80 protein-coding genes (1 of these 80 running past the window's edge) are annotated in these 86,715 nt (G+C 70.9%); 24 read left to right on the top strand and 56 right to left on the bottom strand.

Annotation, left to right across the window (positions count from 1 at the left end; translation table 11 throughout):
- The 7 genes from GQR16_RS16600 to GQR16_RS16630 all read left to right on the top strand — a co-directional run.
- Positions 1-967, top strand: the end of a protein-coding gene (locus GQR16_RS16600) for a Na+/H+ antiporter subunit A (RefSeq protein WP_157416272.1). The gene continues 2,009 nt to the left of window position 1, outside the view; only the last 967 of its 2,976 coding nucleotides appear in the window; its start codon lies off the left edge, out of view; its stop codon occupies positions 965-967.
- Positions 964-1,488 (top strand): NADH-quinone oxidoreductase subunit K, encoded by a 525-nt coding sequence (locus GQR16_RS16605; protein ID WP_157416273.1) that lies wholly within the window; start codon positions 964-966, stop codon positions 1,486-1,488. Before GQR16_RS16600 ends, GQR16_RS16605 begins: the two co-directional genes overlap by 4 nt.
- Complete coding sequence (locus GQR16_RS16610) at positions 1,485-3,065, top strand: Na+/H+ antiporter subunit D (RefSeq protein WP_157416274.1); 1,581 nt, start codon at positions 1,485-1,487, stop codon at positions 3,063-3,065. The genes GQR16_RS16605 and GQR16_RS16610 overlap by 4 nt, the downstream gene beginning before the upstream one ends.
- Complete coding sequence (locus GQR16_RS16615) at positions 3,062-3,712, top strand: Na+/H+ antiporter subunit E (protein WP_157416275.1); 651 nt, start codon at positions 3,062-3,064, stop codon at positions 3,710-3,712. The genes GQR16_RS16610 and GQR16_RS16615 overlap by 4 nt, the downstream gene beginning before the upstream one ends.
- Positions 3,709-3,981 (top strand): MrpF/PhaF family protein, encoded by a 273-nt coding sequence (locus tag GQR16_RS16620; RefSeq protein ID WP_157416276.1) that lies wholly within the window; start codon positions 3,709-3,711, stop codon positions 3,979-3,981. Before GQR16_RS16615 ends, GQR16_RS16620 begins: the two co-directional genes overlap by 4 nt.
- Entirely contained in the window at positions 3,978-4,334 is a 357-nt protein-coding gene (gene mnhG, locus GQR16_RS16625) for a monovalent cation/H(+) antiporter subunit G (RefSeq protein WP_157416277.1), read from the top strand. The genes GQR16_RS16620 and mnhG overlap by 4 nt, the downstream gene beginning before the upstream one ends.
- Before the next feature lie 159 nt (positions 4,335-4,493).
- On the top strand, positions 4,494-6,446 hold the full coding sequence (locus GQR16_RS16630; protein WP_157416278.1) for a cell wall-binding repeat-containing protein: 1,953 nt from the start codon (positions 4,494-4,496) through the stop codon (positions 6,444-6,446).
- Between the two features lie 40 nt (positions 6,447-6,486).
- On the opposite strand, the gene GQR16_RS16635 is transcribed toward GQR16_RS16630, so the two are convergent.
- From GQR16_RS16635 to paaA, 11 genes are all read right to left on the bottom strand, one after another.
- Positions 6,487-7,188, bottom strand: a complete 702-nt coding sequence (locus GQR16_RS16635) for a YdeI/OmpD-associated family protein (protein WP_157416279.1) — start codon at positions 7,186-7,188, stop codon at positions 6,487-6,489.
- 12 nt (positions 7,189-7,200) lie between these two features.
- Complete coding sequence (locus tag GQR16_RS16640; protein WP_157416280.1) at positions 7,201-7,851, bottom strand: hypothetical protein; 651 nt, start codon at positions 7,849-7,851, stop codon at positions 7,201-7,203.
- 62 nt (positions 7,852-7,913) lie between these two features.
- Positions 7,914-8,294, bottom strand: coding sequence for a hypothetical protein (locus GQR16_RS16645; protein ID WP_157416281.1), 381 nt, complete (start codon positions 8,292-8,294; stop codon positions 7,914-7,916).
- Between the two features lie 31 nt (positions 8,295-8,325).
- A complete protein-coding gene (locus tag GQR16_RS16650; RefSeq protein ID WP_157416282.1) occupies positions 8,326-8,514 on the bottom strand; it encodes a hypothetical protein in 189 nt (62 codons plus the stop codon).
- A 193-nt stretch (positions 8,515-8,707) separates the two neighbouring features.
- Entirely contained in the window at positions 8,708-9,523 is an 816-nt protein-coding gene (locus GQR16_RS16655) for an SGNH/GDSL hydrolase family protein (RefSeq protein WP_157416283.1), read from the bottom strand.
- Between the two features lie 206 nt (positions 9,524-9,729).
- Complete coding sequence (locus GQR16_RS16660) at positions 9,730-10,515, bottom strand: enoyl-CoA hydratase/isomerase family protein (protein WP_157416284.1); 786 nt, start codon at positions 10,513-10,515, stop codon at positions 9,730-9,732.
- A 79-nt stretch (positions 10,516-10,594) separates the two neighbouring features.
- Positions 10,595-11,782, bottom strand: coding sequence for a 1,2-phenylacetyl-CoA epoxidase subunit PaaE (gene paaE, locus GQR16_RS16665; RefSeq protein ID WP_157416351.1), 1,188 nt, complete (start codon positions 11,780-11,782; stop codon positions 10,595-10,597).
- Between the two features lie 29 nt (positions 11,783-11,811).
- The gene (gene paaD, locus GQR16_RS16670) at positions 11,812-12,312 is read right to left on the bottom strand and encodes a 1,2-phenylacetyl-CoA epoxidase subunit PaaD (RefSeq protein ID WP_425482626.1); all 501 of its coding nucleotides are present in this window, start codon (positions 12,310-12,312) and stop codon (positions 11,812-11,814) included.
- 35 nt (positions 12,313-12,347) lie between these two features.
- Positions 12,348-13,241, bottom strand: a complete 894-nt coding sequence (gene paaC, locus GQR16_RS19780; protein WP_246200898.1) for a 1,2-phenylacetyl-CoA epoxidase subunit PaaC — start codon at positions 13,239-13,241, stop codon at positions 12,348-12,350.
- A complete protein-coding gene (paaB, locus tag GQR16_RS16675; RefSeq protein ID WP_055861630.1) occupies positions 13,238-13,543 on the bottom strand; it encodes a 1,2-phenylacetyl-CoA epoxidase subunit PaaB in 306 nt (101 codons plus the stop codon). The genes paaC and paaB overlap by 4 nt, the downstream gene beginning before the upstream one ends.
- Positions 13,544-13,616: 73 nt before the next feature.
- Positions 13,617-14,591: a 1,2-phenylacetyl-CoA epoxidase subunit PaaA gene (gene paaA / locus GQR16_RS16680; RefSeq protein WP_157416285.1), complete on the bottom strand. Its 975-nt coding sequence runs from the start codon at positions 14,589-14,591 to the stop codon at positions 13,617-13,619.
- A 158-nt stretch (positions 14,592-14,749) separates the two neighbouring features.
- Here paaA and paaI point away from each other — a divergent pair, with 158 nt between their 5' ends.
- The 4 genes from paaI to GQR16_RS16700 all read left to right on the top strand — a co-directional run bounded on the left by paaI (position 14,750) and on the right by GQR16_RS16700 (position 19,478).
- Entirely contained in the window at positions 14,750-15,166 is a 417-nt protein-coding gene (gene paaI / locus GQR16_RS16685) for a hydroxyphenylacetyl-CoA thioesterase PaaI (RefSeq protein ID WP_157416286.1), read from the top strand.
- Positions 15,167-15,191: 25 nt separating this feature from the next.
- Positions 15,192-16,529, top strand: coding sequence for a phenylacetate--CoA ligase PaaK (paaK, locus tag GQR16_RS16690; RefSeq protein WP_157416287.1), 1,338 nt, complete (start codon positions 15,192-15,194; stop codon positions 16,527-16,529).
- A gap of 94 nt (positions 16,530-16,623) precedes the next feature.
- Positions 16,624-17,253 carry a TetR/AcrR family transcriptional regulator gene (locus tag GQR16_RS16695; protein WP_157416288.1) on the top strand — a complete coding sequence of 210 codons (630 nt, stop codon included), beginning with the start codon at positions 16,624-16,626 and terminating at the stop codon, positions 17,251-17,253.
- Between the two features lie 98 nt (positions 17,254-17,351).
- Positions 17,352-19,478 carry a RecQ family ATP-dependent DNA helicase gene (locus GQR16_RS16700; protein WP_157416289.1) on the top strand — a complete coding sequence of 709 codons (2,127 nt, stop codon included), beginning with the start codon at positions 17,352-17,354 and terminating at the stop codon, positions 19,476-19,478.
- A gap of 486 nt (positions 19,479-19,964) precedes the next feature.
- Here the strand turns inward: GQR16_RS16700 and paaZ are convergent, their stop codons facing one another.
- The 10 genes from paaZ to GQR16_RS16750 form a co-directional block, all read right to left on the bottom strand.
- The gene (gene paaZ / locus GQR16_RS16705) at positions 19,965-22,061 is read right to left on the bottom strand and encodes a phenylacetic acid degradation bifunctional protein PaaZ (protein ID WP_157416290.1); all 2,097 of its coding nucleotides are present in this window, start codon (positions 22,059-22,061) and stop codon (positions 19,965-19,967) included.
- Between the two features lie 26 nt (positions 22,062-22,087).
- A complete protein-coding gene (locus GQR16_RS16710; RefSeq protein ID WP_281351394.1) occupies positions 22,088-22,963 on the bottom strand; it encodes a 3-hydroxyacyl-CoA dehydrogenase family protein in 876 nt (291 codons plus the stop codon).
- Positions 22,960-23,748 (bottom strand): enoyl-CoA hydratase/isomerase family protein, encoded by a 789-nt coding sequence (locus GQR16_RS16715; RefSeq protein WP_157416291.1) that lies wholly within the window; start codon positions 23,746-23,748, stop codon positions 22,960-22,962. Before GQR16_RS16715 ends, GQR16_RS16710 begins: the two co-directional genes overlap by 4 nt.
- Positions 23,745-24,944, bottom strand: a complete 1,200-nt coding sequence (locus GQR16_RS16720) for a thiolase family protein (protein ID WP_157416292.1) — start codon at positions 24,942-24,944, stop codon at positions 23,745-23,747. The genes GQR16_RS16715 and GQR16_RS16720 overlap by 4 nt, the downstream gene beginning before the upstream one ends.
- Positions 24,945-25,148: 204 nt before the next feature.
- Positions 25,149-25,919, bottom strand: a complete 771-nt coding sequence (locus tag GQR16_RS16725) for a collagen-like protein (protein WP_157416293.1) — start codon at positions 25,917-25,919, stop codon at positions 25,149-25,151.
- Positions 25,920-26,116: 197 nt separating this feature from the next.
- Complete coding sequence (locus GQR16_RS16730; RefSeq protein WP_157416294.1) at positions 26,117-27,436, bottom strand: MFS transporter; 1,320 nt, start codon at positions 27,434-27,436, stop codon at positions 26,117-26,119.
- Positions 27,437-27,668: 232 nt separating this feature from the next.
- On the bottom strand, positions 27,669-28,760 hold the full coding sequence (locus GQR16_RS16735) for a DUF916 domain-containing protein (RefSeq protein ID WP_157416295.1): 1,092 nt from the start codon (positions 28,758-28,760) through the stop codon (positions 27,669-27,671).
- Between the two features lie 10 nt (positions 28,761-28,770).
- The gene (locus GQR16_RS16740) at positions 28,771-29,406 is read right to left on the bottom strand and encodes a hypothetical protein (RefSeq protein WP_157416296.1); all 636 of its coding nucleotides are present in this window, start codon (positions 29,404-29,406) and stop codon (positions 28,771-28,773) included.
- 69 nt (positions 29,407-29,475) lie between these two features.
- Positions 29,476-34,533, bottom strand: coding sequence for a family 43 glycosylhydrolase (locus tag GQR16_RS16745; RefSeq protein ID WP_157416297.1), 5,058 nt, complete (start codon positions 34,531-34,533; stop codon positions 29,476-29,478).
- A 198-nt stretch (positions 34,534-34,731) separates the two neighbouring features.
- Positions 34,732-37,137, bottom strand: a complete 2,406-nt coding sequence (locus tag GQR16_RS16750) for a DEAD/DEAH box helicase (protein ID WP_157416298.1) — start codon at positions 37,135-37,137, stop codon at positions 34,732-34,734.
- Between the two features lie 332 nt (positions 37,138-37,469).
- On the opposite strand from GQR16_RS16750, the gene GQR16_RS16755 reads away from it, so the two are divergent.
- Both GQR16_RS16755 and GQR16_RS16760 read left to right on the top strand, forming a co-directional pair.
- A complete protein-coding gene (locus GQR16_RS16755) occupies positions 37,470-38,504 on the top strand; it encodes an alpha/beta hydrolase (RefSeq protein ID WP_157416299.1) in 1,035 nt (344 codons plus the stop codon).
- Positions 38,505-38,518: 14 nt separating this feature from the next.
- A complete protein-coding gene (locus GQR16_RS16760) occupies positions 38,519-39,526 on the top strand; it encodes a YihY/virulence factor BrkB family protein (protein ID WP_157416300.1) in 1,008 nt (335 codons plus the stop codon).
- 10 nt (positions 39,527-39,536) lie between these two features.
- On the opposite strand, the gene GQR16_RS16765 is transcribed toward GQR16_RS16760, so the two are convergent.
- The 8 genes from GQR16_RS16765 to GQR16_RS16800 all read right to left on the bottom strand — a co-directional run bounded on the left by GQR16_RS16765 (position 39,537) and on the right by GQR16_RS16800 (position 47,810).
- Positions 39,537-40,664: an ROK family protein gene (locus GQR16_RS16765; RefSeq protein WP_170298546.1), complete on the bottom strand. Its 1,128-nt coding sequence runs from the start codon at positions 40,662-40,664 to the stop codon at positions 39,537-39,539.
- A 65-nt stretch (positions 40,665-40,729) separates the two neighbouring features.
- Positions 40,730-42,412 carry a beta-N-acetylhexosaminidase gene (locus GQR16_RS16770; RefSeq protein WP_157416302.1) on the bottom strand — a complete coding sequence of 561 codons (1,683 nt, stop codon included), beginning with the start codon at positions 42,410-42,412 and terminating at the stop codon, positions 40,730-40,732.
- Between the two features lie 4 nt (positions 42,413-42,416).
- A complete protein-coding gene (locus GQR16_RS16775) occupies positions 42,417-43,316 on the bottom strand; it encodes a carbohydrate ABC transporter permease (RefSeq protein ID WP_211373561.1) in 900 nt (299 codons plus the stop codon).
- Positions 43,313-44,293, bottom strand: a complete 981-nt coding sequence (locus GQR16_RS16780; RefSeq protein ID WP_157416303.1) for a carbohydrate ABC transporter permease — start codon at positions 44,291-44,293, stop codon at positions 43,313-43,315. Before GQR16_RS16780 ends, GQR16_RS16775 begins: the two co-directional genes overlap by 4 nt.
- A 44-nt stretch (positions 44,294-44,337) precedes the next feature.
- Positions 44,338-45,663, bottom strand: coding sequence for an extracellular solute-binding protein (locus GQR16_RS16785; RefSeq protein ID WP_157416304.1), 1,326 nt, complete (start codon positions 45,661-45,663; stop codon positions 44,338-44,340).
- Positions 45,664-45,994: 331 nt separating this feature from the next.
- On the bottom strand, positions 45,995-46,600 hold the full coding sequence (locus GQR16_RS16790) for a hypothetical protein (protein WP_246200899.1): 606 nt from the start codon (positions 46,598-46,600) through the stop codon (positions 45,995-45,997).
- A gap of 10 nt (positions 46,601-46,610) precedes the next feature.
- A complete protein-coding gene (locus tag GQR16_RS16795; protein WP_157416305.1) occupies positions 46,611-47,033 on the bottom strand; it encodes a DUF4383 domain-containing protein in 423 nt (140 codons plus the stop codon).
- 114 nt (positions 47,034-47,147) lie between these two features.
- A complete protein-coding gene (locus tag GQR16_RS16800) occupies positions 47,148-47,810 on the bottom strand; it encodes a fasciclin domain-containing protein (protein WP_157416306.1) in 663 nt (220 codons plus the stop codon).
- Positions 47,811-48,015: 205 nt separating this feature from the next.
- Between GQR16_RS16800 and GQR16_RS16805 the strand changes: the two genes are divergently transcribed.
- Entirely contained in the window at positions 48,016-48,897 is an 882-nt protein-coding gene (locus tag GQR16_RS16805) for a hypothetical protein (protein ID WP_157416307.1), read from the top strand.
- A gap of 99 nt (positions 48,898-48,996) precedes the next feature.
- Complete coding sequence (locus GQR16_RS16810) at positions 48,997-49,266, top strand: hypothetical protein (RefSeq protein ID WP_157416308.1); 270 nt, start codon at positions 48,997-48,999, stop codon at positions 49,264-49,266.
- A 24-nt stretch (positions 49,267-49,290) separates the two neighbouring features.
- Here GQR16_RS16810 and GQR16_RS16815 read toward each other — a convergent pair whose 3' ends face one another.
- The 5 genes from GQR16_RS16815 to GQR16_RS16835 all read right to left on the bottom strand — a co-directional run bounded on the left by GQR16_RS16815 (position 49,291) and on the right by GQR16_RS16835 (position 55,684).
- Positions 49,291-51,756, bottom strand: coding sequence for a phosphoketolase family protein (locus GQR16_RS16815; protein ID WP_157416309.1), 2,466 nt, complete (start codon positions 51,754-51,756; stop codon positions 49,291-49,293).
- A 131-nt stretch (positions 51,757-51,887) separates the two neighbouring features.
- Positions 51,888-53,459 carry a transporter gene (locus tag GQR16_RS16820; RefSeq protein WP_157416310.1) on the bottom strand — a complete coding sequence of 524 codons (1,572 nt, stop codon included), beginning with the start codon at positions 53,457-53,459 and terminating at the stop codon, positions 51,888-51,890.
- Positions 53,441-54,223, bottom strand: a complete 783-nt coding sequence (locus tag GQR16_RS16825; RefSeq protein WP_246200900.1) for an ABC transporter ATP-binding protein — start codon at positions 54,221-54,223, stop codon at positions 53,441-53,443. Before GQR16_RS16825 ends, GQR16_RS16820 begins: the two co-directional genes overlap by 19 nt.
- Before the next feature lie 124 nt (positions 54,224-54,347).
- Positions 54,348-55,004, bottom strand: a complete 657-nt coding sequence (locus GQR16_RS16830) for a DUF305 domain-containing protein (protein ID WP_246200901.1) — start codon at positions 55,002-55,004, stop codon at positions 54,348-54,350.
- The gene (locus GQR16_RS16835) at positions 55,001-55,684 is read right to left on the bottom strand and encodes a thioredoxin-like domain-containing protein (RefSeq protein WP_246200902.1); all 684 of its coding nucleotides are present in this window, start codon (positions 55,682-55,684) and stop codon (positions 55,001-55,003) included. Before GQR16_RS16835 ends, GQR16_RS16830 begins: the two co-directional genes overlap by 4 nt.
- A gap of 306 nt (positions 55,685-55,990) precedes the next feature.
- Here GQR16_RS16835 and sigK point away from each other — a divergent pair, with 306 nt between their 5' ends.
- The 5 genes from sigK (at position 55,991) to GQR16_RS16860 (ending at position 61,090) form a co-directional block, all read left to right on the top strand.
- Positions 55,991-56,581 carry an ECF RNA polymerase sigma factor SigK gene (gene sigK, locus GQR16_RS16840; protein ID WP_157416312.1) on the top strand — a complete coding sequence of 197 codons (591 nt, stop codon included), beginning with the start codon at positions 55,991-55,993 and terminating at the stop codon, positions 56,579-56,581.
- Positions 56,578-57,480 (top strand): anti-sigma factor, encoded by a 903-nt coding sequence (locus GQR16_RS20095; RefSeq protein WP_157416313.1) that lies wholly within the window; start codon positions 56,578-56,580, stop codon positions 57,478-57,480. The genes sigK and GQR16_RS20095 overlap by 4 nt, the downstream gene beginning before the upstream one ends.
- Before the next feature lie 85 nt (positions 57,481-57,565).
- Positions 57,566-58,579 carry a glutaminase A gene (glsA, locus tag GQR16_RS16850; protein WP_157416314.1) on the top strand — a complete coding sequence of 338 codons (1,014 nt, stop codon included), beginning with the start codon at positions 57,566-57,568 and terminating at the stop codon, positions 58,577-58,579.
- On the top strand, positions 58,576-60,231 hold the full coding sequence (locus GQR16_RS16855; protein ID WP_246200903.1) for an MFS transporter: 1,656 nt from the start codon (positions 58,576-58,578) through the stop codon (positions 60,229-60,231). Before glsA ends, GQR16_RS16855 begins: the two co-directional genes overlap by 4 nt.
- A 127-nt stretch (positions 60,232-60,358) precedes the next feature.
- A complete protein-coding gene (locus GQR16_RS16860) occupies positions 60,359-61,090 on the top strand; it encodes a 4a-hydroxytetrahydrobiopterin dehydratase (protein WP_157416315.1) in 732 nt (243 codons plus the stop codon).
- Between the two features lie 41 nt (positions 61,091-61,131).
- Here GQR16_RS16860 and GQR16_RS16865 read toward each other — a convergent pair whose 3' ends face one another.
- The gene (locus tag GQR16_RS16865; RefSeq protein ID WP_157416316.1) at positions 61,132-61,560 is read right to left on the bottom strand and encodes a cupin domain-containing protein; all 429 of its coding nucleotides are present in this window, start codon (positions 61,558-61,560) and stop codon (positions 61,132-61,134) included.
- A gap of 151 nt (positions 61,561-61,711) precedes the next feature.
- Here GQR16_RS16865 and GQR16_RS16870 point away from each other — a divergent pair, with 151 nt between their 5' ends.
- Positions 61,712-62,311, top strand: a complete 600-nt coding sequence (locus GQR16_RS16870) for an antibiotic biosynthesis monooxygenase (protein ID WP_157416317.1) — start codon at positions 61,712-61,714, stop codon at positions 62,309-62,311.
- A 57-nt stretch (positions 62,312-62,368) separates the two neighbouring features.
- Here GQR16_RS16870 and GQR16_RS16875 read toward each other — a convergent pair whose 3' ends face one another.
- Together GQR16_RS16875 and GQR16_RS16880 are read right to left on the bottom strand one after the other, a co-directional pair.
- Positions 62,369-63,628, bottom strand: a complete 1,260-nt coding sequence (locus GQR16_RS16875; protein WP_157416318.1) for a hypothetical protein — start codon at positions 63,626-63,628, stop codon at positions 62,369-62,371.
- A gap of 136 nt (positions 63,629-63,764) precedes the next feature.
- On the bottom strand, positions 63,765-64,472 hold the full coding sequence (locus GQR16_RS16880; protein ID WP_157416319.1) for a DedA family protein: 708 nt from the start codon (positions 64,470-64,472) through the stop codon (positions 63,765-63,767).
- A gap of 177 nt (positions 64,473-64,649) precedes the next feature.
- On the opposite strand from GQR16_RS16880, the gene GQR16_RS16885 reads away from it, so the two are divergent.
- The gene (locus GQR16_RS16885) at positions 64,650-65,021 is read left to right on the top strand and encodes an HNH endonuclease (protein ID WP_157416320.1); all 372 of its coding nucleotides are present in this window, start codon (positions 64,650-64,652) and stop codon (positions 65,019-65,021) included.
- A gap of 144 nt (positions 65,022-65,165) precedes the next feature.
- On the opposite strand, the gene GQR16_RS16890 is transcribed toward GQR16_RS16885, so the two are convergent.
- The 3 genes from GQR16_RS16890 to GQR16_RS16900 all read right to left on the bottom strand — a co-directional run bounded on the left by GQR16_RS16890 (position 65,166) and on the right by GQR16_RS16900 (position 66,867).
- Complete coding sequence (locus tag GQR16_RS16890; RefSeq protein WP_157416321.1) at positions 65,166-65,735, bottom strand: DUF6036 family nucleotidyltransferase; 570 nt, start codon at positions 65,733-65,735, stop codon at positions 65,166-65,168.
- Positions 65,728-66,330: a helix-turn-helix domain-containing protein gene (locus GQR16_RS16895; RefSeq protein WP_157416322.1), complete on the bottom strand. Its 603-nt coding sequence runs from the start codon at positions 66,328-66,330 to the stop codon at positions 65,728-65,730. The genes GQR16_RS16890 and GQR16_RS16895 overlap by 8 nt, the downstream gene beginning before the upstream one ends.
- Positions 66,331-66,504: 174 nt before the next feature.
- A complete protein-coding gene (locus tag GQR16_RS16900; protein WP_157416323.1) occupies positions 66,505-66,867 on the bottom strand; it encodes a cupin domain-containing protein in 363 nt (120 codons plus the stop codon).
- Between the two features lie 92 nt (positions 66,868-66,959).
- Here GQR16_RS16900 and GQR16_RS16905 point away from each other — a divergent pair, with 92 nt between their 5' ends.
- On the top strand, positions 66,960-67,349 hold the full coding sequence (locus GQR16_RS16905; RefSeq protein ID WP_157416324.1) for a LysE family translocator: 390 nt from the start codon (positions 66,960-66,962) through the stop codon (positions 67,347-67,349).
- Positions 67,350-67,451: 102 nt separating this feature from the next.
- Here GQR16_RS16905 and GQR16_RS16910 read toward each other — a convergent pair whose 3' ends face one another.
- The 5 genes from GQR16_RS16910 to GQR16_RS16930 form a co-directional block, all read right to left on the bottom strand.
- Positions 67,452-68,024: a hypothetical protein gene (locus GQR16_RS16910; RefSeq protein WP_157416325.1), complete on the bottom strand. Its 573-nt coding sequence runs from the start codon at positions 68,022-68,024 to the stop codon at positions 67,452-67,454.
- Positions 68,025-68,154: 130 nt separating this feature from the next.
- The gene (locus GQR16_RS16915; protein ID WP_157416326.1) at positions 68,155-68,583 is read right to left on the bottom strand and encodes a DUF7878 domain-containing protein; all 429 of its coding nucleotides are present in this window, start codon (positions 68,581-68,583) and stop codon (positions 68,155-68,157) included.
- Positions 68,584-68,708: 125 nt separating this feature from the next.
- Complete coding sequence (locus GQR16_RS16920) at positions 68,709-69,014, bottom strand: hypothetical protein (RefSeq protein ID WP_157416327.1); 306 nt, start codon at positions 69,012-69,014, stop codon at positions 68,709-68,711.
- A 450-nt stretch (positions 69,015-69,464) separates the two neighbouring features.
- Complete coding sequence (locus GQR16_RS16925; protein ID WP_246200904.1) at positions 69,465-69,758, bottom strand: hypothetical protein; 294 nt, start codon at positions 69,756-69,758, stop codon at positions 69,465-69,467.
- Positions 69,759-69,969: 211 nt separating this feature from the next.
- Positions 69,970-70,752, bottom strand: coding sequence for an IclR family transcriptional regulator (locus tag GQR16_RS16930; protein WP_157416328.1), 783 nt, complete (start codon positions 70,750-70,752; stop codon positions 69,970-69,972).
- 96 nt (positions 70,753-70,848) lie between these two features.
- Here GQR16_RS16930 and hutH point away from each other — a divergent pair, with 96 nt between their 5' ends.
- Complete coding sequence (gene hutH, locus GQR16_RS16935; RefSeq protein WP_157416329.1) at positions 70,849-72,441, top strand: histidine ammonia-lyase; 1,593 nt, start codon at positions 70,849-70,851, stop codon at positions 72,439-72,441.
- Between the two features lie 61 nt (positions 72,442-72,502).
- Here the strand turns inward: hutH and GQR16_RS16940 are convergent, their stop codons facing one another.
- The 11 genes from GQR16_RS16940 to GQR16_RS16990 all read right to left on the bottom strand — a co-directional run.
- A complete protein-coding gene (locus tag GQR16_RS16940; RefSeq protein ID WP_157416330.1) occupies positions 72,503-73,420 on the bottom strand; it encodes a phosphate ABC transporter ATP-binding protein in 918 nt (305 codons plus the stop codon).
- A gap of 50 nt (positions 73,421-73,470) precedes the next feature.
- Complete coding sequence (locus tag GQR16_RS16945) at positions 73,471-74,280, bottom strand: sortase (protein ID WP_157416331.1); 810 nt, start codon at positions 74,278-74,280, stop codon at positions 73,471-73,473.
- Between the two features lie 206 nt (positions 74,281-74,486).
- Positions 74,487-75,314, bottom strand: a complete 828-nt coding sequence (locus GQR16_RS16950; protein WP_157416332.1) for a hypothetical protein — start codon at positions 75,312-75,314, stop codon at positions 74,487-74,489.
- Entirely contained in the window at positions 75,311-76,378 is a 1,068-nt protein-coding gene (locus GQR16_RS16955; RefSeq protein WP_157416333.1) for a hypothetical protein, read from the bottom strand. The genes GQR16_RS16950 and GQR16_RS16955 overlap by 4 nt, the downstream gene beginning before the upstream one ends.
- Before the next feature lie 223 nt (positions 76,379-76,601).
- Positions 76,602-77,675 carry a hypothetical protein gene (locus GQR16_RS16960; RefSeq protein ID WP_157416334.1) on the bottom strand — a complete coding sequence of 358 codons (1,074 nt, stop codon included), beginning with the start codon at positions 77,673-77,675 and terminating at the stop codon, positions 76,602-76,604.
- Positions 77,676-77,694: 19 nt separating this feature from the next.
- Positions 77,695-78,795 (bottom strand): hypothetical protein, encoded by a 1,101-nt coding sequence (locus GQR16_RS16965; RefSeq protein WP_157416335.1) that lies wholly within the window; start codon positions 78,793-78,795, stop codon positions 77,695-77,697.
- Positions 78,796-78,926: 131 nt separating this feature from the next.
- Positions 78,927-81,479 carry a hypothetical protein gene (locus GQR16_RS16970; protein WP_157416336.1) on the bottom strand — a complete coding sequence of 851 codons (2,553 nt, stop codon included), beginning with the start codon at positions 81,477-81,479 and terminating at the stop codon, positions 78,927-78,929.
- Positions 81,480-81,727: 248 nt separating this feature from the next.
- Positions 81,728-83,323, bottom strand: a complete 1,596-nt coding sequence (pstS, locus tag GQR16_RS16975; protein WP_157416337.1) for a phosphate ABC transporter substrate-binding protein PstS — start codon at positions 83,321-83,323, stop codon at positions 81,728-81,730.
- Positions 83,320-84,729 (bottom strand): phosphate ABC transporter permease PstA, encoded by a 1,410-nt coding sequence (gene pstA / locus GQR16_RS16980; protein WP_157416338.1) that lies wholly within the window; start codon positions 84,727-84,729, stop codon positions 83,320-83,322. The genes pstS and pstA overlap by 4 nt, the downstream gene beginning before the upstream one ends.
- Positions 84,729-85,787, bottom strand: coding sequence for a phosphate ABC transporter permease subunit PstC (gene pstC / locus GQR16_RS16985; RefSeq protein ID WP_246200905.1), 1,059 nt, complete (start codon positions 85,785-85,787; stop codon positions 84,729-84,731). Before pstC ends, pstA begins: the two co-directional genes overlap by 1 nt.
- A 151-nt stretch (positions 85,788-85,938) precedes the next feature.
- On the bottom strand, positions 85,939-86,715 hold a 777-nt coding region (locus GQR16_RS16990; RefSeq protein ID WP_157416339.1), incomplete at its 5' end, for a PASTA domain-containing protein.

An 86,715-nucleotide genomic window follows, 5' to 3' on the forward strand; every position in this document is an offset into this window, starting at 1 on the left:
GATCGCGCAGCGCAATCCTCCGGTGCACAAGCTCGCACGCGGCGTCATCGGCGGCCTCGCGGGCCTCGTGATGGGCGTGATCGGGCTCGTCGCCCTCGGCGCCCGCATCGAGCCGACGATCGCCGGCGGCCTGCCCGCCCTCGCGCTCGAGGCGCACGGCAAGAACATCGTCAACGTCATGCTCGTCGACATCCGTGCGTGGGACACCCTCGGCGAGATCTCGGTGCTCGTCGCTGTCGCCACGGGCGTCGCCAGCCTCATCTTCGTGTCGGGTCGCACGGGCGGCGCGCCCCGCCTCGACGACGGCGACCTCGGCCTCGACCGGCGCGACCGCATGCGTCCGCTGCCCGAGCCCGCCTCGAGCATCCGCGCCCCGCGCACGAGCCTCGCGAACACCGACGGCGAGACGGATGCCGCGGGCGAGGCCGCGTCGACCAGGCAGACGTGGCTGCTCGCCGGCCGCACGATCTCCCCGCGCAACCGCTCGATCCTCATCGAGGTGCTCGTGCGCCTGCTCTTCCACCCGGCGATCGTCGTCTCGGTGTTCCTTCTCTTCGTCGGCCACAACGCCCCCGGCGGCGGCTTCGCGGGCGGCCTGCTCGCGGGCCTCGCGCTCGTGGCGCGCTACCTCGCCGGCGGACGCTACGAACTCGGCGAGGCCGCGCCCGTCGACGCCGGGCGCCTGCTCGGCACTGGCCTCCTCCTCGCCGCGGGCACCGCGACGGCCTCGCTGTTCTTCGGCGGCGTCCCGCTCGAGTCCGCCTGGTTCGAGACCGAGGTGCCCGTGCTCGGCACGATCTCGATCGGCACCTCGACGCTGTTCGACATCGGCGTCTACCTCGTGGTCGTCGGCCTGGTGCTCGACATCCTCCGCTCGCTCGGCGGCGAGGTCGACCGGCAGCAGGAGCACGCCGACGACGACGTCGACGACCCCGAGCCCGCACCCACCGAGGGGGCTCGCGCATGACCGGATCCCTGACCCTCGTGGTGCTCATGGCCGTGATGTTCGGCGCGGGCATCTCGATCATGCTCGAACGCAGCCTCACGCGCGTGCTCATCGGGTTCCTGCTCGTCGGCAACGCCGTCAACGTGCTCATCTACCTCATGAGCGGCGCGCCGGGGCTCGCGCCTATCCTCGGCGAGGGCGTCGACCCCGACGAGATCTCCGACCCGCTGCCGCAGGCGTTCGTGCTCACCGCGATCGTGATCAACCTCGGCATCACGGCCTTCATGCTCGCCCTCATCTACCGCTCGTGGTGGCTGGCCCAGCTCGGCGCCAAGGGCGACCTCATCGACGACGAGGAGGAGGACCTGCACGACGCCGAAGAGGCGGCAGACCTCATCCGCATCTCCGCCGCCGACGACGCCGCCATCCAGGAGATCATCGAGGCGAGCGACGAGGAGCCCGACGAGGACCTCGAGTTCGAGGCATCCGCCCGTGACCGCGCCGACGGCGACGATCGCACCGATCGGGAGGCCGACCGATGACCGCCGCGCTCGTGCCCCTCGTGGTGCTGCTGCCCCTGCTGGGTGCGGCATCCGCCCTGATCCTCGGGCGCCACCGTCGTGCACAGATGCTCGTGAGCACCGCGGTGCTCGCGGCCGTCGTCGTGATCGCCTCGGTGCTGCTCGCGGTCGTCGACGCGGGCGAGCCGATCGCGGTGAACGTGGGTGCCTGGCCCGCGCCGTTCGGCATCGTGCTCGTCGTCGACCGGCTCTCGGCGATCATGCTGCTCGTCTCGGCGATCGTGCTGCTCGTCGTGCTCGTGTACGCGGTCGGGCAGGGTGTCGCCGACCGCCACCGCGAGACGCCGGTGTCGATCTTCCACCCGAGCTACCTGATCCTGTCGGCGGGCGTGTTCAACGCGTTCATCGCGGGCGACCTGTTCAACCTCTACGTCGGGTTCGAGATCCTGCTCTCGGCGAGCTACGTGCTGCTGACGCTCGGCGGCACGGGCGAGCGCATCCGCGCGGGCGTCACGTACATCATCGTGAGCCTCGTCTCGTCGCTCTTCTTCCTCAGCGCGATCGCGCTCATCTACGGCGCCACCGGCACGGCGAACATCGCGCAGCTCTCGGTGCGCATCGGGGCGCTGCCCGAGAACGTGCAGCTCATCCTGCACCTGCTGCTGCTCATCGCGTTCGGCATCAAGGCGGCCGTCTTCCCGCTGTCGTTCTGGCTGCCCGACTCGTACCCGACCGCGCCGGCGCCGGTCACCGCGGTGTTCGCGGGCCTGCTCACGAAGGTCGGCGTCTACGCGATCATCCGCACCGAGACCGTGATCTTCTCGGAGCAGGACCTCTCGTTGCTGCTCATGGTCATCGGCGGGCTCACGATGGTCATCGGCATCCTGGGTGCGCTCACGCAGGCCGACATCAAGCGACTGCTCTCGTTCACGCTGGTCAGCCACATCGGCTACATGATCTTCGGCATCGCGCTCGGAACCCAGCTCGGCATGGCCGCGACGATCTACTACGTGGTGCACCACATCACCGTGCAGACGACGCTCTTCCTCACGACCGGACTCATCGAGCGCTTCGGCGGCGCGACCTCGATCAACCGGCTCGCCGGCCTGCTGAAGGCGTCGCCGTTCCTCGCGATCCTGTTCTTCATCCCGGCGCTGAACCTCGGCGGCATCCCGCCGTTCTCCGGGTTCCTCGGCAAGGCCGGCCTCTTCCTCGCCGGCGGCGAGCAGGCCGCGGCCGATCCGGCGACCGCCTGGCTCGTCTGGGTCGTCATCGCGGCCGGCGCCATCACCTCGCTGATCACCCTCTACGCACTCACGCGATTCTGGAACATGGCGTTCTGGCGCGGGCGCGAGGAGCTCGACGGCTACGAGTCGGTGCTGCTCGGCTCGGTGCTCGAGGCCCCCGAGGGCGCGACCGTCACGGCCACGAAGACGACTCCGCGACTCATGGTCGCCGCGACGACCGTGCTCGTGGTCGTCACGGTGCTGCTGACGGTGTTCGCCGGCCCGCTGTTCGGGCTCGCCGACCGCGCGGCGGCCGACCTCGTCGACCCGTCGTCGTACGTCTCCCTCGTGTTCCCCGGAGGTGTGCAATGACGACGGGCCCGACGACCGATTCGGTCCCCACGGTCAACCGGTGGTGGAGCGTGTGGCGCCAGCTCCCGCTGCTCGTCGCACTCGTGGCGCTGTGGTGCTTCCTCTGGGACCACATCGACCTGCTCACGATCGTCTCCGGCATCGTGCTCGCGGTGCTCGTGACCCGCGCCCTCTACCTGCCGCCCGTCCTGCTCAGCGGCCGCTTCAACCCGTGGCGGGGTCTGCTGCTCGGACTCCGCATGATGTTCGACGTGGTCGTCGCCTCGCTGCAGGTCGCGTGGTTCTCGATCAACCCGTGGTGGAAGCCGATGAACTCGATCATCGCCGTGCAGCTGCTGACCCGGTCCGACCTCGTGACCACGCTCACCGCCGAGGCCATCTCGGTCGTGCCCGGCACCGTCGTGGTCGACATCGACCGGGAACGCGGCCTGCTCTACCTGCACGCGCTCGGCACGCGCACGGCCGCGGATCTCGAGCGCACCCACCGCGAGGTGCTCGGCACCGAGGAGCGCATCGTGCTCGCCATCGGCACGCACGCCCAGGCCGAGTCCGTCCGCGAGGCGCGTCGCGCCCGGCGCGCCCAGGGCCGACCGGGCCGCACCCGAGACATCCCGTCCCGAGACATCCGTTCGAAGGAGGACCGATGAGCTTCCTCACGCTCGCGAGCATCGTCGCGGGCATCATGTTCGGCATCGGCGCGATCGCCGCGGTGATCCGCATCATCCGCGGACCGTCGATCCTCGATCGCGCCCTCGCGACCGACGTGCTCCTCGCGATCGCCATCTGCGCCCTCGGCGCCGAGATGGCCGTCAACAAGCACACCGACACGCTCGTGGTGCTGCTCGTGCTCGCGATGTTCGCGGTCGTCGGCTCGATCTCGATCTCGCGCTACATGGGAAAGCAGGACGCCTCATGAGCGCCGCGGAGATCGCCGTCGGCCTGCTCATCGTGGTGAGCGGGTTCCTGTCGATGGCCGCGGGCATCGGCATCGTGCGGTTCCCCGACGTGCTCACGCGGCTGCACGCCGCAACCAAGCCGCAGGTGCTCGGCCTCGCCGCGGTGCTCGTCGCGATCGTCGTGCAGGTGCCGACCTGGGGCGTGCTGACGACCGTCGTGCTCATCATGACGTTCCAGCTGCTCACGCAGCCGATGACCGCGCACATGCTCGGGCGCGCCGCCTACCGCAGCGACCACGTGCGCCGCGACCTGCTCATCGAAGACGAGCTCGACCGCGACATCGCCGCGCACGACCAGCAGGGCAGCCGCTGAGTCCCGGTTCACGCGTGCGCTGAGGACTGCGGGCGTCGGCATCGGATGCCGCAGATCAGCCGGTTGGCTCACGACGTTGCAGGTGTGGTTTGATCTCCCTATCTGCTCCGCGGTGCACGCGAGGGAGCGACGATGCCGTGACCTCCGAGGAGCTCCCCGATGACCCGACTCCGCACGTCGACGCCGCGTGCACGACTGCTCGCCGCCCTCGTGCTGATCCTCCTCGCGGCGGGTCTCCTGCACCCGTTCGAGACGGAGCCCGCGGCCGCTGCGAGCGGCACCGGCGTGATCTCGGGCATCGTGACCGCCCCCGGTGCCAAGCCGCTCGCGGGCATCGGCGTGTTCCTCAAGGGGGCCGATGACCAGCCCTACACGTACCGCACGCACACCTTCACCGATGCCGCCGGACGCTACTCCTTCGGGGCGCTCGAGGCCGACCGGTACAAGGTGCTGTTCCAACCCCAATCCGAACGGCCGACGGGCGACTACGTGATGGAGTGGTGGCAGAACGCCTCCTCCGAATCGACGGCCTCGGTGATCACGCTGGCATCCGGCGCGACGAAGGACGCCGTGAACGCGGAACTGACTCCAGGCGCGTCGATCGCCGGCCGCGTCACCGACCAGGCGGGCAAGCCCATCGTGGAGGCCGTCCTGTGGGTGCGTTCGGTCTCAGGGCCCGAGTACAGCGCCGAGACCGACGGCGACGGCGTCTACAAGGTGGTCGCGCTGCCGGCCGGAACGTACACACTACAGTTCGCCTCCCCCTGGAGCGGCCCCCAGGCGATCTACGTCGACGAGTGGTGGCAGGGAGCATCGGACTCCACCACGGCTCGAAGGATCAAGCTGCTCGCGAGCGAGGCGAAGTCCGGCTTCGACGCCGAGCTGTCGACCGGGTCGACCATCAGCGGGCGTGTGCTCGATCTCGAGAACGCCCCCTTGTCCGGTGCGTTCGTCGAGGCTCAGCGGTCGGGCGGAGTCGACATCTACGAACACTTCGCGTACACCGACGGTGATGGCGAGTACTCGATCAGCGGGCTGACCGCCGGGGCCTACGACCTGACCTTCCAGTCGAAGGTCGGGATCGGCAACGACTGGTCGCACGAGGTCTGGCGCGATGCCCCATACGCCGACGACGCGACGAAGATCGTCCTCGGAGCGAACGACAACGTCGCGCTCGGCGACATGCGCATGGGCGCCCTGGCGAAGCGCCTGGCCGGCCCGAAGCGGTACGAGACGTCGGTCGAGATCTCCAAGTCGGCATTCGAGCCCGATGTGCCCGTCGTGTACATCGCGAGCGGAGAGAACTTCCCCGACGCACTCGCAGCGGCGCCGGTCGCCGGCCTCGAAGGGGGGCCGGTGCTGCTCACGAAGCCGGCGAGCCTTCCCCAGGTGGTCGCCGATGAGATCACACGACTTCGGCCGGCGAAGATCGTCGTCGTCGGCGGCGCACCCGCCGTCGACGCGGGCGTCCTCACCGCGCTCCAGAAGCTCACGACGGGCGCGGTCATCCGCATCGCGGGCGCCCGTCGATACGAGACGGCCGCGCTCGTCTCCGCCTCGCACTTCGAGCCGGGGGTTCCCGTGGTGTACCTCGCGAACGGCGAGAACTTCCCCGACGCACTGGCCGGGGCACCGTTGGCCGGGCTCGAGGAGGGCCCGGTGCTCCTCACTCCACCGACCGGGCTCTCGCCCGCTGCCGAAGCCGAGCTGCTCCGGCTCCACCCCGCGAAGGTCGTGGTGCTCGGCGGCACCCCGGCGGTCGGCGCTGCCGTGATCGATCGCGTGTCCGCGGTCACCTCCGCCACGGTCGAACGTCTCGCGGGCGTCAACCGCTACGCGACGGCGGTGGCTGTCTCGAAGGCGCGCTTCGCGTCGGGCACGCCGGTGGTGTACCTGGCGAGCGGCGAGAACTTCCCGGACGCACTCGCGGCCGCGCCGGTGGCGCTCCGCGACGGCGCACCGATGCTCCTCACGCCTCGCGGATCGCTCCCCTCGTACGTCGCCGATGAGCTCGCCCGCCTCCGGCCCGCCAAGATCATCGTGCTCGGCGGGGACCCGACGATCAGCTGGGAGATCCAGCATCAGCTCAGCCTTATGGCGGCCCGCTTCTAGGGCGCAGTTCGACTGGGATCCCCGCCTCGTCGAGGGCTCATCACCGGATGTCGGTGGACTCCCCCTCGACGTCCGGGGAACCACCGGCCGCCCTGGCCGCCTCGGCCGCACGCGCGACCCACTTCGGCGTCTCGCCGAACCGCTGCGGGGCGATCAGCCGCCCGTTCGAGCTGTCGTCGATGAGCTGCACGAGCCGCCGCTCGCGGGTGGCCTCCTGCTTGGCCGAGATCACCCAGTGGACTGCCAGGCGCCGGTAGGTGGCGGTCGCCTGTTCGAGGAACGCGGATGCCGCGGCATCGGCCTCGAGCCTCGCGACCGCCTCGGGCGGCAGCTGCTCGTCGACGGACTCGTGCGAGTACACGCCCGTGCGCTCTGGAGTGCGGCGCTCGTAGGCGGCCAAGCCCGCGGGGTGCATGCGCCCCTCGGCGGTGAGCCGCTCGACGTGGGCGACGTTGACCGCCGACCAGATGCTCGTCGGCTTGCGCGGAGACCAGCGCTGGCGGCGGGCGTCGTCGTCGATGCGCTGCGCGACCGAGTCGATCCAGCCGAAGCAGAGCGCCTCGGGTACGGCCTCGGCCCAGGTGAGGCCGGGATTCTCGACGTGCTTCTTGTTGAGGCCCATCCAGAGCTCGGGCGCCGAGTCGTGGTTGGCCTCGAGCCAGGCACGGAACTCCGCCGCATCGGCGAAGAAGAGCGCCGGGCGTTCGGGCGTGCCGCCCGGGGTGCCGATCGACGAAGGCATGTGCTCAGTCTGTCAGCGGCCGCCGACACCGGGACGGCGAACGGCAGCGGCCTGCGCCGGACCACCTCCGGCCCCGCCGCGTGCCCCCGCGCCGGCACCCGCGACCTCGGGGTGCTCCGGCGGCAGCCCGTGCCGCTTGCCGTCACGCAGCAGCGCGAGGTTCCGGGTCTCCCAGTCGCGCATCTCCTGGCGCACGCCCTCGAGGATGCGGCTCTCTGGGCAGGCGGGCAACGGCTTGCCGCACGAGCAGGCGCCGGGCTTGCGCGCGTCGGGGTGGTGGAACGCCTGCACCTGCCACAGGGCGACCATGGCGCGGTCGAGGCGTCGGTTCGTCAGCTCGGTGGCCCGCTCGGCACGGCGCACGAGCTCGCCTTCGAGGTCGCGCCGCAGCGCGGCTCCGGTCTCGCCCGATCCGTCGATCGCGCCCGCCCTCAGCTGCTCGCGCTCGGCGGTGAGCGAGGCGATCGTCGCCGCGGCCTCGGTCGCCGCCTCGTCGGCCGCCGTGCGCGCGTCGGCGGCTGCGGCATCCCGAGCCTCGACGATCGAGCGCCAGAGCGCGACGTGCTCGCGGTCGCGCCGCTCGGCCTTCTCGTCGCCGAGGTGCCGGCGGCAGTGCGTGCAGACGACCTGATCGGTGGGCGAGGCGAACACGAAGGGCTGCACGGACTCGCAGCAGAGGCACCGTGCCTCGACCTCGGAATGGAGGGGGTAGGAGTGCGGCACGGTCAGTCCCGGTCTCGCATCCGGTCGCTCCGCGCGAGGAACGTGGCCGCCACGATCGTGGCGAGGCAGAGCACCACCGGCCCGACGGTCTTCGCGACATCGCCCTGCAGCGCCCCGATGTAGGTGTCGATGCCCTGCACGATGGTCATCGCCACGGCGACCGTGAGCAATGCGGCATCGGATCGGAAGAGCGGTGCGACGAGCGCGAGCACGACCAGGGCGATGCTGCGGGATGTCGCGTACAGCGCGTCGGTGGCCTCGAGCCCGCCGTCGATGACGGCGATGATCGCGAACGTCACGCTCACGGCGGCGCTGATGAGCGTGACCGCGTAGCAGATCCAGTAGGCGGCCCCACGGGCGGCGGTGCGCGTCGATTCGCTCATAGGCTCAGCGTGTCCGACGCGCGGGCGCCGGTCAAGCGAGGCGGCGGCGCGGCCTGAAGGTCGACCTCGACGCGCGCGGTGCGGCGGAGGCCGCGCGGTCGCCGCCCTGCTCGCCCTCGAGCATGCGCTCGAGGTGCTCGCGACGACGTTCGAGGTCGCGGGCGATGCGCACCTCCTCGGCGTGCTGGAGGTGGAGGTAGCTGAGTTCCGAGATCATCATGTCGACTCCCTGTTCGTCTGGAGTCGACGTTCGTCGCTGAGGTGGCCGCCGCGTATCGGGCGATCGCCCTATTCCGAGCGCGGCCCGCCCCCGGCATCCGTTCGCCCGTCGAGTTCGACGGATCGGGCAGGGAATGGGCCCGGGCGATCGCGAGTCACCCGGGCCCTGCAGGCCGGTGGGGGGCACCGGCGGATCAGGGAGCTCCGTACGGGGTCAGCGGCCAGGTGATCTCGGCGATCTTGGCCTGCCCCGCAATGCTCGGGTGGAAGTAGTCGAGCACCGAGATCTGGCTCGACGTGAAGACGTAGTTCGCGACCGCGTTGCCGTCGAACGTGCAGTTGCGGGCGGGCGTGCACACGCGCGCGAGTGCCGCATTGAATTCGTTGGCGCGGGCCTGCACCTGGTCGCGGCGGGCGACGTCGGCGGCGGCCGTGCTCGTCGGCTTGGCCAGCATCGACTGGCAGATGCGCCCGGCGGCCCAGACGAGCCTCGCGCCGGCCTTGCCCTTGCTGACCTCCCACATGCGCTTCAGGTTCGGGATGCTCGCCACGAAGATCTTCGCGGTCGGCTGTCCGGTGTTGACGGCCGTGATCGCGGCGAGCACCGAGGCCTCGAACGCGGCGGTCGGGGTCATGCCCGCGACCGTCGTCGTGCACGCGTCGTTCGCACCGATCTGGATCGTGACGTACTGCGCCCGCTGCGCCACCGCGAGCTGCGCCTGCGCGGGAAGGGCTGCGGCCACCGCCCCGACGACCGAGTTGTTCGTGACGGCGAGGCTCGTCGCACCGGCCGCACGCAGTCGCGACGCGTGCGAGTTCACCGACGCGACGCTGCCGGTCGACCAGCTGTAGGTCGGACACGCCTTGTACCCGCACGCGTCGAAGGCCTGCGAGATCGAGTCGCCCAGCGCCGCGATCGACGGCGGCGGCGGTGCCGCGGCCTGCGCGGTGGTCGCACCGACGAGCGTTCCCGCGACCAGCGCGACCGCCGCGGCGGTCGCGCTCAGCACGAAACGGATCCTGCGAGGTGTGGACACGGCGCTTCCTTCCGCTGAACCGTGCGGCGTCGGGCCGCGCCGCACGGAATCGGGTGTGCGCGTTGCAGGGAATGCGCGCGAAATCTACGCTCCCCGGCCGCGACCGGCAACGCCCCCGAACATGGGACACCTGACGAGGATCGGATGCCGCAGACGGGCGTTCCGTCGGTCGGGTCCGCTCAGGCGCGACCCGTGAAGACCGGCCTGCGCTTCTGCTGGAAGGCGGCGAAGCCCTCGCGGTAGTCGTCGGTGTCGCAGAGCGCGGCCTGCGCACGGTTCTCGTCGGCCATCGACGCCCAGAGTCCGAGCCGGTCGTCGCGGATCGAGGCGACGAGCGCCTTCGAGGCGATGAACGCCTGCGTGGCCCCGGTCGCCGCGGCGGTGGCCGCGGAGCGGGCGGCATCCGTCACCTCGTCGGCGGGGAACACCCGCGAGAACAATCCGGCGGCCACGGCCTCGGCGCCCGACATGAGCCGGCCCGTGACGATGAGGTCCATGGTGCGGTGCGCGCCGAGGCGCTCGACGAAGAGCGCGTGGCCGCCGGAGTCGAGCGTCGCGCCGAGGTTCGCGAACGGCGAGCCGATCTTCGCCGTGTCGGCGACGTAGACGATGTCGCTCGCCACGAGCAGCCCGAGTCCGACGCCGAGGCAGGCTCCGTGCGCGACCGCGAACGTCGGGGCGGGGAACGCCGCCATGCGCTCGAGCAGCGGCTGCACGCGCCCGCCGAGGTAACCCAGCACGTCGTCGTCGCGCGGGTCGACGCCCGAGATGTCGCGGCCGGCGCAGAACGCGCGCCCCTCGCCGCGCAGCACGAGAGCCCGCACCTCGCCGGACTCGGCCAGGCGCTCGGCCTCGGCGTAGGCGGCGGCCAGCTCGTCGAGCGCCCGCTCGTCGAGCGCATTCAGCTTCTCCGGGGCGTTCAGCACGATCTCGACGACGCCGTCGGCCACGTTGCTCTCGATCATGCTCGTTCCGTTCTCGTAGAGGATGGTCCGTTCGAAGGTCGGCGCACGGCCGATCGGTTGGGTCGGTCGAGTCCGGCGCTCACACGTCGTAGTCGACCGTGACGCGGTCGGAGGTCGGGTGCGACTGGCACGTGAGCACGTACCCGCGCTCGAGCTCGTCGGGCTCGAGCGCGTAGTTCTCGGTCATCGTCACGTCGCCGTCGACGAGCCGGGCGCGGCACGTTCCGCAGACGCCGCCGGCGCACGCGAACGGCACGTCGGGCCGCACGCGCAGCGCCGCGTTGAGGATCGACTCGTGCGCCGAGACCGGGCTCTCGACGGTCGAGGACTGCCCGTCGAGCGTGAACTCGATCGCGAAGGTGCGCTCGCCCTGCTGCACCTCGACGGGGCGGCCGCGCTGCGGCTCCACCCGCTCGGCGTCGCTCGTGAACAGCTCGTACCGCACGTGCTCGGCGGGCACGCCCCGTTCGGCGAGGGTGTCGCGGGCGAGCTGCACGAGCTCGAACGGCCCGCAGAGGAACCACTCGTCGACCGTCTCGGGGCGGATCAGCACGTCGAGCATGGTGCCGAGCTTCTCGGCGTCGATGCGGCCCGAGAGCAGCGGCGCGGTGCGCTGCTCGCGCGAGAGCACGTGGTGCAGCGCGATCCGCGAGGGGTAGCGGTCCTTCAGCTCGGCGAGCTCCTCGAGGAACATCACGTCGAGCGTCGACCGGTTCGTGTAGATCAGTTCGAACTCGGACGTCGCGGAGCGGGCCAGCACCGTGTGCGCGAGCGCCATGAGCGGGGTGATGCCCGACCCTGCGGCGATCGCGACGATGTGCTTGCCGTCGAGTGCATCGAGCGTCGACGTGAAGGTGCCCTGCGGGCTCATGACGTCGAGCGCGTCGCCGGCCTTCAGCTCGGCGTTCGCCCAGGTCGAGAAGATGCCGCCGAGGTCGCGCTTGATGCCGACCGAGATGGTGGCCGTGCCATCGGCGGAGTGCTCGGGCGGGCGGCAGATCGAGTAGCTGCGGCGGCGCTCGTGCCCCTCGAGCTCGGTGCGCAGGGCCACGTACTGCCCCGGGAGGTAGGCGTACTCGTCGGCGAGCTCGGCGGGCACCGTGAAGGTCACCTCGACGGCGTCGGCGGTGAGCGGGCGCACCTCGGCGACCTCCAGGCGGTGGAACCTCGCACGGCGTCGCTTCGGCAGGTGGCCGCCGCCCACGGTGGAGGCGAGGAACGCCTCGGCCGCGGCATCCGAAGCCCCGTTCGTGACCGTGGCCGACATCGTGGTCGACCCGAGATTGCGCGCGGCCATCAGAGCACCTTGAAGTAGTCGAAGGGCTCGAGGCACTCGCGGCACTCGTAGAGCGCCTTGCACGAGGTCGAGCCGAAGCGGGCGAGTTCGCGCGTGTTCAGCGAGTCGCAGCGCGGGCACTTGACCGCGAGCTGCACGCGCACGGGCCCGGCGTCGCGCACGGCGGCGCGGCCCGTCGGCGCCTGGATGCCGTAGCGGCGCAGCTTCTGCTTGCCGTCCTCGCTCATCCAGTCGGTGGTCCAGGCGGGGGCGAGCACGAGGTCGACGCGCACGTCGTCGTACCCGGCGTGCGTGAGCGCGAGCAGCACGTCGTCGCGCATGGCGTCGAGCGCAGGGCATCCGCTGTACGTGGGCGTGAGCTGCACGCGCACGGCACCGTCGTCGGCCACCTCCACCGAGCGCAGCACCCCCAGGTCCTCGATGGTCAGCACCGGGATCTCGGGGTCGGTCACGGTCGCGGCGACCCGCCAGGCGCGTCGCGATGCCTCATCCACCGGCAACGGGCGAGCGGATGCCTCGGGGCGGGCGACCGCGGTCACCACGACGCCCCCGGGTGCTGGCGTGCGAGCACCTGCATCTCGGCGAGCAGCGGCCCGAGGTGCTCGGTGTGCCGGCCCTCGCGCCCGCCGCCGGAGGCGATGAACGCGGTGCGACCGGTGGGCCGCTCGAGCCGCGCCTCGGCGAACACGGCGTCGACCGCCGCCTCGAACGCCGGGCGCAGGGTCGACGGTTCCACGGCGACGCCGTCGTCGGCGAGCCGAGCGGTGAGCGCATCGTCGACGAACAGCTCGTCGACGTACGGCCAGGTGTCGGTCACCGCGACGATCATGCGACGACGCGACTCGTCGGTGCCGCCCGCGAGGCGCAGCACCCACTGCACGGCGTGGTCCCGGTGGTAGTCGACCTCCTTGACCGACTTGGCCGCGATGGCCGCGATCGTCGCGTCGGTCGAGGGCTCGAGGGCGCGGTAGAGCTCGTACAGGTACAGCGAGGCGACGAGCTGGCGCGCGATCGTGTGCGCGAAGTCGCCGTTGGGCTGCTCGAAGAGCCACGTGTTGCGGAACTCGGGTTCGCCGCGCCAGTAGGCGAGGTCGTCCTCCGAACGTCCGGTCGCGGTTCCGGCGTAGTGCAGCAGCGAGCGCGCGTGGCCGATGAGGTCGAGGCCGATGTTGCCGAGCGCGACGTCCTCCTCGAGCTCGGGGGCTCGCGTGATCCACATGCCGAGCTGCTGGGCGAGCACGAGCGCGTCGTCGCCGAGGCGCATGGCGTACTCCGCGGCATCAGCCGACGCCACGCGACCGGCGCCCGTGATGCCGGAGCCCGCGAGCTCCTCGGCGAGCGCGAGCTCGTCGACCGTGACCGAGCCGTGGGCATGGGTCGCGTCGCCGGCGTCGTGCTCGTGCTCGTGCTCGTGCAGCTCGGCGGTCACAGGTGCTTCACCCCTTCGCTCTTCGTGTAGTAGACGGCGTGGCGGTAGTTCTTGCCCGCGGGGCTCTCGAAGAAGGCGCCCTTCGCGTCGGGGTCGCTCGTGGTGATCGCGTCGGCGGGCACGACCCAGATGGACACGCCCTCGTTGCGGCGTGTGTAGAGGTCGCGCGCGTTGCGCACGGCCATGTCGGAGTCGGGTGCGTGCAGCGAGCCGACGTGCACGTGGCTGAGCCCGCGGTTGGCACGCACGAAGACCTCCCAGAGGGGCCAGGGCTCGGTTCCCATCTCGCCGGGGGTGCTCATCTCGTCTCCTTGGTCTCGATACGCTTCTTGGTCTCGATACGCTGCGCTACTCGACCCAAGCCTCGACCGGCGATCATGCGACGGCTTCCCGCGCCGACTGCTTGCGGGCGTACTCGGCCGCGGCTTCGCGCACCCAGGCCCCCTCGTCGTGGGCCTCGCGACGTCGGCGGATGCGCTCGGCGTTGGCGGGGCCCCGGCCGGCGAGCACCTCGTCGAACTCGGTCCAGTCGATCTCGCTCATGTCGTACTGGCCCGTCTCCTCGTTCCACTTCAGCGCGGGGTCGGGCAGCGTCACGCCCATGACCTCGGCCTGGGGCACGAGCATGCCGACGAAGCGCTGGCGCAGGTCGTCGTTCGAGAAGCGCTTGATGTTCCACGCCATCGACTGGGCGGAGTTCGGCGACTGGTCGTCGGGCGGGCCGAACATCTGGAGCGCGGGCCAGTACCAGCGGTCCACGGCGTCCTGCGCCATCTGCCGCTGCGCCTCGGTGCCCTGCATGAGCTCGAGCAGGATCTCGAAGCCCTGCCGCTGGTGGAACGACTCCTCCTTGCAGATGCGCACCATCGCGCGGCCGTACGGGCCGTACGACGCCCGGCAGAGCGGAACCTGGTTGCAGATCGCGGCGCCGTCGACGAGCCATCCGATCGCGCCCATGTCGGCCCAGGTCGGCGTCGGGTAGTTGAAGATCGAGGAGTAGCGCGCGCGGCCCTCGATGAGCTGCTGCATCATCTCGTCGCGCGTGATGCCGAGCGTCTGCGCGGCGGAGTAGAGGTAGAGGCCGTGGCCCGCCTCGTCTTGCACCTTCGCCATCAGGATCGCCTTGCGCTTGAGGCTCGGCGCGCGCGTGATCCAGTTGGACTCGGGCTGCATGCCGATGATCTCGGAGTGCGCGTGCTGGCTGATCTGGCGGATGAGCGTCTTGCGGTACGCCTCGGGCATCCAGTCGCGGGGCTCGATGCGCGAGTCCGCCGCGATGAGGTCGTTGAACTGCAGCTCCTCGGGCGAGGGCTCGCGTTCGACCACGCTGAGGTCAGCGGGTGAGGTCATCGTCGACTCCTGTGTTGTTCACGTGCCTGTGGTGTTCTCTGGCGCGGTGCCGGCGGCATCCGTTCGTCTCTGAACATAATACTAACCGATCGTTCAGTTAGTATATAGTCGGAGATACGCCGCAGCAACGGCGCCCGGAACTCGACGAGGAGCTTCACATGACGGATGCCGCGACCGCCGCCCCGATCAACCGCGAGATGATGCAGCGCGACCGTGCTGCGGCATCCCTCGGCCTCGTCGTCGAACGCGACGACCCCGGCCACGCCGTCGTCTCCATGCGCGTTCGCGAGGACATGACGAACGGGTTCGCCATCACCCACGGCGGCTTCGTGTTCGCCCTCGCCGACACCGCGTTCGCGATCGCCTGCAACGAGGACGAGACCGTCACGGTCGCCGCCGGAGCCGACATCACGTTCCTGAAGTCCACGACCGCCGGGCAGACCCTGACCGCCACCGCCGTGCGCCGCACCCGCTCGGGCCGCACCGGCATCTACGACGTGACGGTCGTCGACGAGCACGGCGAACCCGTCGCCGAGTTCCGCGGCCGCTCGATCTCCACCAACCGAACCTTCTGACCTGTCCGCGAACCAGGAGCACCACGTGTCGACGACGACCCTCTCCCCCAGCGTCTCGGGCCTCGCGCCCGCGGCATCCGAATCGCTCGATGTCGAGGAGCGCCTGACGCGCGCCGAGCTCGAGGCGCTGCAGCTCGAACGGCTGCAGCAGACGGTCCGGCACGCCTACACGAACGTGCCGCTCTACACGCGCAAGTTCGACGAGGCGGGCGTGCACCCCGATGACATCAGGACTCTGGCGGATGTCGCGAAGCTGCCGTTCACGACCAAGGCCGATCTCCGCGAGACCTACCCGTTCGGCATGTTCGCCGTGCCGATGGAGCAGGTCGCACGCATCCACGCGTCGAGCGGCACCACCGGCCGGCCCACGGTCGTCGGCTACACGAAAGGCGACCTCGAGCGCTGGGCCTCGCTCGTCGCCCGATCGCTGCGCGCGAGCGGCATCCGACCGGGCATGAAGGTGCACAACGCCTACGGCTACGGCCTGTTCACCGGCGGGCTCGGCGCGCACGCCGGCATCGAGGCGCTCGGAGCCACCGTCATCCCGATGTCGGGCGGCCAGACCGCCCGCCAGGTGCAGCTCATCATGGACTTCGAGCCCGACGCGATCCTCTGCACGCCGAGCTACCTGCTCACGATCGCCGACGCCATGGTCGAAGCCGGCATCGACCCGCGCTCGACGTCGCTGAAGGTCGCCGTGCTCGGTGCCGAGCCGTGGACGAACGAGATGCGCCACGAACTCGAGGAGCGCCTCGGCATCGACGCGCTCGACATCTACGGCCTCAGCGAGGTCATGGGCCCCGGCGTCGGCAACGAGTGCCTCGAGACGAAGGACGGCCCCCACATCTGGGAGGACCACTTCCTGCCCGAGATCATCGACGGTGACTCGGGTGCCGTGCTCGCCGACGGCGAGATGGGCGAGCTCGTGTTCACCTCGCTCACGAAGGAGGCGTTCCCCGTCATCCGGTACCGCACGCGCGACCTCACGCGCCTGCTGCCCGGCACGGCGCGACCCGCGATGCGCCGCATCGAGAAGATCACCGGCCGCAACGACGACATGATCATCCTGCGCGGCGTGAACCTCTTCCCGACGCAGATCGAGGAGATCGTGCTCGGCATCGAGCACCTGACGCCGCACTTCATCCTCGAGCTCACGCGCAACGGCCGCATGGACGCGATGACCGTGCGCATCGAGCGGCACCCCGACCTCTCGCGCGAGACGTGCGAGGCGGCCTCCGTCGTGCTCGCGAAGAAGATCAAGGTACTCATCGGCTCCACGGTCGAGGTGCGCCTCGAGGAGCCGGGCGCGCTGCCCCGCAGCGAGGGCAAGTACAAGCGCGTCTACGATCTGCGCAACGCCTGAGTCCAGCGGGCCTGAGCGTCTTCGCCTGGCGGACTGAACGGTTCGTCGGGCGGCTTGACCGCTGACCGACCGTTCGGGTGGGAGGATGACAGCGATGCCAGAGAACACCTCACTCCGACGCGGGCGCCCCGGCTACGACCAGCAGGGCATCCTCGACGTCGCCGTCGCCGCCTTCAACGAGTACGGGTACGACGCGACCTCGATGGGCGTGCTCGCCGAGCGGCTCGGGCTCTCGAAGTCGGCGATCTACCACCACTTCACCTCGAAGGACGAGATCCTCGACCGCGCACTCGACTCGGCCCTGGCCGCGCTCGAGGGCGTGCTCGAAGACGCGGATGCCGCGGGCGGCCGCGCTGCCGACCGGCTCGACCTCGTGCTGCGCGGCGCCGTGCACGTGCTCGTCGACCGCCTGCCCTCGGTCACGCTGCTGCTGCGGGTGCGTGGCAACACCGAGGTGGAGCGGCGGGCGCTCGAACGCCGACGCGCGTTCGACCGGCGGGTCACCGCGCTCGTGTCCGAGGCGCAGGCCGAGGGGTCGCTCCGCAGCGACCTCGACGCGAGCGTCGTGGCGCGCCTCACGTTCGGCATGATCAACTCGCTCGTCGAGTGGTACCGCCCCGGCGGCACCGAGACCGCCGACCGGCTGGCCGACGACGTCGTCGCGGTCGCCCTCGACGGGTTGCGCATGCCGACCTCGAACCGCGTCGAGGACCTCCTGGGCTGATCGCGGCGACGGCGGCCGTCGTCGTCGTCGTCTGCCGCGCCGGCCTGCCGGTCGCTCTCGCACAGGCGGTTGTCGGCGGCATCCGACAGAGTGGGCCCATGACCCCTGCCGACTCCGCGCCCTCCGACCTGCATGCGGCGGCGCTCGGCGCCCTGCGCGAACTCGTGGGGCGCGACGATGCGGTCTTCCACGACGGGCAGTTCGAAGCGATCCGGGCGCTCGTCGAGGGGCGCAGGCGCGCGCTCGTGGTGCAGCGCACGGGCTGGGGCAAGTCGGCGGTGTACTTCGTCGCGACGCTGCTGCTGCGCCGCGAGGGCGCCGGGCCGACCGTGCTGGTCTCGCCGCTGCTCGCGCTCATGCGCGACCAGATCGCGGCCGCCGAGCGTGCGGGCGTGCGTGCCGTCGCCATCAACTCGACGAACGCGCACGAGTGGGCCGACGTGCTGGCGGCGCTCGACCGCGACGAGGTCGACGTGCTGCTCGTCTCCCCCGAGCGCCTCAACAACCCGTCGTTCCGCGAGCAGCAGCTGCCGGCGCTCGTGCAGCGCATGGGCATGCTCGTCGTCGACGAGGCGCACTGCATCAGCGACTGGGGCCACGACTTCCGGCCCGACTACCGACGCCTGCGCGACCTCATCGCGCAGATGCCGGCCTCGGTGCCCGTGCTCGCGACCACGGCGACCGCCAACAGCCGGGTCGTGGCGGATGTCGCCGAGCAACTCGGGTCGACCGCGGCGGGCGGCGATGCGGGCGAGGGCGTGCTCACCATCCGCGGGCCGCTCGCGCGCACCTCGCTGCGCCTCGGCGTGCTGCGACTGCCCGACTCGGCGAGCCGGCTCGCCTGGCTGCTCAGCCACCTCGACGACCTGCCGGGCTCCGGCATCATCTACACGCTCACGGTCTCGGCCGCGACCGACATCGCCAGGGTGCTCCGCGAGCGCGGCCACGAGGTGCGCGCCTACACCGGGCAGACCGACCCCGACGAGCGCGAAGAGTCCGAGGGCATGCTGAAGCGCAACGAGGTCAAGGCGCTCGTGGCCACGAGCGCGCTCGGCATGGGGTTCGACAAGCCCGACCTCGGGTTCGTGCTGCACCTCGGCGCCCCGTCGTCGCCCGTCGCGTACTACCAGCAGGTCGGCCGCGCCGGCCGTGCGAGCGAGAGCGCCGACGTGCTGCTCATGCCCGGCACCGAAGACCGTGCGATCTGGCACTACTTCGCCACGGCGTCGATGCCAGACGAGGAGCGCGCGCACCGGGTCATCGGCGAGTTGTCCGACGTGCCGCTGTCGACTCCGGCGCTCGAGGCGAGGGTCGACATCCGCCGCACCCCGCTCGAGCTCCTGCTCAAGGTGCTCGACGTCGACGGCGCGGTGCGCCGCGTCTCGGGCGGCTGGGTCGCCACCGGCGAGCCGTGGCGGTACGACGCCGAACGGTACGCGCGCATCGCGGCCGAGCGCGAGGCCGAGCAGCAGCACATGATCGACTACGAGCAGACCGACGCATGCCGCATGGAGTTCCTCCAGCGCTCCCTCGACGACGAGACGGCGGCGCCCTGCGGCCGCTGCGACAACTGCGCCGGCGTGTGGTACCCGGGCGACCTCGCCGAGGGGGCGGCCGAGGCGGCATCCGGAGCCCTCGATCGCGTCGGCGTGCCCGTCGAGCCCCGCAAGGCATGGCCGACCGGCGCCGATCGGCTCGGCGTGCCGGTCAAGGGCCGCATCGCCCCCGGCGAGCAGGCCGGCGAGGGCCGGGCGCTCGCCCGCCTGACCGACCTCGGCTGGGGCGGCACCCTCCGCGAGGTCTTCGCGGCGGGAGCGCCCGATGCGCCGGTCACGCCGCAGATGCTCGACGCCTGCGTGCGCGTGCTCGCCGACTGGGGCTGGGCCGAACGGCCGGTCGCGGTCGTCTCGATGCCCTCGCGCTCGCACCCCGAGCTCGTGCGCTCGCTCGCCGAGGGACTCGCGCGCATCGGCCGGCTGCCCTACCTCGGCGCGCTCGCCCCGGCGAACGGCGGCCCGAGCGGACAGCCCGGCGGTAACAGCGCCTTCCGCCTCGCCGGCGTCTGGCAGCGGTTCTCCACCGAGGGCCTCGAGGTGCCGACCGGCGGCGTGCTGCTCGTCGACGACCTCGCCGACAGCAAGTGGTCGCTCACGGTCGCGGCGCGCGAACTCCGACTGGCCGGCGCCACCTCGGTGCTGCCCTTCGTGCTCGCGCTGCGCGGCTGACGCGACCTCGGGTCCGCGCCGCACCGGGTGCCGCCGTCGTCCTCGAACTCCACGCCCGACCCACGTGCCTCGCGCGAGCCGCGCACAACTCAGCCGTCGACCACCGCGTCTCAGCTGTGGACCACCGCGTCCCAGAGCCCGCAGTGCGCGCCCCACCGCCCACCGGCCACCGGCCACCCGCTGACGGCCCGAAGCTCATGTCCGAGCCCGGCCCAACCCCCGCTCCGGACCGATCTGGATTTCGAATGCCAGTTCCGCCTCAGCCGATGAGGCGGAACTGGCATACCGTCGTCGAACAACCTGCCCGCCGAGCATCCACGATGCATCCATGGGCGCGATGGTCGGAGTGCGGTCGGAGGCCGCGAGCACAGGATTGGAGGCACTGCCAGGTGCCCGAGACGGCAATCCAGACGATCGGGAGTCATCGGACGCGGCCACGAGACGCCGGCACTAGCCCTTCGTGGCGCGAAGCAGACTGCGAGCCGGTTACGCGGTCGGGGCCAGCTCCTTCGCGACGAGGGTCAGCACGTCGTAGCTCGCGACGAGCTCGTCGTGCTGGTTGCGCAGCACTGCGTCCCAGCGCACCTCGCCGTACGCGTCGGTCTCGCGAGGGGTGATCTGCTTGGCCGTGAGCTCGACGCGAATGGCGTCGCCCGGCGAGACGGGCGTCACGAAGCGCAGGTTCTCGAGCCCGGAGTTCGCGAGCACGGGCCCCGGCGCGGCGTCGACGAAGAGTCCGGCGGCCCACGACACGAGCAGGTAGCCGTGTGCGACCCGTCCGGGGAAGAACGGGTTGGCCGCGGCGGAGGCCTCGTCCATGTGGGCGTAGAACGTGTCGCCCGTGAAGTGCGCGAACGTCTCGATGTCCTCGAGCGTCACGGTGCGCGAGCCCGAGACGACCTGGTCGCCGATGCGCAGCTCGGCGAGCGACTTGCGGAACGGATGCGGCTGCCCGGCCTCGGCGAACGGCGTCGAGGCCGCGCCGGCGTGCCACACGCCTGTGAGGGCGGTGAGCATCTCGGGCGAGCCCTGCACCGCGGTGCGCTGCATGTGGTGCAGCACGGCACGGATGCCGCCGAGCTCTTCGCCGCCACCCGCGCGGCCGGGCCCGCCGTGCACGAGGTTCGGCAGCGGCGAGCCGTGGCCGGTCGAGGTGCGGGCGTCGTCGCGGTCGAGCAGCAGCAGTCGCCCGTTGTACGCCGCGATGCCCGAGGCGAGCGCCACGGCGACGGCCGGGTCGTGCGTCGCCACGCTCGTGACGAGCGATCCGCCGCCGCGCGCGACGAGCCGCACCGCGTCGTCGACGGTGTCGTAGCCGACGATCGAGGTCACCGGCCCGAACGCCTCGACCTCGTGCAGGGCGGCGCTCGCGGCATCCGCGAATCTGAGCATCACGGGTTCGACGAACGCGCCGTCGACCGGCACGCCCGTCGAGCCGTCGGCGAGCCGCACGCTCGGGGCATCGGTCGAGCCGATCACGACCTCGCCGCCCTCGCCCGCGAGCCGGCGCACCTGGCGGAGCACCTCGTCGCGCTGCTCGAGCGACGCGAGCGGACCCATGGTCACGCCCTCCGCGCGCGGGTCGCCGATCACGATGCGTTCGGCGATGCGCGCCCGCACCGCCTCGATGACGCCGTCGACGGATGCCGCGGGCACGACGGCTCGGCGGATCGCCGTGCACTTCTGGCCGGCCTTCGTCGTCATCTCGGCGACGAGCTGCTTGACGTACGCGTCGAACTCGGGCGTGCCGGCGATCGCGTCGGGACCGAGCACCGAGGCGTTGATCGAGTCGGTCTCGCTCGTGAAGCGCACACCGCCGGTCTGCACCGAGTCGTTGGCGCGCAGGTGCTCGGCCGTCGAGGCCGATCCCGTGAACGCGACGAGGTCGCCCAGCCGCAGGTGCTCGAAGAGCGTCGGCACGCTGCCCGAGACGAGCTGCAGCGAACCGTCGGGCAGGAGGCCCGATTCCACGAGGATGCGCACGAACGCCTCGGCGAGGTATCCGGTCGGCGTCGCGGGCTTGACGAGGCTCGGCACCCCCGCGAGGAACGCGGGCGCGAACTTCTCGAGCGAACCCCACACCGGGAAGTTGAAGGCGTTGATCTGCACGGCGACGCCCGGCAGGCGCGTGTAGATGTGCCGCCCGAGGAACGACCCGTCCTTCGAGAGCTGCTCGACGCCGCCGTCGACGTAGACCTGCGCGTTCGGCAGCTCGCGCCGACCCTTCGAGGAGTAGGCGAAGAGCACGCCGATGCCGCCGTCGATGTCGACCCAGGAGTCCTGCTTCGTCGCGCCCGTGCGGCTCGACAGCTCGTAGAGCTCCTGCTTGCGTTCGGTGAGGGCGAGGGCCATCTGCTTGAGCAGCACCGCACGCTGGTGGAACGTCAGGGCACCGAGCGAGCGCTGACCCACAGTGCGGGCGAACTCCAGCGCCGCGCCGAGATCGAGGCCCTCGGTCGACACTCGCGCCACGATCTCGCCGGTCGACGCGTCGCGCACCTCGGACGCGGAGGCAATCGGCGACCCCGCGGCATCCGGCGTCCACCAACCGCCGTTCACGTAGCTGGGCAGGATCTCGGTCATCTGGATTCCTTTCACTGGACGCCCCATCACGGGGTGTCCCACACGTAGAAGCCCTCGCCGGTCTTTCGGCCGAGCTTGCCCTCGGCGACCATGCGGCGCATGAGGGCGGGCGGTTCGAAACGCGAGCCGAGCGTCTCGGCGAGGTACTCGGCGATGCCGAGCCGCACGTCGAGGCCCACGAGGTCGGTCAGGCGCAGCGGCCCGACCGGATGCTTGTAGCCGAGCGTCATGGCCTGGTCGATGTCCTCGGCCGAGGCGACGCCCGACTCGAGCATGCGGATCGCCTCGAGGCCGAGCACGACACCGAGACGGGAGGACGCGAACCCCGGCGCGTCGGCGACCACGATGGGCGTCTTGCCGATGGCGCGCACCCAGTCGCGCGCCGCGTCGACGAGTGGCGCCTCCGTCGCCCGCCCGCGCACGATCTCGACGAGCGTCGAGGCGGGCACGGGGTTGAAGAAGTGCATGCCGAGGAACCGGTCGGGGCGATCGAGCAGCGTTGCCAACCCGTCGATCGAGATCGACGACGTGTTCGAGGCGAGCGCGGCATCGTCGGCGAGCACCGCCTCGACCCGGGTGAGGGCGTCGATCTTCAGCTCGAGCTGCTCGGGCACGGCCTCGACGACGAGCCCGCAGCGCGCGAACGCGCCGACGTCGGTGCTCACTGCGAACCGCGCGGTCATGGCCTCGGCGCCTTCGTCGGCGGCACCTCTGGCAACGGATGCCGCGACGGACTCGAGCACGCGCTGCTGCGCCGCGCCCGCGGCATCCGCATCGCGTTCGACGACCGTGACGCGGGATCCGGCGAGGAGGAACGCGTGCGCGATGCCCGCTCCCATGCGGCCGCCGCCGAGCACGCCCACGTCGAGCGGCGCTCCGGCGTTGGTCAGTCGGTCGTTCACTTCTGCTTCCTCTCGAGGAACTCGGTCATGCGGCGGAACTTCTCGGGGCTCTCGAAGAGCACGGCCTGGGCTTCGAGGTCGGCTGCCGGGTGGGCCTCACGCGGCGCACGGAAGACGCGCTTCGTCGCGATCGTCGCCGCGGGGTCGTTGCGGGCGATGCGATCGGCGATCGCGTGCGCCGCGTCGAGGAGCGCCTCCTGCGGATGCAGCGAGCTCACGAGCCCGATCGCGAGGGCCTCGTCGGCCTCGACGGTGCGCCCGGTGAGCAGCAGTTCGGCCGCGCGCGCGTCGCCGACGATCTCCTTGAGCCGCCAGCTCGCCCCGGCCGCGGCGAGGATGCCGAGCCCCGTCTCGGGGTTGCCGATCTTCAGCGACGGCGTGGCGATGCGGATGTCGGCCGCGTACGCGAGCTCGGCCCCGCCGCCGAGCGCGTAGCCGTCGAGCGCCGCGATGACGGGCATCGGCAGTTCGGCCACGCGGATGAACGCGTTCGCGTTGATGCCGCGACGGGCATCGTCGGCGCGCCGCTCGCGCAGCTCGGGGATGTCGGCGCCCGAGGCGAAGACGCCCCCCGCCCCGGTGAGGATCAGGATGCGCGGGATCGCCTCGAGCTCGGCGCAGAGCAGGTGCAGCGCGTCGATGGTCCGCTGGTCGATCGCGTTGCGCACGGCCGGGCGGTCAAGCGTGGCGATCACGCGGTCGGGCCGTCGCTCGATGCGCAAGGGCGACGCGCCGCCCGGGTCGACGGCGGGATCTGCGGCGGCGTTCGCCGCGGCATCCGTCATGACACGCGCTCCACGATGAGGGCGGACCCCTGACCGACGCCCACGCACATGGTCGCGAGGCCGTAGCGCGAGCGCTCGCGCTCCATGCGACCGAGGAGGGTCACGATCAGGCGTGAGCCCGACGAGCCGAGCGGATGCCCCAGGGCGATCGCCCCGCCGTCGGCGTTGACGCGCTCGGGGTCGAGTCCGAGTCGGCGGATGCAGGCGAGCGACTGCGTCGCGAAGGCCTCGTTGAGCTCGATCGAACCGATGTCGTCGAGGTCGAGGCCGGCGCGCTCGAGCGCCTTCTCGGTCGCCGGGACCGGGCCGAGGCCCATGATCTCGGGCGCGAGGCCCGCGGAGGCAGCGGCGACGATCCGGGCGCGCGGGGTGAGCCCGAGCCGCTCGACCGCCTCGGCGCTCGCCACGAGGATCGCCGAAGCACCGTCGTTCAATGCACTCGAGTTGCCCGCCGTCACGACCGAGCCGCCGGCGACGACCGGCCGGAGGCGTGCGAGCGCCTCGAGCGTGGTCTCGGGCCGAGGACCCTCGTCGACGAGCACTTCGCCGTGGTGCGTCGGCACGCCGACGATCTCGGCCTCGAACCGGCCGGCGGCGATCGCGGCGGCGGCGCGCTGCTGGCTCCGCAGCGCGAAGGCATCGGCGTGGTCACGGGTGATGCCGTCGACGCGGGCGACCTCCTCGGCCGTCTCGGGCATCGCGTAGGTCGCCTTCTCGCGGGCGAGCAGCTCGGGGTTCGGGAAGCGCCAGCCGATCGACGTGTCGTACGCGGCGCCGGGTCGCGCCCAGGCCTTCTCGGGCTTGGCCTGCACCCACGGCGCCCTCGTCATCGACTCGACGCCGCCCGCGATGATGAGGTCGGCGTCGCCGGCACGGATCGCCTGCGCGGCCATGGTGATCGCCGACATGCCAGAGGCGCAGAGCCGGTTCACGGTGATGCCGGGCACCTCGTCGGGCAGGCCGGCGAGCAGCACGGCCATGCGGGCGACGTTGCGGTTGTCTTCGCCGGCCTGGTTCGCGGCGCCGAGGATGACCTCGTCGATCGCACCGAGCTCACCGGCCGTGTCGAGCCCGACGCGGCGCACGAGCTCACCGACGACCAGGGCTGCGAGGTCGTCGGGTCGCACGCTCGCGAGGGCGCCGCCGTAGCGCCCGACCGGCGTTCGCACGCCGCCGACGAGGTAGGCCTCTGCCATGGTTCACTCCTGACCGCACTGTCTCCGATCGAACGCGACGCCTCGGGCATCGGTGCGGGGTGCGCACTCCGGTCGGGAATTCCCGACCGACCGTTCAGGTAGTAATTATGGCAGGCGGATGCCGCGTGCCGCCACCCGAGGGTCCGGAAACGCCGAGACCGGCTCCCCGTCCACGCGGGAAGCCGGTCTGCGACGCGAGGCGGATCAGCCCTCGACGGGTTCGGGCGCCGGGGTGGGCGGGGCCGAGAGCACCCATTCGCCCGAGTCGCACAGGTAGAACGACACGGCCGCGGTGTCGATGTAGACGTCGCCGTCGGTCGTGCAGGTGTTCGGGTCGGGCTCGGCTGCGCCGAGCAGCACCTGCGTGCCGGGTTCGCCCTGCTCGCCGGTCGCGCCCGTCTTGCCGGTGGCGCCCGTCTTGCCGGTGGCGCCGGTCTCGCCCTTCGCCCCGGTCTCGCCGGTGGCGCCCTTCTCACCCGTGGCCCCGGTCGCGCCCGTCAGGTTCTCGGCGGCCGAGGTGCGGATGTTGCCGACCTCCGTCCAGTCGCCGTCCTGGAAGAGGTAGACGTCGGAGCTGGCGAGGTCGATGTAGACGTCGCCCTCGTACCCCTTGCCCGACTCGGGGACACCCGTTCCCGCGCGGACCGCGGAGCCGGCCGGGAGGATCTCCTCGATCGCCTCCTCGTAGGCGGCCTCGTCGTACTCGACGGCAGTCGGCGTCGGCGCGGCCGCCACCTCGGCGGCGTCGTTCGAGCTCGCGAGCGACGACCCGAGGAACGCCGCGACGAACGACAGCACGACGACGCCGATGCCCACTCCGATGAGCAGCCCCCGGGTCACGCCGGCCGGCTTCGGCTCGGTGGTCGTGGTCGGTGTCGCGCTCCCGGACGACGCCGCCGGGGCGCCGGTCTCGGCTCCCCCGGGCGGAGGCGTCGCAGCGGGTTGCGTGGCATTCGGGTTGCCGTCGTCGGTCATGTCGTGCCCTCCACGTCGTGCGCACCCGGCACCCGTGACCCCCACGGACGGAGCGCATCGCGCTCATGCTAGCGGCGCGAAACGGCCCGGAGGCGGATGCCGAGCGTGTCGAGGCGTTGGCAGACGGCGGCGTGCAGACGGCGGCGTGCCGCGCGGCACCGACGACCGGGTCGACGGCGCCACGCGGCATCCGCAGCTCACTCGAGCAGGTCGCGACCCTTCGGCTCTTTGACGAGCGATACCCCGATGAGCGAGACGACCGCCGCGATGGCGATGTAGAGCCCGATCGTCCACGACTGGCCCGTTGCGTTCAGCAGCGCCTCGGCGATCATGGGCGCGAACGCGCCACCGAGGATCGCACCGAGCGCGTAGCCGATCGAGACGCCCGAGTAGCGCACCCGAGCCGGGAACATCTCGGCGTAGAGCGCGGCCTGCGGGCCGTACGAGAGGCCGAGTCCGAAGGTCATGACGAACAGCGCGACGAAGTACCAACCGATCTCGCCGGTGTCGATCAGGAACCACATCGGAATCGCCCACAGCGCGAGGAAGACGTAGCCGATCTGGAACGTGCGCACCCGGCCGAGCCGGTCGGAGATGCGCCCGCCGAACAGCGTGAAGATCAGCCAGCCGAACGACGCGAACGTGGTGGCGAGCAGCACGCTCGGACGATCCATGCCGAGCGCCGTCACCGCGTAGGTCGCGAAGTAGGCGATGAGCAGGTAGCCGGCCGCGTTGTTCGCGATGAAGATGACCGCCGTGAGCACGACCTGCTTCGAGTTGTGCTTGAAGAGCTCGCGCAGCGGCGTCGAGGACTCCTTGCGTCGCTTCAGCAGCTCCTCGAAGACCGGGCTCTCCTCGACCGCGCGACGGATCACGTAGCCGACGATGATGAGCACGATCGAGAGCAGGAACGGGATCCGCCAGCCCCACTTCATGAACGCCTCGGGCGACATCGAACTCGTGAGCACCCACAGCGTGAAGGTCGCGAGGATCATGCCGACCGGCACGCCGATCTGCGGGAAGGCGCCGAAGAAGCCGCGTCGGCCGTTCGGGGCGTGCTCGACGGCCATGAGCGCCGCACCGCCCCACTCGCCGCCGGCCGAGAACCCCTGCAGGATGCGCAGCAGGATGAGCAGGACGGGTGCCGCGATGCCGATGGCCGCGTAGGTCGGCAGGAAGCCGATGAGCGAGGTCGACACACCCATCATGATGAGCGTGAAGACGAGCATCTTCTTGCGCCCGAGCTTGTCGCCGAGGTAGCCGGCGACGATCGCGCCGAGCGGTCGGAACAGGAACGAGATGCCGATGGTCGCGAAGGCCAGCACCTGGGCGAGCCCGGGGTTGGACTCCGCGAGCGGCGCGAGGAAGAGCGGCGCGAGCACGAGGCCGGCCGCCTGCGCGTAGATGAAGAAGTCGTACCACTCGATCGAGGTGCCGACGAGGGTGCCCGCGAGCACCCTCCGCTCCTCGGCGGGCATGCGCCCGGTCTGCGTGCGCTCTCTGGCTTCGGTCGACATGCGAACTCCGTTGTTCTGGCGTGCTCGGGGGAAGGGACACGGAAGCCGTCAGCGTCGCCCGACTTCCTGACCGATTGTTCGGTCGGGAATTCAGGCTACGCAGTCGACGACCCATCACGCAACCCGAACGGGTGACAGGGCGGATGACCGAGGGGGCCACGGGGTATGGCGAACGCCCGGATCCATCGGGCCCGGGCGCTCGTCGATCAGGGGGATCTCGGCGACGGGTCGCTCACGTGCGCGCGTCCGCCCCGAGCGCCTCGCGGCGCCCGGCTTCGCGTGCCGCCGCGACGAGCCGGTCGAGTCGCTCGGCCTGGCGGCTCCGCCCCTTGGCGAGGCCGACGGCGATGAGCACGAGCGCCAGGAGCACCGCGAGCTGGGGCAGTGGCAGGGCCCACACGGTGACCGTGCGGGAGACCGGCTCGAGTGCGGAGCCGGTGCCGTCGGGCCCAACCGTCGTCGCCTCGACGCGCACCGGGAGCGCGATCGGGCCGAGCGGCCAGACCTCGGGCACCGCGAACCGCACGGTCCGGCGATCCCCCGGCAGCAGCTCGGTGGTCTGCCCTGATCCGAGGCCTCCGGCGGAGATGCTCCGACCGCCGGAGGTGAGCGTCGGGTCGACGGCGAGCCGCACGTTGCCCGTGTTCGCGAGTTCGGCGGTCACCTCGGCCGAACCGGGCGCGAACGGGTTCCACGAGATGCGGTAGCCACCGTCGCCGACGACGGTCAACCCCGGCGCGATCTCGCCCGTGACGCGGGTGGTGACGCGGAACCCGACCCGGCTCTCGACGCCGACCGTCGCTCCGTCGCCGCGCGAGAGCGCCGTGATCGACGCCGCGACGCCGGCTGCGTGGTCTCCCGGGGTCGCGTCGTCGGGCACCGTCACGGTGAAGGGCACGACGCTGCTCCCGCCCGCCGGAACCACGACGTCGGGGTCGAGCGAGATCCAGCTCCCCGCGTCGACGGACACCTGGTCCGACGGGAGCATGTTGAACCTGCCGGTCGAGGTGAGGTATCCGTCAGCGGCCGTGAGCGTGAACCGCACCTCCTCCTCGCCGAGATTGCGCACCACGAGGTGCTCGGTCGCGGTCGCGCCGGGGTCGAGTTCGAGCTCGATCCCGGCGCGTCCGTCGGCGCCACGCGCTGCGCCCCGCTCGGCACCCTGCTCGTCGCCCGGCTCGTCGGACGGCGAGACCGACCAGGTGACGGCCGGGGCCCCGTCCTCCGCGAACGCGGCGACCGGTGCGAGCACCGGTCCGGTCGCGATCGCCGCCGTGACCGCGGCGATCACGGCAGCGGCTCGGAGGGCGGGGCGTCGGCGCATCGGCGGGTTCCTACTCGAACAGCGAGAGGGTCAGCGTGGCCGTGTACGCGCCGGGCGCCACGTTCGCCGGGGTCCGCAGGTACAGGTCGGCGTTCGCCGTCCACTGCCCCTCTGGCGCGATCGCACCCGAGTCGATCGCGAGCGCGAGCAGCTCCTGGTCGACGAGGCCGTACGGCGCGCCCGCGTCGGGGTCGCCGTCGTCCATCACCGTGTCGACGACGTCGCCCTCGGCGACCAGCCCGGAATCGCCCCCGTCGATGAGGTGCGGTGCCCAGCCCAGGTGCCCGGCACCGATCGCCGGTTGCCCCGCATCCCCGATGAAGTCGCTCGAGGTGCCGATCACGTACCAGCCGGCCCCTGCCGGGATCTCCTCGGCCGTGCGGGTGTCGGTGACGGTGACCGTCGGCAGCTGCCCGGTGAACTGGCGCTGCGTCGGGGTCGACCCGTTCTCGGTGAGCGTCGTCGCGGTGTTCGCGACCGTCATGGCCAGCACGCCGGGCTCGGTGAGCTCGGCGATCTGCACGCCGATGTCGACCGCGCCGTCGCCGTACTGCTCCTCTGCGGCGGCGACCCCGGCGATGCCGACCAGCATCGCCGCGCCGAGGCATACCGCCCCCACTCGCGCCGCGGTTCTCGCGTTCCTCATCCTCGTGCTCCTCGTCTCATGTCGTGTCGTGTCGTGTCGTGTCGGTTCGGGCGGGTTCCGGGTCGGCGTTCACTCGCACGAGGCGCCGCTGTACGCGGCATCAACCGTGCGTGTCACCGTCTTCCCGTCGACGACGGCCTCGACCGTCACCGTGACGGCGCCGGCCGACAGGCTCGCCTGCCGGGTCGTGAAGGCCGCGGAGGCGTTCTTGCCCGGAGCGACTGCGGCGAACGTCTTCTGGCCGTAGGCCGACGAGAACGTCACCGCGACGGGAACCTCCGCCGCGTTGGCCAGCGTCGCGGTCACGACGACCTTCTTCGCAACGCACCTCGTGCTCGCGGTCGCCGTCACGTCGAGCTCGGGCTCCGGCTCGGGAGCCGTGTCCGACGTGATGACGAGCCAGCTCAGCTGCACGTCGGGTCCGCGCGTCGGGCTCAGCGAGAGGTCGACGCGCCCGTCCTCGCCGACGACCACGCCGGCGTAGGCCGCGGTCTGGTTCGTCGCGTCGAAGTCGTGATCGGCTTCGACGACGACGCCGTTCACGGTGACCTTCGCACCACGGTCGTTCCACTGCGCCCACGGGTCGGAGTATCCGGCGTACACGGTGTACGTGCCCGGTTCGAGCCCGTCGAAGCGGTAGGCGAGGTCCGCTCCCTCGGTCGCATAGCGCAGCGTGCCGAACATCGTGTCACTCTGCGTCGACACCGCGTTCTGGTCGCCCAGGTAGCCCCAGGCGGTGCTCGTGCCCGCGTCGACCCCGTACTTCTGGTCGGGGCGGCTGTTCAGCAGCGGCGCCTGCTCGGCGGCGGTGTCGACGAGCGTCTGCCAGTCGGGGGTCCGCTGTCCGCCCGCGTTCACGGCGTAGCGCACGTTCTCGGGGACGACCGTGATGGTGCGGGTGAACGTGCGCCCCCCGAAGTCGGGCAGGGTGCCCGTCGCGGTGACCGTGCCCGGCAGGTCGAACGAGCCGTCGAACGCCCATGTGACGGCCTGCGTCGTGGTCTCGCCGTTCGCCGTGACCGTGACGGTGGCCGTGTCGAGCGGCTCGCCGAGCTTGACGCTCGACGGCACGCCGGAGACCTTCCACTCGGACCAGCCGTCGAGCTGGTCGAGGGTCCACTCGTCGTACACCTCGACCGAGAGCGTGTCGCCGCCCTCGCCCAGGCTGATCGGCAGCCACACGAGCGGTGCGTTCGCGAGCGCGGTGTCGGAACCCCCGTTCCAACGATCGCCCATGTAGATGTACTTGCCGTGCTCGCGGTCGACGGGGATCACCGAGGTCGGCTGCGTGTTCCACGAGTTCGACTGCGCCCACCACGGGAACGGGTCGCCGATCTCGGTCCAGTCGCCCATGATGTCGGTCGCGCTCGCGTACCGCGTGGGGTTCGGCGACCAGCCGCTCGTGCCGGAGGTCAGCAGGAAGTAGCGGTCGTCGTGCTTGAAGATCGCCGGAGCCTCGCGGGACTTGCCGACGAAGATGCGGTTGAAGTCGACTCCTTCGACCGCCTCGTCGGCGGGCGTCGCGAGATCGGTGTACTCGTCGTCGAGCTTCGAGATGAACATCGTCGCGTTGTCTTCACTCGAGTACAGGATGTAGCCGGTGCCGTCGTCGTCGACGAAGAGGTTCATGTCGCGAGCCATGCCCGGTGTTCCCCAGCCGTCGGGCGAGGAGTTCAGGTAGTAGCTGTCGATGTACCGGAACGGTCCGAACGGCGAGTCGGCGATCGCGACGCCGGCCTTGGCCTTCGCGTACTGCGCCGTCGACGTCTCCGACGGGCCGTCCATGTGCGCCCACATGACCCACTTGCCCGTGGCCTCGTTGTGGATCACCTTCGGCCGCTCGATGATGGGCGGCGTCACCCCGGCCACGGGCACCGTGCCCAGGTCGCGGTACACGGCGTCCTTCTGCGCCTGGGTGTAGTCGCCGTAGAGCTCCTCGTAGTACGGCTCGTCGAACTGGTCCTTCGAGGCGAGCGCCCGCAGCGCGAGGCCCCGGTCGGTCCAGTTGTAGAGGTCGTACGAGCTGTACACGTGCACGCCCGGCGCCGAGTGGTAGCCGTTGGTGCGGTCCTCGCCGTAGAGGTAGTAGATCGTCTCGCCGTCCTCATCGGTCGACGGGACGACCTGACCGCCGTGCGCCTGGATGATCTTGCCGCTCGTGTCGCGCCACTCCTGGCCCGGGCGGAAGCTCGTGTAGGCGGGGATCGCCTCGAGCAGCTCCTCGAACGCCGCCTTGAGGCGCAAGTAGGCGGCTTCGATGGCCTCGTCGTCGACGGATGCCGCGTCGACGAGGTCCTGCGCTGCTGCGCGTGCCGCGACCAGCTCCTCCAGGCTCGAATCGGTGTAGTCGACCCCCTCGGATGCCTCGGACTGCGCGAGCTGCTCGACGAGCACCTCGGTGGTCCACTCGGTCGGAGCCTTGACGATCACGTAGTTGACCGCGGGATCGAGATAGGCGTTGGTGCGCCCGGTGGGGCTCTTCACCGAGACGTCCAGTCGCCCGTCGCTCACGGTCACCGGGAAGGTGCGCTCGAGCAGCGCCTCGCCGGGCGTCACGCTCGCGAGCACCTGCCCCTCAGCGCGGAGTTCGACCGTGCGAGCCGCCCAGCCGGAGGGCAGGTCGAACCCGAAGGTGACCTCGTAGTCGCCCTCGGGCAGGTCGAAGCCGTAGCCGACCTCGCGGTTCGCGAGCGTCGCACCGGTGGGCTCCTGATCGACGAGGAGCGTGTCGGTGCGAGCCGTCGAGGTGCTCGAGTTGCCTCGAACGGGATTCGACGTGCCGCTCGCGACGTAGCCCCAGCTCGCCCCGGTCGCCGCCTCGGCGCCGAACGGCTGGTCGGAGCGGGTCTGGTAGAGGCCCATGCGGTCGGTCGTGGCCACGGCGTCGGTCGTCACGGCGCCGCTGTTCGCGAAGTACAGGGTGAAGTCGCGCGCCACGAGCTCGGCCAGCGTCGCCTCGGGGAAGTCGCCGTCGGCCTCGGTCTCGGGGAGGTCGAGCGTGAAGGTCTGGTTCGCCCCGCCGTTCGACTGCCAGAGTCCGACGGTCGCGCCGGCCGAAGTCGACTGGCCGGACACGTCGAGCACGCGCTCACGTGCGGCGTTCAACAGCGTGAAGCGCGTGCCGTCGGTCGAGCTCGCGAGCCATTGCGCCGAGGCATCCGTCGCCGCGTCCTCGTCGCTGATGGTGCGCAGCACGGTGCTGTTGCCGTTCGTCGCGAGCGCCCGCCCGTCGGCGAGGCGGAGCACGAAGCGGTCTCGCGCGGTTCCGTCGCCCTCGGAGAGGCGGGTCGCCGTCCACACCTGCGCGGCGGCGTCGTCGGTCGAGCCGCCGAGCACGGTCGCGGGCGATCCTGCGGTGGCGGTGACGGGCTTGCCGCTCTGCGTGCCGATGAGGCGGAAGTCCTCGCCGTCGCGCAGTGCGGGTGCGTCGGCGGCGACACCGCTCGCGCCGTCCACGACGAAGGTGGTGACGGACTTGGCGGGCACGGTGAGCACGGCCGACTTCGTGGCCGCGTCGATCGCGACCGGCGCACCGGCGACGAGCGCGTTCGCCGATGGCTGGTCGCCGGGCGACTGGGTCGTGACGATCGGCGTCACGGTCGCGCCTGCGCCGATCTCGGCGAATCGCGAGAGGTCGACGCGAACGGTCTTCGCGGTGGCGGCGGTGTTGGTGTGCACGAGCACCGCACCGGTGCCGTCGGCCTTCACCGCGGAGGTCGTGTTCGTGTCGTTCGTCGGCACGACGCGGTCGCCGGGCTCGATGTAGTGGGTGAAGTTGCGCAGCGTGTCGTACTTCGTGTTCGTCGCGACGCGGCACGACGGGTCGGCGTCGCCGTCGGCGAGGCGCCGCACCGAGTCGCCGTCGGCGTTGCAGTCGAAGTCGATGAAGACGGAGCCCCAGTTGAGCTTCTCGGTCTTCTCCATGTTGTAGAGATCTTCGACCGGCTGCCAGAGCACCCAGGCCGACGGGTCGAGCTCGCGCAGGTCGCCGGTGATGTGCTGGGCGATGCCGAGCCCGTTCTCGATGGAGGCGGGGTTCCAGGAGTTGCCGCCCCAGTTGCCCTCGACCTCGCTCATCCAGAGCGGCTTGTCGGCGGACTTCGCGATGTCGCGGACGCGCAGGCGGTCGCCGGTGCCGTAGGTGTGCACGTTGAGCTGGTCGACGGCCTGCTTGGCCGCGGGCGTCCAGCCGTCCCAGTCGGTGACGAACCGGCCGGGGTTGGTCTCGTCGGGTCCGGAGATGCCGGCAGCGGTGGTCGTGTCGGCCTCGTCGAGCTCGGCGGCGAGTGCGGTGAGCACCTCGGCCTGGCGGGCCGGTCCGACGTGGGCGCCCTCCTGGCGCCCGCCGGTGGGCTTGCCCGAGCCGTTGAGCGTCGTGCCCCAGTAGTTCGTGTTCGGCTCGTTGAGCGGGTCGATGGTGTCGAACGAGATGCCGTAGGCGTCCTCGACGTGCTCGACGACCGTCTTCATGTAGGTGGCGAACTTGCCGATCGCGGCGGGCTTGATCTGCTCGGCGTTCGCGTCGAATCCGCCGGAGACGTAGCCGCTCTCGGTCATGAAGTAGGGCGGCGAGTTGCTGAAGGCCTCCCACTTCGTGACGCGGTCCTTGATCTCGTCGACCCAGGCCAGCTGCGCCGCATCGACGTCGAAGTCGTAGTCGGATGCCTCGTCGCCGGTCCATGCGGCGAGGTAGCGGTCCCGGTCGGCGTACGACGAGGTGATCGCGCCGGCGCCGTCGGTCAGGGGCGCGTCGGGATTCCACCACCCGGGAACGGCGCCGCCGGCGCGCAGGTAGTCGTCGACGTCGGTCGCGTTGCCGCCGCCCACGTTGTAGCGGGCGATGTTCAGGCGCAGGCCGTCTTCGCCGAAGAGCTGGTCGATGAGCTCCGTGCGGAGCTCTTCGGGGTAGGCGCCCGTCGCGTTGGCCATCCAGACGAGGCTGGTGCCCCAGCCTTCGAAGGCCGGACCGGTGACGGCGGGGTTGGGTGTGAGGATCGCGTCGGGTTCCGCGGCGGACGCGGCCTCCGAGACGAATTGGAATGAGCCGGCCACGACGGCTGCGGCGGCGAGGCCGGCAGCGGCGCGGCGCGCGATGGCATGGCGCGGACGTTCGTTCGAAGAGGACACCGTTGTCTGTTCCAATCAGAAGGGATGTTGACGTCAACATCCTGAATGTTGACGTCAACATATCGACTTCCGATCCGGGCTGTCAAGGAATCCCGGGCGGCCGCGCCGTGCAACCGCTCTCACGTTCGCAACCCCCGAACGCGGAACGGGCCCGCGTCATGACGACGCGGGCCCGTTCGTTCTCGGGTGACGGATGTCTCAGACGGCCGTGGGCTCGTCGGACTCGGCGGCTTCGGGCGTGCCGGCCTCGTCCGCGGCGTCGGCCGCGGCATCCGTGTTCTCGTCCTCGACCTCGATCTCGATGACGTCGACGGTCTCGTCGGCCTCCTCGAGCACGTCGGGGGTGTCGGCCGTGTCGGGCTCGACCTGCGCCTGCGCGGGGGCGTGGTCCTCGGGGAACGCCTCCTCGCCGAACGCGAGGAACTCGAACGGCGCGTCGATCTCGGCGCGGTCGAGCAGGTCGGTCATGCGGCGCTGGCGGTTGCGCGGGATCAGGGTGACCACGCGACCCTCCTTGCCCGCGCGGCCGGTGCGGCCGGCGCGGTGCAGGTACGTCTTGTACTCGTCGGGCGCGTCGGCCTGGATCACGAGGTCGATGTCGTCGACGTGGATGCCGCGTGCCGCGACATCCGTCGCCACGAGCACGTCGACGCGGCCCGAGGTGAGCTGCTGCAGGTTGCGCGTGCGGCGCGACTGGTTGAGGTCGCCGTGCAGGGCGACGGCACGGATGCCGTAGTCCGACAGGTGATCGGTGAGGTCCTCGGCGAAGGCGCGCGTGCGGCTGAAGACGAGGGTCTTGCCCTTGCGGTTCGCGAGCTGGGCGACGATGTCGCGCTTCTCGCGGTTCTCGATCACGAACACGCGGTGCTCGATCGTCGAGGAGGCCTGGTCTTCGCCGGCGACCTCGTGCACGGCCGGGTCGACGAGGAACTCGTCGACGAGCGTCGCGACGCCCTGGTCGAGCGTGGCCGAGAAGAGGAGCTTCTGGCTGCCCTTCGCGGTGCGGCGGAGGATGCGCTGCACGGGCTCGAGGAACCCGAGGTCGCACATGTGGTCGGCCTCGTCGAGCACCGTGACGGCGATCTCGCTGAGGTCGAGGCGACCCTGCTCGATGAGGTCCTCGATGCGGCCGGGCGTGCCGATCACGATGTCGACGCCGCGCTGGAGCGCACCGACCTGGCGGCCCTGGGGCACACCGCCGTAGATCTGGGTGGTGAAGAGGCCGACGCTCTGCGCGATCGGCTGCACGGTGCGGTCGATCTGCAGCGCGAGCTCACGGGTCGGGGCCAGGATCAGGGCGCGCGGACGGCGGCCCATCTGGCGCTTGCCGCCCGACTTGCCGGACTCGGCCCAGAGCTTCATGAGGCGCTCGACGGTGGGGGCACCGAAGGCGATGGTCTTGCCCGAGCCGGTCTTGCCGCGGCCGAGCACGTCGCGACCCTCGAGCACGACGGGGATCGTCGCGGCCTGGATCGGGAACGGCGAGGCGGCGCCGAGGTCGGCGAGCGCGCGCACGACGTTCTGGCCGAGGCCGAGGTCGCCGAAGGTCACGCCGTCGACGTCGCCGGCCTGGATGGCCTCGGCCTCGAGGCGCTCGAGCACGACGTCGTCGTTCGGGGTGAAGCGGCTGCCCGCGTCCTTCGCCGGGTAGAAGCTCGACGGACGACGCTCGGAGTCCTGGAACCCGGCGCGGTCGAACGAGCGAGCCGGACGGTCGTTGCGGTCGAAGTCGCGACGGGGGGCACGGTCATCGCGGTCGAACGAACGCGCGGGGCGGTCGTTGCGGTCGAACGAACGAGGAGCGCGGTCATCGCGGGCCGGACGGTCGTTGCGATCGAACGAGCGCGCGGGGCGGTCGTTGCGGTCGAAGTCGCGACGGGGGGCACGGTCGTCACGGTCGAACGAACGCGCCGGGCGGTCGTTGCGGTCGAACGAACGAGGCGCACGGTCATCGCGGGCCGGACGGTCGTTGCGATCGAACGAGCGGGCGGGCCGGTCGTTGCGGTCGTTCCGGTCGAACGAACGCGCGGGACGGTCGTTGCGGTCGAACGACCGAGGGGCGCGATCGTCACGAGCCGGGCGGTCGTTGCGATCGAACGACCGAGGCGCACGGTCGTCACGGTCGAACGAACGCGCGGGGCGGTCGTTGCGGTCGAACGAACGGGGGGCGCGGTCGTCACGAGCGGGACGGTCGTTGCGGTCGAACGAACGAGGGGCGCGGTCATCGCGAGCCGGACGGTCGTTGCGGTCGAACGAACGCGCAGGGCGGTCGTTGCGGTCGAACGAACGGGGAGCGCGGTCGTCGCGGTCGTAGCGACGCGCGCCACGGTCGTCTTCGCGGGGGGCGCGACCGGCGCCGGCGTCGCGACCGTCACGGTCGGCGCGGTGGGGGGTGCGGCCGGTGGAGACGCGCTCGTCGCGCGACCAGCGGTCCTTGACGCGGGGGGCGTCGGCCTCTTCGGGGCGGTAGCCGCGGTGGCCGGCGCTGCGCGATCCGGGCTTGGTGCCGCCGGCGCGTGCCGGACGACCCTTGCCGCCGCTCGCGTACGAGGGATCGAAGTTCTTGGCCGGGCGTCCGCCGGCGGGCTTCTTGTTCTTGGGCATGGATGTGCTTCCTGGGTTACTTCAAGTACATGGCAGCACCGCTGAAGGCGCGCGCTGAGAACCCGGAACATCGTCGACCGGGGCCGTTCACATACGGTGACTATTCGCGACCTGATGACGCGAAACCGGCCCTTTGGACTCACAAACCCATCCGCACGACATGTGCGGTGTCCAGAACCGACGTCATCAGGCTACCGGATGCCGCTGAGAAACCGCCGTGCACCGACCCCTGCGCCGTGTCCGCCCCGGGCGAGCGGCGACATCCGCGCCGCCCGATTCCGCTGAACCGCTCGGGCGGGTTACCATCACTGCACCCCTGACCGGAGCCCGCCGTGACCTCGACCCGAACCGCAGGCGGCCCTCGCCAGCGCGCACGACGCATCCTGGTGGCCGCCGCAGCCGCCCTCGTGGCGGTCGTCGGCGTGGCCGCGCTCTCGGGGTTCCACCGCGAACTGCGCGAGATCGACCCTCGAGGGGCGGATGCCGCGAGCGAGCTCTCGAGCACGATCGCCCAGGTCGGCATCCGCACGTTCACGGCCCCCTCCGGCATCCGCATCGACCAGGACCTCGAGTACGGCGTGCAGGACGACGGCACGGTGCTGACGCTCGACGTCTGCCGCCCGTCGGCGGCGACCGCCGCCTTCGCCGCCGACGACGAGGGCCTGCTGCCGGCGGTCGTCTCGATCCACGGCGGCAGCTGGGCGCGCGGCGACAAGGCGAATGCCGACTGGCGCAACGTGTGCGCGTGGCTCGCGAGCGAGGGGTTCGTCGCGGCATCCGTCAACTACCGACTCGTACCGGAGGTGCGCTTCCCGGCGGCGATCGACGATGTCGCGCTCGCGGTGGAGTGGTTGCGCGACCCCGAGCAGCTCGAGCGCTTCGGCATCGACCCGACGCGCATCGGCGCGTTCGGCGGGTCGGCGGGCGGCAACCTGGCGGCACTGCTCGGCACCCGCGGCGAGGGCGATCTCGACACCGGGTCCCGGGTCGCGGCGGTCGCCGAGATCTCGGGCCCGGTCGGGCTGACGGCGGCCGAGCTCACGACCGACGCCGCGTCGCCGTGGCTGCGCGGCATCGTCGCGGAGTACCTCGGCTGCGAGCCCGGGTCCGGCGACGACGCGTGCCCTCAGGCGGCGGATGCCTCGCCCGCGACGTTCATCGACTCGAGCGACCCGCCGTTCTTCGTGGGCCACGCCGACACCGAGGTGATCCCGCTGGGCCAGTCGCGGCGGTTCGCGTCCAGCCTCGAGGCGGCCGGCGTGCCCGTCGACCTCGCGATCAGCTCGGGGTCGGAGCACTCGATCGGTATCCTCGACGAGACCATGCGCGCACGCGTCGCGGCGTTCCTGCACGAGCAACTCGACTGATCGCCGAAGGCCAGATGACCCACGAGGACTCCCCCATCCGCATCTCGGGTCACGAGTGGCGCCTCATCGCCGTGCGCACCTGGCACGAGTTCCGCATCACGCAGTCGTACGACGTCGCGGCCGCGCTCACCTACTATGCGGTGCTGACCGTGTTCCCGGCGGCCCTCGCGGCGCTCGCGATCCTCGGCGTGTTCGGCACCGCCGAGGAGGTCACCCGGGCCGTGCTCGGCGTCATCGCCGACCTCGGGGGCGACTCCATCGCGACGGCACTGACCGAGCCGGTCGAGCAGCTCTTGAACGCGTCGCACCAGTGGTTCGCGATCATCGTCGGCTCGGCGGGCGCCCTGTGGTCGGTCTCCGGGTACCTCGGCGTGTTCGGCCGAGGCATGAACCGCATCCTGCACGTCGAGGAGGGCCGACCGTTCTGGGAGTCGCGCCCGCTCATGGTGCTCACCGCCGCCGGGGTGCTCCTGCTCGTCGCGGTGCTCGCCGTGATCCTGCTGTTGAGCGGCCCGGTCGCGGATGCCGCGGCACGCACGCTCGGCTTCGACGAGGGCGTCGTCTTCTGGTGGGACCTCGTGAAGATCCCCGTGGCCGTCGCCCTCATGGCCGCCACGATCGCCGTGCTCTACTGGGCGACGCCGAACGTGCGCCGGCGCAACTTCCGCTGGATGAGCATCGGCGCGGCTGGGGCGGTGCTCACGTGGGGCGTCGCGACCTGGCTGTTCGGCTGGTACGCCGTGGGGCTCGGCACCTACGAGCGCAACTACGGCGTGCTCGGCAGCGCCGTGGCGTTCCTGCTCTGGGTCTGGCTGTCGAACCTCGCGATCGTGCTCGGCGCGGTGCTCGACACCGAGGTCGAGCGCGTACGCCAGCTGCACACGGGCGTGCCCGCGGAGGAGAAGCTGCAGCTGCCCCTGCGCGACGACCGGATGATCCGCAAGAACCGGCAGCAGCGCGCCGCCGACGTGCGCGCGGCCGCCGAGCTCAAGCCCCCGCACAACGTCGAGGACTTCGTCTAGACCGCGCTCGTCAGATCGCCTTCGGCAGTTCGAGCACCGACGCCCGCAGGTGGTCGAGCGACCGGGCGACGGCGCCGAGCGCCACGGCCCGGGTGTCGAGCGAGGACCGCTCGACACGGGGCGTCGACAGCGCGAGCGAGGTGAGCGCGCGACGCAGCGGCACGAGGAACGCGTCTCCGGCGAGTGCGGCCTCGCCCGAGACCACGACGACCTCGGGGTCGACCGTGAGCGCGAGCGCGGCGACGCCCTCGGCGAGGTCCCTCGCGAAGACCGCCACGGCGCCGACCGCCTCGGGGTCGCCGCCTGCGGCGCGCTCGAAGATCTCCTCGATCGGGATGCGCGGCTCGAACGAGTCGTTCAGCCGGATGGGCGCGGAGGCCCAGTCGACCGAGTCGAGGCCGCCGATCTCGCCCGCGGCGCCGTTCGCGCCCCGCGTGAGTCGGCCGTTCACGATGACGCCCGCGCCGATCTGCCGGCCCGCGAGCAGGAAGATCGCGTGGTCGACGCCCGCGAGGCGCCCCCACTCGGCCTCGGCGAGCGTCGCCAGCTTCACGTCGTTGTCGAAGTACGTCGCCTCCGACGGGAACGAGCTCGTGATGAGCGAGGGGATGTCGGCGCGGAGCCAGCCGGGCACGACCACCGAGTAGGCGATGACGCCGTCGGGTCCGACGACGGCGGGCACGCCGACGGTCGTCGCGAGCAGCGGACGCTCGGGGACCGCTGCGATCGCCCGATCGACGACCGTGCTGATCACGGCCCACGCCGTCGCCGCGTCGCCGTGGTCGTCGTAGTGCTGCTCCTCGGAGTGCAGCACGGTGCCGTTGAGGTCGGCGATGAGGCAGGTGACCGCGTGCGGCCCGACGTCGACGCCCATGAGCAGCCCGGCGTCGGCGTTGAACCGGTAGCGACGCGCGCGCCGCCCCACGCGGTTCGGCGATGCCTCGGGTTCGAGGTCGTCGATCCACCCCATGCCCGCGAGCTCGGCGAGCGCGGCCTCGACGGTCGGTCGGGTGAGGCGCACGGCGCCCGCGAGCTCGGCGACCGTCTGAGGCTGCGCCTGGCCGTGCAGGGCGCCGAGCACCTGGCGCGCGTTCATGCTGCGCAGGTCGGCACCGCCGCTGCCGGGTGTGCGGCTCATGCGCATGCTCCTCTCGGCCCGCACCTCGGGCGGAGCGGATTCCCCCATCTTCGCGTGTGCAGCGCTCACGCGCCCGCAAGTCCGGCGACGAGCGCCGCGACGTGTCGGTCGCGCTCCTCCCGGGTCTCCGGCCGGCCGGGGATCCCGGGTCGACGCTGCCAGGGCAGCGGGCCGGCGGCGCGACGGTACTCCACGCCGAGTGCATCGAGCCGTTCGAGGTGTCCGTCGAGGCGGCCGAGGAAGTCCGCCTCGTTGCCGCCTGGGCCCGACCACAGCACCTCGGCGACCGCGCACAGCCGTGGGAACGCGAAGAAGTCGACGGTGCGCGAGGAGTCCATGTACTCCGTCCAGAGGTTCGCCTGGCCTCCGATCACGTGCTGGGCGGCCCGGTCGTCGAGTCCGACCGGCACGGGGTCGAATCGGTAGGCGTCGAGCACGGTGATGGGCACCGACACGGGAATCGGCTCGTCCGCGGCATCCGACTGCCGGTAGTCGAGGTAGACCACGTCATCGGGACACGCCACCACGTCGTATCCCCGCCGCGCGGCGATCGCGGCGGCCGCCGCCCCTCGCCACGACGCGATCACGGCGTCACCGACGAGCTCGCCCTCGAGCAGTTCCTCCCACCCGAAGACGCGGCGGCCGCGCTCGGCCAGGCGCGCCGCCATGCGGCCGATGAACCAGGCCTGCACGGATGCCTCGTCGGCGAGTCCGAGCTCCCGCATGCGCTGCTGCACGCGAGGGCTCTCGCGCCACTGGTCGCGCGGGCATTCGTCGCCGCCGACGCCGATGTACGGGCCGGGGAAGACGTCCATGACCTCGTCGAAGACGTCGAGGAAGAACTGCACCGTCGACTCCTCGGCGTTCAGGACGTTCTCGTCGATGCCCCATCGCGGCCACACGTCGAGCGGGCCGGGCTCGACGTCGCGCACGCCGAGGTCGGGGTACGCGGCGAGCGCGGCCTGCACATGCCCCGGGGACTCGATCTCGGGCACGATCGTCACGAAGCGCTCTGCGGCATAGGCGACGATCTCGCGCAGGTCGTCCTGCGTGTAGAAGCCGCCGTGCGGGCGCCCGTCGCCGGCGCCGTCGGGGTGGGCGCCGATCTGGCTCTCGTGCCGCCACGCGCCGACCTCGGTCAGGAGCGGATACCGGTGGATCTGCATGCGCCAGCCCTGGTCGTCGGTCAGGTGCAGGTGCAGGCGGTTGAGCTTGTGCATCGCCATGAGGTCGATGAAGCGCAGTACATCGCGCTTGGGCATGAAGTGCCGCACGACGTCGAGCATCGTGCCGCGCCAGCCGAACCGGGGCTCGTCGGCGAGCTCGACCGCGGCGACCTCCCACGAGGCGTGCTCGACGCGCGCGCGACGGTGGATCGCGGGCGGCAGCAGCTGCAGCAGCGTCGTCGCACCGCGGAAGACGCCGGCGGGTCCGCCGCCCGTCACCTCGATGCCGCTCCCGTCGACCCGCAGCCGGTACGCCTCCTCGCCGAGGTCGGCGTCGAGCGCGAGGCGGATGCCGCCGGAGGCGGAGGCATCCGTCGCCGTTCGAGGATCGGTCTCGACCACCGCCATCGGGAGCCCCGTCGCCGGGCGAACCTCGGCGGCCAGCCATTCGGCGACGCCGAGGAGCGCGCTCGGGGCCGCGATCGTCGTCGACCGGTCGAGCCGGAAGGCGTCGGCGTCGTCGAGGCGTGCGCCCGGCGTCGTCGAGACCTGCCGAGGGCGGGGGAGGAGTGCGCGGGTCATGCGGTCAGCCCTTCACGGCGCCGGCCGACATGCCCGCGACGAGGTTGCGTTGGATGAAGAGGAAGAAGACGATCACGGGCAACGAGAACAGCACCGACCCGGCCATCTGACCGCCGAAGTCCGTACCGGCCGTCGGGGTCGTGAACGAGGCGAGCCAGACCGGCAGCGTGTACATCGCCTGGTCCTTCATGAACGTGTAGGCGACGAGGTAGTCGTTCCAGGCGGCGATGAACGCGAAGATGCTCGTCGCGATGACGCCCGGCCCGACGAGCGGGAACCAGACGCTCACGAGGATGCGCCACGTGCCCGCCCCGTCCATGCGGGCGGCCTCCTCGATCTCGTCGGGGATGGCCACGAAGAAGCCGCGCATGACCCAGATCGAGAACGGCAGCACGGCTGCGACGTACGCGAGCATGAGGCCGAAGAAGGTGCCGAGCAGCCCGATCGAGTTGAACATCAGGAAGGTCGGGATGAGCAGCGCCGTGCCGGGCAGCATCTGCACGGCGAGGATCACGACGAGGATCGTGCGCCGCCCCGTGAACCGGAATCGCGAGAGCGCCGCCGCGGCGAAGAACCCGAGCACGATCGACATGAGCACGGTGCCCGCGACGACGACGAGGCTGTTGCGCAGGTCGACGAGGAACCCGGTCTGCGTGACCGCGACGACGAAGTTCTCGATCGACGGGTTGCGCGGCAGGAAGAGCGGCGTCGGTGTGAGGATCTCGGCGCGCGGCTTGAATGCCGTGTTCACCATCCAGTACACGGGGAAGATCCAGACCAGGCAGAAGACCCCGGCGACGAGGTTGCTGCCCCATCGGGGTCGCCTGCGGCGCCGGGTCGGGGTGCGGAGGCCGCGGGCGGCCGCAGGTGCGCCGGGTGCCACGGTCTCGGCGACCGCGCTCACAGCTCCTCCCCCGATCGCACGAGGTTGCGGATGTAGAGCGCGGTCAGCCCGAGCAGGATCAGCGTCGTGACGACCGAGACGGCCGCTCCCCCGCCGAGGTCGAATCCGACGAACGCCGTCTTGTAGGTGAAGATGCCGAGCGTCGTGGTGATGTCGTCGGGCCCGCCCTGCGAGATGAGCCAGATCTGGTTGAACACGTTGTAGTCCCAGATGATCGAGAGGATGGTGATGAGCAGCAGGGTCGGCCGCAGGAACACGAGCGTGATCGACCGGTAGATCGTCCACTCGCTCGCCCCGTCGAGGCGGGCCGCCTCGAAGTACTCGGGCGGCACCTGCACCTGGGCTGCGTAGAGCGTCAGCGCGATGAACGGCACGGCCTGCCAGACGATGAGCGCCCAGATGCTCGTGGCCGCGAGCACCGGATGCTGCGACCAGGCGATCTGGGTGAGGTCGCCGAAGACGCCCACCTGCGTGAGCAGCCAGTTGACGACGCCGTAGCCGGGCTGGAACAACCAGTTCCACACGAGCGACGAGGCGACGTTCGGCATGGCCCACGCGCAGATCAGCACGACCGTGACGACGTAGCGCATGACCGTGCCGAGGCGGGTCATGAGCTGCGCGACCCCCATGCCGATCGCCACGCTGCCGAGCACCATGGCGAGCGTGAACCCGATGGTGCGCACGAGCGACCACCAGAAGTCGGGGTCGGTGAAGATCGCGCCGTACTGCGCGACGCCGACGAACGAGAACTCGCCCGTGAACAGCGAGCGCTGGTCGTAGTCGGTGAACGAGATGAGCACGAGCAGCACGATGGGCGCCAGGGTCACGACGGCCATCACGAGGCCGGCCGGCGTGAGGAGCCACAGCGGGGCCTTCGTCCGCCGCCGACGGATGCCCTGCGGCGGGCGCCGCCGCGGTGAATCCCCCACCGCGGCGGCGCCCTGTTCGAGCATGATCGGTTCGGCGGTGACGGTCATGCCGCCGCCCCTGAGGTGCAACCCGTACTCATCCGCTCGCCCGCTCAGTCGTTCAGCACGTCGGCCAGGTGCGCGTCGAACTCGGTCGCGGCCTCCTCGGCCGTCTTCGAGCCCGAGGCGATCGCACCGAACAGCTCGGCGATCGACTTGTCGCCCTCGATGGTCGGCCAGTTCGCCGCGCCCGGCGTGGCCTTCGAGACGAGTGCCGCCTGGAAGAATCCGGCCTGCAGCGGCGAGAGGCCCGCGGCCTGCGCCGCCTCGATGCCCTCGACGCTGTTCGGGATCCACCCGTCGACGCCGTAGACGTAGTCCTCCTGGATCTCGGGCCCACCGGCGATCTTCGCCCACTGCAGCGCGAGGTCGCGGTTCTGCGTCTTCGCCGCGATGCCCCAGACGGAGCCGCCGAGCATGGCCGGCTGCTGGTCGCCCGAGAGGCCGGGCAGCGGGAACGTGCCGAGCATGTCGTCGGTGATCTCGGGGTTGGCCTTCTTGATGCCCGCGATGCCGCCGCCCGTGTTCAGGATCGCCGAGGTCTTGCCGTCGGCGAAGATCTGGTTCTGGTCGGGCGTGATGTTGTCGAGGGTCGCCGACGCACCGGTCGAGTAGGTGTTCTGGAACTCCGCGAAGTTCTCGAGTCCTTCGATGCCCTCGGGCGTCGAGAATCCGCCGGTCCAGGTGCCGTCGTCGGAGGTCGCGATCTCGGCGCCCGCGTCCCAGACGAACTGCATGCTCGACTGCCAGTACTGGCCCGGGAAGTAGAACGGCGAGAAGTCGGCCTCGGTGTGCGCGGCTGCGACCGCGTCGAGTGCGGCGGTGAGCTCCTCGTACGTGGTCGGGATCTCGGTCACGCCGGCGTCGGCCCACATCTTCGCGTTGTAGATGACCGCACGCGTTCCGGCGAAGCCGGGCACGGCGTAGAGCGAGCCGTCGATGCGGGCCGGCTCCTCGAGTCCGGTGAGCCAGGTCGCGCCCTGCATGAGGTCGTCTTCGTACGAGGTGAGATCGAGCAGGCCGCCGTTCGCGGCGTAGCCCGGAACCTGCGTGTTGCCGATGTCGATGACGTCGGGCGGGGTCGCGGTCGCGAGTGCGGTGCTGATCTTGGTGGTGATGCCGTCCCACTGCTGGATCTGCAGGTCGACCTCGGCACCGGTCTGCTCGGTGAACGCGTCGTTGATCGCCTCGAGCGTCGCGTCCTGGTAGTCGCCCTCCATGACCCAGACGGTCACGGTCTTGCCCGAGCCGTCGGTCGTGGGCACGGGCTGCGGGCCTGCGTCGGGGCCGGTCGCGCCGGCGTTGCCGGAGCAGGCGGTGAAGGTCAGCGCGGCGGCGAGGCCGAGGGCCCCTGCTGCCGCGAAACGGGTGGTTCGCATGTGATCTCCTCTGTGGGGGCGGCGGGAGGACCGACCGCGGGTGTACGGCAGGACGCCGTGGGGAAGAACAGTGGTGCGGCTCGCGGACCGGCCTCGACGCTGCATCGCATCGCGTTCGGTTCGGGAGTTGATTTAGTAAAGCGTTTTCGGAACTATCCGTCAAGAGGGAATTCGAACGCACGAAAACGCCCCTCGAACCCGAGCGAGCGGGTTCGAGGGGCGCTGTTTCACAATCAGTATTCGAAAAGGCGACGGCCCCGGGTTCGGGAGCCCGGGGTCGTCTGGGGTCCGCCCCCGCCGCGCGCGTCGCCGGCGCCCGACGGGGGCGGGGTCAGTGGTGGTGCCCCGAGTCGGGCACCGTGAGGGTCGCGCCGTGCTCGCCGTGCGGCACGGCCTCCTCGCCGGCACGGGTTCCGGCCAGCGCCGGGGTCGCGAGCGCCGCCACGAGCGCCGCGCCCGCCGCCACGCCCACCGCCGAGACGATGGGTCGGTTAGCCGACCGCACGTCGGCCGTCGTCGTGCGCGGCGCGCCCGCGGCATCCGCTCGCCCTGCCTCCGACGCAGTGGCGGATCGAACCGATCGCAGCGTCGCGGCCGCACCGAAGGCGACCACGAGCGCGAACAGGTCGGCGGCGAGCATCGGCAGGGTCGCGATGCCGACGACCGACGCGACGCCCGAGGCGAACAGCGCCCCGGACCCCCCGATCAGCACGAGTGCGACGGCGAGCGCCGCACGAGGGGCGGGCGCCCGACCGGTGCGCAGCGCCGCGACGGCCCAACCGAGGGCGGCGAGGCCGCTCCCGATCAGCGCCGCAGCGACTGCGATCCCCCAGGTCGGGGCGCCCATGGCACCGGCGCCCACCGCGATGAGCACGAGCCCCGCGCCGAGCGCGGAGAACACGGGCCAGCTTCGCGTGAGGTGCGCCAGTGCCGACACGGCAGGCTCCCTAGGCCGTCGCCGTGCGGTTCGAGACGTGCGAGGCGGCGCGTTCGGCTCCGAGGCCGACGCCCAGCAGCACGAGCGCGCTCGCGAGGTGCAGGAAGTGGTCGGCGGTGTTCAGCGCGAGGATGTTCGCGCCGGTGCCGACCAGGAAGAAGCCGACGATGCCGAGCAGCAGGTAGGCCGCGCCGACGACGATGTTGACCGTCTTCGCCGCGCGAAGGCCCGCGATCCCGGCGATCAGCAGGGCGCCGCCGATGAGCAGGTGGGCGACGTTGTGCAGCGGGTTGACGGCGAAGATGCCGAGCAGCAGTCCCCCCTCGGTGGCGATGAAGCCGACGCCGCCGGTGACGGCGAAGCCGAGCAGTCCGACGAGCACGTACACGGCGCCGAAGATGGTCGCGACGGCGCGATTGACAGAGCTGAACATGAGGTTCCTCCTCGAGTTGCGCGACGGATGCCGCGTGGGCGCCGCGGGTGCCGCGGCTCAGGTGGATCGATGCGGGGCGCCGGCCGGGTTCGGCTCGGCGCCCCGCGGTCGGTGCTACATCGTGGGCATCAGGACCGTGTCGATGAGGTACACGGTCGCGTTGGCGGTGTGCACGCCACCGCAGATGACCTTCGCGTCGTTGACCATCAGGTCATCGCCCGAGCCCGTCACCTCGACGGTTCCGCCCTGGACGGTCGTCTGCGTTCCGACGACCTCATCGGGCGAGAGCTGACCGGGCACCACGTGGTACGTGAGGATCGACGTCAGCGTCTCGGAGTCGGTCTTCAGCGACTCGATCGTGGCGGGGTCGATCTTCGCGAAGGCGTCGTCGACGGGTGCGAAGACGGTGAACTCGTCACCGTTCAGCGTGTCGACGAGGTTCACGTCGGGGTTCAGCTGCCCCGAGACCGCCGCGGTGAGCGTGGTCAGCATCGGGTTGTTGGATGCCGCGACGGCGACCGGGTCCTCGGACATGCCGGCGACCGAGCCTGCGCCGTCAGGCACGGCCTCGGCGTACGCGGCGCAACCGGGGCCGACGAGGTCGGCGGCGGGGTCCATGGCCTCTTCGGTGGGCGCCATCGACTCCTCGGATGTCGTGGGCTCGTCGGACTCCGACGAGCTGGTGCCGCCCGCGCTGCAGCCTGCCAGGCCGAGCATGGCGACGGCCGTGATCGAGAACACGGCGAGTGCGGTGCGAGTGCTGCGGATCGATCGCATGGATCTCCTCCTTCGTAGGGGCCGACCCTGATCGGGTCGACACGAGGGGTTCGGAGGAGGTGCAGGATCGGATTGGACGGATGTCGCATCTCGCCGCGCCGGCGAATGCGGGAGTACCATCGCGGGCATGAGGCGACAGCGCCTTGGAGCCGCGACGAGCGATCACCCGCACCCGGAGCCGGCAGGCACACGCAGGCGCAGAGTGGTGATCGCTGCGGTCGCTGCACTGGTCCTGGTCACCGCGGTGGGCGCGTACGCTGCGGTTCGCGCCGCCGACGGAGCGAAGGGTGACGCCGACGCCGCTCCGGAACTCACGACGGTCGCTGCCGGACCAGGCCTGAGGCACCCGACCGAGTTCCCGATCCTCTCCGCTGCGAGCGGCACGGTCGCCTGGCGGGCATACGGCGGCGGCGGCGACTGCCTCCTCGGGGCGACCGCCGTGGTCGAGCTCACCACGGACGGAGGATCCACGTGGTCCCGGGCACCTGAGGGCGACACGGCGATCCACGAAGTGCTCGCGCTCGCCTCGGAGAGCGCCACGACGGCGGCGATGATCGCCACGACCGGATCCGACTGCACGGTCCGCGCCCTCCGCACGACGACCGGTGGCACATCGTGGAGCGAGACACCGACCCCCGACGCGTTGCCGTACGTCGACCCGCAGGATCCCGGACGGCTGGTGTTCGCCGGCGCCGCAATCGCCGCGCCCTGTCCGGTCGCCCGACAGGTCGCAGCAGTTCACGACACGGTCCTCGTGCTCTGCGCCACCGGCGGCGCGTGGTACCGCGATTCCGCGGCGACTCCGGCGATATCCCGGGCCGAGTGGACCGCCCTCGAGGTCTCGCCTTCGCGCTCCGTCCTCGCGATCGGAGGTTCGCCGACCGGGTTCGGCCTCGCGCTCGCCGGCTACGGCTGCCCGTGGGTTCCCGGCGCTGCGACCGAACTCCCGTATGTCGAGGTCGGGAACAGCTGCGTGCACCCGATCCACGGGGTTCCCGCATCGCTCGCGCTCGCAGCAGCAGGACCGGACCTGTGGATCCAGAACGATGGCGTGACGTCGATCGTCCCGCGTTCGTCGCTCCACTGACCGACCTCGCGCTCGTGGCTCCCGGTCGACATCGCCGGTGCGGCGAGGCACGACCCGACGGTCGTTGTCCCTCGAGACGCGGCCACGAGATACTGAAGCATGTCTTCCTCAGTCGAACGTCGCTCCAATCCGACTGCCTGGGCCGCGTTCTGGTTCGCACTGGCCGGCCTGGTGCTCATGCCCATCCCGCTGTTCATCGGGCTCATCCTGGGCGGCGCCCTCTCGATCGTCGCGGCGGTCCTCGCCGTGATCGCCCTCTTGAAGGGGCTCGCGCGCAGCGGCAAGGGCATCGCGCCCGTCGTGTTCGCCGCGATCTTCATCGCGCTCACGTGGGGCGGCATCTCGGTCGGCGGCGGCACCATCTGGTAGGTCGGCCGCACGCCGGCGGCGGGGTCAGCGGTTGTCGTCGCCCGTGTCGGCGAGTCCGCTGCCTCCCTCCCCGGAGCCGTTCCAGCTCCAGCCGGTGACCTCGGGGTCGTCCTCGCCGTGTGCCCGGGTGTAGGCCCGGGCGCGCAGCCGGGCATCCTGCATCTCCTGTCGGAGCGGGCCCTCGCGTTCTGAGAGGCCTGGCACCCGATCGATGACGTCGATCACGAGCTGGAACCGATCGAGCTGGTTGAGCATCACCATGTCGAACGGCGTGGTCGTCGTGCCCTCCTCCTTGTAGCCGCGCACGTGGAGCTTGCCGTGGCCGTGCCGCTTGTAGGTCAGGCGATGGATCAGCCACGGATACCCGTGGTACGCGAACACGACCGGGCGATCTTCGGTGAAGATCGCGTCGTAGTCGCGGTCCGAGAGCCCGTGCGGGTGCTCGGTGTCGTTCTGCAGGCGCATGAGATCGACCACGTTGACGACCCGCACCGCGAGGGAGGGGATCCGGTCGCGCAGGATGCTCGCCGCGGCGAGCACCTCGAGCGTCGGCACGTCGCCGGCCGCGGCGAGCACGACATCCGGCTTCTCTCCGGGCTTCTCGGTGCCCGCCCAGTCGAGCAGGCCGATGCCGCGCGTGCAGTGCGCGATCGCCTCCTCCATCGTGAGCCAGTTGGGAGCCGGCTGCTTTCCGGCGACGACGACGTTCACGTAGTCGACCGTTCGGAGGCAGTGGTCGTAGGTCGACAGGAGCGTGTTCGCGTCGAACGGGAGGTACACCCGCACGACCTCGGCCTTCTTGTTCACGACGTGGTCGATGAACCCGGGGTCCTGATGCGAGAGGCCGTTGTGGTCCTGCCGCCAGACGTGCGAGCTCAGCAGGTAGTTGAGCGACGAGACGGGGCGACGCCACGGGATCTTCTTCGACGTGTTCAGCCATTTGGCGTGCTGGTTGAACATGGAGTCGACGATGTGGATGAAGGCCTCGTAGGAGTTGAGCAGGCCGTGCCTGCCGGTGAGGAGGTACCCCTCGAGCCAGCCCTCGCACTGGTGCTCGCTCAGCATCTCCATCACCCGGCCGGCCCGCGCAAGGTGGTTGTCGGCGGCATCGATGGGCCACAGCTCGGCGTTCCACTGCTTGTCGGTCACCTCGAACACGGCCTGCAGGCGATTCGACGCCGTCTCGTCGGGGCCGAAGATGCGGAAGTTCGTGGGGTTCGCCTCGATCACGTCGCGCAGCCAGGTGCCGAGCACCGCGGTCGCCTCGCTCACGGTCTCGCCCGGTGACGGGACGTCGACCGCGTACTCGCGGAAGTCGGGAAGCCGGAGCTCGGTGCGGAGCAGACCGCCGTTGGCCACGGGGTTCGCGCTCATGCGGAGCTTACCCGTCGGCGCCAACGCGGTCGCGAGGGACACCGGGGCGCCCGACTCGTCGAACAGCTCCTCCGGTCGATAGGACTGCAGCCAGGTCTCGAGCAGGCGCAGGTGCTCCTCGGTGTCGCGTGCACTGGAGAGCGGAACCTGGTGCGATCGCCAGTTGTCTTCAGCGGGATGCCCGTCGATCTCCTTCGGGCACGTCCATCCCTTCGGGGTTCGCAAAATGATCATCGGCCAGGCGGGTCGGCCCTCGAGCGCGCCGGCCGCGGCATCCGCCTTGATCTGCGCGATCTGGTCGAGCACGACGTCGAGGGTCGCTGCGAAGCGCTTGTGCACCTCGATCGGGTCCTCACCGTCGAAGCCGCCGGAGACGAGGTACGGGGTGTGGCCGTATCCCCGCATGAGGTCGAGCAGTTCGGACTCGGGGATGCGCGCGAGCACCGTCGGATTGGCGATCTTGTAGCCGTTGAGGTGCAGGATCGGCAGCACCACACCGTCCTGCAGCGGATCGATGAACTTGTTGGAGTGCCACGCGGTCGCCAACGGACCGGTCTCCGCCTCGCCGTCGCCGACGACCGTCGCAACCAGCAGGTCGGGGTTGTCGAACGCGGCACCGTACGCGTGCGAGAGCGAGTAGCCCAGTTCGCCGCCCTCGTGAATGGATCCGGGCGTCTCGGGAGCCGCGTGGCTCGGGATTCCACCAGGGAACGAGAACTGTCGGAACAGCGCCCGCAAGCCGTCGGTCGACTGATCGATGCCCCCGTAGAGCTCGCTGTAGGTTCCGTCGAGATAGGCGTTGGCGACCATGCCGGGACCGCCGTGGCCCGGGCCGGCGATGTAGATCGTGTTGAGGCTGCGCTCCTGGATCGCCCGGTTCAGGTGGGCGTAGACGAAGTTCAGTCCGGGCGTCGTGCCCCAGTGGCCGAGCAGACGCGGCTTGATGTCGTCGCGGGTGAGCGGTCGACGCAGCAGCGGATTGTCGAGCAGGTAGATCTGACCGATCGAGAGGTAGTTCGCCGCCCGCCACCACGCGTTCAACTGCTGCAGCGTGTCGTCGGTCAACGGTTCGCCCGTGCCCGTGGTCCAGCTCTGCGTTGCCTCGTTCGTTGCCATGAAACCGCCCCCGTTTCGCGCCGACGTGCTGCCCATCCCAGCGTTGCAGACACGATCGGAGTGCACAACGAACGGCGGCATCCGACATCCGTCGTTCAACCGCCGGATCCGTCGGAACGCGGTCTCGGGCGCTACTTCAGCCGTTGCAGCGCCGCGAGCAGCTCGGGGCCTCGCCGGTCGTAGATGTCGCCACCGACTCGGATGCCGATCACGAGCAGCACCGCACCGAGCAGGATGCCGAGGGCGAGCGAGATCCAGCCGTAGACGATCTGGCCGCTCACGAAGCTGACGATCGCGAACACGAGTTCGGGCAGCACGAGCACGGCGAGGATGCCCCACGTCGCGAACAACGACAGCGTCAGGCTGAAGCCCCCACCGGGCTTCGACTTGAACGGGCTCTCGCCGGGTGCTGGCACGGCGAAGACGAACCGCCCCGAGACGAGCGAGGACAGCCCGAATCCGCTGAGGAGCACGCCGACGGTGATGCCGAGCAGGCCGGGCAGCGCCGTCCACGCCCCGGTCAGCCACACGGTTGCGAGCACCGTCAGCAGCGATAGCGGCACGGCGAAGACCGCGAGCGCGAGCACGCGGCCGATCCGGTCGTCGCGACCGCTCACGCCTCGCTGCAGGTGCAGCGCGAACGCGGTGTTGTCGTACGAGACGTCCGCGTAGATCGACAGGGCGAGCAGGAAGGCGATGATCGGTCCGACGGAGTTCAGCGGCGTGAGGTCGCCGTTCGAGCCGGCGTAGACCAGCACGAACACGGGCACGAGCGGCAACGTGATCAGCGACTGCGCATACCGGGGGTCGCGGATCCAGTACGTGAGCGCCCTGGCCGCGACAGCGCCTGCCGGGGTCCCGGGGAAGACGCCGAAGAAGCCGAGCCCGCGCTTCGCGGCCTTGGCCGGCATCGACCGTGCCGGCGTCTCCAACGCCTTGGCGAGGCCCCATCGCCAGGCGAGCGCGAACACGACCAGCGTCGCGACGCCGATCAGGAACTCCAGGCCGGCGCGCCCGAACTGCCCGGCGGCGACGTCGGCGGGGACCGCCCAGATCGCGCCGAACGGCGTCCACGCGACGATCGAGGCGATCTGCGGGAGCGAGTCGAAATCATCGCTCAACAGCCGCTGGAGGCCGAGGATGATCGGCCCGAGCAGGATCAGCGGAATGAAGACCACGAGGCCCTTCGCCTCGCGGAACCGCCGGCCCTCGCCGATGACCGAGACGAGCGCGACGAGCATCCGCGATCCGATGACGCAGGTGAGCACGCCGATCACGGCGCACACGACGGCGGCGAGCGCGGCGAGCGGATACCGCCACCAGGTGAGCGTCGTGGCGAGCGCGGCGACCGAGGTCACGATGCCGGGGACCCCGAGCACGCCGCTCACGGCGAGCCCGACGAGCAGCTTGGGAATCGGGATCGGGAACGCCACGAGTCGTGCGGGTTCGACGGTCTGGTCGATGCCCGAGGTCAGCACGGGAAGGAACGTCCAGCCGAGCACGAGCGCGGCACCGGCGAGCACGACCGCTGTTCGAGCCACGTCGATCGGCGCGAACCCGAGCCCGACGAGCCCGGCGACGACGCCGATCAGGATGCCGAGACCGTAGAGCCCGCCGATCACGACCGCGACCATCTGCCATGGGCTGCGCTGCAGCGCGTTCCAGAGCAGCAGGAAGCGGAGCCTTACGAGAGTCGCAACCATTCGGGGCCTCCTCCCGCTCGGCGTCCGCCCACGAGTTCGACGAACCGGTCTTCGAGCGTCGACCCGGCGCGCACCTCGTCGGTCGTGCCCGACGCGAGCACCCGGCCCTCGGCGATGACGGCGACGTGGTCGCACATGCGCTGCACGAGGTCCATCGCGTGACTCGAGACGATGACGGTGCCGCCGGAGCCGACGAACCCGTCGAGGATGTCGCGGATGTTCGCCGCCGACACGGGGTCGACCGATTCGAACGGCTCGTCGAGCACGAGCAGGCGCGGCGCGTGCACCAGCGCGCATGCGAGCGCGATCTTCTTCGTCATGCCGGCCGAGTAGTCGACGACGAGCGTGCCTCCGGCGCTCTCGAGGTCGAGCAGCTGCAGCAGGTCGGCGGCGCGCTCGGCGACCACCTCGCGCGGTAGGCCGCCGAGCAGCCCGGCATAGGTCACGAGTTGGATGCCGGAGAGACGGTCGAAGAGCCGAACACCGTCGCTGAGGATTCCGACGAGCTTCTTCGTCTCGATCAGGTCGTGCCAGACGTCGACGCCGTGGAGGCGGATCTCGCCGGCATCCGGTCGCAGCAGGCCGGTGGCCATCGAGAGCGTCGTCGTCTTGCCGGCGCCGTTCGGCCCGACCAGGCCGAAGAACGACCCGCTCGGCACGTCGAGGTCGAGGCCCGCGACGGCGACCTTGTCGCCGAACTGCTTGACCAGCCCTCGGATCTCGAGGGCGGGCGCGGCCCCCGTGGGTCGAGCATCGTCCATCATGCGGATCTCCGATCGGTTCGTTTGGAGCGAACCCGATCCACACTACGAACACCCCCGCTTGGAAAGATCCCCCTTGCGGCGGATTCACGTCCCTCGTACGGGGGCCGAGAAGGGCGAGCGGGCTTCAGGCCCGCGCGGCGAGCAGCTCCTCCATGAGGGCGATCTCCGCGTTCTGACTCGTCACGACCGACGTGGCGAAGGGCGTGACGAGCGTGTTCGTCGAGCGCTCCAGCACCGCGTCGGCCATCTCGATCGCGCCCCGGTGGTGCGCGATCATCAGCTCGAGGAAGATCCGTTCGGCATCCACGCCGGTCGCGGCCTGCAGTTCGGCGATCTGCTGCGGGGTCGCGAGGCCCGGCATCGGCTGCCCGGGCTCGTGCGTCCCGCTGTCGTGCGCCTCGTGGTCTGCAGCGTCCGACGGAGGCCGGGTCATCCACGTCATCGACGGTTCGGATGCCGCCTGCGGGAGTCCCCACGACCGCAGCCACCCGTACAGCTGGCCCGCCTGCTGCGACTGCGTCTGCGCGATGTCGTACGCCAGCAGCCGGATGTCGGGGTCGTCGGTCTCGTCGCGGACGATCATCGCGAGCTCGGCGCCCTGGAGGTGGTGCACCTGCATGTCCCGCGAGAACCCGGCCTCGGCGCTGGTATCGGTCGGCGTCGGGTCGGCGAGGGTGCTGAGCCGGCCGATCGAGAAGGCGACGACCGCGACGACCACGAGGGCGACGGATGCGGCGATGAGCACCGACATCCGCCCGACGGAGCCGTTCCGAGCGGTCATGCGACCTTGCCGGGGCCGTCCACGGCGCCCGTGCATGGCGCGCCGGGCTCGGGAACGTCGCCGCTCTGCCAGTACTCCTCGATGAACGTCTCGATGCGCGGATCGTCCACGTCGTCGACGGACAGCTGCGTGTTCCATCCGCTGAGCACGATCGGAGCGGGCAGCTCGCTGAACGGCGAGAGGATCACGTAGGTCGACGGCAGCTTCGCGCGCAACGCGGTGACATCGGCCTCGGACAGCGACGGGTCGTAGGTGATCCAGAGCGCGCCGTGCTCGAGCGAGTGCACCGCGTTCTCGTTCGGCACCTGCTCGGTGTAGACGCCGCAGTTCAGCCACATCGGGTTGTGGGGTCCGCCGGCCGGCGGCGTCTGCTCGTAGTCGACGGCGCCCTGGACGTGCGAGGACTCGTTCTCGAACGTCTCGACGCCCTCGATCTCGACGCCCGTGCCGCCGGCCGCGTAGGTTCGCGGTTGCGGGGTCAGCACGATGGCCGTGACGACGAGGGCGACGATCGCCGCACCGCCGACGGCCGCCGACCAGATCCCGATGCGGCGGTTGCGCTTCGCGCGGGCCTCGCGCTTCCGGTGCTCCTCGAGCTTCCTGGCGCGTTCCTCCGCTCGCTCCTGCTTGAGGCGTGCAGCCTGCTTGACCTTCGGGGGAACGGGCGGGGTCGCGCTCACGCGGGGGCCTCTCTCGTGGGGGTCGGAACTTCCATCCGACCCCACCTCGCTGGGAGAACGCCGTTGCGTCGACGAGCGCGCGGCCGCGCATGCTCTCGGGCATGCAACCAATCGGATCGGGCGTCGGCTCCGAATACCCGATGACACGCGAAACGAGGTGCCCCGGATGACCACCGCTCCCCGACGACGTGCCGGTCTGGGCACCGACCGGCATCCCGAGATCTCCGAGCCCGACGGATGAGCCATGCCCTCCTCTCACGAACCGCGCCGCCGCGCAAGCGGCGGTCCGACCGACCCGGCTCTGACATGCTGGGTATCGTGGTCGCCGTTGCAGAACAGTTCGAGGAGCACCCTCGCGCGCTCGAAGAGCTGCTCGTCGCAACCGCGTCGGGCGACCGTGAGGCGTTCGGCCTCCTCTACGACGCGACATCGGCGCGGGTCTTCGGCCTGGTCCGTCGCCTGCTCGTCGATGCGGCGCAGGCCGAGGAGGTGACGCAGGACGTGTTCCTCGAGGCATGGCAGACGGCCGCGCGGTTCGACCCCGAACGCGGCTCCGCGATCCCGTGGCTGCTCACGCTCGCCCACCGCCGGGCCGTCGATCGCGTTCGCGCGTCGCAGTCCTCGCGCGAACGCGACCTGAAGGCCGGCATCCGCGATCTCGACGTGCCGGTCGACGAGGTCGCCGAGGCGGCCGAGATCGCGATCGAGCACGAGAAGGTCGCCGAGGCGCTGACCAGGCTCAGCCCCGCGCAGCGCGAGTGCATCTCGCTCGCCTACTACGGGGGCTGCACGCAGTCCGAGATCGCGGCGAGACTCGAGGTGCCGCTGGGCACGGTGAAGACCCGGCTCCGAGATGGCATGATCCGATTGCGAGACGTATTGGGGGTGACGACATGAGCCGAGCGGATGACGCGGGCGACGACCTGCGCGACCTGGCACCGGCGTACGCACTCGACGCGCTCGACGAGTTCGACCGCGCCCGGTTCGAGCGCGCCCTCGCCGTCTCCCCCGAGCTGCAGGCCGAGGTCGCCGCGTTCCGCGAGATCGCGTCGGGCCTCGGCGAGGCAGTCGAGCCCGTCGCACCTCCGGCCTCGCTCAAGGCGGGCCTGTTCGATCGGCTCGACTCGGCACCTCAAGAACGGCGGGCGGATGCCGCGGCCACCGCCGCACCGGTCGACCCGACGCAGGTCGGGCCCGAGTCCGTCGCCCCCGTTCCCTCGGCACCCGTCGAGCCCGCGGCATCCGTGGCCCCCGCCGTCGAGGCGACGCCCGCAGGCGGAGCCGCGCCCGCACCTGAGGCCGACCGTGCTCCGGCGCCCGTCGCCGACCTCGCCGCGCGCCGCGCGCGCCGACGCCTCGCGATCGCCTGGTCTTCGGCCGCGGCCGTCGTGCTGCTGATCGCGGGCGCCTTCATCGGCGCGAACTGGTTCGGCCCGAACGGCTGGGGCGCGCAGCGCGAGATGGCGGCGCTGGCCGCGGCATCCGATGCGCAGCAGACCGTCGCCCCGGTGGCCGGCGGTGGCGAGGTGACCCTGGTGTCCTCGGCCGAGCAGGGGCGGAGCGCGGTCCTCGCCTCGGGCCTCACCGAGCTCGGCGACGCGCACACCTACGAGCTCTGGTACATCGACGAGGCCGGCGCGATCTCGGCGGGCACGTTCGACGTCGCCGGCAGCGACGAGGCGTGGCGCATCCTCGAGGGCGACTTCGCCCCGGGTGTCGCGGTGGGCATCACCGTCGAACCGGCCGGCGGTTCGCCGCAGCCGACGACCGACCCGGTCGCGGTCATCCAGACCTGATCTCCCCCGGCGCGTTGCGGTGCAACGCCGAGGTCGTGCGCGATGCTGGCATCCGGGCGCGTTCGGCCCGGATCGAGGGGGTCGCGTGTTCGAATCGGATGTCTCGGAGGTCGAGCAACGGGCGTCCACCGGCGCACTGCCCGGCTGGTCGCAGGTCGACGAGCTGCTGCACGAAGCGCATCGACGCTACGCGGGGCTCGACGAGGGAACCGTCGCCGACTACATCCCGGTGCTCGCCGAGGCGGACCCGTCGCTGTTCGGCCTCTCGCTCGTCGAGACCGACGGCGGAGCGCACCACGCCGGTGACGCCCAGACGGCATTCTCGATCCAGTCGATCTCGAAGGCGTTCGTCTTCGCGCTGGTCTGCGACGAGATCGGCCATGAGCTCGTGCACGAGCGCGTCGGCGTCAACAACACGGGCCTGCCCTTCAACTCGGTCATCGCGCTCGAACTGAACGACGGCAGCCCGATGAATCCCATGGTGAACGCGGGCGCCATCGCGACGACCGGCCTGGTGGCGGGCGGCTCGCTCGAGGAACGCTGGGAGCGCATCCGCTCCGGACTGTCGCGGTTCGCCGGGCGCGAGCTCGCGCTCGACCACGAGGTGCTCCGCTCGGAGTCGGAGACGAACCACCGCAACCAGGCCATCGCGCGGCTGCTGCAGAGCTACGGGCGGCTCGACGACGACCCGGCCGACGTGGTCGACCTCTACACACGGCAGTGCTCGCTCGCCGTCACGGCCGAGGACCTCGCCGTCATGGGCGCGACGCTCGCCGACGGCGGCGTGAATCCGATCACGGGCGACCAGGTCGTGTCGGCCGAGGTCAGCCGCGACACGCTCGCCGTGCTCGCCTCGTGCGGCATGTACGAGCGGTCGGGCGAGTGGCTCTACGAGATCGGCCTGCCCGCCAAGTCGGGCGTCACCGGGGGCATCGTCGCCATCGTCCCCGGCAAGGGCGCGATCGGCGCGTACGCGCCGCGGCTCGACCCGGCCGGCAACAGCGTGCGCGGCCAACGCGCATGCGCGTTCCTCTCGCGGGCCCTCGGGCTCAACCTCTTCGCCTCGCTCGCGCACTCGAATTCCGGAGGAGCCTCATGACCGACACCACCGCCTCACCGTCGTCGCCGCCCGCGTCGCCGACGCCCGCGTCATCGGAGGAACGCCGATCCTGGGCACCCATGGTGGGCCTCTTCCTCGCCCAGGTGCTGATGTCGTTCAACGTCGCCGCCCTGCCGATCTCGCTCGGCGGCATGGTCGAGGACTTCGGCGTGCCGCCGACGGTCGCCAGCACCACGATCGTCGTCTACGGCCTCGCGGTCGCCGCTCTCGTCATGACGGGTGCGAAGCTCGGCCAGCGCATCGGGTGGGTGCTGATCTTCCGCTGCGTGCTCGTGGTGTTCGCGGCATCGTCGCTCATCATGATCCTCTCGCCGACGATCGGCTGGGCGATCGCCGGGCAGGTGCTCGCGGGCGCCGCCGCCGCCATCATCGTGCCCGCCCTCGTCGCGCTCATCGCCGAGAACTACCGGGGCACCCAGCAGGCCACGGCCGTCGGCTCGCTCGGCTCGGCGCGCGCGTTCTCGGGCATCAGCGCGTTTCTCATCGGCGGCACGCTCGGCACGTTCGTCGGCTGGCGTCCGATCTTCTTCATCACGCTCGCCCTCGCGATCGCGGTCTTCGCGCTGAGCTTCGGGCTGCGGTCCGACCGCGGCGACCGGTCGGTGCGCATCGACCTCGTCGCGTCGCTGCTGATCGGCGCGGCGATCGTGCTGCTGACCCTCGGGTTCAACAACCTCAACGCCTGGGGCATCCTGCTCGCCGACCCCGACGCCCCGTTCGACGTACTCGGCCTCTCGCCCGCGCCGATCTTCGTGGTGGTCGGGCTGATCCTCGGGCAGGCCTTCTTCCTCTGGACGAGGCGACGCATGCGCCGGGGCCAGGAGCCCCTCGTGAACCTGAGCGTGCTCGGGCACTCCCGCGAACGTTCCGCCGTCTACGCGATGTTCATCATCGTCTCGATGGAGGCCGCGGTGAACTTCACCGTGCCGACCTACATCCAGGTCGTGCAGGGCCGCACCCCGTTCGACACCTCGCTCGCGATGATGCCCTTCAACCTGACGGTGTTCATCACCGCGACGCTCATCGTGCGGTTCTACCGTCGCCACAGCCCGCGCACCATCGCGCTGTTCTCGTTCGGCCTCACGACCGTCGCGCTCATCTGGCTCTCGTTCGTCGTGACGAACAACTGGGAGACCCTGCCGACGATCCTCGGCCTCGTGCTGTTCGGCATCGGCCAAGGCGCACTCGTGACCCTCGTTTTCAACGTGCTCGTCACGGCGGCACCGAAGGAACTCGCGGGCGACGTCGGGTCGATCCGCGGCACGACGCAGAACCTCGCCTCGGCCGTCGGCACCGCGGTCATGGGCGCCCTGCTCGTCACGATGCTCACGCTGAACGTGGCCGGCGCCGCCGCCGAGCATCCGGAACTGCCCGACGAGCTCATCGCGCAGGTCGACCTCGACGAGGTGAACTTCGTCAGCAACGACGACCTCCGCGCGGTGCTCGAGCAGACCACCGCGACGCCGGCACAGGTCGACGCGGCCGTGACCCTCAACGAGGAGGAGCGCCTGCACACGCTCAAGCTCGGGTTCCTGATCCTGGCCGGGCTCAGCGCCATCGCGGCGATCCCCGCCTCGCGCCTGCCCCGGTACCGTCCGGAGGAGATCCCCGACCCGTCGCCCTCCGAGTAACCCGTTCCGACGCGTCGCCGCCGCGCCTCACCGGTCGGCGCCGTGCTCGGTGCGGTGGGCGGATGCCGCGGCTCGAGCTGGATTCCCCTGATGCCGCCGTGGCCGGCCGAGGTTACACTCCGGGTTCATGGACATGTTGAGGGGCGACGCGATCGCCGCAGCCGAGCTGACCGACTGGCGCAAGCTCGCCCAGGGGCTGCATGCCAGGTACCTCGTCGACGGCTTCAGCGACGCCGCACGATTCGTCGTCGCCGTGGGCGAGGCGGGCGACGCGGTCGGCCACCATCCGCACGTGTCGATCGGCGACGGGCACGTCGACCTCGAGCTGGTCAGCGACGACGCGATCTACCGCGACGACGAGGGAACCGAGTACATCGTCGAGTGGGTCACCCAGCAGGACGTCGACCTCGCGCGACGCATCTCCGAGATCGCCGCCGACCATGCGGTCACCGCCGACCCGGCCTCGGTCAGCGAGGTGGAGCTCGGCCTCGACACCGCCCGCTCCGCGACCGTCGCCCCGGTCTGGGCGGCCCTCCTCACGGGGAGCGCCGAGTCCCAGGGCCGCGGATCACCCAGCGACGAGGTCCGCGATGCGACGGGTCGGGTGCCGAATCTCTGGTTCGGCGACGGCGATGCCGAGACCGACGCCGATGCCGATGCCGTCGCGACTCCGCGTCAGCGGTTCCACGTCGAGGTGTACGTGGCACCCGAGTCGGCCGAGCAGCGGATCGCCGCCGCGGTCGCCGCGGGCGGCACCGTCGTCGACGACAGCGACGCCCCCGGGCTCACGGTGATCGCCGATCACGACGGCAACACGGGCGTCGTCTGCGTCGACGTGTCCGCGGCGAAGAAGGGCTGAGCCCGCAGCAGCCGCGCCACCGTGGCGACGGTCCTCCGTCGCTACCAGGGCATCGGCCGGTCGCCCCCGCGCTCGGAGTCGTCGGGGAAGTGCGGCAGCTCGGTTCCGCCGGCGCGGATGCACAGCCAGCGCAGCTCGCCCGTGCCGCCCGGCGTCGCCCGCCAGGTGCGCCAGACGCCCTGCCCGACGCGCACGACCGAGCCGGGGCCGACGTCGATCACCTCGTCGTCGAGCCCCATCTGACCCTGGCCCTCGAGGAACACGTAGAGCTCCTCGACCTTCGCGTGCCGGTGCCAATAGCCCGCCTGCTCCCCCGGCTGCAGCGCGTTCGCCGTCATGCCGAGGTACTGCATGGTCAGCTCGTGGTCGACGACGCGGCGGCCGTCGCGGGAGCTGTCGGGGCGGAATCCGCCGAAGTGAGATCGCCACGCGTCGAGTCCGCCGATGTCCAGAACCTGAAAGTCGCTCACCCGCGCAGCCTATCGACCTGAAACACTCGGGTAACGCGGGATGCCTACACTGGTGCAGGCCGAGGGGGCCCACGGAACACCGAGGGCCCTCGCGGCGTTTCTTCGCTCCGATCCCCGCACCACCCCCGCGGGCAACGAGAGGCCACGACCCATGACCGCGAACCAACCCGTCACCGTCTCGATCCGCCGAGAGGTCGACCCCGAACGCATCCCCGAGGTGACCGCCTGGGTGCAGGCCGGCATCAACCGCGCGAACCGGTATCCGGGGTTCCTCGGCTCCGGCTGGGTTCGCGCCGGCGAAGACGTGCACGTCTGGCACATGCTCTATCGCTTCTCGAGCGAGGCGACGCTCGACGCATGGGAGCACTCCGCCGAACGCGCCGAGTGGCTCGCCACGGGCGAGGGCCTCGTACGGTCCGAGCGCTCACGTCGACGCACCGGCATCGAGGGATGGTTCGACGAGCCGCCGACCGGGTCGATTCCGGTCGTCGACCCGCACGCGACATCCGAAGCAGACGATCTGCCGCCGGCACCGCCGCGCTGGAAGCAGGCCGTCACGATCTGGCTCGGGTTCTTCCCGGTGAACCTCGTCTTCACGTACCTGGTATCGCCGGTGCCCGGGTGGAACGGGTTGCCCATCTGGCTGCGCGTGCTCGCGACCACCCTCGTGCTCACGCCGATCATGACGTACTGGGTGCTGCCGTTCGTGACGCGCTCGCTGCGCCGCTGGCTCGCCCCGCGCACCACTTGAGCGGATGCCGCGGGCGGGCGCCCGCGCTCGGGCGCATCACGACGGCGGGGTGCCCCCCTAGATGCACTTGCCGGCCTCGGCGATCTGCGCGTCGCTCGGGCGGCCATAGGCCTGGATGCCCGATCCGTCGACGTCGTACCCCGAGGCGATGGCCCACGCCGTCGCCCACATCTCGTCGTCGCCGTTGAACACCGGACCCGAGTAGAGCGGCTCGCACTCGGGCCGGACGACCTGCGCGTGGCCGACCTCGTGCACGACGACGGCCTTCGCGTTGATGTCGTCGGTGAAGTACCAGCCGATGCTGTGGCTGAGCTCGATGGTCGCCCAGCCGCCGTCGCCGTAGCGGTACAGCGCGGTGCCGGCGTACCAGTTGTCGTCGCTCGACTTTCCGGCCACGACGTTCGCCCAGACGAAGTCGAGGTTCACGCCGTGCGCGATCGACCTGGCGAAGTCCTCGATCGGGCCTCGTGCGGCATAGTCGGCCTCGGCGCGACGCGCCTGCTCGGCACCCGCCGACGCCCGCATCGCGTCGACGGCCGTCGCGAGCGCCCGGTAGGCGCCGGAGCTGTCACGGGCCTCGAGCCATCCGTCGCCGGACTGGTCGATGCCGTGCTGCACGGCGATGCGGGTCTCGTAGGTCGCGACCTGGTTCGCGTCGAGCAGGGCGGCAGCGCTCTCGGCAGCCGACGCGTAGAAGGCGACGCGGGCGGTATCCGCTGCGGCCGCGGCCGCTTCGGTGTCGAACGTCGCCATCGTCAGGTCGTCGAGTTCGTCGACGAGCACCTGCGCCCGCTCGCGAGTCTCGAGGATCTCGACGACACTGACCCACGCCGGGCGCACGGCGCTCTCGTCGTACGCGATCGGCTCGGGCAGCGCCGGCACCTCGGTCGCGGCCAACTCGGTCGCACTGGCGGATGCCGCCTCGAGCACGCCGGCGAGGTCGGCGGTGCCGAGGCCGTCGACCGCGATCGCCGTGATTGCGGCGCCGTTCTGGCCCGCGGAATCGGCACGCGTGATCGCGGCCTTCAGATCGCCGACGGCGTCGTCGGCCCGCTGCTCGATCTCGAGCGACTTGGCGATGTGGTCGTTGCGCACGGTGTGCGCGACGTACCCCGCCCCGAGGTACGTGCCGGTCGCGCCGAGCACCGCGATCGAGACGGCGAGCACGGGCACCCACCACGAGGTGCGGCGGTGCGCCTCGGCGGATGCGTCAGCTGGCGCGTCGAGCAGCGCGTCAGCGGTCGCGTCGGGCAGCACCTCGGCGGGTGCGTCGAGCGCGTCGGCGGGCGCGTCTGGCGCGGTTGGAATTTCGGGCATCGGGAGTGGCCTCCGGGTCGGGCCGCAGGGGCGGTTCGATGAACCTACCTGCCGCCGCCCCGACTTCGCCACGCGAGCGCGTCACGCTTGGGTAACAGGCGGTCGGATGCCGCAGGCGGCCGCCCGCGGCATCCGCTCACGACTCCGCGGGCTCGCTGCCGTCGCCCGCCGCACGCCGCAGCCCGCGCTGTTCGCGGATGCGCCGCACCACGAGCACCGCGAGGCCGATCGCGATCGCCCCGTAGACGAGGTAGTCGAGGTACTGCAGCCAGTGGTCGATCGCCTGGTGCTGCGTGCCGAGGGCTGCGCCGACCCCGATGAGCAGGGAGTTCCATGCAGCCGAACCGAGCGTGGTGAAGAGCACGAACGTGAGCAGCGGCATCCGATCGGCGCCTGCTGGAAGCGAGATCAGGCTGCGCACACCCGGGATCATGCGCCCGAACAGCACCGACCAGCGCCCGTGCCGGTGGAACCACTCGGCGCCGCGCTCGAGGTCGGTGCGGCTGACGAGCCTGGTCCACGCGATCCAGTCGATGGCCCGCTGGAGGCCGATCACGGCGCCGAGCGCGTAGAGCAGCAGGGCGCCGAGCACCGACGCGAGCGTCGACCACGCGATGAGCCAGCCCAGGTGCAGGTCGCCCGACTGGCTGAGGTAGCCCGCGAACGGCAGGATCACCTCGCTCGGGATCGGCGGGATCAGCACCTCGAGGAACACGAGCACGCCCACGCCCGCATCGCCCATGGCGTTCAGCACGTCGGCGGCGAATCCGGTGAGGCCCGTGAAGCCGTGGTCGGCGGCGTCGAGGGTCGCGGTCGCGAGTGGGAGGGTCTGCAGGGGAGTCATGCGGCTCCGATGGTCGGCGGTCGGTGAGGGGTGCCCGTCGGCTCGACCACGCTATCGGCCGTCGATGAACACCGCCTGAGCACGCGCGGGCGGCACGTCCGGCCGACGCATGACGGATGCCGCGGCAGGCCCCGACGCCTTCCCGTGATCCGGCGCGCTCCGGATTAGCCTGTCGGCATGGCCGTCAGTCGGAGCCGCGCGGCGGTGTACGCGCGTCGGCGAAAGCGTCGCATGGCGCAGAACACCCACGACCTCAGCGCCGAGCAGTGGGAGGCGATGACGGCCGAGTGGCGCGGCTGCGCGTACTGCGGCGCGAGCGACCGGGCCCTCCAGAAGGACTGCGTGCAGCCGATCTCCCGTGGCGGCCGCTACACGCTCGGCAACGTCGTGCCCGCCTGCGGCGCCTGCAACGCGAGCAAGTCCAATGACGAGGTCACGTCGTGGCTTCGTCGCAAGAAGCTCGACGAGCGCGCGTTCCTCATCCGCCACCACGAGATCGGCACGCTCCTGAAGGCGCGCTTCGCAGTTCCGGATGTCGCGGGCGACTGAGGCATCCCTGATTCCGGAGTTCGCGAAACGACTCGAGGGGCGACCGTCACCGTCATCACCATGTTCTCGGCGCCAAGGGTATGAAGTACGCCAAGGAGGCCGATCTACCAGCTCGCCCGCTGACCGGCCGCTGATCAGTCTCGGTCAGGCGCCTCCGCGCCACGCCCTGCGGAGCATCTCTTCGGCCTGCCAGACCAGCGACTCACGCGAGTCCTGCAGGATCACCGACCCTTCACCGTGCACTTCGATCGTCCAGTCGGCCATCTCCTCGGCGGAGTGGATGTCCAAGAATCGGATGAGGGCGACGATGTCTTCGGCGTCCTTCCTTCTACCGGCCGCCATCTTCATGGCTAGCAGCCACCGGGGCGACGCGAGCCGCACGGTCAGTCCGCCGAACGTCAGCGTCTTCGCTTCGGTGTCTTCCGTCTTCGCCCACGTCGGGATGTATGACTGGATGGACGAGTTCAGCCAGTGCGATGAGATCCCCCGCTCGCGCGCGATCTCTTGCCCGACCTCGATCGCCAGGTGCAGGTTCGAGAAGAGCGCGTCGACATCCTCGGTGCTTTTGCGTGAGTCGAGGAGTACCGCGATCGCGGCGCCGCCGACGACGTAGGCGTCTACCTTCTCGTCGCGGTCAGCGAGACGTTCCCCGAGCTCGGTGAGGAGCTCGAGAAGTTCATCCGCGGTGAACAGCCTCGGCTCGTCGTCAGGCAACGAGAAGGTCCCGCTCGCGCATCAAGATGCCCTTCTCACGGAACTCCGGCTCCGCCGCCTGACGGATCATGTCGAGGTACCGCTCAGTGGGGCGTCCTGGTGTTGCCGGCAGCCACTCCTCCGAGAGTGCAGGCTTTCGCGTCCATGCTGGCGGCCGGATCTTCCGCCGTTTCGCGTCCCATGCGATCGCGGTCGCGAGCAGTGTGTCCCACCGGGGATCGCCGGTCGTCGGCGGCTCTCGGAGGAAGTCCAGGATCTCCGCGCGCGTGCGGGCGTGACGGAAGTGGTCGAGCGACTGGATGGCGATACGGAGCGCGGTGTCCTCGTCGTTCTCGGCGAGCTCCTTCGACATGGACGCGGCCGCGGTTCGGGCAGTGAGGAGGTGTTTCGCGGACATCGGGGCGTCCTGCGCCTCGGTCGAAAGGTCAGCACCCATCGCCTTCAAGGCCCGCTTCAGGGTCGACAGCTGGATCGTCTCGTCCCGTTCGGACCGTTCCATCTGGGAGATCGCGCCGGCTGTCACACCGAGCTTGTCGGCGAGGTCGTAGATCGTCATGCCGAGCCGCTTACGGGTGTCGCGGATATGCGCTGACATGGCGACCTCCTCTGGATCTTGTATAGCTCTAACTATACCTCACCGCGGGACATTCCCGCCTGGCGCGACGCTGGCGCAGGGCCCCGCAACGAAAAGCGCGAGCCGCACAGCGAGTCTGAATCGCCACGGCGTTTCAAGGAGACTCAACTCCTGCGAGGGGTCGCTCGGCAGGTACTAGAGCTCGCGAAGGGGCTGCGTGCGCTCGCCACCGGCGTCCCCGGTGTTGACGGTCCCCTGCGGTTCGAAGAGGAGGGCCGTGACCTCCTCGTCGGCGCGGGGGCAGTGCTCGACTCCCGCAGGGACGACGAACACGTCGTCGGGACCGAGGTGGACGTCCCGATCGCGCAACTGGATGACGAGGTTGCCGGTACGCACCATGAACAGCTCGTCGGTGTCGGGGTGCGTGTGCCAGACGAACTCCCCGAGCAGCTTGACGACCTTGACGTCGTAGTCGTTGATACTCGCCAGCCGGTGCGGCTGCCACGGCTCCGCGATCGCGTCCAGAGCCCGGTTCACGTTGCGCACGTCACTCGTCATGAGGACATGATCGCGCAGTCCTCGCGGTGGGGGCCGGACGCATCGCGCTGGCTCGGGTCCGGTGGTGGCAGACTCTGAAGGACTTCGCATCGATGAGGATGCTCATCCGATCTCGCGAAGGTAACTCGCCGTTCGAGACGAGTGCACTCCCCCGCGACTCCGCCGGCAAGCTGTTCCGTATGGGGCTGATCACGAACCTGCTCAATCCCAAGGTCGCGATCCTCTACCTGGCACTGATCCCGCAGTTCATCGATCCGGCAGCCGGGAACGTCGTCGCTCAGGGGTTCCAACTCGGTGCGATACAGATCCTGGTCGGGGTGACGGTGAACGCGGCGATCATCCTCGCCGCGGGCTCGGTCGCGGTGTTCCTTCAGAGCAAGCCCGCCTGGATGCGTTGGCAGAAATGGGTCACCGGCACGCTCCTCGGCGCCATCGGGATCAAGCTGGCGATCGACGCACCCACGCCCGCGGTCTCCAGCTAGCTCACCGAGAGGCGACCAAGCGGGGAACCGCACGCCTGCACAAGTCCGCTGTCCGAGCACGTCATGCGCGGCTGATCCCGCCCGTTTCAGGGACGCGGATGGTTACTCGACAACGACGACGTAGGCCTCATCGTGGGATTCTGCCCAGTCGGTAGCCGCCGCGACCATCGCGTCTCGGTCACTGGTGCCTGCGAGCTCGGTCCCGCCGGATTCGTCGACGGAGGAGATCGTGCCCCAAACGCCGAAGTCCCGGTAGACGATGACGACGGTGCGACCGATTTGGTCCGCGTATGAGGTCGCCACCTCGCGGATGCTTCTCCGGCCCGCCATGGGCGCGAACTCATCATCGGTCTGTGCCTGCGCCGCGCCTGGCGCCGCATCGGCGACGATCTGGTCGATGACCGGCTGCGGGAGGGGCTGTCCGGGCGTCACCACGACGACAGAGCCATCGTGAAGGGCGATGTCACGAGGGGCGTGCCTCGCGAGTACCTGCTTCTCGAACTCGGAGAGCTCGCCGTCCCCGTCTGCGTCCCCTTCGATTGGAGCAGAGGCCGCCGCGTCCGGGGTCGTGTCAGGGTCGGGCAGGTGCGATGCATCCACCGCGGTACAGCCAGTGAGCAACGGAAGGACCAGCAGCGCGGTGAGGGCGACGCGGCCAGTCAGGGTCTTCGCCATGCGGAGAATCTATCGCCCGCGGCCACCTCTGCGATCTGGGTAGCCCCAGCGACCAAGACACGCAGACCGTAAGCCGATCCACCTGCGGGCCACTATTCGATTCCACGGCGAGGCCGACGCATCGCTGTGATCAGTCAACTCGTAGGTCAGGACCGATGACTTGATCAGGATCTAGCCCTTGATGAGTCAGGTCGATCCGAACCCTCCGGATGTAGTCCGTCACGCACGTCTGGACCTGTACCCAGTCGTGAGGAGAACTCCGCGTGTCTGGGGCGAATGAAGAGAAGACGTACCAACCCGGGCCCTCGCTGAGGATCGTGACAGTGCCTTGTTCTTCAAAGGACAGGGAGTCGAACCGGAAGTCGTTCCCGTTGCCTCCGATGAGCCAGGTCGTCAACGAACGCGCGAGCTCGACGATCGGAAAGTAAGGCTCCACATAGATCAAACTCCCATCGTCGTCGAGGAGCTTGAGATCCGCCTCGATGGCGATGAGGTAATCAGCAAGTAGGTCGCCGTGGAGATCGCTGAAGTCGATGTTGGAGTACTCAATCCTCATCATCCCTGCCGTCCGTCAGAGAATGAGATCGACCGGGAGCGGCTCCGCGCGCACTTCATCCATGCAGCATGGCATCGCCGTGGTGTGGAAACCATCTAGAACGTCCCGCAGACGGATCCCTCGCCGGGCTAACGAGGGAGATCGTCGACCTCCGTGAGGCGATGCGCGACGACCCCGGCGTGTCGGTAGCGCGACCATCCGTCGCCATCGGGCGCGTCCCACTGGAGACTGCTGCCGGCACGGTTCAGACGGTCGTGCTCGTCCTTCGTGACCCAACATTTCTGGAGGAGCCGGTCGAAGATCGAGATGAGGTGTTCCGGAGAAGTAGCCGGGCCACCAGCGATCGGAGCATTGTGGGTGTTCGATCTGGGGTCCGCCTGGCTTGGATCGACAATCTCGATCACGATCCGCTTGAACGGGATCACATGCTCCACGACGCGTTGTCCACGCGGTAGCTGCATCGCAGCTTCAGACGCGAACGTGACGTCGTGAGCTTTGTCCAGCCCACGAAGAATCTGGCGTAGACGGTTGCGGCGGCTCGGCAGTCAGGGGGCATCAGAACTCTGACCGAGTCCACGGTTCCCCAGCCGCCGAGCGTTCCGCTTCCTGGTTTGGTTCAAGATCTAGGACCTGCGCAACCGTAGGGTCGTGGCTGATCACGTGGCCGATACCGACGACTCGGTACGAGCTCGCCTCGTCTGGATGACCGTCGCCACAGAGTGCGCACCAGTCCCCATCTGGGCGGGTCACGTAGAGAACCGGGCGGCTCCGGTCAAAAACGTGGGTGCACACGTATGACTTCGTCTCAGCTGAGATCTCGGGGTATGAACCTCGAAAGGTCATCGGCAATCCAATCGGTCGGATCTGGGCGGCTTCAAGGCCCTCTACGCCAGGTGCCCGAGCGCCTTGAGAAGGTCGCCCAGCCACACCAGTTCGAACGTGACGGTGGAGTCGAGGGCTTTGCCGTGGAGGTTGGCCCACGATTCAGTGAGCTGACCGATGGTTGGCGACGGCGGCGGCTTCATCACGTCGTAGATCTCCGGATACGGCATCGAATAGAAGTAGTCCTCCTGCAGCGTGACGGTCGCACCTCTCGTCTGCTCCAGGTGAGTGATCAGTCGATCGAACACTTCGCGGAGGTCCCCGGTGTCGATCGTCAATCCGTTCCACGGTTCCATACGCCGAAGGTAGTGCTCCTGGCAGCATCATTACGTGCTGACTGCTGACCGGTCTTGAGTAGACAAGGTCCCGAGCAGCGCGGTCCTCGCATCGCCGGCCGCGGCGATTCCCGTTTGCCCCGCCCGGTGACGATTCGCGCAAGGGGGGCGTCAACCGCGACAGCGCGGGTGAGGCCCGGCAGGGCCGCCTCACGTGACCGATCGCCGCGGTTCAGCGCGAGCCGCGGATGCGGCGGGAGAGTTCCGCGGCGGCGTCGAGCACTCCGGTCGTCGCGGCATCCGCCGTCTCGTCGGTGGACTCGGTGGAGTAGGTGACGGCGATCGCCGCGGCCGGCCAGCCGAGGTGGTCGACGACGGGTGCGCCGACCGACGCGAGCCCCGGGGTCACCTCGCCGTCCTCGGCGGCCCAGCCGCGCTGGCGCACCTCGGCGAGCACGCGCTTCAGGCGCCCGTAGGTCCACTCAGCGGCATCTGCCTCGGTCGACGGATGCCGCGTGGTGAACGCCGCACGGTCGGGGTAGAGCGCGCGCAGCTGGGCGGGCGGCAGCTCGGCGAGCATGGCCCGGCCGGTGGCCGTGAGGTGCGCCGGCAGGCGCACGCCGACGTCGGTCACGAGCGACGGTCGCCGGGGGGCGCGCTCCTCGACGAGGTAGAGCACGTCGCGGCCGTGGAGCACGGCGAGGTGGCCGCTCTCGCCGAGGCGGTCGACGAGCGCCGCGACGAGCGGTCGCCCGAGACGGGCGAGGGGCTGCTGGCGGCTGAACCCGCTCGACAGCTCGAACGCGGCGATGCCGAGGCCGTAGCGGCGCTCCTCGGGCAGGTGCACGACGAAGCCCCGCTCGGCCATCACGGAGAGCAGGTGGTACACCGTGGATCGCGGCAGCCCGAGCGCCTGCGCGATCGTCGCCGCGGGCACGGGACCGCGCTGCGCCGCGAGGTGGCTGAGGATCGCGAGCGTCTGGTCGGCGGCGGGCACCTTCGACGGCGTCTCCATGCGACCTCCAGCCTGGAACGGACTCTGTCTGGAATCCCGGACGTCAGCGTACTCCAGGGCGTTCCCGCGCGCGCGGACGCAGGCTGGAATGGAGGCATGAGCACCACTGCGCCCGCCAACGCCACCACGTCGCCCGCGACATCCGGCCACGCCACCGAGATCGTCGTCGGCGTCGGCCCGCTCGGCATCGCCGACGTCGTCGCGGTCGCCAGGCACGGGGCATCCGTGGTGCTCGACCCCGCCGCACTCGACGGCGTCGCCGCGAGCCGCGCGATCATCGAGGCACTCGCCGCCGACCCCGAGCCGCACTACGGCATCTCGACGGGCTTCGGCGCGCTCGCCACGACGTTCATCGCCGAGGACCGCCGCGCCCAGCTGCAGGCGAGCCTCGTGCGCTCGCACGCCGCCGGGTCGGGCGCCGAGGTCGAGACCGAGGTCGTGCGCGCGCTCATGCTGCTGCGCCTGTCGACGCTCATGACCGGTCGCACGGGCGTGCGCCGCGAGACCGCCGAGACGTACGCGGCGATCCTCAACGCGGGCATCACCCCGGTCGTGCGCGAGTACGGCTCGCTCGGCTGCTCGGGCGACCTCGCGCCGCTCTCGCACTGCGCGCTCGTCGCGATGGGCGAGGGAGAGGTGCGCGTCGACGGCGAGCTCGCCGAATCCGGCGCCGCCCTCGCCGCCGCCGGGATCACCCCCCTGCGCCTCGGCGAGAAGGAGGGCCTCGCCCTCATCAACGGCACCGACGGCATGCTCGGCATGCTGGCCCTCGCGATCGACGACCTGCGGATGCTGCTCGCCACCGCCGACGTCGCCGCGGCCATGAGCGTCGAGGGGCTGCTCGGCACCGACGCCGTGTTCGCCGCCGACCTCCAGGCGCTCCGCCCGCAGCGCGGCCAGGCGGTCTCGGCAGCGAACCTCCGCGCGCTGCTCGCCGGCTCCCCCATCGTCGCCAGCCACAAGGGCCCCGAGTGCACGCGCGTGCAGGACGCCTACTCGCTGCGCTGCGCCCCGCAGGTGCACGGCGCCGCCCGCGACACGCTCGCCCACGCGGCATCCGTCGCCGATGCCGAGCTCGCGAGCGCGGTCGACAACCCCGTGCTCACGCCCGACGGTCGCGTCGAGTCGAACGGCAACTTCCACGGCGCACCGGTCGCGTACGTGCTCGACTTCCTCGCGATCGCGGTGGCGGATGTCGCATCGATGAGCGAGCGGCGCACCGACCGCTTCCTCGACCGGGCGCGCAACCAGGGCCTGCCGCCGTTCCTCGCGCACGAGGTCGGCGTCGACTCGGGGCTCATGATCGCGCAGTACACGGCCGCGGGCATCGTGTCGGAGCTGAAGCGGCTCGCCGTGCCGGCATCCGTCGACTCGATCCCGTCGTCGGCCATGCAGGAGGACCACGTCTCGATGGGCTGGGCCGCCGCCCGCAAGCTGCGCCGCGCGATCGCCGGCCTCGGCCGCGTGCTCGCGATCGAGGTCATGACGGCCTCGCGCGGACTCGCCCTGCGCGCACCGCTCGAGCCGGGTGCCGCGACGGGCGCGGTCGTCGAGCTCGTCGCCGGCGTCGGCGCCGTGCCCGGGCCCGACCGCTTCCTCTCCCCCGAGATCGAGGCGATCAGCGCGATGGTGGCCGGTGGCGAGGTGCGCGACCGGGCTGCCGCAGCCCTCGGCGCGCCGCTCGCCTGACCGCACACGCGCACGGCCGCCACGACGACTGCGTGACGCCGGCGGCCGCACGCGGCATCCGCTACCCGAACCGGCCGTTGACGTAGTCGAACGTGCGCGGATCGATCGGGTCGGCGAACATCGCCTCGGTGTCGCCGTGCTCGACGATCGCGCCGGGGGTGCCGTGCGACGCGAGGAAGAACGCGCACTGCTGCGACACGCGCTGCGCCTGCTGCATGTTGTGCGTCACGATCACGATGGTGACGTCGTTCACGAGCTCGAGCATCGTCTCCTCGATGACGCGCGTCGAGGTGGGGTCGAGCGCCGAGCAGGGCTCGTCCATGAGCAGCACACGCGGGCGCACGGCGAGCGAACGGGCGATGCAGAGGCGCTGCTGCTGCCCGCCCGAGAGCCCGCCGCCCGGTGCGCGCAACCGGTCCTTGAGCTCGCGCCAGAGCCCCGCCTTCGTGAGGCTCGTCTCGACGAGGTGGTCCTTCTCGTCGCGCGAGGCGCGCACGCCCGTGAGCTTCAGCCCCGCGAGCACGTTGTCGTAGATCGACATCGCCGGGAACGGATTGGGCTTCTGGAACACCATGCCGATGTCCTTGCGCGCGTCGACGAGACGGCGGCTCGCGTCGTAGATGTCGTCGCCGTCGAGCAGCACCTCCCCCGCGAGGCTCGCCGAGGGCACCAGCTCGTGCATGCGGTTCAGGATGCGCAGGAACGTCGACTTGCCGCATCCCGACGGCCCGATCAGCGAGGTGACGACACCGGCCGGCATCGTGAGCGACACCCGGTCGAGCACCTGGTGGTCGCCGAACCACGCCGAGATGTTGCGCGCGTCGAGGGTCGCGAGCGGCGCGGGCGCGGCCGGGGCGCCGGCGGCGTCGGTCTCGGCGACGGATGCCGGTGGCCGGTGGCCGAACGTCGGCAGCCGGAATCCGCTCGAGCCCGACCGGTTCTCCGGCACCACATCGATGATCGTGGTCGTGTCTGGCATGTTCTCGGCCCTTCGGTGGGAGGCGTTGGAGGGTGGCGGCCGTGTACGGCTCAGAGCAGGTTGGGCAGCAGGCGCGCCACCTGGTCGGCGACGAACAGCCCGCCGAGCAGCAGCACGGGCACGAAGACCACCCAGGTCTTCTGCGCGCCGATGCGGCGGAACGACCACACGGCCGCGAACTCGGCGACGACGAAGAACTGGAGGGCGAAGACGAGCGCCCACACCGTGGTCAGGTCGGTGGCGAGGGCCGTGTCCTCGCGGGGCAGGGTGAGCGTCGTGGTCTGCCGGGTGCCGGCGGGCTGCACCTTCGAGGTCAGACGTGCGTCGACGTACGCGATGCCGCTCGGGGCGAAGGCCGCACCCCGCGCGGTCTGCAGGATCATCCGGCTCTCGCCCTGCTTCGGAGCCGGCGGGGTCGGGTCGCCGGCGTACCGCAGCCCGATCACCTCGAACTCCTGCAGGCCCTGACCGGTCCGCACCGTGATCTCATCGCCGGGTGCGAGTCGTTGGATGCCGCTGAACGGCCCGCCGAACGCGGCGTTCCGGCCCATGATCACGCTCACGCCCGCCTGTCCGGGCAGCACCGTGTCGCGGCGGTGGCCCGGCCCGGCCGTCAGATCGGCCGACGACGTGCCCTCGACGATGACCTCGGTCGCGTGCAGCGCGGGGATGTCGATGATCGCGACCGGAACCCCGTCGGCGAGCAGCACGTCGTCGAAGTCGCCCTCGCTGACCGGGGCAGTGCCCTCGATGAGTTCGGCACGGAAGGTGTCGGAGAGCCGCTGCTGCGAGATCTGGTGCTGAACGTGCCCGAACACGAGCAGGTCGAGCCCGAACATCAGCAGCAGCGCGGCGATCATGGCCGCGAGGCTTCGCGCGATCGCCTGGTTCCGCGTGAGCGGTGCGTACACGACCGGAGGGCGAGGCGGGCGGCGCGGGGGTTTCGGCACCTTCGGAGGTCTCGGCTCGCGCGGCGGCCTCGACCCGCGTGGCGGTCGGCCTGGAGGGACCGACCCGCGGCCCCAGTCGGCATCGGTGTCCTCGTCCTCCTGGAGGTCGAACAGCGTCACGCGGTGCCGCCCACGAGCATCGGCACCCGAGCGCGCTGCAGGATCGTGCGAACCGCCGCGAAGCCCAGCACGAGGGCGGCCACGAATCCGACGAACCACGGCGGCGCGAAGACTGAGGCGTCACGGGTCACGGGCGAGAGCGTCGCGTCGTCGACCGTCTTCGGCGGCGTGAGCTTCACGTGCGCCGACACGAGACCCCACTGCCCGACGCCCGAGACCTCCGCACTCACCGTGCGGGTCTCGCCGGGCTTCAGCGCCGCGACCTTCACGCCGTCGGCCTCGCCGAGGCGGTTGCCGAAGGGGCCCGACATCCAGAAGTCCGCCGATGCGTCGATGGTCGACTTCGAGACGTTGCGCACCGTGAACCAGAGCTGGAGTTCACCGGCGAGGGGGTCGAGCGAGGGCGTGTACCCGCTGTTCAGCCCGCCGACGTAGAGCACGCCGCCGAGGTCGAACTCGTCGGAGGCGGCCGCGGTCTTCACGACGGCGGGAGCGACGGATGCCGCGGCGCCAGCGCCGTTCGACGCGGCACGGTTCACCGTGCCGCCGCCGCCGACCGACGGGGTACCGCCACCCGTGCAGACCGGTCCTGCGACGCCGGAGGCGATCACGACCGCGCTGAGGTCGATCGCGGCGGTGCTCGGTGCGGGCGCGGTCGTGGGCGCGGGACATCCGGATGCCACGGTCGAGGCAGTGATCGACGTCGACTGCGTCGTGGCCATGGCGCCGGCCGACGGCGCGAGCAGCGCGAGGCCGATTCCGACGAGGGCGCCGAGCCCGGCGAGCCGGGATCCCGGCGCGCGCCCGGTTCGCCCCGTGGTCACCGTGCTCCGCCGGCGGGCTCGCGTTCGGGCGCGGACTCGGCGGCCTTCCGGAGCGCCTCGGCCTCGGTGTACGCCACCCACGCGGCCGCGTTCGTGGCATCGCGCTTGCGTCGCCACTTCAGGAACAGCCAGATGCCGAGACCGAGCACCAGTACGACGAGGACGCTCCACGGCACGGCGATGAGCACCGCGTCGCGGCTGACCTCCTTGATCGGGGCCTCGACGAAGCCGTCGGCCTTGCCGATCATGCGCACGGTGGGGTTGAGGTAGCCGAACTGTCCGACGCCGCCGACCTCGACGGTGACGGTGCGCGTGCTGCCGGGCAGCATCTCGTCGATGTCGGTGCGCACGAGATCGCCGATCTGCAGGCCGAAGACCGTCTTCACACTGGTGACGGCGGTGGCGCTCAGCGCGATGTTGCCGGAGTTCGTGATCGTGTAGGTCACCGTCGCGGTGCCGTCGAGCGGGTTGAGCCCTCCCTCGTACGACGGGGCCATGCTCGAGATCGCGAGCAGCGGCTGCAGCTCACCGCTGACGCGCAGGTACATGCGGGTGCCGACGCGTCGGTCGACGAGCACCTGGCCGTCGGGCGAGACCGTCGACACGAGCAGGCCCGCTGCATGGTCGCCCGGGGCGGCATCGGCCGGCACGTCGATGCTGAACGGCAGCACCCTCGTCTCGCCGGCCGCGAGCACGAGGGTGACCTGGCGCTGCCCGTCGACCGTGACCCAGCTGCCCGCGTCGGTCGGGGTCGCCTCGGTGTCGAGCAGCCCGTAGCCGCCGTCGTCGGTGTTGTAGGCGTCGGTCGCGAGCACGGTCATCGTCTGCTCGCCCGTGCCCGTGTTGCGCACCTCGTAGAAGTCGTCGATGTGCTGGCCGGGGTCGGCGGCGTAGCTGAAGCGCGAGCGGCCGTCGGAGCCGTCGGCGGTCGCCGGGCTGCCGGAGATGCCGACGGTGTCGTCGGCTGCGACGGCTGCGGAGACCCCGAACGGGGTGAGGAGCAAGCCGAGGACGACGACCGATGCGGCCGCGAATCGAACGCGCGACGGGGTGGATTTCTGCACAGTACATTTCGGCAAGACCGGCTGTACGCGCGGAAGCCGAACGCTGAACCAGATCTGAACGAGAGCGCACCATGGGGCGACGGATGCCGCGGGCCGGCCGCGCAGGACGGCTCCGGGTACGACGACGGGAGCCTCGGATGCCGCGGGCGGGCGCAGACGCGAAACGGGGCGGTGCTCGATGCACCGCCCCGTCCACGACCTCGCGGCCGCTGCTGTTGCGCCGTTACTTCGAGACGAGCGTGAGCGTCATCTTCGAGGTGTACGTGCCGGCCGGGGCCGACACGGGAGCGACGAGCTTGAGATCGGCCGAGAAGGTCGTGAGGCCGATGCCCTTGCCCGCGTCGGCCGAGGCGAAGCCCGCGCCCGTGGTCTTCGAGCCGGCGTGGGCGCCCGCGAGGGCGGCGCCGTTCGAGTCGGTCTTGAGCGTCGGGACGATGCTCAGGTTCTCGGCGCCGAACGTGTTCGAACCGCTGGCGAAGTCGGCGACCGTGCTGGTCAGCGACCAGCCCGGACGCGTGACGATGCGCTCGTCGCTGACCGAGAACTCGGGCAGCGTCGCGGTCGACGTCGAGAGGTGGTTGACCAGCGTCGGAGCGCCGAAGGTGGCCTTGGCGCCGGCCGGCACCGACAGGCTGAGCGCACCGTCGGCGGCGGCGATGGTCGTCGCCTCGAGGGCGATGTCACCGGAGCCGACCGGAGGAGCGGGGCACTCGGCCGGGAGGGGGGTGACGGTGCAGTCCACCGGCGGGGTGACCTCGCCCGGCTGGTCCGCGAACGTCCAGTTGCCGGCGCCGCCGGGCTGCACGACGATCTCCGTGTAGCGCACGCCCGCGTCAGCGAGGTTGAGGCCGTTGTTCTTGGTCCACGCGAAGCCGAGGCTGTACGTGCCGCCCGCCTTGACGCCGGCCCAGTTGCCCTTCGTGAAGCCCGACAGCGTCAGGTTCGGGGACTGGATGTCGTGGGTGCCTGCCACGAGGGCCGAGTCACCGGTCGCCGACCAGTTGGCCATGGTGGTCTCCTGGCCGACCGGGGAGATGAAGAGGGTCGCGCCCGTGGCATCCGCAGTTCCGGGGAACGGGATGTCGAGGTCGGGAATGGTCGGGCCGGGCGAGGAGATGACCTGGTCCTCCCATGCGAGCACCTGGCCGTCGGCGAGGAGGTGGCCGTCGCCGGCATCGAGGAGGTAGAAGTCGGGCTGGCGTGCGGCCGACGCGGCCGTGGCCGTGCCGAGCACTCCGGCGGCGACGAGGCCGACCGCGACGAAGGACGCGGCGAGCTTGCGTGACGTGATGTTCATGGTGTCGTTCCTTTCAGCTTCAGAGGGTCGCGAATGCGCGCGTGAGCGTGGTGGTGGAGGGAGCGAGGAAGCCGAACTTCTTCTTGACGTTGCCGACCGACGTGCCGATCGTGCCGAAGCTGGTGAGGCTGTTGGCCACGGTCGGGTTCACCAGACGTGCCAGGCCCGCGTCGTACTTCGGGTCGGCCGAGTTGATGCGCGCGTACTCGACGACGAGGTACGTGTCGCGACCGAACTTGGTGTCGGTGTAGTAGGCGGAGTTCGGAACCAGGTTGGGTGCGGTGCCGGTGAAGGCGGCCTGCCCGGCGAGGGCCGATCCGAACGCCACGCCCGCTGCGGTCGTGGTGTTCACCCCGGCCACGCCGTTCGCCTGCGAGACCCAGTTGGCCGCCGAGAACGGGATGATCTGGTTCGCGCCGAGCACCGTGGCGTCGTTCTCGGGGGTCGTGTTGTTCGTGTCGTTGACGCACGATCCGAGGGTGGTCACGCCGATGGCCGAGAGGAAGAACGAGCGGGTGCCCGATCCGTTCTGCGGAATGCGGGGGGTCACGGCGACGCCGTCGATCTCGGTCGTGTTGCACTCGTAGATCGACTTGAGCTGCGCTGCGGTGAGCGTCGCCCAGTTGCCGGTGCCGCCCTTGTAGGCGAAGCCGACCGCGTCACGTCCGTAGGGCACGTAGGCGAGCAGGCCGGAGGTGTTGGCGTTGGCGCCCGGGCCGCTCGAGGAACGTGCGATGTCGACCTGTCCGGTGATCGCCTTGGCCGGGATCGCCGCGTTGCCCGAGTAGTTGGTGCCGAGGATCGACGCCCGGAGCGCGTTCACGCCCGCGGTCGATCCCGACGGACGGCCGAAGTAGGGGCCGCCGGGCTTGGTCTGGATGGCGGTCGAACCGAACGCGTCGAAGTTGCCGAGCGTGGTGTTCGACGAGGTGACGCGGAGGAATCCGCCTGCCGCGCCGGTGCCGTTGATGATGGCGTTGGCCGAGTCCTGCAGGGTGTCCGAGCCGACCAGCGAGTAGCTGTTCGAGACGGGCTCGGCGTAGGCGGCCGAGCTGAGGCCCACGCAGGCCAGCGCGACGCCGACGGTCGCGCCGAACGCGGCCATCTTCTTGAGGTTCATCTGTCTTCTTTCTCGTGATGAGGATTGGTGGAACAGGTGATGCGGGTCGTGCGGCGGTGCGGGTCGTGCGGCAGTGCTGGTGGTGCGGCGGTGCGGTCGTGCCGATGGTGCGGTCGGAATGGTCTTGGGTCTCAGATGCGGCGCCGCATCCGGCCGATGAAGGGCACCGCGAGGGCCCCGGCGAAGCCGCCGAGCAGGCTCGCCGGCACGGCGGCGGCGAGCGCCGACGTCTCGGGATCATCGGGGGTCGTCGCTCCGGCGAGCGCGGCGGCGACGTCGCCGCTCGCCGACGGGTTGCCGGCCGCAGGGGGTACCGGGGCGGACGCCCCCGGCGCGACGGCGGTCGAGGGTGTGTTCGGCGTGACGGCCGGGCTCCCTCCGGAGTTCGTGGGTCCGGGCGTCGGCGTGGGCGCGGGCACGGCCCCGGCTTCGATCACCCCGGCCGCGACGACCGCGATGTCGCGCCAGGCCTGCGGCAACGGTGCGTAGCCGTCGGGCAGCTGCCCGAATCCGGCCCCAGGGGTCTGCCCGTCGGTCGCCGCGAAGCGGATGAAGTCCGCGTAGCTCGCGCGCACCTCGTCGTCCTCCATGTACGGGCTGGCGGCGGCGTACACGGGCATCGTCAGCGGGTAGGCGGTGGTGGCGCCGGCCGCGGCCGTCGACTTCGGATCGAAGCCGTAGACCTGCGGCTGGTCGGGGTCGGCCGTCATCGCGGCCGCGGCCGCCAGCATCGCGTCGTTCGTGGCCGGCACGTAGGTGCCTGCCGGGTTCATCAGGGCTGCCGTGTAGATCTGGTAGCGCGCGGCGGAGGCGGTGTCGGTCAGGCCGAGCACGCGCTGCTGGCCGGGGAGCGCCCGCGCCGCCTTGCCGTACTTCGGGGTGAAGGCGAGGGGGTCCCAGGCGCCGAGCGCCAGCCCGTCGCCGCGGAGCGTGTCGTAGGCGCTCGTGGCGAGGTCGGTCACGTACGGACGCCAGGTCACCAGGTTGACCGCACCGCTCGACCCGCTCGCGGCCTGCTCCACGGGGTCGGCCTTCGGGAAGTCGGTGCGCGGCAGCGAGAACGCCACCCCCGACGGGTTGAGCTTCGCGTCGGTGGAGCTCCACGGGTTGACCGTCATCCCCCACGTGTCGGGTTCGCCCGCGAGGAACGCCGCTGCGTCGGGGTCCGAGGTCACGTACGTCCACAGCATCGTCGCGGGGTCGGAGCGCCCCTGCGGCACGAGGAGGTCGGCGAGCGAGGGCGCCACGAGCGACTGGTGCGCCCACTCCGGGTCGTTGATCGCGAGGAACTCGGGGTCGTTGTTGAGCGTGCGCGGGTTGTAGACCCTGGTCTCGCCGTCGAGGTGGCTGAGGTGGTCGCGGTCTGCGAGCGTCGGCAGCGAATCGAGGTACGAGTTCGTCAGGAGCTTCGCGACGAGTCGCGGGGTGAGCTTGAGTTCGGTGAACGGCAGCCCGGCGCGCTGCGACGCCTCCACGGGCACCGACCCGTCGGACTTCGGTTCGCGGTCGACCGCGAACGAGATCGAGAGCCCCGTCAGCGCGATGGGCGCGTAGGCGAGGGTGTCGGTGACGTCGGCGTCCAGCGGGAGCGAGGTGAGGGCCATCGGCGCGGTGTCCTTGCCGTTGGCGGCGAACGCCGCATCCGACTCGGCGCCGGTGAGCGCGGAGAAGATCGCGCCGGACTCGGCGTTGCAGAGCGCCGGCTGCCATGACGAGATCGCGGCGCCGACCAGCTCGCTGCCCGCGACCTGGCGCTCGGCCGCACCGATCGGGCAGCGGTTGCCGATCGGCGTGAAGTCGAGCCGCACGGCGAGCCGGTGCTGCCAGGCGTCCCAGAACAGTCCCGACTGGGTGATGTTCGCCGAGCCCGAGTCGCTCGTGCCCCGGGGCACGATCACCAGCCAGCACGGTGCGCCCGTGACGGAGCCGTCGGCGGCGGGCACCGCGGCACCGCACCCGAGCGCGGTCGACTGCATGGCCGTCTGCACCTCGAACTTCACCGAGCCGCTTCCGTCGCCGCCGGAGCCGGCCCACGGGATCTCGTTCGTCGTGTTCGCGGTGAAGAACTGGTTGGTGTTCACGTCGACGTCGACCTTCTTGCCGTCGACGATCGAGGCGACGGTCTCGCCGGTGGCCGAACGGAACGGGATCGACGTGTACGTCGGGCTCGCGAAGCCGTCGCCGATCACGGTGTAGTCCGCGTCCTCGGGATCGACGCTCTCGTCGCTGTCGCGGAACGCATCGCGCGTCGCACCCGGGGTGAGGTTGCCGCCGTACTGGCACGTCGAGCGGTCCGGACCGACGGGCAGCTCGGGGTGCTCGGGGTCGACGGCGGTGTCGCCCCAGCACTGGAAGATCTGCAGGAAGTTGCGTCCGCCCGTCTGCTGGCTCGGCACGGTCGAGGCCTCGCCGCCCGTCCACGACACCTGGATGCCCTGGGCGACGAGGTCGCGGGTCTGCGACACCGTCACGGCGAGCTCCGGGAAGGGCGCCGGGTCGGGCGACCGGTCCTGGTCGGCGGCGGTGACCGTGACGGCCGACGAGTCCGCCGCCGCGGCCGGTTCGGTGGCCGAGAGCGCCCCCAGCGACATCACGCCGAAGACCACGGCGGCCGTGAGGATTCCGGAGGTGCCCGATGCGAGCCACGTCGATCGGCGGCGTCCTTCGGTGCGTGCGTCTGGCACTGGTTCTCCAAGGGTGATTCGCAGCGGTCGAGCTGCTGACGGGGACGAAAGTATGGGCGTTTCGTGACGTCCCGATGAACGGTGCGTCAACGACGTCTCGCGCGCATGTGGCACACGGATGCCGCGGCGAATCGACTGCGGAAACCGGGCTTCGTCTGGGGTTTCATCACGGTTCGCTGGCGTGCGGTCGGCCAGCGGAGGCGCACCGGATCGGCCGCGGAGGAGCGGCCGACGCGGTGGGAGCGGACTCAGGCCTTCGGCGGCCGTGACTCCCTGAGCCGCCTGGAGGTCAGCGGCGGCACCACGATCGCCACGAGCAGCAGGATCCCGGCCGCGGCCATGAGCAACTGCGCAGGACCCCACCCGGGATCGGCGAGCGTGAAGGGCGACGAGACCGCGAGTCCGGCCGTGGTCGACGAGCCGCCCGAGACGAGGTTGCCGTTGGCGTCGTAGGTGGCCCCGGTGGATCCGGTGGATCCGCCACCGGTCGTGCCTGCACCCGCCGAGGGGGTGCCGCCCGCATTCGCGTTCGCCCCGGCATCCGACGATCCGCCGCCGCCGCCCGTTCCGGTGACCGGCGTCTCCTCGACGGCACCCGCGGTGCCCGTCGTGCACTGGTCGGGTCCCTGCTTGTCGCACGCGGCCGGCTGGGGTGCCGTGGCCGCGAGCTGGTTGTTCGAGGGCGAGTCGCCCGGCTTGAAGGTGGGGTTGTTGCACGTGTTCAGGTCGACGCCCGAGACGTCCGCACCCGGGATGCGCTTGATCTGCTCGAAGCCCGCCTGCACGAGGTTCATGGGCAGCGGCGAGTAGCCGAGCGCGGCCGCCTGCTGCTGCCCCTCGCACAGCATGTAGTTGGCGAACGCGCCGAGCGTCCTGCCCTTCGCCGTGGTGAACACCTTGTTCAGCTCGGTCGGCACGATCATGTAGGAGTAGCTCGAGAGCGGGTAGGCCCTGGCGTCCCCGCTGTTGTAGACGGAGTCGAGGTTCTGGGTCAGGTCGGCGTTGACGCTCGCCGACATGAGCGCGACGGCCACGGACTGGTAGGTCGGCTCGATGTAGTACCCCGAGGGGTTGAGCACCTTCGCGACCGGGAAGCCCGACTTCAGGGCGTACGAGTACTCGACGTACGTGATCGCGCCCTCGCCGTAGTCCTGGCTGACGTAGCCCGCGACGCCGAGGGAGCCGTTCTGGGCCTTGCCGTTCGCGGGGGTCGGGAACTGCGAACGCATGCCGGCCGTCCAGATCGACGGGAACTGCTTCGACATCCACAGCGTGAACTGGGCGCTCGTGCCCGACCCGTCGGATCGCACGACCGGCACGATCGCCTTGTCGGGCATCGCGAGGCCGGGGTTGTCGGCCTGGATGGCCGCATCGTTCCAGTTGGCGATCTGGCCGGTGAAGATCTTCGAGATGACCTCGCCCGACAGGCGGAGGTTCGTGACCTTCTTGCCGCCGATCTTGAGGTTGTACATGAACGACGTGCCGCCGGCGACGATCGGCATGTAGGCATAGCCCGTCTGCGGCACCTCGGGCGGCGAATTGTCTTCGGGCTGGGCCTGGAACGGGATCTCGGAGACGGCGAAGGCGACGCGCTGGTTGATGAAGTCCTGGCGTCCGGCCGAGGAGCCCGTGCCCGAGTAGTTGATGGTCATGCCGTAGTTGGAGGCCACGTTCTTGCGCCACTGGTCGAGTGCGTTCTGCGACCAGGTGGAGCCCGTGCCGTCGATCGGCTGCCAGGTGTCGGCGTACGCCGGGGCGGAGGCCGCCGAGGCGAGGCCGGCCGCGAGCAGCATGGTGGCGAGGGCCGCGGCGAACGCGCGACGCAATCGGGGTGTCCGGGTCATGCCGGGCGCTCCTCTGGGGTCTGGGCTTCGGGTGGGGCCGGTCGGCCTGGTGGAACGTCCGGGCCGTCGGATGCCCCGGGCGGGCGCGGCGGGTCGGCAGGGGCCTCGACGATCGCCGTCGCCGCAGCCGGCCTGGAGCGCTGCGACATCCGCTCGGCATCGCGTGCCGAGGCCGCACCCGCCGCCCGACGCTGCCGGTCGGAGAGCTGACCCGGCCCCTTGCCGCCGATGACGCGGGCGATCGCGAACAGGGCCAGCACGAGCAGGATGAGCGTCGCCGCCGCACCGAAGCCGCGCGCGATCATGTTCGGCTCCGGCGACTTGACGAAGTCGAACACCTGAAGTGGCAGCGAGATCATCGGCCCCTCGAAGGGGTTCAGGTTCATCACGGCGGTGACGCCCGAGGTGAGCAGCACCGGCGAGGTCTCGCCCACGCCGCGAGCGGTGCCGAGGATCACGGCCGTCACGAGCCCGGAGCGCGCGGTCGGCAGCACCACGTGCCACACCGTGCGCCACCGGGAGGCGCCGAGCGCGTACGACGCCTCGCGCAGGTGCCCGGCGACGAGTCGGAGCACGACGTCCGACGCCCTGATCACGATCGGCAGCATCATGACCGTGATCGCGAGGCTCGCGGCGAAGCCCGACCGCTGATGCGTGATGAGCGTGATGACGGCGGAGTAGACGAACAGGCCGGCGACGATCGAGGGCAGGGCGGTCATCGCGTCGGAGATCGTGCGCACGAATCGGGCGAACCTGCCGCCGACCTCGTTGAGGAACACCGCGGTGGCGATGCCGAGCGGGATCGTGATCGCGAGCGCGATGCCGATCTGGATGAGCGTGCCGACGATGGCGTGCAGGATGCCGCCGACCTCGAGCGAGTCGAGGGGGCCGGCGAACTTCATCGTCTCGGTGAAGAAGTTCAGGTGACTGATGGCGGGGATGCCTCGGCCCACCGTGTACAGCACGACGAAGACGAGCGCCGCGAGCAGGATCGCCCCCGCGCTGTACAGCATCGTCGTCATGACCCGGTCGACCACGGCCTGCCGGTCGGAGCGCATGGCCACGAGGAGCGCGTAGATGCCGAGGAAGACGAGGAATGCGACGACGAGCCAGCCGACCACCCCGGTCATCGGGGTCAGCCAGCCGAACAGCAGCGTCGCGACCGCGAGCGCCGCCGCGAGCGCTCCGAACAGGTTGAACCGGTCGTCGAGCGTCACGCCGCGCACGGCTCGCCGAGGACCGATCGGCTCGTCGCTGCGGGCCGGCACGACCGTGCGGCCGAGGCGGCCGCCAGAGGGCGCGGTTTCGGCGCCTGCGTCGGCGTCGGCGTCGGCGTCCGGCGCGATCTCGCGCTCGAGCTCCTCGAGCTCGGCCGGATCGACGAGCGTCGTGATCGTGTCGGTCATCATGCCCCGCTCTCGGCGCCGGATCGCGACCTGGCCACGATCGACGACGCGGTGAAGTTGACGACGAGGGTGATGAGGAACAGCACCAGGCCGGCCGCCATGAGCGCCGACAGCCCGAATTGGCTCGATTCGCCGTAGCGCAGGGCGATGAGCGCCGAGACGGAGTTGGTGCCGGTCTTCAGCACCTGCCAGTTGATCTCGAAGATCGGCGAGATGATCATGTAGACCGCGATCGTCTCGCCGAGCGCACGCCCGAGGCCGAGCATCGTTCCGCCGATGACGCCGCCGCGTCCGAACGGCAGCACGACGGTGCTGATCATGCCCCAGCGCGTCGAGCCGAGCGCGAGCGCACCCTCGCGCTCGCCCACCGGGGCCTGCGAGAACGCCTCGCGCATGACCGAGGTCTGCGTGGGCACGACCATGAGCGCCACGACCATGCCCGCGATGAACGCCGACGAGGTGAAGGCGCTCGCATCGGTGAGCCGGTTGCCGTCGGCGTCGGTCACGGCGAAGAACGGGATCCAGCCGAAGTAGGTCGAGATCCACTGCGCGACCGGGATGACGTTCGCCTGCAGGAAGAACACGCCCCACAGGCCGAAGACCACGCTCGGAACGGCCGCCATGAGGTCGACGAGCGTCACGAGCGCCGACTTCACGCGGCCGGGCACCACCTCCGAGATGAGCAGCGCCGTGCCGAGCGCGAGCGGCACCGAGAAGCACATCGCGATGACCGCGATGGTGATGGTGCCGAAGAGCACGGCGGCGATGCCGAACGTCTGCGTCTCGGGCGACCACTCGGTCTCGGTGAGGAACGAGAAGCCCGCGACCTGGAGCGCGTCGCCGGCCCTGATCGAGAGGAACACGCCGACGGCGAGCATGATCGCGACGGTCGTTCCGCCCGCCGAGGTCGCGACGACCCGGAAGACGGTGTCCGCGCGCGACGCCTTCGCGTCGAGCGAACGCGGGCGCGGACGGGGCGCGTCGTCGGGGGCGCTCTCGCGGGGGCCGTTCAGCAGCGCGGCCTCGATGATCTCGGTCGTGTCCGACCCGGAGCTCACGGTGCGCTCCCCGACTGCGGCGACGGACTCAACGGACTCCCCCGTGGGACTGGTGGCGGTAAGACGGCACGCGCGGTTGCCGCGCGTCGCCACACGATCCCGCCGCTCGGTGAACGACGGATTGCCGGTGCCCGAAGGACGCGTTGACCGGTCATGGCGCACCGGCCGCGGATGCCGCGGGCGGCCCGCTCGGCACGGGCGTCGGCGTGGGCGTGGGCGGCGTCGAGGCCTGCGGGGTGCGCGTCTCGCGAACGACCACGGTCGCGCCGAGTCGCAGCACCCCGCCCGCCGCCGGTTGCGTGCCGAGCACCGAGCCGTCAGCGACGCCGGGAGCGGCCTCGAAGGAGACCTCGACGACGAACCCGGCGTCGCGCAGGAGGGCGAGCGACTGCGAACGCGTCGTGCCCGCGACATCCGGGATCGCGTTCGACCCCGAGGCCACGGTCAGGTCGACCGCGCTGCCGACGGTCGAGCCCGCACCTGCGGCGGGAGCGGTCGACAGCACGGTGTCGCCGGGTTGCGGCGAGTCGACGACGGTCAGGGCGCCGACCCGGAGGCCCGCGTCGGCGAGCCGCTGCCTCGCGTCCGCGAGCGCGAGCGCGGCGAGCTCGGGGACGCTCACGCCCACGACGGGCTCGGCGGGCTGCGGCGCGGGCTCGGGGGCCTGCGGCTCGTCGCTCGGCGGACTCGCGGTCTCGGGCGGCGCGGCCGGTTGCGGGGTGCTCGACGGCACGCTCGCCTCCGGGATCGCCACGGGCGCGGCCATCGCCGCGAAGGCGAGGATCGCGGATGCCGCGGCAACCGTCGCGATGCCCGCGATCCAGGCCGTGATCCTGGTCGGTGGCCGACCGGCGACGGGTCTGCCGGCCGGCCCGGCGGTGCCGGTTCGAGCGTCGGCGCGCGGCGCGGCGGCGCGGGAGCGCCCGGC

Origin of the sequence: Agromyces allii, from assembly GCF_009749385.1 — a bacterium.
GTDB classification, from domain to species: domain Bacteria; phylum Actinomycetota; class Actinomycetes; order Actinomycetales; family Microbacteriaceae; genus Agromyces; species Agromyces allii.

Bases quoted from the DNA above. Each gene is read 5' to 3' on its own strand.
- GQR16_RS16605 (WP_157416273.1), top strand. From the start codon at position 964: ATGACCGGATCCCTGACCCTCGTGGTGCTCATGGCCGTGATGTTCGGC.
- GQR16_RS16610 (WP_157416274.1), top strand. From the start codon at position 1,485: ATGACCGCCGCGCTCGTGCCCCTCGTGGTGCTGCTGCCCCTGCTGGGT.
- GQR16_RS16615 (WP_157416275.1), top strand. From the start codon at position 3,062: ATGACGACGGGCCCGACGACCGATTCGGTCCCCACGGTCAACCGGTGG.
- GQR16_RS16620 (WP_157416276.1), top strand. From the start codon at position 3,709: ATGAGCTTCCTCACGCTCGCGAGCATCGTCGCGGGCATCATGTTCGGC.
- mnhG (WP_157416277.1), top strand. From the start codon at position 3,978: ATGAGCGCCGCGGAGATCGCCGTCGGCCTGCTCATCGTGGTGAGCGGG.
- GQR16_RS16630 (WP_157416278.1), top strand. From the start codon at position 4,494: ATGACCCGACTCCGCACGTCGACGCCGCGTGCACGACTGCTCGCCGCC.
- GQR16_RS16635 (WP_157416279.1), bottom strand. From the start codon at position 7,188: ATGCCTTCGTCGATCGGCACCCCGGGCGGCACGCCCGAACGCCCGGCG.
- GQR16_RS16645 (WP_157416281.1), bottom strand. From the start codon at position 8,294: ATGAGCGAATCGACGCGCACCGCCGCCCGTGGGGCCGCCTACTGGATC.
- GQR16_RS16650 (WP_157416282.1), bottom strand. From the start codon at position 8,514: ATGATGATCTCGGAACTCAGCTACCTCCACCTCCAGCACGCCGAGGAG.
- GQR16_RS16660 (WP_157416284.1), bottom strand. From the start codon at position 10,515: ATGATCGAGAGCAACGTGGCCGACGGCGTCGTCGAGATCGTGCTGAAC.
- paaE (WP_157416351.1), bottom strand. From the start codon at position 11,782: ATGTCGGCCACGGTCACGAACGGGGCTTCGGATGCCGCGGCCGAGGCG.
- paaB (WP_055861630.1), bottom strand. From the start codon at position 13,543: ATGAGCACCCCCGGCGAGATGGGAACCGAGCCCTGGCCCCTCTGGGAG.
- paaA (WP_157416285.1), bottom strand. From the start codon at position 14,591: ATGACCTCACCCGCTGACCTCAGCGTGGTCGAACGCGAGCCCTCGCCC.
- paaI (WP_157416286.1), top strand. From the start codon at position 14,750: ATGACGGATGCCGCGACCGCCGCCCCGATCAACCGCGAGATGATGCAG.
- GQR16_RS16695 (WP_157416288.1), top strand. From the start codon at position 16,624: ATGCCAGAGAACACCTCACTCCGACGCGGGCGCCCCGGCTACGACCAG.
- GQR16_RS16700 (WP_157416289.1), top strand. From the start codon at position 17,352: ATGACCCCTGCCGACTCCGCGCCCTCCGACCTGCATGCGGCGGCGCTC.
- paaZ (WP_157416290.1), bottom strand. From the start codon at position 22,061: ATGACCGAGATCCTGCCCAGCTACGTGAACGGCGGTTGGTGGACGCCG.
- GQR16_RS16715 (WP_157416291.1), bottom strand. From the start codon at position 23,748: ATGACGGATGCCGCGGCGAACGCCGCCGCAGATCCCGCCGTCGACCCG.
- GQR16_RS16720 (WP_157416292.1), bottom strand. From the start codon at position 24,944: ATGGCAGAGGCCTACCTCGTCGGCGGCGTGCGAACGCCGGTCGGGCGC.
- GQR16_RS16725 (WP_157416293.1), bottom strand. From the start codon at position 25,919: ATGACCGACGACGGCAACCCGAATGCCACGCAACCCGCTGCGACGCCT.
- GQR16_RS16730 (WP_157416294.1), bottom strand. From the start codon at position 27,436: ATGTCGACCGAAGCCAGAGAGCGCACGCAGACCGGGCGCATGCCCGCC.
- GQR16_RS16735 (WP_157416295.1), bottom strand. From the start codon at position 28,760: ATGCGCCGACGCCCCGCCCTCCGAGCCGCTGCCGTGATCGCCGCGGTC.
- GQR16_RS16740 (WP_157416296.1), bottom strand. From the start codon at position 29,406: ATGAGGAACGCGAGAACCGCGGCGCGAGTGGGGGCGGTATGCCTCGGC.
- GQR16_RS16750 (WP_157416298.1), bottom strand. From the start codon at position 37,137: ATGCCCAAGAACAAGAAGCCCGCCGGCGGACGCCCGGCCAAGAACTTC.
- GQR16_RS16760 (WP_157416300.1), top strand. From the start codon at position 38,519: ATGACCCACGAGGACTCCCCCATCCGCATCTCGGGTCACGAGTGGCGC.
- GQR16_RS16765 (WP_170298546.1), bottom strand. From the start codon at position 40,664: ATGAGCCGCACACCCGGCAGCGGCGGTGCCGACCTGCGCAGCATGAAC.
- GQR16_RS16770 (WP_157416302.1), bottom strand. From the start codon at position 42,412: ATGACCCGCGCACTCCTCCCCCGCCCTCGGCAGGTCTCGACGACGCCG.
- GQR16_RS16780 (WP_157416303.1), bottom strand. From the start codon at position 44,293: ATGACCGTCACCGCCGAACCGATCATGCTCGAACAGGGCGCCGCCGCG.
- GQR16_RS16785 (WP_157416304.1), bottom strand. From the start codon at position 45,663: ATGCGAACCACCCGTTTCGCGGCAGCAGGGGCCCTCGGCCTCGCCGCC.
- GQR16_RS16795 (WP_157416305.1), bottom strand. From the start codon at position 47,033: ATGTTCAGCTCTGTCAATCGCGCCGTCGCGACCATCTTCGGCGCCGTG.
- GQR16_RS16800 (WP_157416306.1), bottom strand. From the start codon at position 47,810: ATGCGATCGATCCGCAGCACTCGCACCGCACTCGCCGTGTTCTCGATC.
- GQR16_RS16810 (WP_157416308.1), top strand. From the start codon at position 48,997: ATGTCTTCCTCAGTCGAACGTCGCTCCAATCCGACTGCCTGGGCCGCG.
- GQR16_RS16815 (WP_157416309.1), bottom strand. From the start codon at position 51,756: ATGGCAACGAACGAGGCAACGCAGAGCTGGACCACGGGCACGGGCGAA.
- GQR16_RS16820 (WP_157416310.1), bottom strand. From the start codon at position 53,459: ATGGTTGCGACTCTCGTAAGGCTCCGCTTCCTGCTGCTCTGGAACGCG.
- GQR16_RS16825 (WP_246200900.1), bottom strand. From the start codon at position 54,223: ATGATGGACGATGCTCGACCCACGGGGGCCGCGCCCGCCCTCGAGATC.
- GQR16_RS16830 (WP_246200901.1), bottom strand. From the start codon at position 55,004: ATGACCGCTCGGAACGGCTCCGTCGGGCGGATGTCGGTGCTCATCGCC.
- sigK (WP_157416312.1), top strand. From the start codon at position 55,991: ATGCTGGGTATCGTGGTCGCCGTTGCAGAACAGTTCGAGGAGCACCCT.
- GQR16_RS20095 (WP_157416313.1), top strand. From the start codon at position 56,578: ATGAGCCGAGCGGATGACGCGGGCGACGACCTGCGCGACCTGGCACCG.
- GQR16_RS16855 (WP_246200903.1), top strand. From the start codon at position 58,576: ATGACCGACACCACCGCCTCACCGTCGTCGCCGCCCGCGTCGCCGACG.
- GQR16_RS16860 (WP_157416315.1), top strand. From the start codon at position 60,359: ATGGACATGTTGAGGGGCGACGCGATCGCCGCAGCCGAGCTGACCGAC.
- GQR16_RS16870 (WP_157416317.1), top strand. From the start codon at position 61,712: ATGACCGCGAACCAACCCGTCACCGTCTCGATCCGCCGAGAGGTCGAC.
- GQR16_RS16875 (WP_157416318.1), bottom strand. From the start codon at position 63,628: ATGCCCGAAATTCCAACCGCGCCAGACGCGCCCGCCGACGCGCTCGAC.
- GQR16_RS16880 (WP_157416319.1), bottom strand. From the start codon at position 64,472: ATGACTCCCCTGCAGACCCTCCCACTCGCGACCGCGACCCTCGACGCC.
- GQR16_RS16885 (WP_157416320.1), top strand. From the start codon at position 64,650: ATGGCCGTCAGTCGGAGCCGCGCGGCGGTGTACGCGCGTCGGCGAAAG.
- GQR16_RS16895 (WP_157416322.1), bottom strand. From the start codon at position 66,330: ATGTCAGCGCATATCCGCGACACCCGTAAGCGGCTCGGCATGACGATC.
- GQR16_RS16900 (WP_157416323.1), bottom strand. From the start codon at position 66,867: ATGACGAGTGACGTGCGCAACGTGAACCGGGCTCTGGACGCGATCGCG.
- GQR16_RS16905 (WP_157416324.1), top strand. From the start codon at position 66,960: ATGAGGATGCTCATCCGATCTCGCGAAGGTAACTCGCCGTTCGAGACG.
- GQR16_RS16910 (WP_157416325.1), bottom strand. From the start codon at position 68,024: ATGGCGAAGACCCTGACTGGCCGCGTCGCCCTCACCGCGCTGCTGGTC.
- GQR16_RS16915 (WP_157416326.1), bottom strand. From the start codon at position 68,583: ATGATGAGGATTGAGTACTCCAACATCGACTTCAGCGATCTCCACGGC.
- GQR16_RS16925 (WP_246200904.1), bottom strand. From the start codon at position 69,758: ATGGAACCGTGGAACGGATTGACGATCGACACCGGGGACCTCCGCGAA.
- GQR16_RS16930 (WP_157416328.1), bottom strand. From the start codon at position 70,752: ATGGAGACGCCGTCGAAGGTGCCCGCCGCCGACCAGACGCTCGCGATC.
- hutH (WP_157416329.1), top strand. From the start codon at position 70,849: ATGAGCACCACTGCGCCCGCCAACGCCACCACGTCGCCCGCGACATCC.
- GQR16_RS16940 (WP_157416330.1), bottom strand. From the start codon at position 73,420: ATGCCAGACACGACCACGATCATCGATGTGGTGCCGGAGAACCGGTCG.
- GQR16_RS16945 (WP_157416331.1), bottom strand. From the start codon at position 74,280: ATGATCGCCGCGCTGCTGCTGATGTTCGGGCTCGACCTGCTCGTGTTC.
- GQR16_RS16960 (WP_157416334.1), bottom strand. From the start codon at position 77,675: ATGAACATCACGTCACGCAAGCTCGCCGCGTCCTTCGTCGCGGTCGGC.
- GQR16_RS16965 (WP_157416335.1), bottom strand. From the start codon at position 78,795: ATGAACCTCAAGAAGATGGCCGCGTTCGGCGCGACCGTCGGCGTCGCG.
- pstS (WP_157416337.1), bottom strand. From the start codon at position 83,323: ATGACCCGGACACCCCGATTGCGTCGCGCGTTCGCCGCGGCCCTCGCC.
- pstA (WP_157416338.1), bottom strand. From the start codon at position 84,729: ATGACCGACACGATCACGACGCTCGTCGATCCGGCCGAGCTCGAGGAG.